Origin of the sequence: Enterococcus sp. AZ126, assembly GCF_051714545.1 — a bacterium.
GTDB lineage: Bacteria > Bacillota > Bacilli > Lactobacillales > Enterococcaceae > Enterococcus_L.
On record NZ_JBIOSB010000001.1, the window covers coordinates 1,787,811 to 1,903,153 of the forward strand.

General features: G+C 37.0%; 114 protein-coding genes, 1 pseudogene and 1 riboswitch (1 of these 116 only partly in view). Of the genes and pseudogenes, 18 read left to right on the forward strand and 97 right to left on the reverse strand.

What is annotated here, in order from left to right; genetic code table 11:
• The 5 genes from IGI43_RS08520 to IGI43_RS08540 all read right to left on the reverse strand — a co-directional run.
• Window positions 1-1,164: the 5' portion of a 6-phospho-beta-glucosidase gene (locus tag IGI43_RS08520; RefSeq protein ID WP_438757388.1), read on the reverse strand. 261 nt of this gene lie to the left of the window's left edge; the window shows 1,164 of its 1,425 coding nt (coding positions 1-1,164); its start codon is at window positions 1,162-1,164; its stop codon lies beyond the left edge, outside the window.
• Complete coding sequence (locus tag IGI43_RS08525) at window positions 1,161-3,041, reverse strand: beta-glucoside-specific PTS transporter subunit IIABC (protein ID WP_438757390.1); 1,881 nt, start codon at window positions 3,039-3,041, stop codon at window positions 1,161-1,163. The genes IGI43_RS08520 and IGI43_RS08525 overlap by 4 nt, the downstream gene beginning before the upstream one ends.
• Before the next feature lie 108 nt (window positions 3,042-3,149).
• A complete protein-coding gene (licT, locus tag IGI43_RS08530; protein WP_438757391.1) occupies window positions 3,150-3,986 on the reverse strand; it encodes a BglG family transcription antiterminator LicT in 837 nt (278 codons plus the stop codon).
• A gap of 186 nt (window positions 3,987-4,172) precedes the next feature.
• Window positions 4,173-4,505: a thioredoxin family protein gene (locus IGI43_RS08535; RefSeq protein ID WP_438757392.1), complete on the reverse strand. Its 333-nt coding sequence runs from the start codon at window positions 4,503-4,505 to the stop codon at window positions 4,173-4,175.
• A gap of 73 nt (window positions 4,506-4,578) precedes the next feature.
• The gene (locus IGI43_RS08540) at window positions 4,579-5,346 is read right to left on the reverse strand and encodes a MerR family transcriptional regulator (protein ID WP_438757393.1); all 768 of its coding nucleotides are present in this window, start codon (window positions 5,344-5,346) and stop codon (window positions 4,579-4,581) included.
• 98 nt (window positions 5,347-5,444) lie between these two features.
• Here IGI43_RS08540 and IGI43_RS08545 point away from each other — a divergent pair, with 98 nt between their 5' ends.
• Together IGI43_RS08545 and IGI43_RS08550 are read left to right on the forward strand one after the other, a co-directional pair.
• Window positions 5,445-7,187, forward strand: a complete 1,743-nt coding sequence (locus IGI43_RS08545; RefSeq protein ID WP_438757394.1) for an ABC transporter ATP-binding protein — start codon at window positions 5,445-5,447, stop codon at window positions 7,185-7,187.
• Complete coding sequence (locus IGI43_RS08550; RefSeq protein WP_438758834.1) at window positions 7,187-8,962, forward strand: ABC transporter ATP-binding protein; 1,776 nt, start codon at window positions 7,187-7,189, stop codon at window positions 8,960-8,962. The genes IGI43_RS08545 and IGI43_RS08550 overlap by 1 nt, the downstream gene beginning before the upstream one ends.
• Before the next feature lie 205 nt (window positions 8,963-9,167).
• On the opposite strand, the gene IGI43_RS08555 is transcribed toward IGI43_RS08550, so the two are convergent.
• A complete protein-coding gene (locus IGI43_RS08555) occupies window positions 9,168-9,398 on the reverse strand; it encodes a hypothetical protein (protein WP_438757395.1) in 231 nt (76 codons plus the stop codon).
• Window positions 9,399-9,581: 183 nt separating this feature from the next.
• Between IGI43_RS08555 and IGI43_RS08560 the strand changes: the two genes are divergently transcribed.
• Both IGI43_RS08560 and IGI43_RS08565 read left to right on the forward strand, forming a co-directional pair.
• The gene (locus tag IGI43_RS08560) at window positions 9,582-12,212 is read left to right on the forward strand and encodes an HAD-IC family P-type ATPase (protein ID WP_438757396.1); all 2,631 of its coding nucleotides are present in this window, start codon (window positions 9,582-9,584) and stop codon (window positions 12,210-12,212) included.
• A gap of 342 nt (window positions 12,213-12,554) precedes the next feature.
• The gene (locus IGI43_RS08565) at window positions 12,555-14,246 is read left to right on the forward strand and encodes an IS1182 family transposase (protein ID WP_438757397.1); all 1,692 of its coding nucleotides are present in this window, start codon (window positions 12,555-12,557) and stop codon (window positions 14,244-14,246) included.
• A gap of 276 nt (window positions 14,247-14,522) precedes the next feature.
• Here IGI43_RS08565 and IGI43_RS08570 read toward each other — a convergent pair whose 3' ends face one another.
• The 3 genes from IGI43_RS08570 to IGI43_RS08580 all read right to left on the reverse strand — a co-directional run bounded on the left by IGI43_RS08570 (window position 14,523) and on the right by IGI43_RS08580 (window position 17,844).
• Window positions 14,523-15,671: a hypothetical protein gene (locus IGI43_RS08570; RefSeq protein ID WP_438757398.1), complete on the reverse strand. Its 1,149-nt coding sequence runs from the start codon at window positions 15,669-15,671 to the stop codon at window positions 14,523-14,525.
• A 328-nt stretch (window positions 15,672-15,999) separates the two neighbouring features.
• On the reverse strand, window positions 16,000-17,235 hold the full coding sequence (locus tag IGI43_RS08575) for an MFS transporter (RefSeq protein ID WP_438757399.1): 1,236 nt from the start codon (window positions 17,233-17,235) through the stop codon (window positions 16,000-16,002).
• 135 nt (window positions 17,236-17,370) lie between these two features.
• A complete protein-coding gene (locus IGI43_RS08580) occupies window positions 17,371-17,844 on the reverse strand; it encodes a MarR family winged helix-turn-helix transcriptional regulator (protein WP_438757400.1) in 474 nt (157 codons plus the stop codon).
• A 212-nt stretch (window positions 17,845-18,056) separates the two neighbouring features.
• Window positions 18,057-18,228: riboswitch (Lysine riboswitch) on the forward strand.
• A 150-nt stretch (window positions 18,229-18,378) separates the two neighbouring features.
• On the opposite strand from IGI43_RS08580, the gene IGI43_RS08585 reads away from it, so the two are divergent.
• Together IGI43_RS08585 and IGI43_RS08590 are read left to right on the forward strand one after the other, a co-directional pair.
• Complete coding sequence (locus IGI43_RS08585; protein WP_438757401.1) at window positions 18,379-19,971, forward strand: ABC transporter permease subunit; 1,593 nt, start codon at window positions 18,379-18,381, stop codon at window positions 19,969-19,971.
• Window positions 19,972-19,980: 9 nt separating this feature from the next.
• The gene (locus IGI43_RS08590; RefSeq protein WP_438757402.1) at window positions 19,981-20,724 is read left to right on the forward strand and encodes an amino acid ABC transporter ATP-binding protein; all 744 of its coding nucleotides are present in this window, start codon (window positions 19,981-19,983) and stop codon (window positions 20,722-20,724) included.
• A gap of 116 nt (window positions 20,725-20,840) precedes the next feature.
• Here IGI43_RS08590 and IGI43_RS08595 read toward each other — a convergent pair whose 3' ends face one another.
• Window positions 20,841-21,407: a TIGR00730 family Rossman fold protein gene (locus tag IGI43_RS08595; RefSeq protein WP_438757403.1), complete on the reverse strand. Its 567-nt coding sequence runs from the start codon at window positions 21,405-21,407 to the stop codon at window positions 20,841-20,843.
• Between the two features lie 32 nt (window positions 21,408-21,439).
• Window positions 21,440-22,078 carry a histidine phosphatase family protein gene (locus tag IGI43_RS08600; protein WP_438757404.1) on the reverse strand — a complete coding sequence of 213 codons (639 nt, stop codon included), beginning with the start codon at window positions 22,076-22,078 and terminating at the stop codon, window positions 21,440-21,442.
• Window positions 22,079-22,357: 279 nt separating this feature from the next.
• Here IGI43_RS08600 and IGI43_RS08605 point away from each other — a divergent pair, with 279 nt between their 5' ends.
• The 3 genes from IGI43_RS08605 to IGI43_RS08615 all read left to right on the forward strand — a co-directional run bounded on the left by IGI43_RS08605 (window position 22,358) and on the right by IGI43_RS08615 (window position 26,129).
• Window positions 22,358-22,855 (forward strand): GNAT family N-acetyltransferase, encoded by a 498-nt coding sequence (locus IGI43_RS08605; protein ID WP_438757405.1) that lies wholly within the window; start codon window positions 22,358-22,360, stop codon window positions 22,853-22,855.
• A gap of 106 nt (window positions 22,856-22,961) precedes the next feature.
• Entirely contained in the window at window positions 22,962-24,314 is a 1,353-nt protein-coding gene (gene brnQ / locus IGI43_RS08610; protein ID WP_438757406.1) for a branched-chain amino acid transport system II carrier protein, read from the forward strand.
• A 306-nt stretch (window positions 24,315-24,620) separates the two neighbouring features.
• Window positions 24,621-26,129 carry a helix-turn-helix domain-containing protein gene (locus IGI43_RS08615; RefSeq protein ID WP_438758835.1) on the forward strand — a complete coding sequence of 503 codons (1,509 nt, stop codon included), beginning with the start codon at window positions 24,621-24,623 and terminating at the stop codon, window positions 26,127-26,129.
• 179 nt (window positions 26,130-26,308) lie between these two features.
• Here IGI43_RS08615 and IGI43_RS08620 read toward each other — a convergent pair whose 3' ends face one another.
• The 16 genes from IGI43_RS08620 to IGI43_RS08695 form a co-directional block, all read right to left on the reverse strand.
• Window positions 26,309-27,523, reverse strand: a complete 1,215-nt coding sequence (locus IGI43_RS08620; protein ID WP_438757407.1) for an ammonium transporter — start codon at window positions 27,521-27,523, stop codon at window positions 26,309-26,311.
• A gap of 83 nt (window positions 27,524-27,606) precedes the next feature.
• Window positions 27,607-28,353, reverse strand: coding sequence for an ABC transporter ATP-binding protein (locus IGI43_RS08625; RefSeq protein WP_438757408.1), 747 nt, complete (start codon window positions 28,351-28,353; stop codon window positions 27,607-27,609).
• On the reverse strand, window positions 28,331-29,161 hold the full coding sequence (locus tag IGI43_RS08630) for an ATP-binding cassette domain-containing protein (RefSeq protein WP_438757409.1): 831 nt from the start codon (window positions 29,159-29,161) through the stop codon (window positions 28,331-28,333). The genes IGI43_RS08625 and IGI43_RS08630 overlap by 23 nt, the downstream gene beginning before the upstream one ends.
• Before the next feature lie 18 nt (window positions 29,162-29,179).
• Window positions 29,180-30,004 (reverse strand): ABC transporter permease, encoded by an 825-nt coding sequence (locus IGI43_RS08635; protein ID WP_438757410.1) that lies wholly within the window; start codon window positions 30,002-30,004, stop codon window positions 29,180-29,182.
• Window positions 30,004-30,942: an ABC transporter permease gene (locus IGI43_RS08640; protein ID WP_438757411.1), complete on the reverse strand. Its 939-nt coding sequence runs from the start codon at window positions 30,940-30,942 to the stop codon at window positions 30,004-30,006. Before IGI43_RS08640 ends, IGI43_RS08635 begins: the two co-directional genes overlap by 1 nt.
• 14 nt (window positions 30,943-30,956) lie before the next feature.
• Window positions 30,957-32,555 carry a nickel ABC transporter substrate-binding protein gene (gene nikA, locus IGI43_RS08645; RefSeq protein ID WP_438757412.1) on the reverse strand — a complete coding sequence of 533 codons (1,599 nt, stop codon included), beginning with the start codon at window positions 32,553-32,555 and terminating at the stop codon, window positions 30,957-30,959.
• A gap of 22 nt (window positions 32,556-32,577) precedes the next feature.
• Window positions 32,578-33,348, reverse strand: a complete 771-nt coding sequence (locus tag IGI43_RS08650; RefSeq protein ID WP_438757413.1) for a class I SAM-dependent methyltransferase — start codon at window positions 33,346-33,348, stop codon at window positions 32,578-32,580.
• 87 nt (window positions 33,349-33,435) lie between these two features.
• Window positions 33,436-34,284: an urease accessory protein UreD gene (locus tag IGI43_RS08655; protein ID WP_438757415.1), complete on the reverse strand. Its 849-nt coding sequence runs from the start codon at window positions 34,282-34,284 to the stop codon at window positions 33,436-33,438.
• Window position 34,285: 1 nt separating this feature from the next.
• A complete protein-coding gene (gene ureG, locus IGI43_RS08660) occupies window positions 34,286-34,897 on the reverse strand; it encodes an urease accessory protein UreG (RefSeq protein ID WP_069645911.1) in 612 nt (203 codons plus the stop codon).
• Between the two features lie 14 nt (window positions 34,898-34,911).
• The gene (locus IGI43_RS08665) at window positions 34,912-35,610 is read right to left on the reverse strand and encodes an urease accessory protein UreF (protein WP_438758836.1); all 699 of its coding nucleotides are present in this window, start codon (window positions 35,608-35,610) and stop codon (window positions 34,912-34,914) included.
• Window positions 35,606-36,061: an urease accessory protein UreE gene (locus tag IGI43_RS08670; protein WP_438757416.1), complete on the reverse strand. Its 456-nt coding sequence runs from the start codon at window positions 36,059-36,061 to the stop codon at window positions 35,606-35,608. Before IGI43_RS08670 ends, IGI43_RS08665 begins: the two co-directional genes overlap by 5 nt.
• Before the next feature lie 147 nt (window positions 36,062-36,208).
• Entirely contained in the window at window positions 36,209-37,930 is a 1,722-nt protein-coding gene (gene ureC / locus IGI43_RS08675) for an urease subunit alpha (RefSeq protein WP_438757417.1), read from the reverse strand.
• A gap of 28 nt (window positions 37,931-37,958) precedes the next feature.
• On the reverse strand, window positions 37,959-38,285 hold the full coding sequence (locus IGI43_RS08680; protein ID WP_438757418.1) for an urease subunit beta: 327 nt from the start codon (window positions 38,283-38,285) through the stop codon (window positions 37,959-37,961).
• Between the two features lie 36 nt (window positions 38,286-38,321).
• On the reverse strand, window positions 38,322-38,624 hold the full coding sequence (locus IGI43_RS08685) for an urease subunit gamma (protein ID WP_438757419.1): 303 nt from the start codon (window positions 38,622-38,624) through the stop codon (window positions 38,322-38,324).
• Window positions 38,625-38,646: 22 nt separating this feature from the next.
• Window positions 38,647-39,165, reverse strand: a complete 519-nt coding sequence (locus IGI43_RS08690) for an AmiS/UreI family transporter (protein ID WP_438757420.1) — start codon at window positions 39,163-39,165, stop codon at window positions 38,647-38,649.
• 580 nt (window positions 39,166-39,745) lie between these two features.
• On the reverse strand, window positions 39,746-40,471 hold the full coding sequence (locus tag IGI43_RS08695) for a GntR family transcriptional regulator (RefSeq protein ID WP_438757421.1): 726 nt from the start codon (window positions 40,469-40,471) through the stop codon (window positions 39,746-39,748).
• 169 nt (window positions 40,472-40,640) lie between these two features.
• Between IGI43_RS08695 and IGI43_RS08700 the strand changes: the two genes are divergently transcribed.
• Window positions 40,641-42,023, forward strand: a complete 1,383-nt coding sequence (locus tag IGI43_RS08700; protein WP_438757422.1) for a glycoside hydrolase family 1 protein — start codon at window positions 40,641-40,643, stop codon at window positions 42,021-42,023.
• 5 nt (window positions 42,024-42,028) lie between these two features.
• The gene (locus tag IGI43_RS08705) at window positions 42,029-43,354 is read left to right on the forward strand and encodes a PTS sugar transporter subunit IIC (RefSeq protein ID WP_438757423.1); all 1,326 of its coding nucleotides are present in this window, start codon (window positions 42,029-42,031) and stop codon (window positions 43,352-43,354) included.
• Window positions 43,355-43,506: 152 nt separating this feature from the next.
• On the opposite strand, the gene truA is transcribed toward IGI43_RS08705, so the two are convergent.
• The 36 genes from truA to IGI43_RS08885 form a co-directional block, all read right to left on the reverse strand.
• Window positions 43,507-44,253 (reverse strand): tRNA pseudouridine(38-40) synthase TruA, encoded by a 747-nt coding sequence (gene truA, locus IGI43_RS08710; protein ID WP_438757424.1) that lies wholly within the window; start codon window positions 44,251-44,253, stop codon window positions 43,507-43,509.
• 19 nt (window positions 44,254-44,272) lie between these two features.
• Complete coding sequence (locus tag IGI43_RS08715; RefSeq protein ID WP_438757425.1) at window positions 44,273-45,070, reverse strand: energy-coupling factor transporter transmembrane component T family protein; 798 nt, start codon at window positions 45,068-45,070, stop codon at window positions 44,273-44,275.
• Entirely contained in the window at window positions 45,067-45,936 is an 870-nt protein-coding gene (locus IGI43_RS08720; RefSeq protein ID WP_438757426.1) for an energy-coupling factor ABC transporter ATP-binding protein, read from the reverse strand. The genes IGI43_RS08715 and IGI43_RS08720 overlap by 4 nt, the downstream gene beginning before the upstream one ends.
• Window positions 45,912-46,751, reverse strand: coding sequence for an energy-coupling factor ABC transporter ATP-binding protein (locus IGI43_RS08725; RefSeq protein ID WP_438757427.1), 840 nt, complete (start codon window positions 46,749-46,751; stop codon window positions 45,912-45,914). The genes IGI43_RS08720 and IGI43_RS08725 overlap by 25 nt, the downstream gene beginning before the upstream one ends.
• Window positions 46,752-46,990: 239 nt before the next feature.
• The gene (locus tag IGI43_RS08730; RefSeq protein WP_438757428.1) at window positions 46,991-48,160 is read right to left on the reverse strand and encodes a M20 family metallopeptidase; all 1,170 of its coding nucleotides are present in this window, start codon (window positions 48,158-48,160) and stop codon (window positions 46,991-46,993) included.
• A gap of 308 nt (window positions 48,161-48,468) precedes the next feature.
• On the reverse strand, window positions 48,469-48,852 hold the full coding sequence (gene rplQ / locus IGI43_RS08735; protein ID WP_069635449.1) for a 50S ribosomal protein L17: 384 nt from the start codon (window positions 48,850-48,852) through the stop codon (window positions 48,469-48,471).
• A gap of 27 nt (window positions 48,853-48,879) precedes the next feature.
• Window positions 48,880-49,818 (reverse strand): DNA-directed RNA polymerase subunit alpha, encoded by a 939-nt coding sequence (locus tag IGI43_RS08740; RefSeq protein ID WP_010761667.1) that lies wholly within the window; start codon window positions 49,816-49,818, stop codon window positions 48,880-48,882.
• An 80-nt stretch (window positions 49,819-49,898) separates the two neighbouring features.
• Entirely contained in the window at window positions 49,899-50,288 is a 390-nt protein-coding gene (rpsK, locus tag IGI43_RS08745; RefSeq protein ID WP_010761668.1) for a 30S ribosomal protein S11, read from the reverse strand.
• Window positions 50,289-50,315: 27 nt separating this feature from the next.
• On the reverse strand, window positions 50,316-50,681 hold the full coding sequence (gene rpsM / locus IGI43_RS08750) for a 30S ribosomal protein S13 (RefSeq protein WP_010766211.1): 366 nt from the start codon (window positions 50,679-50,681) through the stop codon (window positions 50,316-50,318).
• 18 nt (window positions 50,682-50,699) lie between these two features.
• The gene (rpmJ, locus tag IGI43_RS08755) at window positions 50,700-50,816 is read right to left on the reverse strand and encodes a 50S ribosomal protein L36 (RefSeq protein ID WP_002288710.1); all 117 of its coding nucleotides are present in this window, start codon (window positions 50,814-50,816) and stop codon (window positions 50,700-50,702) included.
• A 32-nt stretch (window positions 50,817-50,848) separates the two neighbouring features.
• The gene (gene infA / locus IGI43_RS08760; protein ID WP_002356224.1) at window positions 50,849-51,067 is read right to left on the reverse strand and encodes a translation initiation factor IF-1; all 219 of its coding nucleotides are present in this window, start codon (window positions 51,065-51,067) and stop codon (window positions 50,849-50,851) included.
• Between the two features lie 194 nt (window positions 51,068-51,261).
• Window positions 51,262-51,912 (reverse strand): adenylate kinase, encoded by a 651-nt coding sequence (locus IGI43_RS08765; protein WP_438757429.1) that lies wholly within the window; start codon window positions 51,910-51,912, stop codon window positions 51,262-51,264.
• A gap of 86 nt (window positions 51,913-51,998) precedes the next feature.
• Window positions 51,999-53,297, reverse strand: coding sequence for a preprotein translocase subunit SecY (gene secY / locus IGI43_RS08770; RefSeq protein ID WP_438757430.1), 1,299 nt, complete (start codon window positions 53,295-53,297; stop codon window positions 51,999-52,001).
• Complete coding sequence (rplO, locus tag IGI43_RS08775; RefSeq protein ID WP_206846230.1) at window positions 53,297-53,740, reverse strand: 50S ribosomal protein L15; 444 nt, start codon at window positions 53,738-53,740, stop codon at window positions 53,297-53,299. The genes secY and rplO overlap by 1 nt, the downstream gene beginning before the upstream one ends.
• A gap of 36 nt (window positions 53,741-53,776) precedes the next feature.
• A complete protein-coding gene (gene rpmD / locus IGI43_RS08780; RefSeq protein ID WP_069635453.1) occupies window positions 53,777-53,956 on the reverse strand; it encodes a 50S ribosomal protein L30 in 180 nt (59 codons plus the stop codon).
• A gap of 13 nt (window positions 53,957-53,969) precedes the next feature.
• Window positions 53,970-54,470, reverse strand: a complete 501-nt coding sequence (rpsE, locus tag IGI43_RS08785) for a 30S ribosomal protein S5 (protein WP_010761674.1) — start codon at window positions 54,468-54,470, stop codon at window positions 53,970-53,972.
• Between the two features lie 20 nt (window positions 54,471-54,490).
• Window positions 54,491-54,847: a 50S ribosomal protein L18 gene (gene rplR, locus IGI43_RS08790; RefSeq protein WP_010761675.1), complete on the reverse strand. Its 357-nt coding sequence runs from the start codon at window positions 54,845-54,847 to the stop codon at window positions 54,491-54,493.
• A gap of 96 nt (window positions 54,848-54,943) precedes the next feature.
• On the reverse strand, window positions 54,944-55,480 hold the full coding sequence (gene rplF, locus IGI43_RS08795; protein ID WP_025869795.1) for a 50S ribosomal protein L6: 537 nt from the start codon (window positions 55,478-55,480) through the stop codon (window positions 54,944-54,946).
• A gap of 31 nt (window positions 55,481-55,511) precedes the next feature.
• Entirely contained in the window at window positions 55,512-55,910 is a 399-nt protein-coding gene (gene rpsH / locus IGI43_RS08800; RefSeq protein WP_010761677.1) for a 30S ribosomal protein S8, read from the reverse strand.
• 35 nt (window positions 55,911-55,945) lie between these two features.
• Entirely contained in the window at window positions 55,946-56,131 is a 186-nt protein-coding gene (locus tag IGI43_RS08805; RefSeq protein ID WP_002356214.1) for a type Z 30S ribosomal protein S14, read from the reverse strand.
• An 18-nt stretch (window positions 56,132-56,149) separates the two neighbouring features.
• Complete coding sequence (gene rplE, locus IGI43_RS08810) at window positions 56,150-56,689, reverse strand: 50S ribosomal protein L5 (protein ID WP_071878400.1); 540 nt, start codon at window positions 56,687-56,689, stop codon at window positions 56,150-56,152.
• A 26-nt stretch (window positions 56,690-56,715) separates the two neighbouring features.
• Window positions 56,716-57,024 (reverse strand): 50S ribosomal protein L24, encoded by a 309-nt coding sequence (gene rplX, locus IGI43_RS08815; protein ID WP_010761679.1) that lies wholly within the window; start codon window positions 57,022-57,024, stop codon window positions 56,716-56,718.
• Window positions 57,025-57,058: 34 nt separating this feature from the next.
• A complete protein-coding gene (gene rplN / locus IGI43_RS08820) occupies window positions 57,059-57,427 on the reverse strand; it encodes a 50S ribosomal protein L14 (RefSeq protein WP_010761680.1) in 369 nt (122 codons plus the stop codon).
• 59 nt (window positions 57,428-57,486) lie between these two features.
• Window positions 57,487-57,753 (reverse strand): 30S ribosomal protein S17, encoded by a 267-nt coding sequence (gene rpsQ, locus IGI43_RS08825; RefSeq protein WP_010761681.1) that lies wholly within the window; start codon window positions 57,751-57,753, stop codon window positions 57,487-57,489.
• 23 nt (window positions 57,754-57,776) lie between these two features.
• Window positions 57,777-57,965 (reverse strand): 50S ribosomal protein L29, encoded by a 189-nt coding sequence (gene rpmC, locus IGI43_RS08830; RefSeq protein ID WP_010761682.1) that lies wholly within the window; start codon window positions 57,963-57,965, stop codon window positions 57,777-57,779.
• Window positions 57,955-58,389, reverse strand: a complete 435-nt coding sequence (gene rplP, locus IGI43_RS08835) for a 50S ribosomal protein L16 (protein WP_002356208.1) — start codon at window positions 58,387-58,389, stop codon at window positions 57,955-57,957. Before rplP ends, rpmC begins: the two co-directional genes overlap by 11 nt.
• Before the next feature lie 2 nt (window positions 58,390-58,391).
• Window positions 58,392-59,048, reverse strand: coding sequence for a 30S ribosomal protein S3 (gene rpsC / locus IGI43_RS08840; RefSeq protein ID WP_010761684.1), 657 nt, complete (start codon window positions 59,046-59,048; stop codon window positions 58,392-58,394).
• A gap of 114 nt (window positions 59,049-59,162) precedes the next feature.
• Window positions 59,163-59,510, reverse strand: a complete 348-nt coding sequence (gene rplV / locus IGI43_RS08845) for a 50S ribosomal protein L22 (protein ID WP_010761685.1) — start codon at window positions 59,508-59,510, stop codon at window positions 59,163-59,165.
• 21 nt (window positions 59,511-59,531) lie between these two features.
• Window positions 59,532-59,810: a 30S ribosomal protein S19 gene (gene rpsS, locus IGI43_RS08850; RefSeq protein ID WP_438757431.1), complete on the reverse strand. Its 279-nt coding sequence runs from the start codon at window positions 59,808-59,810 to the stop codon at window positions 59,532-59,534.
• A gap of 42 nt (window positions 59,811-59,852) precedes the next feature.
• Entirely contained in the window at window positions 59,853-60,683 is an 831-nt protein-coding gene (gene rplB, locus IGI43_RS08855) for a 50S ribosomal protein L2 (protein ID WP_438757432.1), read from the reverse strand.
• Window positions 60,684-60,722: 39 nt separating this feature from the next.
• The gene (rplW, locus tag IGI43_RS08860) at window positions 60,723-61,013 is read right to left on the reverse strand and encodes a 50S ribosomal protein L23 (protein ID WP_010761688.1); all 291 of its coding nucleotides are present in this window, start codon (window positions 61,011-61,013) and stop codon (window positions 60,723-60,725) included.
• Entirely contained in the window at window positions 61,013-61,636 is a 624-nt protein-coding gene (gene rplD / locus IGI43_RS08865; protein WP_010761689.1) for a 50S ribosomal protein L4, read from the reverse strand. Before rplD ends, rplW begins: the two co-directional genes overlap by 1 nt.
• A gap of 25 nt (window positions 61,637-61,661) precedes the next feature.
• A complete protein-coding gene (rplC, locus tag IGI43_RS08870) occupies window positions 61,662-62,291 on the reverse strand; it encodes a 50S ribosomal protein L3 (protein WP_438757433.1) in 630 nt (209 codons plus the stop codon).
• Between the two features lie 24 nt (window positions 62,292-62,315).
• Window positions 62,316-62,624, reverse strand: coding sequence for a 30S ribosomal protein S10 (rpsJ, locus tag IGI43_RS08875; RefSeq protein WP_002389727.1), 309 nt, complete (start codon window positions 62,622-62,624; stop codon window positions 62,316-62,318).
• Between the two features lie 500 nt (window positions 62,625-63,124).
• On the reverse strand, window positions 63,125-64,552 hold the full coding sequence (locus IGI43_RS08880; protein WP_438757434.1) for a 6-phospho-beta-glucosidase: 1,428 nt from the start codon (window positions 64,550-64,552) through the stop codon (window positions 63,125-63,127).
• Window positions 64,553-64,582: 30 nt separating this feature from the next.
• Window positions 64,583-66,466 carry a beta-glucoside-specific PTS transporter subunit IIABC gene (locus tag IGI43_RS08885; protein WP_438757435.1) on the reverse strand — a complete coding sequence of 628 codons (1,884 nt, stop codon included), beginning with the start codon at window positions 66,464-66,466 and terminating at the stop codon, window positions 64,583-64,585.
• 188 nt (window positions 66,467-66,654) lie between these two features.
• Between IGI43_RS08885 and IGI43_RS08890 the strand changes: the two genes are divergently transcribed.
• Window positions 66,655-67,350 (forward strand): GntR family transcriptional regulator, encoded by a 696-nt coding sequence (locus IGI43_RS08890; protein ID WP_438757436.1) that lies wholly within the window; start codon window positions 66,655-66,657, stop codon window positions 67,348-67,350.
• 195 nt (window positions 67,351-67,545) lie between these two features.
• On the opposite strand, the gene tuf is transcribed toward IGI43_RS08890, so the two are convergent.
• The 4 genes from tuf to rpsL all read right to left on the reverse strand — a co-directional run bounded on the left by tuf (window position 67,546) and on the right by rpsL (window position 71,987).
• The gene (gene tuf, locus IGI43_RS08895; protein ID WP_438757437.1) at window positions 67,546-68,733 is read right to left on the reverse strand and encodes an elongation factor Tu; all 1,188 of its coding nucleotides are present in this window, start codon (window positions 68,731-68,733) and stop codon (window positions 67,546-67,548) included.
• A 139-nt stretch (window positions 68,734-68,872) separates the two neighbouring features.
• Complete coding sequence (fusA, locus tag IGI43_RS08900; protein WP_438757438.1) at window positions 68,873-70,960, reverse strand: elongation factor G; 2,088 nt, start codon at window positions 70,958-70,960, stop codon at window positions 68,873-68,875.
• An 80-nt stretch (window positions 70,961-71,040) separates the two neighbouring features.
• Complete coding sequence (gene rpsG / locus IGI43_RS08905; RefSeq protein WP_010761695.1) at window positions 71,041-71,511, reverse strand: 30S ribosomal protein S7; 471 nt, start codon at window positions 71,509-71,511, stop codon at window positions 71,041-71,043.
• A 56-nt stretch (window positions 71,512-71,567) separates the two neighbouring features.
• Window positions 71,568-71,987, reverse strand: coding sequence for a 30S ribosomal protein S12 (rpsL, locus tag IGI43_RS08910; protein ID WP_010761696.1), 420 nt, complete (start codon window positions 71,985-71,987; stop codon window positions 71,568-71,570).
• A gap of 353 nt (window positions 71,988-72,340) precedes the next feature.
• Between rpsL and rpiA the strand changes: the two genes are divergently transcribed.
• The 3 genes from rpiA to gpmA all read left to right on the forward strand — a co-directional run bounded on the left by rpiA (window position 72,341) and on the right by gpmA (window position 74,624).
• The gene (rpiA, locus tag IGI43_RS08915; protein WP_438757440.1) at window positions 72,341-73,018 is read left to right on the forward strand and encodes a ribose-5-phosphate isomerase RpiA; all 678 of its coding nucleotides are present in this window, start codon (window positions 72,341-72,343) and stop codon (window positions 73,016-73,018) included.
• A gap of 132 nt (window positions 73,019-73,150) precedes the next feature.
• Complete coding sequence (locus tag IGI43_RS08920; RefSeq protein WP_438757442.1) at window positions 73,151-73,732, forward strand: recombinase family protein; 582 nt, start codon at window positions 73,151-73,153, stop codon at window positions 73,730-73,732.
• Window positions 73,733-73,937: 205 nt separating this feature from the next.
• The gene (gene gpmA / locus IGI43_RS08925) at window positions 73,938-74,624 is read left to right on the forward strand and encodes a 2,3-diphosphoglycerate-dependent phosphoglycerate mutase (RefSeq protein WP_025869861.1); all 687 of its coding nucleotides are present in this window, start codon (window positions 73,938-73,940) and stop codon (window positions 74,622-74,624) included.
• A 510-nt stretch (window positions 74,625-75,134) separates the two neighbouring features.
• Here gpmA and pepG1 read toward each other — a convergent pair.
• The 20 genes and pseudogenes from pepG1 to IGI43_RS09025 form a co-directional block, all read right to left on the reverse strand.
• Window positions 75,135-75,278: a type I toxin-antitoxin system toxin PepG1 gene (gene pepG1, locus IGI43_RS08930; protein ID WP_438757443.1), complete on the reverse strand. Its 144-nt coding sequence runs from the start codon at window positions 75,276-75,278 to the stop codon at window positions 75,135-75,137.
• A gap of 184 nt (window positions 75,279-75,462) precedes the next feature.
• Window positions 75,463-75,633, reverse strand: coding sequence for a hypothetical protein (locus IGI43_RS08935; protein ID WP_438757444.1), 171 nt, complete (start codon window positions 75,631-75,633; stop codon window positions 75,463-75,465).
• Between the two features lie 57 nt (window positions 75,634-75,690).
• On the reverse strand, window positions 75,691-76,212 hold the full coding sequence (locus IGI43_RS08940; protein WP_438757445.1) for a GNAT family N-acetyltransferase: 522 nt from the start codon (window positions 76,210-76,212) through the stop codon (window positions 75,691-75,693).
• Between the two features lie 125 nt (window positions 76,213-76,337).
• The gene (locus tag IGI43_RS08945) at window positions 76,338-76,916 is read right to left on the reverse strand and encodes a histidine phosphatase family protein (protein WP_438757446.1); all 579 of its coding nucleotides are present in this window, start codon (window positions 76,914-76,916) and stop codon (window positions 76,338-76,340) included.
• Between the two features lie 119 nt (window positions 76,917-77,035).
• On the reverse strand, window positions 77,036-77,206 hold the full coding sequence (locus tag IGI43_RS08950; protein ID WP_438757447.1) for a hypothetical protein: 171 nt from the start codon (window positions 77,204-77,206) through the stop codon (window positions 77,036-77,038).
• Window positions 77,207-77,585: 379 nt separating this feature from the next.
• Entirely contained in the window at window positions 77,586-78,149 is a 564-nt protein-coding gene (locus IGI43_RS08955) for a recombinase family protein (protein ID WP_438758837.1), read from the reverse strand.
• 245 nt (window positions 78,150-78,394) lie between these two features.
• Entirely contained in the window at window positions 78,395-79,519 is a 1,125-nt protein-coding gene (locus tag IGI43_RS08960; protein WP_438757448.1) for an internalin N-terminal domain-containing protein, read from the reverse strand.
• Between the two features lie 259 nt (window positions 79,520-79,778).
• A pseudogene (locus tag IGI43_RS08965) lies at window positions 79,779-81,432 on the reverse strand (IS1182 family transposase).
• Between the two features lie 663 nt (window positions 81,433-82,095).
• Window positions 82,096-83,283, reverse strand: a complete 1,188-nt coding sequence (locus IGI43_RS08970; RefSeq protein WP_438757449.1) for an iron-containing alcohol dehydrogenase — start codon at window positions 83,281-83,283, stop codon at window positions 82,096-82,098.
• 147 nt (window positions 83,284-83,430) lie between these two features.
• On the reverse strand, window positions 83,431-84,138 hold the full coding sequence (gene deoD, locus IGI43_RS08975; protein ID WP_438757450.1) for a purine-nucleoside phosphorylase: 708 nt from the start codon (window positions 84,136-84,138) through the stop codon (window positions 83,431-83,433).
• Between the two features lie 26 nt (window positions 84,139-84,164).
• Window positions 84,165-84,983 (reverse strand): purine-nucleoside phosphorylase, encoded by an 819-nt coding sequence (locus IGI43_RS08980; protein ID WP_438757451.1) that lies wholly within the window; start codon window positions 84,981-84,983, stop codon window positions 84,165-84,167.
• A gap of 10 nt (window positions 84,984-84,993) precedes the next feature.
• Complete coding sequence (deoB, locus tag IGI43_RS08985) at window positions 84,994-86,160, reverse strand: phosphopentomutase (RefSeq protein WP_438757452.1); 1,167 nt, start codon at window positions 86,158-86,160, stop codon at window positions 84,994-84,996.
• Between the two features lie 132 nt (window positions 86,161-86,292).
• Window positions 86,293-87,255 (reverse strand): ABC transporter permease, encoded by a 963-nt coding sequence (locus IGI43_RS08990; protein WP_438757453.1) that lies wholly within the window; start codon window positions 87,253-87,255, stop codon window positions 86,293-86,295.
• Window positions 87,255-88,388 carry an ABC transporter permease gene (locus IGI43_RS08995; protein ID WP_438757454.1) on the reverse strand — a complete coding sequence of 378 codons (1,134 nt, stop codon included), beginning with the start codon at window positions 88,386-88,388 and terminating at the stop codon, window positions 87,255-87,257. The genes IGI43_RS08990 and IGI43_RS08995 overlap by 1 nt, the downstream gene beginning before the upstream one ends.
• A complete protein-coding gene (locus IGI43_RS09000; protein WP_438757455.1) occupies window positions 88,381-89,946 on the reverse strand; it encodes an ABC transporter ATP-binding protein in 1,566 nt (521 codons plus the stop codon). The genes IGI43_RS08995 and IGI43_RS09000 overlap by 8 nt, the downstream gene beginning before the upstream one ends.
• A 178-nt stretch (window positions 89,947-90,124) precedes the next feature.
• Window positions 90,125-91,222 (reverse strand): BMP family lipoprotein, encoded by a 1,098-nt coding sequence (locus tag IGI43_RS09005; RefSeq protein ID WP_438757456.1) that lies wholly within the window; start codon window positions 91,220-91,222, stop codon window positions 90,125-90,127.
• A 163-nt stretch (window positions 91,223-91,385) separates the two neighbouring features.
• The gene (locus tag IGI43_RS09010) at window positions 91,386-91,781 is read right to left on the reverse strand and encodes a cytidine deaminase (RefSeq protein ID WP_438757458.1); all 396 of its coding nucleotides are present in this window, start codon (window positions 91,779-91,781) and stop codon (window positions 91,386-91,388) included.
• A 24-nt stretch (window positions 91,782-91,805) separates the two neighbouring features.
• Window positions 91,806-92,468 carry a deoxyribose-phosphate aldolase gene (gene deoC, locus IGI43_RS09015; protein ID WP_438757459.1) on the reverse strand — a complete coding sequence of 221 codons (663 nt, stop codon included), beginning with the start codon at window positions 92,466-92,468 and terminating at the stop codon, window positions 91,806-91,808.
• 17 nt (window positions 92,469-92,485) lie between these two features.
• Entirely contained in the window at window positions 92,486-93,787 is a 1,302-nt protein-coding gene (locus IGI43_RS09020) for a pyrimidine-nucleoside phosphorylase (RefSeq protein WP_438757461.1), read from the reverse strand.
• 122 nt (window positions 93,788-93,909) lie between these two features.
• Complete coding sequence (locus tag IGI43_RS09025) at window positions 93,910-94,938, reverse strand: LacI family DNA-binding transcriptional regulator (RefSeq protein ID WP_438757463.1); 1,029 nt, start codon at window positions 94,936-94,938, stop codon at window positions 93,910-93,912.
• Between the two features lie 232 nt (window positions 94,939-95,170).
• Between IGI43_RS09025 and add the strand changes: the two genes are divergently transcribed.
• Entirely contained in the window at window positions 95,171-96,178 is a 1,008-nt protein-coding gene (gene add, locus IGI43_RS09030; RefSeq protein WP_438757465.1) for an adenosine deaminase, read from the forward strand.
• A 91-nt stretch (window positions 96,179-96,269) separates the two neighbouring features.
• Here add and IGI43_RS09035 read toward each other — a convergent pair whose 3' ends face one another.
• From IGI43_RS09035 to IGI43_RS09050, 4 genes are all read right to left on the reverse strand, one after another.
• Entirely contained in the window at window positions 96,270-99,017 is a 2,748-nt protein-coding gene (locus tag IGI43_RS09035) for an endo-beta-N-acetylglucosaminidase (RefSeq protein WP_438757466.1), read from the reverse strand.
• Window positions 99,018-99,316: 299 nt separating this feature from the next.
• Entirely contained in the window at window positions 99,317-100,231 is a 915-nt protein-coding gene (locus IGI43_RS09040; RefSeq protein WP_438757467.1) for an ROK family protein, read from the reverse strand.
• An 18-nt stretch (window positions 100,232-100,249) separates the two neighbouring features.
• Complete coding sequence (locus IGI43_RS09045; RefSeq protein ID WP_438757468.1) at window positions 100,250-102,940, reverse strand: alpha-mannosidase; 2,691 nt, start codon at window positions 102,938-102,940, stop codon at window positions 100,250-100,252.
• Between the two features lie 25 nt (window positions 102,941-102,965).
• Complete coding sequence (locus IGI43_RS09050) at window positions 102,966-104,255, reverse strand: glycoside hydrolase family 125 protein (RefSeq protein ID WP_438757469.1); 1,290 nt, start codon at window positions 104,253-104,255, stop codon at window positions 102,966-102,968.
• Window positions 104,256-104,416: 161 nt separating this feature from the next.
• Here IGI43_RS09050 and IGI43_RS09055 point away from each other — a divergent pair, with 161 nt between their 5' ends.
• Window positions 104,417-105,451 (forward strand): GntR family transcriptional regulator, encoded by a 1,035-nt coding sequence (locus IGI43_RS09055; protein ID WP_438757470.1) that lies wholly within the window; start codon window positions 104,417-104,419, stop codon window positions 105,449-105,451.
• 3 nt (window positions 105,452-105,454) lie between these two features.
• A complete protein-coding gene (locus tag IGI43_RS09060; protein WP_438757471.1) occupies window positions 105,455-107,596 on the forward strand; it encodes a GH92 family glycosyl hydrolase in 2,142 nt (713 codons plus the stop codon).
• A 137-nt stretch (window positions 107,597-107,733) separates the two neighbouring features.
• Here the strand turns inward: IGI43_RS09060 and IGI43_RS09065 are convergent, their stop codons facing one another.
• The 6 genes from IGI43_RS09065 to IGI43_RS09090 all read right to left on the reverse strand — a co-directional run bounded on the left by IGI43_RS09065 (window position 107,734) and on the right by IGI43_RS09090 (window position 115,287).
• Window positions 107,734-109,227, reverse strand: a complete 1,494-nt coding sequence (locus IGI43_RS09065) for a response regulator transcription factor (protein ID WP_438757472.1) — start codon at window positions 109,225-109,227, stop codon at window positions 107,734-107,736.
• A gap of 90 nt (window positions 109,228-109,317) precedes the next feature.
• Window positions 109,318-111,042, reverse strand: a complete 1,725-nt coding sequence (locus IGI43_RS09070) for a sensor histidine kinase (RefSeq protein ID WP_438757473.1) — start codon at window positions 111,040-111,042, stop codon at window positions 109,318-109,320.
• A complete protein-coding gene (locus IGI43_RS09075) occupies window positions 111,035-111,649 on the reverse strand; it encodes a YesL family protein (protein WP_438757474.1) in 615 nt (204 codons plus the stop codon). Before IGI43_RS09075 ends, IGI43_RS09070 begins: the two co-directional genes overlap by 8 nt.
• Window positions 111,650-111,827: 178 nt before the next feature.
• Window positions 111,828-113,294, reverse strand: coding sequence for an ABC transporter substrate-binding protein (locus IGI43_RS09080; protein ID WP_438757475.1), 1,467 nt, complete (start codon window positions 113,292-113,294; stop codon window positions 111,828-111,830).
• Window positions 113,295-113,403: 109 nt separating this feature from the next.
• Window positions 113,404-114,324, reverse strand: coding sequence for a carbohydrate ABC transporter permease (locus IGI43_RS09085; RefSeq protein WP_438758838.1), 921 nt, complete (start codon window positions 114,322-114,324; stop codon window positions 113,404-113,406).
• 15 nt (window positions 114,325-114,339) lie between these two features.
• Window positions 114,340-115,287 carry an ABC transporter permease gene (locus IGI43_RS09090; protein WP_438757476.1) on the reverse strand — a complete coding sequence of 316 codons (948 nt, stop codon included), beginning with the start codon at window positions 115,285-115,287 and terminating at the stop codon, window positions 114,340-114,342.
• Window positions 115,288-115,343 lie beyond the last annotated feature (56 nt).

Below are 115,343 nucleotides of genomic sequence, written 5' to 3' on the forward strand. Positions count from 1 at the left end.
GTGCACCTTGTCTTCGATTAAAGTATCTGCGTAACCAAAACCATTTTCTACGATAAAGATTGGGCGTTCATAACGATTACTTAAAAGATTAAGATAATGACGTAATCCAGTCGGATCGATCGACCAGCCCCATTCTGTCATACTGACATAAGGATTTTCAACAAGTGAACTATCTCCAAGTAAATCATCTTCCAATCGAACCGCTTCTGGGCGCGTTGAGATCGTATTACTTAAATAGTAGCTGATACCAATATAATCCACGGTTCCAGCTTTTAGTTTCTGTAAATCTTCATCCGTAATATCCAGTTCATAGCCATTTCTTTCCCATTCCTTGATTGCCCAACGTGGATAATTCCCTCTTACTTGGACATCTGTAAAAAATAACTGTTTTTCATCTTCTTGTTGGGCCGCGATAATATCATTTGGATCACTCGTCAGTGGATAATTTGGTGTTGCTGCCAACATACAACCAATTTGGAAATCAGGATTGATTTTCTTTCCTTCAGCAACTGTTATTGCCCCCGCAACAAATTGATAATGGGCTGCTTGATACATCGTCTTTAACTTATCTTCGTCTTCTTGGTAAAGAATGCCTGAGTTGGTAAATGAATAAATTGGATTTTCCAAAATGCGTTGATTATTGATTTCATTAAAGGTCATCCAGTATTTTACTTTGTCTTTATAACGCTCCATCACAATCGTAGCAAATGTAGTGAAAAATTCGATCAGTTTACGACTTCGCCAACCGCCATAGTGTTTGACCAAATGATATGGCATTTCAAAGTGAGATAATGTAATGACAGGTTCGATGCCATGTTTCAATAACTCATCAAATAAATCGTCATAAAACGCTAGTCCAGCTTCATTTGGTTCTTGTTCATCACCGTTTGGAAAAATTCTCGTCCAGGCAATACTTGTTCTTAGGCATTTAAAACCCATTTCAGCGAATAACTGAATATCTTCTTTATAATGTCCATAAAAATCAATGGCTTCATGGTTAGGATAAAATTTTCCTTCTATAATACCATCTGTAATTTCTCTAGCATGATCTTTTGAACCCGCGGTCATGACATCTGCAATACTCACGCCTTTGCCACCTCGATCAAAGCCGCCTTCCACTTGATGAGCAGCTACCGCGCCGCCCCATAAGAAATCGTTTCTCATTTATCTATTTCCTCCTTCTTTGAGCCTACAACAAATAATTGGGTTGCGGGTGTTACTGATTCAGTGGTATTGACAACGTTCATTGTTTCCATACTTTGACTATCTGTTAAAATCACTGGTGATGTCATCGCATAGCCTTCTTGTTCGATTTTTTCGCGATCAAAGACTAATAACGTTTGCCCACGTGTGATCGCATCACCCATTTCAACTTTTGTCTCAAAGTATTTACCATTCAAATTAACCGTATTGATTCCGATATGGATCAATAATTCACTTCCTCCATTTGATTTTAAGCCAATCGCATGTTTTGAGGGGAAAATTGCGACGACGGTTCCATCGAATGGTGCAATCACTTTATTATCAGTCGGGATAATCGCAACCCCTTTTCCTGCAATTTCGCTAGAGAAAACATCGTCCTCTACTTCTTTCAACGGAATCACTGTCCCTTCAAGCGGTGCATAAACCGTTGTTTCAGTCGCTACTTGTTCTTTAACAGGTTCTTCTTGAAAATCATCTTCTCCCTGGTCTGTTTCAGGTAAAAAATCGGTCATTTCATCTTCTTTAACACCGAAGAAATACGTTAATACGGCACCTGTGATCAAAGCGGCACCCACTCCAATAAAATAACCGACTTTTGGTGTATAAACTGGAATAGAGAAAATATTATGGAATACATAAGCATTCATCGTAACACCTGTCACGCCACAAATCGCACCACCAATAGCTCCTGAAATCGCTACGATCGGCAATAACCGTTTGTATCTTAAAATCAATCCATAAACGATTGGCTCTGTTACTCCGGCAAATAAACCAGTCAATGCTAACGGTCCAGCTAAAGCTTTCATTTTAGAATGTTTTTTAGCTTTCAAATAAAAACCGATTGCGATCCCGATTTGAGCAAAAACAGCTGCAACAGCCATCCCTTCAATTGGGTCACCACCCATAACGGTCAAGTTTTCGAGTGTGATTGGTGAAAATCCCCAATGTAAACCAAACATAACCATAAATGGCATTCCGCCACCTAATACGATTCCTGAAAGCAACGCACTTTTACCGATCAACCACATAACACCTTGGGATAACGCATCTCCGATGACTGTTCCAAATGGACCGAAAAGTAAGGCTGTCAACGGAACCATGATCATCAAACTAAACATTGGCACTGCAAATAATTGCAGGTCTCTAAATATAATTTTCCGTAAGATTTTATCCACGAACGAGTAGATGAAGATTGCTACAAAAATCGGGAAAATCGTTGTTGCATAATCGACAACATTTAAATTGATACCTAAAAAATCAAGCTTTTCTTGACCGATCATGCCCGTGAACGACGGTTCCAGTAATGCTGCACCGATCACTCCACCTACATACATGTTACCACCGATTTTTTTGGTCAACGTGATTCCTAGAAAAACAGGTAAGAAGTAAAAAATCGCATTGCTAGCGGCACTCAATACTAGATATGTGGAACTAGTGTCTGCTAATAATTTCATTTCAACTAAAATCGTCAGTACAGCTTTGATCATGCCAGATCCGGCCATTGCTGGAATCAATGGTGAAAAAGCCCCAGAAATCACTTCAAACACATAATTGAAACTTAGTTTTTTTTCAGTCTTTGGTGCATCTTCGTTTAAATCAGCAAGCGATTGAATCGCCGCGTAATAATCGGGTACTTTACTGCCGATCACTACTTGGTATTGCCCACCGCTATTGACCACTGACATTACATACGGTAGTTTTTCTAACGCTTCTTTGTCCGCTTTTTTAGTGTTTTTCAAACTGAATCTTAAACGTGTCGCACAATGAACTAAACTATTGATGTTCGACTTGCCACCGACAAGTTCGATGATTTTTTTACTTTCTTCTTCATAACGCATGATGATAGTTCCTCTCTTTGATTCATTTTTTTATAAAAAAAGTGACCTAAGAAACACTTATAAACTAAGTGTTTTTCTTAGGTCACGCCTGCTCTACCAGTAACGATCCTATTGATTGCTTGATAAGCGATTTAAGTGAAGTGTCAAGTACATCAATTCATCATTTGAAATCGTCCAATCGTATTGTTGTTCCAAAAATGTTTTGATCTTGACTGCACACTGATAATCTTGTTTATAGTTGACAGCGATCAAATTAATCAAAGATGAATCCTCATTCGAGGAAACTTCTTTATCCAACTGTCTTTTGACAAAGTAACGAATATGGGTAATGAAACGAGTAAAATCATAAGACGTTTCATCATATTCTTTCCCATAATGATATTTAATAATATCAATGATGCTTTGAATGATTTTGGTCGTCAGCATCGTTTCGTTCATATTGCTAGTAGAATTATAGGCATTTACAAAATGAAGGGTAATAAAAGCTGCTTCTTGATCTGGAATTTCAATACCTGTTTTCTCTCGCATCATCTGAACGGCTTTTAGTGCAAACGCATATTCTTTCGTATAAATCTGTTTGATATCCCATTCTAATGGCGAGCGCATTTGTAATCCTTCTGCTGCTCGATTCAAGACAAACCCGATATGATCGGACAATGTCAGTAAAATGGCATCATCAATGGACTGTTCTAATTCTGCTTCACCTAATTGAATAATATCACTGGCCAGTTCAATATCTTCAATATCGATTCGAGAAAGCAGATTATCTAAATTACTAACGGAATTGTTACCTTCAAGAACAAATCTTTTTTCAATCAGGACTGCATCGATTGCATCACCTGCACGCTTGTTGAAGCCGACGCCTTTGCCCATAATAATTTCTTCGATGTTGTCATCATTTAAAACCAAAGAAACATTATTATTAAAAACTTTCAGTATTTTCATTGAAATTATCTCCTGTTCTTGACTTAAAAAACGAAAAAAGACCTGACCCTATCAAACATCACCAAAAAAAGTAATGTGTGAGGTCACGCCTGCTTAACCAGTAACGATCCGTTGACCAAAGTATACAACGTCTTATTTTCTTTGTCAATAGTACGCTTACATTTTGATGACAGACGCCCTCACACATTACATTTGGCTTTCTTCAAACTGATAAATCTGCTCGATAACCTCAGCTAATTTTTTTAACTGCACAAATTTTCCTTCTCGAATGTATTCTTTTCCCTCAACGAAAAAAAGCAAAGTAGGCGCTGAAAAAATCAAATATTCAGCAGAAATTTCTTTGACTTTATCTGCTTCAACTTCTCTTAGTTCGATTTTAGGATACCTTTTTAACAGCTCGGTCAATTTCGGTCTAAGCGCATGGCACACCGAACAATTCTCTTGCGATACATATAAGAAAGCAAGATGATTTTTATTGATAAAGGTTACTACGTCTTGAATTGTTTGTAACTTTTCCATTGGTCGATCATCCTTTTTTGATTGGCTACATCATAGCACCTTCTTAAAAAGATTACGATAGTTATGCCCGACTTTACCTCTTGACTTCGATCCATGCTTTATAGTGATCTCTATAAAATCCTTCTTTATCTTCTGCCGTCATGATATAGCGACCGACCATCGTACCTGTTTGATAGCCTTGTTTTTCCAATTTTTCTTTCATTGACCGAAAATTATTTTCTAAAGGATCATCTGACTTGATCGTGAGTAGGAATTGTTTGTATGAATAGCTGATTTGCTCTGACTGTTGCCAAATTGAAGCTTCTTCTACAAATTCTTTTGTGGTAACAGCGAAACCATAGATGATTTCTTTTTCATTTTTAGGATCGATATACACCACTAGACTTGAAGGGTTATCAATGTATGTCTGCAATTCATTGGGATCTTTTAAATCAATTGGGATAATTCGTTCTACATCTAGTGGCTCGTCAATAAATTCTTTTTTCTTTAACTCGATCAAGCTCAATAACTGTCCTTTTCTGTGCTTGATTCCTTGTTGCTTTTTCTCAAGTTCAGCTAATTCTGCAGCAACTCTAGTCTCTGTCTCATCTAATATAGTCCATAATTCCTCTGGTGATTTTCGATAAAGGTTCGTCATTTTATTAATAGGAATGTCCAGCCTGCGATAAAAATCAATATCGCTGATTGTCAAAATATCCTCCATATCAAACATTCGATAGCCGTTTTCTCTATTTCTAGAAGAGGTCAGCAGATTCATATCATCCCAATAACGGATCTTCGATTTTGGTAATTTCATAATTTCAGCTACTTGGCCCACCGTCAATAACTTCTCTTTTTCCATAAAATCACCTCTTAGTTTCATTATAAACAAAAAACATTGACATTCAAGTAACTTGAAGGTGTAGAATTCACTTTGAGTCTTGAAAAGGAGGAATTTATATGAAAATCATTCAGTTTTTCATTAAAAAGAATAGAACACTTATTTTTGCTACCGTTATTTGTTTGTGTTTACAAATTATCGGAACACTTGGTGTACCGTTATTGGTCGCACAGTTGATCGACGTGGGGATTGCGAGCGGCAACGAGCAATCCATCAAAATCATTGGGCTTAAAATGCTCGCAATGGCTTTATTTGGTGCGCTCTCAGCAATTGCTGGAAGTTATCTATCCGCTAAAGTAGCAGCTAAATTTGGTTTTGAAACACGAGCGATGTTTTTCGACAAGCTCCAAACATTTTCTATTAAAGATGCAGATCGTTTTGGAACAGGTTCACTGCTGACACGAATGACGAATGATGTTGATAATATTCAGCAAATGATCGTATTGTTTCTACAACTAATTTTACCAGCTCCGATCATTGCTGTCTTTTCCCTATATATGACATTCACTTACTCGGCGACATTAGCTTTAGTTCCATTAATTGCGATCACAGCTTTTGGATTGATCGTTTATCTCTTAATGAAAAAAGGAACACCACTTTCCTTATTGATCCAACCTAAAATGGACAAGATCATTGTGACCTTACGAGAGTTTTTCACGGGGATCAATATGATTCGAGCGTTTAACAATCAAGAGTATGAAGAAGAACGAACAAATAAAACATTTTCTGATTATGCAAATGGCATGATTCGAGTAAATAGTATTTTTGCTTTCATTACACCTGTCGCCTTTTTGCTGATGGGAATCGTTTTCTCTTCTATTCTATGGTTTGGCGGAAATTTAGTTGCGCTTGGGACTTTGCAAATCGGAACTGTTTCAGCCGTTGTGGAATATTCTTTGCTGACGCTTGCTTACTTGATGATTGCAGCAATGGTTTTAGTTATGTTGCCTAGATCGCTTGCTTCAGTAAAAAGAATCGAAGAAATTTTGAATACACAAGATCAAATTCTTGATACGAAACAACCTGTTTTACTTGAGGAAACTGGACCACATGATGCCTTGATCGATTTAAATCACGTGACATTCAGTTATGATCAAGCAGATGAACCTGTTTTAAAGGATATACATTTCAGTATTCCAAAAGGAAAAACAACCGCGATTGTTGGCGGAACAGGCTCTGGTAAAAGTACCGTGGCTAAATTATTATTACGACTTAGCGATGTATCTGAAGGTGCGATTTTATTCGATGGTGTGGATATTAGAACTGTCACACAAGAAGAATTACGTTCTAAAATCAGTTATGTTCCGCAAAAAGCTTTTCTATTTAGTGGAACCATCAAGAGCAACTTATTGATGGGTTATCCTGAAGCCACAAAAGCAGATATGGATCGAGCAGCTAAAATCTCTCAACTTTCTGCTTATCTCGCTACATTGGAAGACGGGTACGATTCATTCGTAGCACAAGGCGGAACAAACTTCTCTGGGGGACAAAGACAACGTTTGTGTATCGCTCGAGCCTTGATCAAACCGGCAGATATTTATATCTTTGACGATAGCTTTTCAGCGCTTGATTATCAAACAGATGCCGCATTAAGACTCGCTTTAAAAGAAGAAATGGCAGACAAAACTTTGCTGATCGTTGCCCAAAGATTAAGCACGATCCAACAAGCAGATAACATCATTGTCCTAGACGAAGGAAAAATCGTAGGTCAAGGAACCCACCGTCAACTTTTACAACATAACAAAACGTATCAAGAATTTGCCCACTCACAAGGGATCATCACGGAAGGAGCGAAGTCATGATGGAAAAAGTAAACAAACAAACACTAAAACGATTCTTTCAATTGATCCGACCTGAACGTCCGATATTTTTTGGCTTGATTCTATGCAGTTTGATTGGAAATGCCTTAGTCATTGCTATGCCATTTATCATGGGACTCGCCATTGATGATCTGCTGACACTGATCAAAATACACGGCGTCGGTCAGATTACGTTTCCAATGGTCGAAGAGGCTTTATTAGTCCCTGTTTTGATTCTGATCGTATTCTCGATTCTTAGTAGCGTAATGTCTTATATTCAAGAACGTGTCATGGCGTCTTTAAGCGAACGAATCACACTGAGAGTCCGAAAAGAAGTCTCAAAAAAATTCAAATCTTTACCGATGTCGTTTTTTGATCAACATCAAGTTGGGGATATTTTAAGTCGAACAACAACCAGTCTAAATCAATTATCACAAGTTTTTTTGACAGGAATCAATCAATTTTTTACATCGATCTCAACAATTATTTTTGCTGGAATCATGTTATTTTACATCGATGTCAAATTAACCTTAATCGTGGTTTTATTGATTGCTGGAAGCTCATTTTTAACGGGTAAAATTTCGAATAAAAATAAGAAACTCGCCGAAGCAAGTCAGGCAGAACTTGGAATTTTAAATAATAAAACAGAAGAGTTTTTATCTGGTAATTTAGTGACAAAAACATTCAATCAACAAGATCATGCAAAAGACGTTATTTCAGAAACGAATCAAAAGCATTACAATGCCTTTTTAAGTGCTCAATTTATGAATTTTGCGATTTATCCAGCGATCCGTTTGATCAATCAATTGGCGTTTATCGTCAGTGCGATCATTGGCGCATTCCTAGTTTTACAAGGTGGAATCACGATTGGATTGCTTCAGGCTTACCTACAATATATCAATCAAGTTTCTGAACCGATTTCTACAGCTTCTTATGTCATTAACTCGATTCAAGCAGCGCTAGCAGCGGTTGATCGGATCTTTGAGATTTTAGATGCCGAAGATGATGTCCCAGAAAAAGCGGATTTACAAATCATCGATCAACCAACTGGTGCCATTGCGTTTGATAATGTTCAGTTTGGTTATACAGAAGAAAAAATGTTGATGAAACAGGTTGATTTTACGGTGAAACCAAAACAAATGGTGGCAATCGTTGGGCCAACTGGTGCTGGTAAAACGACGTTAGTGAACTTACTGATGCGTTTTTATGAACTAAATGGCGGCCGTATCACCTTTGATGGCGTTGATATTACCGATCTTTCGAGATCTAATTTACGTGCAATGTTTGGAATGGTTTTACAAAATACATGGTTGTTTGAAGGAACGATTGCAGAAAATATTGCGTATGGGCGAATGGATGCGACACGAGAAGAGGTCATCGAAGCTGCTAAAATTGCACAATGCGATCACTTTATTCGGACTTTACCGAATGGTTATGATTCTATTATTTCTAGTGAGAACGGCTCACTGTCACAAGGACAGCAACAACTATTAACAATTGCTCGGATCATTTTAGCGAATCCGCCTGTGGTTATTTTGGATGAAGCAACGTCTAGCGTGGATACTAGAACCGAAGCGCACATCCAAAAAGCGATGGATGAGGTGACGAATAATCGAACAAGTTTTGTGATTGCACACCGTTTGTCTACGATTGAAAATGCTGATTTGATTTTAGTGATGAAAGATGGCGATATTGTGGAAAAAGGCAATCACCAAGAATTATTGGCGAAACCTTCGTTGTATGCATCGTTGTATAATAGTCAATTTCAGCAGACTTAAGAATTAAAAAGCGTGATAAAACTTGCTAAGGTTTTATCATGCTTTTGTTAGTATAAAAAATGATTATCAAGTACTCCTATATTTAATAATCTGCTTTCCGAATCAAAACACAATATTCATTCTTAAAACTAGCTTCGTAGTCTCCTAGAATACGGATGGTTTTTTGTTCTAATTTACTGATTCCACGTTTTCCATGCACTTTACGTTATGATCTCCAATGAATCAGCCAAAATAAAATACCACCAGAAAACCAAACAAATTGATCGACCTCTGTTGGGCAGTGAGTGACTAATTCAGGTAGTCGTATGACAATTTGACCAGTAAATACATAGTCTTCTTTTCTTTTTTCAGATTGTTGTAAAGTGATTCCATATCGTTTGATTCTATTGTTTTTTCCGCCTTTTTTTGAATTAAAAAAAGGCGATATTTTTCTCATCTCTAACTTTCTTATTGTGTTTAAAGGACTTATTCTTAGTGATCTAGCAAGTAACGCTATTATTTGATTCATATATCCAGGTGTAACTATCATATTCAATGCATATTTCGATATTTTTTGTTAAAATTTCAATAAGATACTGATAACTAATAAATATAAACAATATAAAAAGGAGGTTTTTTTATGAAATGGTATGGAATATCTACAGAAGAACTGACAAAAACCTTACAAACAACGTTGCATGGACTTAGCCCAAAAGAAAGACAGAAGCGTCATGCTTCAGAGGGAAGTAATGCGCTCTCGACGGAAGAGAAAGATAGTAATCTCAAAAAATTCTTTAGTCACTTTCATGATTTACTGATCTACGTATTGATTGTTTCAGCGATACTCAAAGGAATCAGCGGAGACTATATTGACATGTCCATCATTTTACTGGTGGTCATCATTAATTCGATTATTGGTTTTGTTCAAGAAGCGAAAGCTTCAAACTCGTTAGATAGTTTAAACTCTATGATGGGCACTGAAGCGATTATTTTAAGTGACAATGTAAAAGAGACTGTCCCAGCTGAAACCTTAGTACCCGGTGATATTGTCTATTTAAATCCGGGTGACATTATTCCGGCTGACCTTAGAGTGATCGAATCGTATAATTTAGTTGTTGAAGAAGCGATTTTGACTGGTGAATCCACACCTGTCGAAAAAACGAGTGCCCCGATCAAAGAAGAAGTCGATCTTGGTGATCGAACAAATATGGTTTACTCTGGTACTTTAGTCAACAGTGGGTCAGGAAAAGGGATCGTTGTCACAATCGGAGATAACACTGAAATCGGAAAAATCAGTCAACATCTTAAAAACGTTGGTGATAATGAAACGCCTTTGATCAAAAAAATGACTCTTTTGAATAAACAAATCTTTTTTATTTTAACAGCTTTAATCGTTTTTCTAGTCGTTTTTAGTTTATTCTTTAGAGATCTATCCGGCCAAGAGCTGCTCTCTTCAATGATTGCTTTAGCCGTTTCTGCGGTCCCAGAAGGTTTACCGGCTGTCCTATCGATTATTCTATCTGTTGGTGTTACACGAATGGCCAAACAAAAAGCAATCATCAAAAAAATGCCTGCCGTTGAAACACTAGGAAGTATGGCTGTAATCTGTTCGGATAAAACAGGTACTTTGACAAAAAATGAAATGGAAGTCGTCGCTGTGATTACTTCTACGGAAAGTATCGATGTGGAAGAAAGTAGTAGTGATGCTGCCTACCTGAACAAAGCAGAAGAGGATTTTTCTTTAAGAAAGATGATTGAATCTGCCTTGTATTGTAATGATACAAAAATTTCCTACAAAAATGGGCAACGTGAAGTAATCGGAAATCCTACTGAGGGCGCTTTGTTAGATTGGGCAAATCATATGGCACTTGTCGAAGATGAGCATGATATCAATAAGATTCCTTTTGACTCTGCTTACAAATATATGGCTACGCTTGTCGAGATTGATGAAAAACGTTTTATCTACTTAAAAGGTGCACCCGATGTATTACTGAAAATGGTTCAGTATCAATTAGATAATTCGGTCAATGTTCCTTTTGATGAAAACTACTGGCTCAATCAAATCAGCATCCACGCCAAACAAGGACAACGGATTTTAGCTACCGCTTTCAAAGAAGTAGCAAATGACAAAGAGACTCTTACGCATAGTGATCTACTAGAAGAAATGACACTCATTGGACTTTTCGGCATCATGGATCCGCCTAAAAAAGAAGCGATTGATGCTGTAAGAATCAGTCGAAAAGCTGGAATTTCTGTAAAAATGATTACTGGTGACCATAAAGATACAGCGATGGCAATTGCTAAAGAAATCGGTATTGAAAACTACGCACAAGCCCTAGTCGGAAAAGATATTGAACAATTGTCTGATGAAGAATTAGCTGACGTGGTTCTAGAAACAGACGTTTATGCACGAACCACACCTGAACATAAGCTACGATTAGTCGAAGCGATTCAAAAAAATGGTTTGATTGTTGGAATGACAGGTGATGGTGTCAATGATGCTCCAGCGTTAAAACAAGCCGATATCGGAATCGCCATGGGAATCAAAGGAACTCAAGTAACAAAAGACGCAGCTGACATGGTTTTAGCCGATGATAATTTTGCAACAATCACTAGTGCGGTCAAAGAAGGTCGCAGAGTGTATGACAATTTAAAGAAAACAATTTATTTTTCATTGCCAACAGCCTTTGCTCAAGGTTTACTGGTTGTCGTATCATTATTGATGGACACACCTTTACCGTTGACTTCTGTTCAAATTCTTTGGTTAAACATGGTAACAACTATTACCTTGTCTTTTGCCTTAGGTTTCGAACCTTTAGAAAAAAATGGCATGACCCGCTCCCCGCGTGATCCGAAAGAAAATATCTTGAGTCGCTATGCTGTCTTCCGTATTTTCTATGTGTCCATCTTGTTAGCTTCACTAGGGTTTTTAATTAACGGTTATTTAGCTAATCAAGGTTCTAGTACAGAGGCAATGCAAACAACACTGATTACTACCCTCGTTTTAGGGCAAGTATTTTACATGATCAATTGTCGCGAGATTCATCGCTTCTCGATCAATAAAAGCATTCTTTCGAATAAAGTGTTGTGGTTGTCATTACTGATTCTATTATTACTACAACTATTGTTGATTTTCACTACACCAATGCATATTGCACTTGGAACGACTGCCATTAGCTGGCCATACATTCGATTAGCGTTATTGTCAGGTATCGCCGTGTTTATTGTTGTAGAAATTGAAAAATTTCTCACACGTCGATTTTTTAATTAAACAGACATTTTAATAAAAACAGGTTGTCTTAATATTATTCGATTAAAATGTACTTGTTGATGTTTGGCAATCCTCTGAATGACTTTTGATACAGAATGATTTATTTTATGAATTTAAAAGAGAGAAAAGCATCACGAATAAAATCGTGGTGCTTTTGTCAGGACGTAAAAGTTCAGTTTCAAGATAGTCGCTCGAATTAGGCTGAGCTTGGGACGTAAGTACTAACGAAAAATCCAGATACCAGTCAAATTGATTGGCATCTGGATTGTTTTTTTGTACAAAAATAAGAACACCTTTGCTAAAATAAAAGTGACTAAACAAATAAGTCAGCGAGGTGTTCTTATGTTTAAAAATTATACCACAAATCAAGTCGTTCTTCCTCTAGATTTTAGTTTTCAGTTAGAAAAAAACGATATTGCGTTTGTCATTGATCAATTAGTTGAAAGTATTCCGGAGGAACGCTTTCTTCCTTTTCATCATCAAATGGGGCCTTCTTCTTATCATCCGAAAATGATGATGAAGATGATTTTATGTGCCTACACACAATCTGTATTTTCTGGTCGCAAGATTGAAGCCTTGACGAAAGACAGTATTCGCATGATGTGGCTTACTCAAAGTTATCAACCTAGTTATCGAACCATCAATCGTTTTCGAGTGAATCCTTTAGTGAATGCACTCCTTCGGGAGTGCTTCGTCCAGTTCCGTAGCCAATTAGTCAAGGAACAATTAATCGATGAAGAAGCCATTTTTATCGATGGTACAAAGATTGAAGCCAACGCCAATAAATACACCTTTGTTTGGAGAAAATCCATTGATAACTTTGATAAAAAGCTTACTGAAAAATCAAATTTTCTCTACGATGAATTGTTAAAGAATCAAATTATTCCTGAAATTGAGCGAGAATCCTCAAAAGAATTATCTGTCACTGAATTAGGTAAGATTGAAGAAAATCTCGCGCATGTTGTCGAAAAGTTTACAGAAAAAATCGAACAAGCAGAGGATGGAATTACGCGCAAATCAATCCGTTCTAAACGAAAAATTCCTAAAAAATTAAGGACACTTTTCAAGGACTTTAAAGAGCGAAAACTCGCTTATCAAAAACATAGACAGATTTTAGGGCAACGAAACAGTTACTCTAGAACTGATCTAGATGCCACTTTTATGCGCATGAAAGACGATCATATGAAAAATGGTCAGTTGAAAGCAGGTTATAATCTTCAAATCGCCACGAACAGTCAGTATATTTTAGGCTATGATCTTTTCTCAAATCCAACAGATACACGAACATTGCGCCCTTTTTTAACCACTTTAAAAGAGCGTTTCTTTGATCTGCCAAACTATATTGTCGCAGATGCCGGCTATGGAGGAGAAGAAAACTATCAAGCGGTTTTAGAGGATCACGAGCGAACACCACTCATCACTTATGCCATGTACCATAAAGAACAGAAGAAAAAGTTTAAACAAAATCCGTTCCTTCCAGCAAACTGGTCGTATCAGGAATTAGATGATACGTTTCTTTGTCCAAACGGACGAAAAATGAATTTTCGAAACTATTCTATTCGTACAGATAAATATGGCTTTAAACGTTATTTAAAACGGTATGAATGTGAAGACTGCTCGAATTGTCCTCTTCGAAGCCAGTGTACAAAAGCGAAGAGTGACAAGAATCGTGAGATTCAAAAGAACATGAATTGGGAATACTTTAAAGCAAGAATTCAACAGCTGCTTTCAGAAGAAGAAACAGGTAAACTCTATCGTCAACGAAAAATTGACGTCGAACCAGCTTTCGGACATTTGAAGGCTTGTTTAGGGTTCACTCGGTTCTCTGTTCGAGGGAAACAACAGGCACACAATGAAATTGGATTCGCGTTAATCGCAGTAAATTTAAGGAAATATAGGCTAAGTAAGCTAGAAAACATGAAGGATTCTCCCAATAATCTAAAAAATAAAAGACTGAAAATCATTTTTTACGATTTTCGGTCTTTTATTTTAAGGTTTTTGGGACTTACGTCCCAAGCTCTTTTGTTCAATTAAGTACCTACCCCAAAAACATTGGTTATGAACTTAAATGAATCAGATTTTAAAGCATTAGCGCTTTTCACTTTATTGATTTTTGGAATAGTTTGGCGTGAGCAATATGAAATGCTTGCTATTGTGCTAATTGGTTTTATACTGATTTTTTGTTATTACTATTGGCTTTATTTGTTAAATTTTAAACGACGGTTTTTGAGAAGGGAGAACAAAATGTTTAATTATTCTTGAATAAACATTCTCCTGAAAAAATAGTTCTTAGGTAGTTTAAATAAATCCTCACCATTCCATATAATCAGAACCAAAACTACCTAGATCATCTGTTGGTTCTTGCAACATCGAGCTACTTAAAAGCTCATCTACTTCAATCATTTGGTGATTTTCCACAAGAAATAATTTTGGGTTACCTGACCCTATATTTATTTCATAATACCCATTCATTAATTTTGAATAATCAAGATTTTTTATGACTTGGTCCCGATAGTTTTCTCTATTTTCTTCTCGTTCATTATACTCACGTTCTTCTACATATGGATATTGTATGGGAACATTTGCGATAATCATGTGGCTGTTCATCAATTGTTTGACGGTCACAGCTGCGTAGCCACCAAAAACAGCTTGTTTTTTGTTTGAAGAATGACGATTTTCTTGTGCCCAGTGCTTGATTTTTTTAGGAGCAAGCTCGTTATTATAGGCTAGATAAGGGGAATCGTAGGCTGTTCGGATCTCATTTTTCTCAAGTGGTGTGTTAAGCCCTATCTCGTTTGTCAAACCACTTTTCACAATGCTTTTTTCAACTTCTTGTGTAAATTCATCCAGAAATGTTTTGGCTTCTTCAGAATGTGCTGGAACTTGAAGAATCGTTTGAATTGAGTTGTCATAAGTTGTAAGACTACTATCTATTAGCGCCCATTTTTCTGTAACACTAGAGCGTTCTAAAACACCTTTAGCGTAGACAGAAATTCCTTCTTGGGTTACTGTATAATTCAGCTGAACATGTGTCGACTCTTTTGAAGAATGATAAGCTTTGATGATTTTTACGTCCCCTTTTGTCCCAACACTATGAAGCTTTTGCTCCACGATTTGTTTGTACTCATCATTTCTATTAGCTTGAGCATAGGTCACAAAGCCTAAGCGTGTACCAACTGTCAATACTACAATCACAATAGGAAATAGTAAGCCAAACATCACAGATTTTTTGTATACTTTTTTGTTTTCATCCTCATGGACTTCTATTGATCGATCCACGACCAACCACCCCGTCACGGCTAAAAGTAACGCCATTAATCCTACACCAATCGTTCCAGGCGCAACTAATGTGACATAGGGAAATAAAGCAGAATAACCCATAGTACTAAATAACAGGATCAATAAAAATAAAGACATGACATAAATACTGATCGTACGCTGAACTTGTTGACTTTTCAACTTAAATTTCCTCAAAAAAAACACGACTACAATAGCATTTATCAAAAACACGGCAATATAGCCTATAAAAACAAATGGTAGTACAACAAATGAATAAATCAATCCATAAGGCTGGTTCGGTGTGTTTCCTGAAAAATCAACTTTTAAGAGTCCATAAATAAATGTTGCTGTAAAAATCAAAGACGGCAATAATACCGCTGTTTTTGTTATCTTTCTAAATTTTATAATACCAATTCCTCCCTACTTTCTTCAAAACTCCTTTTTGGATCGAGCCTAACTCTCTATTAGTTTACCACAAGGAAAAAGTAGGTCTACTCAATAGTTAAATTTATACGGCTGCCTTTTTCTTAACTAAAACAGCTATTGCAGCCATTAGCAGAATTATCCCCATAAAAGCAGGTGCAGCAGCTCCTAGCATTACATAAAGCTGTCCCCCAATTATTGGACCAATGATTCTTGCTAATGACTGAATCGATTGGCTCCCACCTTGAACGCGGCCTTGTTCACTCGAATCAGCAGATTTTGAGACCATTCCATTGAACGCTGGACCAAAGACTGAATCACCAAAACCGAAGATAAACATCCCGACGATGAAAAATGGATAGAAAGAAAAAATTGCAGAGGCACCGATCAACCCATACCCAATAATTTCAGAACTCATTCCTAAAATAACGATCTGTTTATCACTTAGTTTACGTAAAAGCCGTGGCATAATAAATCCTTGAGAAATAATATCCTGAATCCCCATAATTGAAAATACCAGACCGATCAGAGCAGGTTTCCAATTAAATGTATCGATTGTAAATTGAGACAAAATAGCTTGTAATGAACCGTTTGGAATCCAAAGTAAGAAAGCTGAAATAAGCAAACGATTTAAATTCTTCATCGATAATACATTGAATAGTTGGATAAATGGATTTAATCTTGATGGGGTAATTTCTTTTAAACGATTATCCTTATGAAGACTTTCCGGCATAAAAAAGTAGCCATAAACCACATTCAATAACGTGATGATTGCACCAAAATACAACGGCGCAGCATAACCAAATTTTGCTGCTAATCCCCCACCTAATGCAGGCCCCATAACAGAACCGACACCCGTGATCGCACTGACCCAACCAAAGTATTTGGTTCGCTGTTCTTTGGGTGTGATATCGGCAAAATAAGCAAAAATCGTGCTGATACTTCCTCCTGTTATTCCTTCAATGATCCGGCCAGCAAATAACACCCATAAAGAACCGCCGATCCCAAAAACCAAGAATCCGATTGCAGCTCCTAAAAGACTGAATAATAGCAACGGTCGTCGCCCAAATCTATCGCTCAATGCGCCAAGAATTGGAGCTGAAAAGAACATACAAAAGGCATATACTGAAATCAAAAGTGTAACGACAATTGCTTGATTATTTGGATTGATGATATATGGTTGGACTAAAAACGGGATGACAGGAGTTATGATGCTAAACCCTATTCCGATTAGAAATACAGAGATTAGACCAAAGAGTAACGCATGTTTATCTGTGGATGGTCCCGCTGCTATTTTATTTTGTGATTTTATCTTTGACATGAATAGTTCTCCTTAAACTTTTTAGTTTCCTAGGAAACATATCCACTTTACCTTTAATTTGTTTCCATGTCAACAAAAAAAGATGAGACAAAAGTAAAAAGCGCTTTTATCTCATCCTCTTTGAATACTATTATTTTATTCTGACTTGATATTGATTCCTTGTTTCCTCATTTCTTCGTCTAAGTGTTCACTATATTTTCCTATAAAACGAAGCATGTCATCAAATTGTTCTTGTGTAACATCTTCAAAAACCACTTTATCACGTTCTTGAAACTCTTCATGAAGTTTTTCATGAAGATCAAAAACCTGCTGACCTTGCCGTGTAAGCCGAAAATAGATTTCTTTTTTATTTTCAGGTTTTTGATAACGCTCAATCAAGTCTTTTTTTAGAAGCTTTTTCGTTATCTTACTGATAGCACCTCTTGTCATATACAAGGATTCCGCAAGTTGGGTCACATTGGGATCTGTTATTTTGCCAATTGATTCGATACAATGAACTTCGGAAGGTTTATATTCTTTAAGCGCTTGTTCCATTTTTTGTTTATTCAACCAAGATAGCTTATTAAATAACGTTCTGAATTCCATTGTTGTCTGTTCTTTTTTATTCATAGCCTATCTCCCTTTACCATTGAATCATTTATTCTAGTATAATGATTTTTTGTTTCTTTTACAACAATATTCAGTTTTTTTAAAAAAACTCGCCCCTGTTCTCGATCTCACTTAGGGTTAGAAAATGCTTAATCTAACTAAGCCAAATATTGACTTTTTTAGTCAAATAACGTACACTATGAACTTGAATCTGATAATTAAATAGTACCTCAAATCGAGGTAGAGGTTGCGTTTTTTATTAAGCTTATGGAGTGAGAGGACACGTCGAAATAAGTCTAGGAAAAATCGCCGAAATACATAATAGCCTCCCTGTTATGTGTTGGGCCGCAAGTGAAAAACTTGTGGACTGTCTTAGTAGTGATGCTAAGTTGCGCTATGTTTTTGTTGAGAGTACCTGACGATAGTAGGCAACCATGCATATTTGTATGGTTGCTTTTTTGTGCGAAGAAGAGCAATTCAACGCTCTTCTTCAAAGCTCTTTAAACCAAATTATAGTAGCACAAATTCAGTGATTTAAAAGAAAGGAAGAATAATATGAACAAAAAATCATTTTCACTTGGCTTACTGTTTGCAGTTATATTTAGTATTTTCTGCGCTCCATTGTTGAGCCAAGCAGAAGGAACAGGCGCGAATGGTGAATTCCGTGTCGGTATGGAGGCAGGTTATGCCCCATTTAACTGGTCACAAAAAACAGACGCAAATGGCGCTGTACCCATTCAAGGAAATTCTTCCTATGCAGGAGGATACGATGTCCAAATCGCCAAAAAAATTGCGGATGGACTGGATAAAAAACTCGTTATCGTTCAAACAAAATGGGATGGCTTAGCACCTGCTCTACAATCTGGAAAAATCGATGCCATCATTGCTGGTATGAGTCCAACCGCAGAGCGCCGAAAAGAAATTGATTTTACTGACCCTTACTATGAATCACAATTGGTAGTTGTCGTTCAAAAAAATGGACAGTTTGCAGAGGCTAAAAATTTAAAAGATTTATCTGGTGCGAAAATCACAGCACAGTTAAATACGTTCCATTATAGTGTAATCGACCAAATTCCTGGTGTGAATAAACAGCAAGCAATGGATAATTTCTCTGCAATGAGAACGGCCTTAGCATCTGGCATGATCGACGGTTATGTCAGTGAACGTCCTGAAGGTGTAACTGCAACAAGTGTCAACAAAGACTTGGAAATGCTGGAATTTTCTAAGGAAAATGGCTTCCAAACAAATGCTGAAGATGTTCAAATCGCGGTCGGAATGCGAAAAGCTGACCCCGAAATCAGCAAAGTCAATCAGATTTTATCTGGTATTTCTTCAGAAGAGCGAACAAAAATCATGGATCAAGCAGTCAAAGATCAACCAGCTGCTGAAACAAGCGACAATGAAAAATCGGGTCTTTTAAATGATTACAAAACTATTTGGAATCAATACGGCGGGATGTTCATCCGTGGTGCAGGTTTAACTTTATTTATCGCATTGATCGGAACGGTTGTGGGAACAACCTTAGGACTGTTGATTGGTGTTGTCCGTACGATTCCAGAATCTGAAAATAAAGTAACACGCTTCTTCCAAAAATTGGGTAATGGCTTGCTTTCTATTTATATTGAAGTATTCCGTGGTACGCCAATGATGGTACAAGCGATGGTTATCTTCTATGGTTTGGCTTTGGCTTTTGGAATTTCTCTGGATCGGACAGTTGCTGCATTGTTTATTGTTTCAATCAATACAGGGGCTTATATGTCTGAAATCGTTCGTGGCGGAATTTTTGCTGTCGACCAAGGACAATTTGAAGCGGCCCAAGCAATCGGGATGACACATGGTCAAACAATGCGTAAAGTCGTTGTTCCTCAAGTATTACGTAATATTTTACCAGCGACCGGAAATGAATTTGTCATCAATATTAAAGATACTGCTGTATTAAGTGTTATCGGTGTAGCTGATTTATTCTTCCAGGGAAATTCCGCATCTGGCGCGAACTTCCAATTCTTTCAAACATTTACGATCGTTGGAGTCATGTATTTGATCATGACGTATGCGATTACGCGTATTTTACGTGTCGTTGAGAAGAAAATGGACGGTCCTTCTGCTTATGTGAAACTAGAAGAAACAGATAATATAAAAGAAAGCTAAGAGGTGATGATGATGAACCAAATTATTGAAGTCGAACATTTAAGAAAAAGCTTTGGTGAAAATGAAGTGTTAAAAGATATCAACGTGACGGTAAATAAAGGAGAAGTCGTGACGATCATCGGCTCTTCTGGTTCGGGTAAATCGACTCTTTTACGTTGCATCAACTTACTGGAAAAGCCAACTGGCGGTAAAATTATCTATAAAGGTGAGAATGTTTTAGAACGTGGCTATAACTTGCCGAAATATCGAACTAATTTAGGCATGGTCTTCCAATCGTTCAATCTGTTTAATAATATGAATGTTTTAGAAAATTGTACATCTGGACAACTTACTGTTTTAAAACGCGGGAAAGAAGAGGCACGAAAAATTGCTTTAGAAAATCTTGAAAAAGTTGGGATGGAACGTTTCATCGATGCGAAGCCATCGCAACTTTCTGGTGGACAAAAACAACGTGTCGCAATCGCTCGTGCCCTTTCAATGAATCCTGATGTAATGCTTTTTGATGAACCAACCTCGGCACTTGATCCTGAAATGGTCGGTGAGGTATTAAAGACAATGAAAGATTTAGCGAATACAGGACTTACCATGGTCATCGTAACGCATGAAATGGAATTTGCAAAAGAAGTTTCTGACCGTGTAATTTTTATGGATAAAGGTGTGATTGCTGAAGAAGGTACATCTGATGATATCTTTGTTCATCCAAAAGAAGAACGGACGAAAGAATTTTTACACCGTATTTTGTCAAAATCATAAGTAACAGTGACTATGACAGAAGCATATCTCCAGAAGAATTACTTTTGCTTTAACTGTTTATTTGTATTTAGGGTGTGAAACAAAAGTGATTTTGGCTTTTGTCTCACACCCTTTGTTTATTTATATTTTCTAATCGTTGGTGGTGTATACGTATCAATAAATTGTTGAATTTCCTCTAACGAATTCGAAAAGAAAACCTTCTCTCGATCAGTCTGTGTTAAAAATCCATCTGCGACCATTTTATCAAAGAAATCCGCTAATAAATCATAATACCCATCGACATTAAAAAAGATACACGGATTTTGGTGTTCCCCAACTCGCCCCCATGAAACAACTTCTGATATTTCCTCTAGCGTTCCCGGTCCACCAGGTAATGCTAAGTAACAGTCTGCTAAATCGATCATCTTACGTTTGCGTTCATGCATATCCCTTACTTCATGCATCTCAGTGATATGTTGATGTGCTAACTCTCGCTCTAATAAAAACGACGGCATTATACCGATCACTTTTCCGCCCTTTTCAATAACCGTATCAGCCAAAATTCCCATTAAGCCGACATTCCCTCCACCGTAAACAAGGTCATAACCATTTTGACTCATCCATTGGCCTAATTCTTTTGTTTGCTCCTGATAAATCGTCTTGTTTCCTAAACTTGCGCCGCAATAAACTGCCATTTTTTTCATAAAATTCCCACCTACGCTCATTAAATAATTTTTTATGCTTCTTCATTTTTTGTTTGATACGATATATCATTAAACGATTTTATTGTATAGTTTTTTTGCTTGTATTCTTTTTGTAAAATCGTAATACTTGTATTGGCCAGCGGTCCACCTTCACGCCATTTAGCTTTTTCTTTTCCCACTAGTGAATTGATCAGCGTAATTAATAAAACCCCATGTGCTACGATCAATATTTTTCCATCCGGATATTCTTCACTAATCTTTTCTATCGTCTGAGTTGAACGTGCCACTAAAGAATCGATGGTCTCACCGCCAAAAGCTACTGGATCATATAAGTCTGGCCGTTGGCGCAAATGACTCGTTTGCTCATCTGTATGATCGATTTCAGCACCTTCACGTTTGCCAAATTTAATTTCTCTTAAGCTGTCATAGTAGTTAAGCGTTAAACCATCCAAAAAATTATTTTCTTTTAGGATATAATTTGCTGTGTCCATTGCTCTTTTTTGAGTACTAACAAAAGCTGCATCAAATGATAGATCACAAAGATAACGTCCGGCTTGAATCGCTTGTTCGATTCCTATCGGCAACAAGGGTGAATCAATGTCTCCTCCTTGAAATCGTAAACTTAAATTCAACTCAGTTTTACCGTGTCTAACAAAATAAAATGTGGTCATTTTTTTCCATCCCTTCATTTTTTAAGCGTCTTTATACTTGATCATGATACTACAAATAGAGCCTCTTTACTTTAGGAACACTAAAGTATTTTTCATTTTAGTCTTCTCTATGATACCATAACAAAAGAGACTGTCAGGGTTTGTTAGGATACACAATCAATTTTTGTCTGTGTATTTTAATTTAGCAGATCAATGTGGTACTTCTTTTAAGCTATTTTGATCGCTCTTACACACAAACTAAAAAGTTCACTAAATTAGATTTAAGAAAGATGGGATATAATGGAAAAGAAAATCAGGATTCGCTCAATGGAAGAACGTGATCTTCCTGCATTACTTGAGATTGAAAATACGATTTGGACAAATGAAAATTCTCCAGTACTTCATTATTATAAATCTGTTGATGAATATAAAGAGAAAATCGACGGACGAATCATTTTTGTCGCAGTAGAAGGAGATACTGTTCATGGTTTTGTTGATGTTCATCATCCAACGCCTCTGCTCTCTCATAAAAAACAATGGATGTTTGGTATCGGCGTTCATCCGAATAGTCAGTCATTCGGTATTGGGCGGCAATTATTAGATTATTTAAAGGAAGTTGCAGTGACAGAAGGGATTCATAAAATTTCTTTGCGCGTCATGGGGCCAAACACGAAGGCGATTCAGTTTTACCGTAAAAATGGGTTTATTCAAGAAGCGTTATTCAAAGATGAATTTTTTATCAATGGTGCATTTTGTGATGATTATCAATTTGCCTTTTTCACTACTCAATCTCAGTGATTTTTAATGTTTTCAAAAAACCTTCCATTTTTTCTGAAAATTCGCTTGCTGTAGTCTTCTTATTCTGTTATTTTTATTAAGGACAAAATTTAAGGAGTGTTGAAGTGTGACAAAGAAATTATCATGGCGTGATTACCTTTATGTAGGTTCCATGCTGTTTGGTTTATTTTTTGGAGCAGGGAATCTGATTTTTCCTGTTCACATGGGACAAGAGGCTGGAGCTAGTATTTTTCTGGCTAATCTCGGCTTTTTGATTACAGGTATTGGTTTACCCTTTTTAGGTGTGATTGCTATCGGTATTTCCAAAAGTAATGGTGTTTTTGATTTGGCAACTCGTATTAATCGACGTTATGCAGTTTTGTTTACTGTATTGTTATACCTGACGATTGGTCCTTTTTTTGCCTTACCTCGTCTGGCAACAACGTCTTTTGAGATTGGTTTAGCTCCTTTTATCCCAAGTGATCAGTATACCTTGATTTTAGCAATTTTTTCAGCGCTGTTCTTTTTGGTTGCTTGGGCTTTTTCACGTAAACCTACTAAATTATTAGGTTATGTAGGAAAATTTTTAAATCCATTATTTCTATTTTTGTTAGCAATTTTGATTCTACTGGCTTTTCTTACACCACTCGGGTCTATCTCATCTGCCCCAGTGACTGAGACTTATGCAGCCAATCCTTTTTTTAAGGGCTTTACTGAAGGTTACAATACATTAGATGCACTAGCTTCTCTAGCATTTGGGATCATCATTGTTTCGACGATTCGAGGAATGGGTGTAGAAAAACCAAATGATATTGCGAAAGATACCATCAAATCTGGTGCGATCAGTATTATTTTAATGGGTATCATCTATACATTGTTATCTTACATGGGGACAATGAGTTTGGGTAAATTTCCTCTTAGTGAAAATGGTGGAATTGCTTTAGCTCAAATCGCAAACTACTATTTAGGTAATTTAGGTAGTGTTCTACTGGCATTTATTGTTATTTTAGCCTGTTTAAAAACTGCCATTGGGTTAATCACGGCTTGTTCTGAAACATTCAGTGAGCTTTTTCCCAAACGTTCTTATGGTTTTTACATTGCAGCAGCCAGTATTTTACCTTGTCTGTTTGCCAATGTTGGCTTAACGAATATTATTCAATTTTCAATTCCTGTCTTAATGTTTCTCTATCCTTTAGCGATGACCTTGATGATTCTAGTCATCATCAGCCCACTCTTTCATCATCGCAAGGAAGTCTATCAAATGACGACTTATGTGACATTATTTGCAGCCTTACTTGATGCTTTAAACAGCTCACCTGAGTTCATCAAATCAAATGGTCTCGTTACAACTATTTTAAAGGCTGCTGAACATTATTTGCCTTTATTTACGATTGGTATGGGATGGGTCGTCCCTGCAATAATTGGCTTTGTGATTGGTTTGATTTGGACGAAGGTCAAAAAAGAAGCTGTTCCTAGCTAATCGCGATAAGCTCGGACAGATGTGGTTGCTTGTGCTTCTATCATTCATATTTGAGGAGTGAGATAACAGTAGATTTTACTTTTGTCTCACTCCTTTTTTTGTTTTAAATAAGTTCATGATCTTATCTTCAGGATCCTATTTTTTTAATCAAAATAAGAAATAACCTTTACTCTCTCTTATCCTTTGTTCGTTTTTCATCAAAACTACCTTTTTGTTAAATATGCATCACTAACTGTTCACCAACTATCGTCTTAGCTGACAAGTGTCCATAAAGTACAGTAGAATAGGGGCAAGGAAGTGATTAAAATGTTATATGAGGAATTGATGATGGATTCAGGAATGCTTACAAAGTTTAAAGTATTCAAGCGTATTACACAAATCAATCAACCAGATATCTCTATTACCCAGTTATCTGAAGAACTCTTTTTAAATTATCAGCAGACATTTATTATCATAAATGAAATCAATAATGATTTAGTCAAAGTGATTTCTACTCACCCATCAATTTTGCAAAAAGCAGGAAAGATCGACAGTACTAAAATGCTGGTAATGATTGATGAATATCGGTATTATCTACTAAAAAAATCGGTTCCGTTTCAATTTATTCTTTATTTTTTAAATCATGATTCTCCAAGTATAGATGATTTTTGTCAACGTTATTACGTGAGTCGCTCAACAGTTTCCAGAAAGATCCTACCCTTAAAAAAACATGTAAAACAATTTAATTTACGCTTTACATATACTGAAGCAAACTTGTCTGGTGACGAGCGCGCTGTCAGGATCGCGCTTTTTGATATTTTATGGCTAGGAACACGAGGAACCGTTTGGCCTTTTAAAAGCGTTGCCCTTGAAGACGCTGAAAAACTTGTCCATGCATTTTCTGAATATTTCCCATTGTCCAGAACCTATTTGGGTGCCAAAGAGCTGACGTATTTTGCAGCAATCTTTCTTTGCCGTACTCGGAAAAAATTTTTTGTTCTTTATGATGAACGTTATAACTTCTTAATGATGAATAATCCGTACTATGATTTTGAACGACTGAACAAAGAGCTTAGTCCAATTCAAGCATTACCTTCTAAGTATAGTAAAGGAGAAAGTAGCTTCATCTTTTTCTTAGCTCACTATGCACCTTTTTATACTTTGGATGATGATCCTTCATTAATTCAAACGCTCCATGACTTTTCTTCTAGACCGAATCCTGTCTATGAATTAGTCCAAGAATTTTTAGCGTATGCTAAGCTCAATGTCTTTAAAAAAGAACCAGAATTGCTCAATAAACCAAATGTGATTGGAAATTTGCTGAACATTACCTTTGCTTTTTATGTCTTGCGCCAACCTCTTCCAAATCTTCAAAAATTGATAGAATTACCGCGTAAAAGGAAAAAACTAGACGAACTTCTGGAAATAAAAATTCAAGCTTTTTTTGATGAAAAAGCAAAAGAAAAAGAGTATAAATTTATTTATACAATTAAAGCGTCGGTCGTTACAATGTTCAAAGCTGTATTACTTCCTATTTATGATAAACCAAAGCATTCTGAGCATTTAAAAATCGGTATTGCTTTTGAACATAATTTTCTTTTGGTCAGAAGGATCTATCAGTTTTTAAATGATTTAGATTTTGTTGATGTCTCTCATTATCAAGAAGAATTGAATGAACAATATGATTTGGTCGTTAGTTCTTCTTTATTACCTAGAAAAAAATATCCAGAATTACCGCTTTATTTCTGGGATTTGTCTTATAATGAAGAAAATCTAGCTGACCTGTACCGCACAGTCCAGCAGGTTGTTGATAAAAAAAATAGTATCACAGAATAAAGAATCAGCACTGAACTAGTATGAGATACCCTTTATTTCACCCAATATTGTATATTATTCTGATTTTTTTAGTAGGGAGAAATACTTTATAAAAAAGGATTCAGATTGTATAAAAAAAGAGTGAGGCAAAAGTTAAAAATACTTTTGTCTCACTCTCGACTAACTAGATAATATGAAGCTTACTCATCATAAGTAGTCTCATGAAAAAATTCTACGTCCAATCCTTTTTCTTGTTCTTCTTTTGTTGTTTCTATTCTGGTTACTTTTGATGCAGCAATCAAAATAAGTCTGGTCACAATGAATGCATAAGCGGCAACGAAACAGACCCCTAAAATTTGAACAAGTAGTGCCTTTAAGCCCTCGGATGTTACCAATGAAGCGCCGGTTCCAAAAATACCAATCAAAATAGTTCCAGTAAATCCTCCGACACCATGAACACCCCACACATCTAATGCATCATCCCAGCCTTTTTTCTTACGAAAATCAACAGCAAGATTACAAATAATTGCCGCAATAGCACCGATTATTATTGCTTCTGCTGGTGTTACATACCCTGCACAAGGCGTTATCGTTGCTAGACCTGCAACTGATCCTGTCAATATATCAACAAAATCATAATATCCTTTTTTAAATTTAGCAAATAAAATCCATACAGTTAGAGCGGTAGCGAGTGCAACAAACGTCGAAACAAACGCATTTACGGCCTGAATATCTGCACGTAATGCACCACCCGCATTAAAACCAAACCAGCCAAACCATAAAAGTCCTGTTCCGATTGCAGCAACCATCAAATTATTGTGTTGATTTTTTTGTTTTTCCGTTAGTTTTCTTTGTCCTAAGTAAAGAATCGTTGCAAGAGAACCAAATCCAGCTGTCGTATGAATAACTGTCCCCCCAGCAAAATCTTTAAAATTGAAATCACTTAAGAATCCACCACCCCAAACCCAATGGCAGACTGGAAAATAAATCAATAAATTCCAGCCGATCAATAATAAAATATAGCCTTTCAGAGTCAATCGATCAGCAAAAGCCCCTGTCATAAGAGGAACTGTGATCACACAGAACATTAATTGGAAGGCAAAAAACATCAAAAAAGGGATCGTTGCGCCATGTAAAAGATTTGCTAACGTACCTACATTTTTCATAAGAAAAAAATCGGCCGGGTTTCCAATGACGCCATAAACATCTGATCCAAAAGCTAGTCCAAATCCTCCAAAAATCCACATCAACGTTGTTATTCCAACTGAAATAAATGATTGCCCCATAATAACCAAAATATTATTTTTACGTGCCAAGCCTCCATAGAAAAAAGCTAACCCTGGTGTCATTAAACTCACCATTGCCGTACATAAAATCATAAATGCTGTATCACCTGTATTAATTGTATTTGACATATAATTCATTCCTTTCTCTGAGATCATAAAATAGAACAGTACATTTTAATGGATCAATAGCAACGTATTCTATTTATCGAGTATCAAATTTGAGCATCGATCAGCGCTTGAACATAGGATGATTTTGCATGCATCAAGCGACTCGTTTCTATTACTTCTTCTAAACGTCCTTCTTTTAGAAAAATAAGTTTATCACAAAAATAAGTAGCTACTTCTAGATTGTGGGTAACCACTATATAATACAAGTTAAATTCCTTTTTCAAAGTATTTAACAGCTCAAGCAAGCGATCCACATTGAATAAATCCAGCGAACTAAATGCTTCATCAAAAATCAATACCTTTGCGTCTGTCAATATACTTCTCGCAATACAAATGCGTTGAATCTGTCCACCACTTAACTTTCTTGGTTTCTTATCTAACAGCTCTTCTGATAATCCCACCTTATTCAAAATTGTGATCATCTTTTCTTTTGATTCTACTTTTTTGTTTTTTCCGCTCATTGATTCTAACAATGCTTTTTCTACAGTAAATTCAGGGTTGATTGCAGATATGTAATCTTGAAATATCATGCTCACAGGATTCTTTTCTTTGCTTGATCCTTCCAATTTCAACACCACTTTGCCTGAACCTTTATCTGGCTTTTCAATACCCGCTATTAGTTTAGCTAATGTTGTTTTCCCGCTACCACTTTCTCCTAGAATACCAATACTCTCTTCTGAAACACAAAGTGAAAACGGCTTTAGTCCACCGTCCATTTTCTCTTTTGCTCTAAACAACTTCTCCTTATAATACGTCTTTGATAATTGCTCAAGAACTAACCAATTTTCCATCTTTTAATCTCCAAAATGTCGAGCCAATTTTATTTTTTATTCTGCGCATGTTTCCTAGATAGGTTGTTGAGTCAATATCCATCTTATCTACTTTTTCGTGCTCGATTTTTATACCCTCTTGCAAGACAAGCGCCGTATCACACAAATAGTCTACAATCGCAATATCATGTGTTGCCAGAAGTAGAGTCGTCTTACGCTGTTTTTTTAACTGCAAAAAAATATCCAGAACTCTCTTTCGATTGACAGTATCCAGTGCACTCGTTGGCTCATCAGCAACAATGACTTTTGGTTTTAAAACAAGCGCCAAGCCAATAGCACAACGCTGTAGCGTTCCTCCCGATAATTGAAATGGGTATTTTTTTAAAATACTTTCAGGCAAATCCATACTTTCCAATAACTGTTGGATCATACCTGTTCTCTCACTTATTGAAAATTGATTTTCTGCTAATGTTTCTTTAAATTGAACTGCCATTTTTTCAATAGGATCAAATGCTTCTGATGCATTTTGAGGAATGTACGCAAATTCACGACTTAATGCTGCTGAATAATTACTATTGTTTTTTTCCTGAATAACGATTTTTTCCTGAGTATTCGGGAGATAGGTAATGAGTCCCTTTGAATGAAGTGACTTTGGACAAATTCTCAGAATTGTTTTAAGAAGTGTCGTTTTTCCACTTCCACTTGGTGCCAAAATCCCTAAAAACTCATTTCTTTCCACCTGAAAAGTGAGATTGGCAAGCACTGTTTTATTGGTTTTGATTTCATCTACTGTCAAATCATCAATTGCCAAAATTAGTGTATTTTCCATTGCTTTCTCCTTCATTCGTTAGGTATTGGTTTCATTGATCGTTTCTGCAATTGCGTCTCCTATATAATTAAGCATCGCTATCACAATAAATATTGTGACACCCGCAGGAATCATTTGCCAAGGCTCCACTACTGCGATCTCTCTTGATTCATTTAACATTCTGCCCCACTCAGCTGTCGGTGGTTGAATTCCAATGCCTAGAAAAGATAGCGCGCTAATACTCATGATTACCGCACTTATATCTAATGTAGAGTAAACGATGGTTGAACGAATAATTGGTTGAAAAATATGCTCTTTAAATATCCAACTTTTAGACTTTCCAGAACTTATTGAGAAGATAACATAATTTTTTGTTTTATAATTGAGAACTTCCGTCCGGATAATTTTGATGTACCAAGGAAATCTTACAATCGTCAGTGCTAAAATAATCGTCAATAAACTAGGACCTAAGATACCTATAATACATAAAGACATCATTTCATTTGGCAAAGAAAGCATTAAATCGCAAAAACGCATCATTATTGCATCGATCCAGCCACCAAAAATCCCAGAAATCCCCCCAAAAATGAGTCCCATCAAAAGAATTAAGAAAACAATAAAAAATGAGAGTAGTAACGTCACCCTGCCGCCATACAATATCCTCGAAAAGATATCCCGACCTAACAGATCTGTTCCAAAAAAATGCTCACTGCTTGGATGTGCCAATTTATTCATAATATCTTGTTTATTTGGATCATATGGCGACAATAAATCAGCAAATATAATTCCTAAAATTAAAAGACTCAAAAAAATAACAGACGCAAGCACTATTTTATCCTGAACTATTTTTTTCATTGCATCCATTATCTCCCTCGCTCTCTTAGTCTTGGATCAATCCATTTGATTAGGGAATCGATCAACAAGCTACTACTAATAAAGAACAACGACATGATTACAATATATGCTTGTAAAACAGGTAAATCACGATTTCTGATTGCAGTAATACAGAGAAGCCCCATCCCAGGCCAAGCAAAAACACTTTCTACAATTACACTACCAGCGATAAGTTTTGGGATACTTACTCCAATTGAAACAACAGATGAACGTAAAGAATTTTTCAATAAATGTTTCGTGATTGTTTTTTTTGAAAATCCTCTTGTAAAATAATAGTCAACATAGGGCAATTGTTTATTCTGCAATAAATCATTACGAATCAGGCGTATATACGAGCTAGAATATGCCAAAGAAAGGGTCAATGCTGGTAAAAAAACTGACAATAGACCTACAGCTCCGCCTGTTGGAAACCAATTTAACTTTACAGAGAAGAAAAAAATCATTAACAACCCTAACCAAAATGAAGGGATCGCATTTAGGATGAACGTAATCATCCTTAAGGTTTTTTCAGTCCAATGATTTTGATAGTTAGCAGCTAAGACGCCTAATACCAAACACGTTATAAAAACGATGACTAATGTCACGATGGTCAAAAATAATGTATAGGGCATAGCCTCACGGATCATGCTATCAATATTTTTGCCAGTGGCATAGCTTTTACCCAAATCCCCTTTTAATGCATGTTGCACCCATTCAACGTATCTTACAAAAAAGGGCTGATCTAATCCCAATTCTGAACGCATCTGACTTACGTTTTGCTCAGTTGGTGTGATTGCTTTTACACGCAGTGCTACTTCTGCTGGGTCATTGGATAGGTAAGTCAATAGAAAAAAAGGAATAAATGTTACTAAAAATAGAAGAAGAAGAATTTTCCCACAATTTTTAATAATAGCTTTGATCATTGCCATCCAACTTTCCATCCTTATTCAAAGAACATTTTTTCAAAAGGTATCTCATACTGTGAATCATTAAATTCGATATTCTTGAGGTTTGATGTGCCAATTGCTTTTGTTTTTGAATAAGAAATAGGAATATATACGCATTGATCATTGATATATGTCAATATTTCAATGTAATCCGTTTGTCTTTGTTTTTCATCCGGTTCAATCATCACTTGTGTAATTTTTTCATCTAGCCATTCTTTTTTATCCAAACCCAATTGTGCCTGATAATCTCCATGTGCCGGTATTCGCCAAGAAGAAAGATACGATTGCGGATCATATGGGGTTCCCCACGAAAGTGAATATTGTAAATCGAAATCTCCATCTTTTTGACGATCAAGAAAATTCTGCTTTTCCTCAGAAATGATTGCTAGGTCGATTCCCACTTCTTTAAGATCAGCTTGAACTGACTGGGCAATCGTTCCTTCTTGTGCATTTTGCGCATTGTAGGAAAACGTTAGTGCCAACGGTTTACCATTCTTCATGCGAATTCCATTTTTTCCTACTTTCCATCCGGCTTCATCTAGCAACTGTTTCGCTTTTTCTAAATTATGATCATAGTTCGCTAACTCAATATCACAATAAGGAGCCGTTTTCGGTAATAACGTATCCGCTTTGTCTTCTGAATTATTTAATATGCCCGCAATGATATTCTCTTTATTGACTGCGTAAGTAATCGCTTCTCTTACATTTAAGTCGCTCAAGTTTTCTCTTTTACTATTTAATAGTATTGCACGGGAAGCTACAGGTTGACTCGATAGTGCTACAAAGGAATCTTTATCTGTTTTCATTGAATTATAGGCATCCATATTTAACTGATCGCCGTCTGAACCATAAATAAGATCAATTTCTCCATTTTTTAGAGCAAGTAATAACGCTTGTGAATCTGGAATTACTTTCCAATTCACTTCTGAATTTTTTGGTTTTTCACCCCAATAGTCTTTGTTCATTACAAATTGTGCGTACTGATTGTCCTTGTGTTTCTCAAGTATATAAGGCCCTGTCCCCGCATAATTTGATACACCATTTTTAGAGTCTCCCTCAATAAAACTTTTAGGTGAGATAAAGCGAAAGGGTCTAGTCAAACCCAGCTCGATTAACGTTGGATAGTAAGGATGGTTTAATGTTAATTTGAATGTCTCATCATCAATTACTTGTGTTGATTCGATTTCATTGACCATATCTAGCCAAGCATGACGTTCTTTATTTGCTAAAATCGCGTCAAAATTTTTCTTCACAGCGTCAGCATTAAATGCAGATCCATCTGTAAATTTCACATTATTCTGTAAATGAAAAACATATTCTTTTCCATCTTCAGAAATAGTCCAACTTTTTGCCAACGCAGGTTTGACTTTCCCATCTTCGTTTTTTGTCAATCCTTCAAAAACCATATTTTGTGCAGCCATTTCCCCGTCATATAAATGTGGATTAATATCTCGTACATCTTTCGTACTTCCATAATTTATTTGATTAGAAGATTGACTGTCTTTTTTTGATGAATTACAACCTGCTAGAATTATTAACAGTATAAAGAAAGTAAAAACAAAGAGTAAACCCCTTTTTTTATCCTTTAACAACAACTCATTTCATCTCCTTTATTCTTTATTTCACTGCTTGTATCAGGAATATAGGTGAAAATGAAAAATTAATTTTTTGAATATCACTTAGCAATTGATCATTCATATTCTCATGAACTGTAATCGATTGAAAACCGCATGCTTTCAATACCTTCTTATCCCATATAGGACGAGTAATTTTTGATAACGGCATTTCTTTGGCTAAGTCTTCCATCCAATCAATATCTGTATCTACATAATAATCTTTGATGGCCATTTCTTGTGTTAATTCTCTATTTTTTTCATATTTCTCCCGAAGTGTTTCATCATAAAGATATTTATACCAATTTGAATCAAAATTCAGCAAAATACCTCCTGGTTTCAATACTCGATACCATTCCTTATAAGCTTCTTTTGGTTCTTCTAGGTTCCATGTGACATTTCTTGTGACAATTGCATCGAAATACGCTGTATCAAATGTCAAATTATGGGCATCCATTAATTTCCATTCAATCTTTTCAGCAAGATCACTCGCATTTAACTTTGCTTGGATCAGCATTTCTTCTGTCATATCGATTGAGGTCACTTCAAACCCTTTTTCAGCAAGTAGTATAGACAAGAAACCTGGTCCCGTACCGATATCAAGAATCTTTTTTACAGGTTGCTCATTTTCGTTAAATGCATTAACGATCACATTTTGCCATAACGATTTTTGTTCACCTAATAATTCTTCATGATGCTGTTGTCCATAAGTTTTAGATCTCTCTGACCAATAATCAATAATTTCATTTTTAAATGTCTTCTTAGCCATCTCCATACTCATTTCCCCTTTTTACTATATAATAGAAAAAACATATTTACATTTTCTATTAAAGATTCAATAAAAAAACATCTATCTCATCCATTAACTCTGAATATAGTTGTCATTTTTACTGAGAATCAATTCAGGATAATTAAGTTGTTCTATTCGAAAATGATTTAATGCTTGCATAAGGATATATCGATTTTCTTCTCCACTTTTGCCCAATGCTCGAAGCACAAAACCAGGTTTTTCTAAACTTGAAATGCCAAATTTGACGGTCGTTTCGATCATATTTAATTTTTCTCTGATTGTTTCAATAACCTCTTTTGTGCATTGAGGACTGATAATGATTAGCGTATTGTAATTCAAATTTTCTTCAAAATAACCCAGTGCAGACATCTCATTTTTCGACGGTTCCGAAATTAAATGATCGTTATAAATTAATTCCTTATCCATAAATATCGTCGTTTTCATCTGTAGTTCCGTATACTGAAAAGGTTGCTCATCAGCAGACCATCCCGCTGTTACTCCATCCATCAAAATTAAATTAGCATTGGCTTTCATGTGAATGATCGTTTCTTGTTTATAGATTGAATTTTTATAGGGGATCACTTCATCTGTTAAGTACTCAAATGTACTATTTTCCTCTAATACAAGTTGTGTTTTTTGTGTTGTTTGTATGTTGTTATCACATTTATATACATACGTTGGTGCCTGAGTCGTTATAATAGCATGTGCTTCTTTAGCTACATTAACATCAAGTTCATACTTTTCGCCTTCAATAAACCCTCCGCCAGTACTAATGAAAAAGTAGTACGGCGTCACTTCAGCTGCCAAAGGAATATTCGATGATACACGAGAATTACCTTCATGATAAATTCTGGAAGCAATTGTTCGGCCGTTACGGTTGGTAAATGCCATTTCGATAAGTCCGTCTGTATCTTGTCTCATATTATAAGCCTTCTAGTAAAACATTTTTGCGGATCCACTCATTCACAGCTGCTACCCCTTCTTGATCCTTTAAGTTAGTAAATAAAAAGGTATTATCATCTCTGAAAACTTCTGTGTCTTTTTTCATAACCTCTAAGTCAGCACCGACATAAGGGGCTAAATCAATTTTGTTTATAATAAATAAATCACTCTTGATCATCCCTTGACCAGCTTTTCTAGGAATTTTTTCTCCTTGTGCCACGTCAATAATATAAATAGATGAATCTACTAATTCTGGACTGAATGTTGCAGCTAAATTGTCGCCACCACTTTCCAAAAAAATAACATCCAAATCTTCAAATCGTTCTTCTAATTGTTCAATTGCAGCAAAATTCATTGATGCATCTTCACGGATTGCCGTATGCGGACAACCGCCTGTTTCTACACCGATAATTCGATCTTCGCTTAGAACAGAGTTATCACACAAAAATTTCGCATCTTCTTTTGTATAGATATCATTTGTGATTACAGCAACATTCAAATCCTCATTCATTTGTCTCACTAAGCGTTCAATAAGTAGCGTTTTTCCTGATCCAACAGGTCCACCGACACCAATTATTACTGTTTTTTTCATCTGTTATTTCCTCCCTATGACATAAAAAGTCTAAAAATCTGTGTCTCATGATTGATTTGTGATAATTCGATTCCAGGAACATTGGCACCTAGATATGAAGCGTCTAATTGCTTAATTTCTGTTAAAATCCCTTCTAACAAGGGGATTGTTCTTTGTAAGATTAATTGCCCGCTTTTTTGTCCCAGTGGTACGGCTCTTACAGCGTTTTGAATCATTGTAGAGTTTATACTATAGCCATAAAGTAACGTTGCTTCCTCTACTTCCAGTCCTTTATCATGTGCAAAAATAGCAAATACAATTGCTGGATTTCCATAAACAATCGTTTGTTTGATTCGTTGCTTATACTCTTCCAGTAATGGAATATCATGTAATGTTTGAACGAGATCGATCATTTGCTTTGCAATCATTTTCGTCCCGTTTCTTGTTTCAGCGGCTTGCGAAGAACATGTGATGAGTTGATCGTATTCCCAAATTTTTTCTATTTCTTCTTCTTCCAAAGCGTTGAAGCAAAGTTTTATAAGTAATCCTTCACCATATTTAAATTGTGTTTTTAAATAGGTGTCCAACCAAATTTCAAAATCATCTGCATTTACTATCTTATCTGTTCTCAAATAATTTTCCATGCCAAAAGAGTGGTTGAACGTCCCTATAGGAAAAGTAGAATCACAGACTTGCACAACATCTAAGAAGTTTCCAAACCCTTTTGCATTAATGCTCATGTGACAAGTCCACATGTTTCAAGGCTTTTCTTAACTTGATTTTTTTTACCTCGTACCGCACATTCTTTTTAATCAAGAGATCGATTACCGTTGGATCGACTTCCAAAACAATTTTTCCATCTTCTACAACGACAGGTTTATGTGTATTTCCAAGTAAATGAGCAATTTCACCCATTTCATCCATCGTTGATGGCTTAATGATGATCATTTCTTCAGAACGTACTGCAATCACTAAAACATTGTGGTCATCGATAAAGAAGACTGATCCATTACGCAACGGTTCACTTTCACTCGTTAATCGAATACCATAATCATTGCTATGATCTGTGGTTACTCTTAAAATTCTCTTATTTAAATCATCACTGTTTAACATAACTGTTTCAACATGATATTTAGTGATATCGTCGATTTCATCAATGTTTGAATCAATAGTTGTCAAAATCATATTCTTCCTCCTGTAATAACATATTGATAATTTAATAGAACAAAAGTGGCAATAGCTTTCTTAAAATTTCTTCTAAATGCATATACACAACATTTCTTTTAAAAGAATTTTTGATAGCTTGCCACTTTTGTCCCAATATTTTTCTGTTTAGAATAAGTAATATCTTTGGCTTAGAGCCACAGTATCAACGGGATCACAAGTAATCAATTCATCATCTATTTTCACATCGAAAGTATGAGGATCAACCGTAATTGTTTTTGGACTAAAACTATTTAATTTCATATCACGTTTGGTCAAGTTTCTTGTATTATGAACTGGTAAAACAACTTTTTCTAATCCAATATTTTCCTTGATTCCATGATCAAATGCGAACTGCGAAACGAATGTGATATTTGTCGCATTCACTGCTTTACCGTATGCGCCAAAAAGATCTCTCATTAAGCGAGGTTGTGGTGTAGGCAGACTTGAACTCGCATCTCCCATAACACCGTAACTGATCATGCCCATTTTTAATACCATTTTTGGTTTTGCACCAAACTTCGCAGGTTCCCAAATCACTAAATCAGCATATTTGCCTACTTCGACAGAACCGATATAATCGGATACACCGTTTGTGATGGCTGGATTTATTGTGTATTTAGCAATATAGCGTTTGATACGATTATTATCGTTAAATTCACTATCTCCCTCTAATGAGCCACGTTGTTTTTTCATTTTATCCGCTAATTGCCAACAACGCATTGCAACTTCACCAACACGTCCCATAGCCATCGCATCAGATGTCATAATACTTAGCGCGCCCATGTCGTGTAAAACATCTTCTGCAGCAATCGTTTGTTTCCGCACGCGAGACTCTGCAAATGAGACATCTTCTGGTAGTTTAGGATCTAAATTATGACAAACCATAACCATATCAAATAATTCACTAATTTCATTGACCGTATAGGGATTTGTCGGATTTGTTGATGAAGGTAAAACATTATCATGTCCTGCTACCACCATAATATCTGGCGCATGTCCGCCACCAGCACCTTCAGTATGGAAGGTATGCACTGTTCGCCCTTGAAATGCATCCAATGTATTTTGAACGAATCCACCTTCATTCAATGAATCCGTATGAACCGCAAATTGAACATCATATTTATCAGCTGCTTTAAGTGAGTTATCGATACCTGCACTCGTTGCGCCCCAATCTTCATGGGTTTTTATCGCCATTGCACCAGCTTCAATTTGTTCAGCAATAGTCTCTGGCACAGCTCCTGCACCTTTTGCCATCACGCCCATATTGATCGGCAAGCTTTCAGCCGATTGAAGCATTCGTTCAATATGCCATTTTCCTGGTGAAGTAGTAGCTGAATTGGTTCCATCAGCTGGCCCTGTTCCGCCGCCAAATAATGTTGTGATCCCATTATCAAGTCCTGCTTGTGCTAATCCTGGTGAAATAAAATGCACATGAATATCCAATCCACCTGCTGTAACGATCAGACCCTCAGCAGAAATTGCTTCTGTACTAGCACCCACAACAAAGTCAATGTCATCCATATTATCTGGATTTCCACCCTTACCAATTGCGATGATCTTGCCGTCACGAATCCCTATATCTGCTTTGATAATTCCAGTATAATCAACGATTGTCGCATTTGTTATGATTGTATCTGCAACTAATGGATTTGCTGCACGGGTTTCTGTAGCGCTTTGTCCCATGCCATCTCTCAGCACTTTTCCTCCACCAAACTTACTTTCTTGTCCATGAACAGTATAATCTTTTTCAATTGCCGCAAATAAATCAGTATCCCCTAATCGAACACTATCACCGACTATCGGGCCAAACATTTGCGAATATTTACTTCTATCCATTTTAAAGCTCATATTTTTCCCTCTTTTCTCTTACTTTTACTTATTTTACCCGATCATCATCCAAATAGCCGTCCACTTTATCATTGAATCCAAAAATACGGCGTTTGCCACCTACATCGATTAGATTTACTTTTCGTGTTTCACCCGGCTCAAAACGAATCGCTGTTCCTGCTGGAATATCCAAACGTTTTCCTCTTGCCTTTTCACGGTCAAATTTCAAGCCCTCTTCATTTGCTTCGTAAAAATGAAAGTGTGAGCCGACCTGAACAGCACGATCGCCAACATTTTTCACTTCTAAGGTGATTGCATCGTATCCCTCATTACAAACTACTGGCTCTTTTGCTAATTTATATTCTCCTGGAATCATATCTTTTCCTCCTTCATCAAATAACTAACTGTACGTTTATTGGATTGGATCATGAATCGTCACTAACTTCGTTCCATCTGGAAAGGTCGCTTCTACTTGGATCATCGGAATCATTTCAGAAATACCTTCCATAACATCATCTTTTGTTAAAAGATTTCTTCCCTCATTCATTAATTCTGAGACTGTTTTTCCCTCACGTGCTCCCTCTAAAACTAAATCGGTAATTAGTGCCACACTTTCAGGATGGTTTAATTTAATTTTTTTGTCTTTTCTTCTTTGGGCAATCATTGCCGCTAAACTGATCATCATTTTTTCTTGTTCTCTTGTTGTCAACTGCATATTAAGTGCTCCCCTCTTATTTTTATTTAGGCCATAAATCAAGCAGCATCAGGAATCCTGGAATCCAAGCTGTAACAATTCCTTCACCGACTAATAGATAACCTACAAATTTCCCTAAATTTTTCCCCAGTGTATTTTCAAGAAATCCTGTAAACCATAGAATTCCCCAGAGAAACCAAATTATTCCATATAATGCATTGCCACCATATCCATAAAAACATAATATTCCTGCTGGAATAGCGTTAATGGCAACAAACAAACTGAACCAACCATAGAGTTTCTGGTCCAAATCAAACATAGCGTTGATTGCTGTATAAAGATAAGTGAACGCAAATAATAACCCCGTCGCACTCGCATAGAACCAAGACGAATCTTTACTAGCAACTATTCCATAGGATAGTGCCACCAAATTTAAAATTAAACTTAATCCGCCTGTAAATAGATTCATGACCACGATGGATTTATCTTTGGTTCCTTGAAGCCGATATAGCCCATTACTCATCAACACCATTCCTACATACAATAAAATAACTCCAAGCATTGCCATCCTCCTGTCTTACTATATATATTTTTTTATCTAACTCGCTTATAAAGAGTGTACCCAAAAATACTTGATCAACATTATTTAAAGGGTTTTTGATTTATATTAAAAAAACAGTCTAAAACCTAATTCCATCCTAGAAACAGCTAATTATGAGTTAAAAATAACTAAAATCTAAAATATTAACCTTACACAAAAATAGGATAAATCTTTTATTTATATGTTTATTTCATTTTGTCAACAAAAAGCCTTTATATAACATGTATTCTACTCTTAAATATCCTCATTTACAAACAATATCATTCTTTCATTCTTTTTTCATAAATTTTGTTATAAAAAAAGGACTAAAACACAGATTTTTGTCCCTGTATCTCAGTTCTATTTAGTAAAATTTATTTATTTAATATTCTTTATCCATATTTCACTTCAACTATAGACAATTCTTAGGTATGAGCGACTAACTATTTGAGATCAACTCTCTTTATTACCTAGAAAAAATAGTTAGAACTATCGCGTTACTTCTGAGATTTGTTCTATGATGAAGAAAAGCTAGCTAGTTCATTAAATTACATTCTAACTTTTATCCTCGTTTTGCATTTAAATTCACGACAACGATATCACCTTTATCGTATCTGTGGCGTGTTTGCGAATATTCAAACGGAACACCTGAATCTAAAAATACGACTTGATCAACTTCCAAGATCGGGTCAATTTCTTCACATTCCAAATATTTTTTATCATTTTCATTTGGTCGATCTGCATGAATTCTACGATTAGCAACCCCAATGCCCAAACCCAATACGTCTTCAATATGACTATATATCGAGTGATACAATACTTTTTCTGTGATACCTGTGATAACTTCAATTGGCATGATCGTATACTCCAATAACAAAGGTTCTCCTTTAAAATAACGTAGACGAATAATATCATAAACTGGTTTTGAGGGATCAATCATTAGTTTTTCGCATTCTATTTCATTAGGAAAACGAATTGAAAAGGAAATAATTTTACTCGTTATTTTTCCTTTTGAACCTAAATGTTTAGTCACACCATTGTAGATATCCGCTTTACTATCAAGTTCTGACAATGTACGGGCATTTTTCCTCACGAATGTTCCGGAACCGCGACGACTATATACTAAGCCTTCGATTCTCAAAATCTCCAATGCTTTTTGTATCGTCATTCGACTTGTTTTATATTCTTTGGCCAACACTACTTGCTCTGGCATTGATTTTTCGCTGTTATAAAAACCACTAATGATTTTTGCACGAATATCATCTGCAACTTCTTTGTATCTTGACATGACAAATCCTCACATTCATTTTTCTTTCATTTATTATAAAACGGATCATATGCATTATCAACTCCTTTAAATGTTGTTCATTTTAAAATTAATGACTTTACATTTAAATTTTTATGCTGTAAACTCTGTTTGTAAACGTTTACTATAAAATCAAAATAGGAGAATCATTATGAAACCTACTAAGAATTTTTTTTGGGGAAACTCTGTTTCAAGTATGCAAACGGAAGGAGGATGGAATGAAGGCGGAAAAAGCTTATCCGTTTATGATATCCGTGAAGCATCTGAATTTGCCAGTGACTGGCATTATGCCAACGATAACTTCCACCATTTTGATGAAGACTTAGATTACATCAAAGATTTAGGCATGAATATGTATCGTTTTCAGATTTCATGGAGCCGTGTGGTCAAAGATGGTGATGGTGCGTTCAACGAAGAAGGCATTGCTTATTATGAACGTTTAATCGATGGCTTATTGGCTCGTGGTATTGAACCTATGATTTGTTTGTATCATTTTGATATGCCCTTACATCTAGCAGAAAAATACAATGGCTTAATGAGTAAAGAGGTATTGCATGCTTTTGTTCGTTATGGAAAAGAAATGATCGACCGCTTTGCCAACAAAGTTAAGTATTGGATCGTCTTTAATGAACAAAATTTGTACCATGTTTCAGAAGCATTCAAAATTAGCGGTTACGTAAAAGGAGAACGAACGATTGATGATCTTTATAAAATTCTACACAACGTAATGACCGCGCATGCTCGAATTGCTAATTACATTCATGAAACAACGGATGCTAAAATTGGCGGCATGCTAGCTTACTCCGAAGTCTATCCTGCTACAAGCAATCCAAAAGATATTTTAGCTGCTAGAAAATGGGATGAATTTGTCAATTACACGTTGCTTGATGCCTATACTAAAGGTGTATATTCTCATGAAATGATGACCTTTGTAAAAAATAATCAAGTCGATATGGGGATTCTGCCTGGTGAGTTAGAAGATATTGGAAAGCAAAAAAATGATTTTTTAAGTTTCAGTTATTATGCATCAACGACTCTTAATGGGGATAAAATTCCAATTGGAACCCCTCCAAACTTTTTCCTTGATTATGCTAAAGAAGATAATCCTAACATCAGTACCACCGAATGGAATTGGCAGATCGATCCACTTGGCTTTAGAGATGTTTTAAATAAAATGTACCAACGCTATCGTTTACCTGTCTTTCCTATCGAAAATGGGATCGGGGTTCAAGAAGAATGGGATGGCATAAATCCAATCCAAGACGATTACCGAATCGACTATCATCATGACCACTTAAAAGCAATGTATGATGCTATGATTATTGATGGCGTAGACGTTATTGGTTATCTTGGCTGGGGCTTGATCGATATCTTAAGTTCTCAAGGGGATATGCGCAAGCGATACGGACTCGTCTATGTCAATCGGACAAACCATGATTTACTAGATATGAAACGTGTACCTAAAAAAAGTTACGATTGGTTTAAACAAGTGATAGCTACTAATGGGGAGATCATTTACAGTAAAGGGGAGTAGTCGTTATGGACAGAAACAAAAGAAGTTTTTTAGATAAATTCACAGAAGTCTCTATCAAAATTGGAAATCAAGTGCATCTTCGTTCTTTGCGAGATGCCTTTACCACCATTATGCCGATGTTTATCTTAGCTGGTTTAGCAGTTTTAGTAAATAATGTTTTGTTTCCTTTTGCTTTTAAAGACGATACTTTATCTAAGTTACAAACTTTTGGAAATGTGATCACTAATGGCACATTAAATATTGCTGGATTATTGATTGCACCAATGATTGCCTATTATCTCGCAAAAAATAAAAACTTTAATAACCCAATTTCTGCCACTGCTGTCGCTACATCTACCTTAGTTATCATGATGGCGATGACTTACACTGTAACCCCGATTGGTTCAGAAACAGCTGTCACTATTGACGGAATTCTAACTTATGGTAATTTAGGCACACAAGGAATGTTTTCTGGAATTATTATCGGTTTGCTTGCAACTGAGTTATACATGAGAATCTCTTCTATCAAAAAATTACAGATCAATTTAGGTGATCAAGTACCACCAGCTGTTGGTCGTAGTTTCAGTTCATTGCTTCCCTCACTTATCACACTCAGTTTGTTCGCTGTCATTTCAACGATTTTAATTGTTCTTTTTGATACTGACCTTATTACATTGATCTCAACTTTAATTCAAGAACCTCTAAGAAAAGTCAACACGTCACTTTTAGGATTTTTACTGATTTACACTACAGGCAATTTCTTATTTACCTTAGGAATTCATCAAACAGTCATCAATGGTTCGTTACTTGATCCACTTTTATTAGTCAATATGAATGAAAATATGGCGGCTATCAACGAAGGAAAAGAAGCTCCTCATATTATCAATAGTTCGTTTATTACCGTTTATAGTCAAATGGGCGGAACAGGTGGTACTATGGCGTTGATCCTTGCAGTCATTTTATTTGTTAAATATAAACCCTACAAGGATGTGGTTAGCTTATCTGTTGCACCAAGTATTTTTGAAATAAATGAACCAATTATTTTTGGTTTACCCATTGTCTTTAATATTCCAATGATGATTCCTTTTATTTTTAGTCCAGTAATCGGTGCTTTAATTGGGTATTTTGCTACGGCAATTGGCTTTGTTAAACCACTCTCTGTATTAGTCCCTTGGACAACACCACCGATTATTAGCGGTTTTCTTGCTAGTTCTGGTGATTGGAAAGTCGCGTTTTTACAAATAATCATTCTGATAGTAACCCTATTTTTCTATCTTCCATTCTTGAAAATTTCCGAACGAGTGTCCAGAGCGCAAGCGGCACAATTACTTGCAGAAAACGACAATCAATAATTTTTCACTCTGACTCATAATTAGCAAATACGGCCGAGATAAAAGCATTTAGCTCCGAAAATAAGAAGGAGCTGCTTTTTTCTCGCCATTTAGTCAGATTTAGAGCGTGAAACAAAACTGATCTTTCGTTTTGCCCCACGCTCTTTTTTCTATTATTCATATTTCACTTCGACCAAATACAATCCTTCTGGATGAGCGGTCGGACCTGCTAAATTACGATCTTTCGCTTTGATAATTTCGGGAATCAGCGTTTCATCCATTCGTCCATTTCCCATTTTGAGCAAAGTTCCTACTAAAATTCGAATCATCTTGTACAAAAAACCATCTCCACGAAAGGTAAAAATCAATTCATCTTGCTCTTCATTCACTACAAGACTTGCTTCATGAATTGTTCGAACCTTATCCTCGATCTCAGTTCCAGAAGCACAAAACGACGTAAAATCATGTGTTCCAACTAGGTCCGTTAATGCGTTCTGAATTTTTTCCGTATCTACTTCATAAGGAAAATAACTAGCATAAAAACGTTTAAAGGGACTTCTTGGTTTCCCGATATCTACTCGAAATTGATAGGTCTTTTCAACCACATGATAACGAGCATGAAAATCATCTGAAACGATTTCCACCTTTTTTACAGCAATATCTTCAGGTGTTTGAGTATCTAATGCATAACGCATTTTCTCAAGTTCTCTCTCCTGTGGGTAGTCAAAATGAATAACCTGTCCTTTTGCATGAACACCCGCATCCGTCCGACCTGAACCAAAAATCGTGATTGTTTTACCATTATTCATTTTTTTCAGTGTTTTTTCAACTTCTTCTTGTACCGTTCGTCCATTTGGCTGAGCTTGAAATCCATTGAAATTCGTTCCATCATACGTAATTATTGCTTTATAGCGTGGCATTTCTTTTCCACCTTTACTTCTAACTTCTTATAAAAATCAACACGACTGTTAATACGGCAAATGCAAGCATCACGACCGTATCTTTCATATGCCAATGAAGAATTCGATATTTTGTTCGTCCGTCGCCACCTTGGTAACCACGAGCTTCCATCGCAATTGCTAAATCTTCTGCTCGATTAAAACTACTAACAAACAACGGAATCAACAGTGGGACTACAGCTTTCATTTTCTGAATCAAGTTCCCTTCACCAAAATCTACCCCACGAGCACGTTGAGCATTCATGATTTTTTCCGTTTCATCCATCAATGTTGGGACAAAACGCAAAGCGATCGATAACATTAATGAAACTTCGTGGACAGGGAAACGAACAACTTTTAGTGGACGTAACAGATATTCGATCGCATCTGATAGATCGAGCGGCGGTGTTGTCAACGTCAATAGTGTGGACATGAAAATAATCAACACAAAACGACAAAAAATAAACAAACCATTGATGACCCCAAACTCAGTGATCGTAAAAATTCCCCAACTAAAGTAAACTTCTCCACCTTGAGTAAATAACATCTGTAAAGCAACTGTGAATAAAATCAGCCAAATCAGCGGCCTGATCCCACGAATAAAGAAACGAATATTTACTTTAGAGAGAAAAATAGCAAATAATGTAAAAATAGCTAACACGCCATATGTTTGCCAATTATTCGCTAAAAAGATAATCCCGATAAAATAAAAACTCGCAATTAACTTCGCTCTTGGGTCCATTGTATGAATAAATGAATCTCCTGGAATATAACGTCCAAAAATCAATTTGTTCATCACAGGTCCTCACCTGCCTTTTTTAAGCCTTTTAATAGGTCATCTGCTAACCTATCTGCCGTTAATGGTAATTCTTCAAAGGAAATCCCTTTAGCCATCAGCTTCTCGGCAAACATCGCCGCGGTTGGAACGCCTAATTGTTTTTCTTTCAACCAATCAATATCTTGAAATACATCTTGCGGTGTTCCAGATTTTACGATTTTACCTTTTTCTAGTACAAGTACATGATCAGCATAATTAGCCACATCATCCATTAAGTGTGTGACTAAAACGATCGTCATCCCACGCTCTTCGTGCAGACGTTGAAACATCTCCATCATTTCTTTGCGTCCTTGTGGATCAAGTCCTGCTGTAGGTTCATCCAAAACCAATACTTCCGGTTCCATAGCCAAAACACCAGCAATCGCTACACGACGCATTTGTCCACCAGATAATTCAAAAGGAGAACGTTCTAAATAACTAGCCTCTAATCCAACTAAACCAAGCATTTCAGCAGCTAATCTATCTGCTTCTTCTCCTGCTATACCAAAATTCTTTGGACCAAATGCAATATCTTTTGCTACTGTTTCCTCAAATAATTGAGCTTCAGGAAATTGAAATACAATACCGACTTTTTTACGGATCGGCTTTAAATTTTTATTGTTGGTTTCAGGAACGATTTTTCGCTCCCCGATCGTTACAGTTCCTTTTGTTGGTTTTACTAACGCATTCAAGTGCTGCAACAACGTGGACTTGCCACTACCAGTATGCCCTACAATCGCTGTATAAGAACCATCTTCTATCGTCAAATTTAAATCAAATAATGCCCGTTGTTCAAATGGTGTATTGGGTTGGTACGTAAAATCTACTTGTTCAAAACGGATGTCCATAACCAATCCACCATCCTTTCTTCAGTCAAATATTCATCTGGCACATCAATGCCACGTTCTTTTAAAGCAATTTTTAGCTTTTCAGGAAAAGGTAAATCTAAGCCCATCTGGATTAATTCAGTCCCCGCTGAGAATATTTTCTCTGGTGTCCCTTCACTAACCAGTTCCCCTTGTTTCATTACTAAGATTCGATTTGCATTCGCCGCTTCATCAATATCATGAGTAATTGAAATAACTGTCAAGTTACTTTCTTCTTTGATTTTTTTGATTGTTGTAATGACCTCTTCCCGTCCTTCAGGATCAAGCATACTCGTAGCTTCATCTAAAATAATAATATCTGGACGTAAAGCGACCACTCCTGCAATCGCTACCCTTTGTTTTTGTCCACCAGACAAACGAGCTGGTTCACGTGTAGCAAACGGACTCATTCGGACTTTCTCTAATGCGTCTTTGACTCTCATAAGCATTTCATCTCGTGGAATCCCTTGGTTCTCTAAGCCAAATGCGACATCATCTTCTACGGTTGAGCCAACAAACTGATTATCAGGATTTTGAAAAACCATTCCGACCATCTTACGAATATCCCAAACATTAGTTTCATTTAGTTCTTTTCCACCTACCGAAATACTACCTGATGCTGGTAGCAACAAGCCGTTGATCGTTTTAGCCAGCGTTGATTTCCCTGACCCATTATGTCCAATAATCGCAATCCACTCACCTTGTTCGATGGAAAAAGATACATCTTTCAAAGCGGGAGAAGCATCTTCTGGTTGATAGTTAAAGTTGATATTTTTTAATTCAATTATCGGTTGCATCGCGTACTCCCTCAATTATTTAGTCTTCCTAACACTAACAAAAAATCAGTGTTTTTTCAATCATCTATTCTTATCTTTGCACTATTCTCTATTATAACAAAATAAGTTCATTTATGTGTATTCTCATCTGTCAAGACAGAAACTTTTTTTATAATCCAATAAATTATTTAGAATAGTAAAAAAACGAAAGGAAACCAAATAAGTTTTCTTTCATTTTTTTACTATCTCTGTGGCACTTATTATTTATTTAAATAGTCAAAAGCATACTGAGCATATAGCTCTGCACCGATTTCCATTGCATCCTCATCTACATTGAAACGGCCATGATGATGGGCCCACTGTGTATCTTTTTTTGGATTTCCACAGCCGACCAAAGCAAAGCAACCAGATGTGTTCTCTGTAAAGTAACTGAAGTCTTCTCCTCCAGTTGTTGGCGGTTCTTGGATCAACGCTGATTCACCAAAATTTTCTTTGATGATCGACTGCGCAAATAAAGCATCTTCTTCATCATTGATCACAGGTATTGTCCCATAATTATAATCAAGCACCGCAGTACCGCCATACATTGTAGCTGTTTGCTCCGCATAACGTTTTAATGCCTTTTCTACACGATTACGCGTCTCAATACTAAAACAACGTACAGTCCCTTCTAAACGAGCATTTTCAGCAATCACATTGAAACGTGTCCCGACATCCATTTTACCTACTGTCACTACAACTGGATCTAACGGATTGGTTTCTCTAGAAACGACTGACTGTACATTCATAACAAATGAAGAAGCGATCACTGCTGCATCTATACAAGCATCTGGCATTGCACCATGTCCACCTCGTCCTTTAAACTCAATCGAAAAAATATCTGCTGAAGCAAATGATGAGCCTACAACACAAGATGCTGTCCCAGAAAGCATCTGTGACCAAATATGAATTCCGAAAACATCATCTACCCCTTCTACCGCTCCTTGTGCAACCATTGCTTTGGCCCCCTGAGCATTTTCTTCAGATGGTTGAAAAATAAAACGAACGGTTCCTTTGATCTCTGCTTGAACTTCTTTTAACGCTTTGGCAGCAGTCAATAGCATAGCTGTGTGAGCATCATGACCGCATGCGTGCATTTTACCTTCTTCTAATGATTTGTAAGAGATGCTGTCATTCAGTTCTTGAACAGGTAAAGCATCCATATCTGCACGTAAAGCAACAGTCTTTCCCTTCATAGCCCCAGTAAGTTCTGCAATGATTCCTGTAGGTTCAGTCTTACGATAAGGAATACCGATTTTATCTAACGCTTCAGCAATTTTTTCCGTTGTTCTGAATTCTTCAAATTGTAATTCCGGATGTTGATGCAGATCTCTCCTAAAATCGATCATTTCTTCTTTATACTTTTGAACTAATGCTTTTAATTTGATCATTTTATTCCCTCATTTCTATAAAGTTAATAATACATCATGCAACATCTTCAATATTCAAAATAGTCATTAGCAATATCTGAATATTCTGATTAATGAAAGCATACTAAAAAGCACTCTCAGATGCAATAACCTATCAAAACAAAAAAGCCCTAAGAAAAATTCTTAGGACAAAAAAATACACCTTATTATATGATGAGTGCTTCCCTACCAAACAAGTTCGGTAGGGAAAGCGTTGAGCTAGACTAGGAGTCGCCTCCAACATCATAACACTCTAAAAGAATCATCTATAAAGTGACGGTATAGTTTGATTATTTAACAAATTCGATAATGACCATTGGTGCTGCATCTCCGCGTCTTGGTTCTGTCTTCAAGATACGAGTGTAACCACCTTGGCGTTCAGCATAACGAGGTGCAAGATCATTGAATAACTTTTGTAAAGCTGATTCAACAACGATTGCTTCGTTTTCTTCACGTACACTAGCGACTTCATTACGTACAAAAGTAGCTGCTTGACGACGTGCATGAAGATCTCCACGTTTGCCTAAAGTAATCATTTTTTCTGTTGTAGAACGAACTTCTTTCGCACGAGCTTCAGTCGTAACGATACGTTCATTGATAATTAAATCAGTAGTTAAATCACGCAACATTGCCTTACGTTGGCTTGATGTGCGTCCTAATTTACGATAACCCACGTTGGTTTTCCTCCTTCGTAAAAAGTATTAATCGTCTTTACGTAAGCCTAAACCTAAATCATGTAGTTTTAGTTTAACCTCTTCAAGAGATTTACGACCTAAATTACGTACTTTGATCATTTCTGGTTCAGATTTATTTGTAAGTTCTTGTACAGTGTTAATACCTGCACGTTTTAAACAATTGTATGAACGAACAGACAAGTCTAGTTCTTCGATGGTCATTTCTAGCATTTTTTCTTTTTGTGTTTCTTCTTTTTCAACCATGATTTCAGCGTTTTTCGCTTCATCAGTAAGATTAACAAAGATGTCTAAATGCTCCGTCATAATCTTAGCAGCTAAGCTAAGGGCTTCTTGAGGAATGATTGAACCATCAGTCCATATTTCCATTGTTAATTTGTCGAAGTCATCACGACGACCAACACGAGTGTTTTCTACTTGGTAGTTCACACGGCGAACTGGTGTATAGATGGAATCAACAGGGAGAACACCAATTGGCATATCTTCCTTTTTGTTCTCGTCTGCTTGAACATAGCCACGACCAGGTTTCACTGTTAAGCGAGCATGGAAAGTAGCTCCTTCAGAGACACTACAGATAATTAAATCTTTATTCAAGATCTCAACATCGCTGTCAACGATAATATCGCCAGCAGTTACTGTAGCAGGTCCTGTAATATCGATCTCAAGGGTTTTTTCTTCTTCTGCATAAAGCTTTAATGCTAACCCTTTGATATTCAAGATAATTTGAGTTACGTCTTCTCTTACACCTTTAATGGTAGAGAATTCATGCAACACACCATCGATTTGAATATTGGTAATAGCGGCTCCTGGTAAAGAAGATAATAAAATACGACGTAGAGAATTGCCTAAAGTAGTCCCGTAACCTCTTTCCAGTGGTTCAACGACGAACTTGCCATAATCTCTATTCTCATCAATTTTTTCGATTCTTGGTTTTTCAAATTCAATCATTCTTATCTATACCCCTTTCAAAACGAAAAGTGTCTTGTTCAATGACGTTCTTAATTCAAACTCAGAATGAGTGGCACTCATTAAACACGACGGCGTTTTGGAGGGCGGCATCCATTATGAGGAACTGGAGTCACGTCACGAATTGCAGTCACTTCTAAACCTGTTGCTTGCAATGAACGAATCGCTGCTTCACGTCCAGAACCTGGTCCTTTAACTGTTACATCAACAGTTTTAAGTCCGTGTTCTTGTGCTGCTTTAGTTGCAGCTTCTGCGGCCATTTGAGCTGCAAACGGTGTTGATTTTTTGCTTCCTTTAAAACCTAATGATCCTGCTGATGACCATGCTAATGCATTACCATGACTGTCAGTGATCATTACAATTGTATTATTGAATGTAGAATGGATATGTGCAATCCCAGTTTCTATATTCTTTTTCACACGGCGTTTACGACTAACTTTCTTTGCTGCCATGAAGATCTAACCTCCTTCACTTAGGAATTATTTTTTCTTGCCTGCTACAGTACGAGCTGGGCCTTTACGAGTACGTGCATTGTTTTTCGTGTTTTGTCCACGAGTTGGTAATCCACGACGGTGACGGATTCCACGGTATGAACCGATTTCCATCAAACGTTTGATGTTCAGGTTGACTTCACGACGAAGATCACCTTCAATTTTTAACTTATCAATTTCCGCACGGATAGCATCTGTTTGTTCGTTTGTTAAATCGCGAACACGAATATCTTCAGATACACCAACGTTTGCTAAAACTTTTTTAGCGGTAGTATTACCAATACCAAAAATATAAGTAAGAGAAATTACTACACGTTTATCACGAGGGATGTCTACTCCTGCAATACGAGCCATTCTACGTTACACCTCCTATTATCCTTGACGTTGTTTATGTTTTGGATTTGCTGGGCAAATGACCATAACACGTCCTTTACGGCGAATTACTTTACAATGTTCACACATTGGTTTTACTGATGGTCTTACTTTCATGATAATACCTCCTTGAATTTTACGGAGTACAATTATTTAAAGCGATAAGTGATTCGACCACGAGTTAAATCATATGGAGATAACTCTACAGTTACTTTATCTCCAGGTAAAATTCGAATATAGTGCATACGGATTTTACCGGAAACAGTAGCAAGAACTTGGTGTCCATTTTCTAGTTCAACTTTAAACATTGCATTCGGCAAAGTTTCGACGACTGTACCTTCGACTTCAATCATATCTTCTTTAGCCACGCACAGTACCTCCTTGTACTTGTTTCGCATTTTCACACGATAAAATGGCGGAAACTTCAGCCCCCACCTAGAATTTTCAATTAAGCTTCTACAAAAAGGTAGAAGTCGGACTGATATATTCTATCATAAACTATTCGATTTGGCAAGAGAATCTGAATCAAACACAAATGGTAAGTATGCAGCAAATCAGATAACTATTTTTTTTCAATGATTTCTTTCACTTCAGAAAAAACAGTATCGATCTCGCGATTCCCATCTATTGTATGCAATACATTTTTAGCCTTGTAAAAGTCTAAAATCGGCGCACTGCTTTTGATGTTGACTGACAGACGGTTTTTGACCGTTTCAGGCTTATCATCTTCTCTTTGATAAAATTCATGTCCGCCGCAACGATCACATGTTCCTTCTACAGTAGGAGGATTGAAGATTTTATGATAAGTTGCTCCGCACGTTCGGCAGATAAACCGACCAGCTAAGCGTTCAACCAAAATATCTTCTTCGACATGGATGTCGATGACAGCATCAATTTTTTTATTTAATTCTTTTAACATTTTATCTAATGCTTCTGCTTGATCCAAAGTACGTGGAAAACCATCTAATAAAAAACCTTTATCAGTATCAGATTCTGCCAAACGTTCTTTGACAATTCCATTCGTTACATCGTCTGGAACCAAAGCACCTTTATCGATATAAGATTTCGCTTCTAAGCCAAGAGCAGTTTCGTTTTTCATCGCAGCACGGAACATATCTCCTGTAGAAATATGCGGAATACCATAAGTATCCACGATCTGTTCTGCTTGAGTCCCTTTGCCTGCCCCAGGCAATCCCATTAAAATGAGGTTCATTTCATTTCCTCCTAATTTTAAAGGCTGGCTTTTGAAGCTAGCCCAATGAGAGAATGGTGCTGAGGATGATCCTCAACACACTATTCTTACTTATTGATAAAGCCAACATATTGACGTTTCAACATTAAACCTTCTAATTGTTTCGCTGTTTCTAAAGCAACACCTATCACAATCAGTAAGCTCGTTCCTCCAAGGCCGATAGACTGCGGTAATTTCCAGATCATTTGTGCAATGATCGGAAGTAACGCAACTAAACCTAGGAATATCGAACCGACAACACTTAGTCTCAATAACATTCCAGAAATATATTCTTCTGTCCCTTTACCTGGTCGTACGCTTGGAATATAACTTCCTTGTTTTTGTAAGTTTTCCGCTAATTTCTCAGGGTTTACTTGAACAAATGCATAGAAGAATGTGAAAGCGACGATCAGTACAGTATAAATAATCGCACCTGGAACGGTATTGTAACTAAAAATTTGTGTCATTATATCATACCAACCTTCGCCAGAATAACTCTTAGAGAAGGCTTGTAAAACAGCATTCGGCGTCGCAATCAACGAACTAGCGAAGATAACTGGGATAACCCCTGCAGCATTTACTTTTAATGGTAAATAACTGCTAGTTGGCGCACCTGAAACACGTTTAGTATATTGGATTGGAATTTTACGTTCTGCTTGCTGGAAAAATGTTACTATTGTAACAATAACTAAAATCGCAATGATTAAAATTGCAATAAAAATAGCAGACTGCCAAATTCTAGAAGGCTCAATATTGATAAAGTAATCGTCAATGATTTCTTTGATCCCTTCTGGTACACGAGAAATAATCCCGGCGAAGATAATCATTGAAACACCATTACCGATCCCTTTTTCAGTAATTTGTTCTCCTAACCATGTTACAAACATTGTTCCACCCGTTAAAATAACAGAAATCATCACATATGTGTTGACGTTAGGATTTTCTACAATCCCAACTGAACTTAATTGTTGAAATCCAGCAGTTATCCCAATAGATTGGGCAATACCTAAAACGATCGTTAGATATCTTGTTGCTTGATTCAATTTCTTACGTCCAACTTCACCTTGCTTCGACCATTCTACGAATTTTGGTACAATATCCATTTGTAATAATTGGATGATGATCGATGCTGTAATATAAGGCGAAACCCCCATAGAGAAGATAGAGAAGTTTTGCATCGCACTACCGCTGACCATATTCAACATGTTTAAAAATGGTAAATTGCTTAAGTCTTGCAAACCTTTTGCATTCACGCCAGGTACAGTTATATGTGCACCTAAACGAAATACAAAAAGAATGAATACAGTAAACAAAATTTTTGATCTAATGTCTTTGACTTTAAAAGCATCTTTTAATAGTTTAAACATTAGATCACCTCGATTGATCCACCAGCTGCAACAATTGCTTCTTCTGCTGCTTTAGAGAATTTAGCTGCTTTCACAGTTAATTTTTTAGTTGTTAATTCACCATTGGCAAGAACTTTGATTCCAGCTTTTTCGTTTTTCACGATTCCAGCTTCGATCAAGCCTGCAGGTGTTACTTCAGTTCCATCTTCGAAACGATTTAAGACATCTAAGTTGATGACTGCATAATCTTTACGGTTGATATTCGTGAAGCCGCGTTTTGGTAAACGACGGAATAATGGAGTTTGACCCCCTTCAAATCCTAGTCTTACACCACCGCCTGAACGAGCTTTTTGCCCTTTTTGTCCACGGCCGGATGTTTTACCATTACCAGATGAAGTACCACGTCCAACACGGTTACGTACTTGGCGTGAACCTTCAGCAGGTTTCAATTCATGAAGTTTCATTGGTTTGGCACCTCCTTAACAATGTACTATTGTAAATTAAACTTCTTCAACGTCCACTAAATGTGACACAGTGTTGATCATACCTTTGATTGCTTCGTTAGCAGGTTTGACAACAGAGCTGTTTACTTTTCCTAAACCTAATGCTTTTACTGTATCTTTTTGGTTTTGAGGACGTCCGATAACGCTGCGTTTTAATGTAACTTTTAATTCAGCCATTCTTTTGTCCTCCTTATCCTAAGATTTCTTCTACAGATTTACCGCGAAGTGCTGCCACTTCTTCGGCACGTTTTAATTGTTTTAACCCTTCAACTGTTGCGCGAACAACGTTGATTGGTGTGTTTGAACCTAATGATTTTGATGTAATATCTGCTACACCAGCTAATTCTAATACGGCACGAACTGGTCCACCAGCGGCTACCCCAGAACCTTCTACTGCAGGTTTCATAAGGATACGGCCACCACCGAATACCCCGATCACTTCGTGAGGGATACTAGAACCAACCATAGGCACTTCAACTAAGTTTTTCTTCGCGTCTTCGATTGCTTTACGGATTGCTTCTGGCACTTCTTGTGCTTTACCAGTCCCAAAGCCAACGTGACCGTTTTTATCTCCCACAACAACTAGTGCTGCAAAACGTAGACGACGTCCACCTTTAACAACTTTAGTTACACGGTTGATAGAAACCACGCGGTCTTCTAATTCCAAGTGTTTTGGATCAATATAAACCATGAATGGTGTTCCTCCTTCTCCTAAAATTCTAGTCCATTTTCACGCGCTGCTTCAGCTAAAGCTTGCACGCGGCCATGGTAAAGGTATCCACCACGGTCAAAGACTACTACTTTAACGCCTTTTTCAGCGGCACGTTCAGCGATTAATTTACCAACAGCTGCGGCTGTTTCTGTTTTGTTTCCACCTGAAATTTCTTTATCTAAGGCAGAGGCACTTGCTAGCGTTACACCCGCTACGTCATCAATGATTTGCGCGTAGATGTTTTTGTTAGAACGGAATACGTTCAAGCGTGGGCACTCAGCAGTACCAGAGATTTTGTTACGTACACGGCGATGTCTCTTTTGGCGTGTTTTGTTTTTATCTGGTTTTGTAATCACAATTGTCACCTCTTTGTATTTGCTAGCTATTAAGCTGCGATAAACAACGGATCGTTATTTTTCAATCTGAGTTGAAAAATAACTCTCAAGCTGCTATTATTTACCAGTTTTACCTTCTTTACGACGTACGAATTCGCCAACATAACGGATTCCTTTGCCTTTATAAGGTTCTGGAGGACGAGTACCACGAATATTTGCTGCTAATTCACCAACGTGTTCTTTGTTAGCGCCTTTTACAACGACTTGTGTATTCGAAGGTACTTCTACAGTTACACCAGCTGGTGGTGTGATTTCTACTGGATGAGAATAACCAACGTTAAGAACTAATGTAGTCCCTTGCATTTGAGCACGGTACCCAACCCCGATAAGTTCAAGACCTTTTTCAAAGCCTGTACTTACACCAACAACCATGTTGTTGAAGTTCGCACGAGTTGTTCCGTGAATTGTTTTCATGTCTTTGCTATCATTTGGACGAGTGAATGTTACTTCATTTCCTTCGATATTCATTGTGATATCAGCAGAAAATTCACGCGTTAATTCACCTTTAGGTCCTTTTACAGTAATGTTGTTTCCTTCTTGTTTGACTTCGACGCCAGCAGGAAGTACAACGATTTTATTACCAATACGGCTCACTTAGAGACACCTCCTTGTGTGTTTTTTTAAATTACCATACGTAGGCGATTACTTCGCCGCCGATGTTTTTAGCTCTTGCTTCTTTATCAGTTACAACACCTTCAGAAGTAGAGATAATCGCGATTCCTAGACCATTCAATACTTTAGGTACTTCGTCAGATTTGACATAAGCACGTAAGCCTGGTTTAGAGATACGTTTTAAGTTTGTGATAACACGTTCTTCGTTTTTACCGTATTTAAGGAAAACACGAATCACGCCTTGTTTGTCATCTTCGATATATTCTACATCGCGTACGAAACCTTCACGTTTAAGGATTTCTGCGATATCACGTTTGATTTTTGACGCAGGCACTTCTAAGCTTTCATGTTTAACCATGTTTGCATTACGAATGCGCGTTAGAAAATCTGCAATTGGATCTGTCATGACCATTGAACTATTTACCTCCTTTATGCGAGTTTACTTGTTTACCAGCTAGCTTTCTTCACGCCGGGAATTTGACCTTTATAGGCAAGTTCGCGGAAGCAAATACGGCAAAGATGAAATTTACGATAAACTGAATGTGGACGTCCGCAACGTTCACAACGAGTATACGCTTGTGTTGAATGTTTTGCAGGGCGTTTATTTTTAGCAATCATTGATTTTTTAGCCACGTAGTTCGCCTCCTTTTATTATTTTTGGAATGGCATACCTAATTGTGCCAACAATTCACGAGATTCTTCATCTGTGTTTGCAGTCGTTACAATAACGATGTCCATACCGCGTACTTTATCTACTAAATCATAATCAACTTCTGGGAAGATTAATTGTTCTTTAACACCTAAAGTATAGTTACCACGTCCGTCAAAAGCTTTTTTGCTTACTCCGTGGAAGTCACGTACACGAGGTAGAGAAACAGATACTAATTTATCTAAAAATTCGTACATTCTTTCTCCGCGTAAAGTAACTTTCGCACCGATTGGCATTCCTTCACGTAAACGGAATCCAGCGATTGATTTCTTAGCTTTAGTGATCAATGGTTTTTGACCTGTGATCAAAGCTAGTTCTTCAACTGCTTTATCTAAGTTTTTCGCGTTTGAAACAGCGTCACCCACACCCATGTTAATAACGATTTTATCAACTTTTGGTGTTTGCATAACTGAACTATAATTAAATTTTTCCACTAATGATGGAGTAATTTCTTTAATATATTTTTCTTTCAGGCGGTTCATTTAGTAAGCCCCTCCTTCCTTTTAATCTATTTATCTAAGACTTCACCGGTTTTTTTAGAAACACGGACTTTTTTACCATCGACTTCTTTGTAACCTACACGACCAGCTACACCTGTTCCATCAATCACCATTACATTAGAAACATGAATCGGCGCTTCGACTTCTAGGATTCCGCCTTGCGGCGCTGCTTGATTTGGTTTTTGGTGTTTTTTCATGATGTTAACACCTTCAACGATGACTTTGTCTTTTTTAGGAAACGCTGCTAATACAACGCCTTCTTTATTTTTGTCTTTACCAGTGATAATTTTCACTTTATCGCCTTTTTTAACAAACATTACTGTTTCGCACCTCCTTTGATACGTGTCCTGATTATAATACTTCTGGTGCTAGAGAAACGATCTTCATGAAGTTGTTTTCACGTAATTCACGTGCAACAGGACCGAAGATACGAGTTCCACGCGGGCTCTTATCATCACGAATGATTACAGCAGCATTTTCATCAAATTTAATGTATGAACCGTCTGTACGACGAGCTCCTGATTTAGTACGAACGATAACGGCTTTTACGACTTCACCTTTTTTGACAACCCCACCTGGCGTTGCATGTTTAACCGTAGCAACAATCACGTCACCAATATTAGCAGTTTTACGTCCAGAACCACCTAGTACTTTAATCGTTAAGATTTCACGAGCACCTGAGTTATCTGCGACTTTTAATCGGCTTTCTTGTTGGATCACGATGTGTATCCCCCTTTCAGATTTTATGTTTCAATCTATATAGGAAAATCTCGTTTTTATTAGATAATAACTGCTTCTTCGACTACCTCTAGTAAACGGAAACGTTTTGTAGCTGATAATGGACGAGTTTCCATGATTCTTACGATGTCTCCAACTTTTGCAGTGTTGTTTTCATCATGAGCTTTGTATTTCTTAGAATATTTCATACGTTTACCATAAATAGGATGGTTTTTCTTTGTTTCTACAACAACTGTGATAGTTTTATCCATCTTGTCTGAAACAACACGACCTTGGTAAACTTTGCGTTGATTTCTTTCTTCAGTCATACGCGTTTGGCCTCCTTCCACTATTAGTTAGCTTGTTCACGCAATACTGTTTTGATGCGTGCAATCGATTGACGTACTTCTTGAATACGTGCAGTGTTTTCTAATTGACCTGTTGCTAGTTGGAATCTAAGATTAAATAATTCTTCTTTGAATTGCTTTTCTTTTTCAAGCATTTCGGCAGTGGTTAATTCTCTGATTTCTTTAACCTTCATTCGATTCACCACCCATTTCCTCACGTTTTACAATTTTGGTTTTCACCGGTAATTTGTGGGATGCAAGGCGAAGTGCTTCACGAGCTACTTCTTCAGGTACTCCTGCGATTTCAAACATGATTTTACCACGTTTAACTGGTGATACCCAGCCTTCAGGTGCCCCTTTACCTTTACCCATACGAACACCGATGGCTTTACTTGTATATGATTTGTGAGGGAAAATTTTAATCCATACTTTCCCGCCACGTTTCATATAACGAGTCATAGCAATACGGGCAGCTTCGATTTGGCGGTTAGTAATCCAGTGAGATTCAGTTGCTTGTAAACCCCATTCACCAAATGCTACTTCTTTTCCGCCTTTGGCTTCACCACGCATTTTACCTCTAAATTCACGACGGTGCTTTACACGTTTAGGTACTAACATGATTATTTCCCTCCTTTCTCAGCGTTTTTTTTCGTTGGAAGAATTTCTCCACGGTAAATCCACACTTTAACTCCTAATTTTCCGTAAGTTGTGTCTGCTTCTTCCCATGCGTAATCAATATCAGCACGCAATGTGTGAAGTGGAACTGTACCTTCAGAGTAACCTTCTGAACGAGCGATATCCGCCCCGTTTAAACGACCTGATACTTGTGTTTTGATTCCTTTAGCGCCTGAACGCATAGTGCGTTGGATCGCTTGTTTTTGAGCACGACGGAAAGCAACACGATTTTCTAATTGACGTGCAATTCCTTCGCCTACTAATTTTGCATCTAAATCTGGTTTTTTGATTTCAATGATGTTGATATGAACTCTTTTACCAGTTAATGAATTTAATGATTTTCTTAGGTTTTCGACTTCAGATCCGCCTTTACCGATAACCATACCTGGTTTAGCTGTGTGGATTGAAATATTCACACGATTTGCAGCGCGCTCGATCTCAATTGTAGACACAGCGGCATCAGCAAGTTTTGTCGCGATAAATTTACGGATTCTTAAATCTTCGTGTAAGAACTCAGCATACTCTTTTTCAGCATACCATTTTGCATCCCAGTCGCGGATGATGCCTACACGCATTCCTATTGGATGTACTTTTTGACCCACTGATTGTCCCTCCTCTTAATCTTTTAAGATTCGGCAGCCACTATTTCAAAATGCTAAAGCATTAAGAAAAATGGACCTCCTCTTATTAAGTGACGTCTGTTTTAAATAAACAGATTATTTTTCTGATACGACTACTGTAAGATGACTTGTACGTTTGTTGATTGGTGATGCTGAACCTTTTGCACGAGGACGGAAGCGTTTCATTGTTGGTCCTTCGTTGACAAATGCTTCAGATACTACTAAGTTTTCAACGTCTAAGTCAAAGTTATTTTCTGCGTTAGCAACTGCTGACATTAAAACTTTTTCAATGATTCCAGCAGATTTGTTAGGCATGAATTTCAAGATAGAAATTGCATCCGCAACGCTTTTACCTCTGATAAGATCGATTACTAAACGGGCTTTACGAGGTGAAGTGCGAACTGTTTTTGCAGTTGCCTTAGCTGATGTAATTTGTTCTGACATTTGCATTTCCTCCCCTCAAAATTAACGTCTAGTTTTCTTATCGTCGGCTCCGTGGCCACGATAAGTTCTAGTTGGTGCAAATTCACCTAATTTATGACCTACCATATCTTCTTGGATGTATACAGGAACGTGTTTACGTCCATCATATACAGCAATTGTAAACCCAACAAATTGTGGGAAAATTGTAGAACGGCGAGACCAAGTTCTAATTACTTTTTTCTTTTCAGCACCTTCTTGAGCTTCTACTTTTTTCATTAGATGCTCATCGACGAAAGGTCCTTTTTTCAAACTACGACCCATGGTGAACCTCCTCTCAAAATGTACGACACATGGTCAAAAAAATTATTTAGTACGACGACGAACGATAAGTTTGTCTGATTTAGCTTTTTTATTACGAGTTTTCAAGCCGATAGCCGGTTGGCCCCAAGGTGATACTGGCGCTTTACGTCCAATCGGTTGTTTACCTTCACCACCACCGTGTGGGTGATCGTTCGGGTTCATTACACTACCACGTACAGTTGGGCGTTTACGCATCCAACGAGAGCGGCCTGCTTTACCAATGTTGATTAATTCGTGTTGTTCATTACCAACAGCACCGACAGTTGCACGGCAAGTTGCTAAGATCATACGAACTTCACCAGAGTTCAAACGGATTAATACGTATTTGCCTTCTTTACCAAGTACTTGAGCACTTGTTCCAGCAGAACGGATTAATTGACCGCCTTTACCAGGTTTCATTTCAATGTTGTGGACAACAGTACCTACTGGAATATTTTCCAATGGCAATGCATTCCCAATTTTAATATCTGATTCAGTACCGGAAACAAGGCGCATGCCTACTTCCAATCCTTTTGGTGCTAAAATGTATGCTTTAACTCCATCTTCGTAATGTACTAACGCGATGTTAGCAGAACGATTTGGATCATACTCGATAGTTTTGACAACCGCTACAACGTTATCTTTATTACGTTTGAAGTCGATCATACGGTATTGGCGTTTGTGACCGCCACCTTGATGACGAACAGTAATACGACCATTGTTGTTACGACCGGCATGGTTTTTTAATGGCGCCAACAACGTTTTTTCCGGTGTTGATGTCGTGATTTCAGCGAAATCAGATGCTGTCATATTACGACGGCCATTTGTGGTAGGTTTGTACTTTTTAATCGCCACGTCTTTTTCCCTCCCATTTAATAGTTAAACATGGTCTGCTTATTCAGCAGCATCGAAAATTTGAATTTCTTTTGAATCGTCAGTTAATGTCACAACAGCTTTGCGACGTTTTTTTGTGTAACCAGCATGTTTGCCCATACGTTTAAATTTAGGGCGCACGTTAATGATGTTTACGTTTTTAACTTTAACATCAAATGCTGCTACAACAGCTTGTTTTACTAAAGTTTTATTGGCGCGAGTGTCCACTTCGAAAGTGTATTTCTTTTCGTCCATAGCAAGCATGGATTTTTCAGTGATCACTGGGCGTTTGATTACGTCTAGTAAGTTCATTATGCAAGCACCTCCTCAATTTGAGTAAGAGCAGTTTGTGTTGCCAATACTTTAGTATTAGAAACGATATCTAAAACACTTACGTTATCAGAAGTTACTACAGAAACGTTTGGTAGATTACGTGCAGACAATGCTGCAAAATCATTTCCTGTTTCTAAAACAACTAATACTTTCGCATCAATAGATAAGTTTGTAAGAACTTGTTTAAATTCTTTTGTTTTTGGTGCATCAAAGCCTAACGCTTCAACAGCAACCAAGTTGTTTTCAGCAACTTTATCTGACAATACAGATTTCATTGCTAAACGACGAACTTTTTTAGGAAGTTTGTAGCTGTAAGAACGTGGTGTTGGTCCGAAGACTACGCCACCTCCACGCCATTGTGGTGAACGAATTGAACCTTGACGAGCACGACCAGTTCCTTTTTGACGCCATGGTTTACGGCCACCGCCACGAACTTCTCCGCGATGTTTTACTGAGTGTGTACCTTGTCTTAATGAAGCACGTTGCATGATGATTGCATCGTAGACAACTGTTTCATTTGGTTCGATTCCGAAAATCTCTTCGTTTAAAGTGATTTCACCATTTTGAGTTCCATCTTGTTTAAATAATGCTACATTCGGCATTCCTTAGTTCCTCCTTTCCCTACGCTTATTTAGCTTTCACAGCTGATTTGATTGTGATTAATGATTTTTTCGCTCCAGGAATGTTCCCTTTGATCATGATTACATTTCTTTCAGCGTCCACTTTAACAATTTCAAGATTTTGAATTGTTACGCGGTTACCACCCATACGGCCGGCAAGTTTTTTATTTTTAAATACACGGTTTGGCGCTACTGGACCCATTGACCCAGGACGACGGTGGTAACGAGATCCGTGACTCATTGGTCCGCGGCTTTGTCCGTGACGTTTGATAACGCCTTGGAATCCTTTACCTTTCGAAGTTCCTGTAACATCAATAATGTCTCCTGCTTGGAAAACATCTACCTTAATTTCTGTACCTACTTCATATTCTCCCAGCTCAACATTTTTGAATTCCTTAATGAAGCGCTTAGGAGCCGTGTTTGCTTTTGCAACATGACCTTTCGCAGGTTTGTTCGCTAATACTTCACGTTTGTCTTGGTAACCGATTTGGATAGCTTCGTATCCATCAGTCGCAACAGTTTTTACTTGTAAAACTACGTTTGGCGTAGCTTCAACTACTGTTACTGGAATTAATTCACCAGACTCAGTAAAGATTTGTGTCATTCCCACTTTTTTCCCTAAGATTCCTTTGGTCATGAGTACACCTCCATTGTCTTGATTTTATAGTTTGATCTCAATATTCACACCAGATGGTAAGTCAAGCTTCATTAAAGCATCAACTGTTTTTGGTGTTGGGTTCACAATGTCGATTAGACGTTTGTGCGTACGCATTTCGAATTGTTCGCGTGAATCTTTGTATTTATGAGTCGCACGAATAACTGTGTAAAGCGAGCGTTCTGTTGGTAATGGAATTGGTCCTGACACGTCAGCTCCAGTTCTTTTTGCTGTTTCCACAATTTTATCCGCTGATTGATCTAAAATACGGTGTTCATACGCTTTTAAACGGATACGAATTTTTTGTTTTGCCATCTTGTTCCCTCCTTCGCCTATTTTGAAAGTAGACATAGCTCCACGAAAATTTTTCCGTCACACTCGTTCGTGGCAAAGCGCCCGGGCGTGTCGCAACCTCTCGTTTCCTAGCCGGTAGATCAAAAGCTTGATTTACCAATGCTTTTACACTTCTGTAAATAGCACCTTTGTAATTATATTACAGAAACATAGTAATAGCAAGGTTTTTTTCGTAAGAATCACATTTTTTTTAATTGCCTTTCTTAAAAAGATATTTTAAAGGCTACACTTTTTTTCCTACCTCCTCAATCATTCGACGTTCAAAAATAATTTTCTACTATTTTTACATTAAACACTTTTATATCTTAATTAGTGAATAGAACTCCTTTTAAAACTGCCTAGGTATACTTTTTATCGTCACTCAAAAAAACACCCCGACTCTCTTTGATACTATGTCATCAAAACCTAGTACAAAAGAAAATTCAAGGTGTCTCTCTCATATAATAATAGATTAAAACTGTCTATTTTAATCCATTATTTTCAATAACTTGGCGATACCAAGCAAAAGAATCTTTTTTATAGCGCTGCATTGTACCATTTCCTGCATTATCACGATCTACATAAATCATTCCATAGCGCTTTTTCATTTCGCCAGTTGTAAATGAAACTAAATCAATAATTCCCCAAGGCGTATAACCTAAAAGTTCTACACCATCATAATCAACTGCTTTTTCTAACGCTTCAATATGTTTGCTTAAATACTCAATTCTAGTTTCGTCATGAACTTTCCCATTTTCCAACTCGTCAATAGCGCCAAATCCATTTTCTACGATAAACAGAGGTACTTGATAACGATCATATAAACGGTTCAATGTAACGCGTAGTCCTTCCGGATCAATCGCCCAGCCCCAATCAGTTGATTGGATATGCGGGTTATCAACACCATTAGCCAGGCCACCGTTAACGATGTTATTGTCGATATCATTTTTAGCGTCCGCTTTTACTACTGTCGACATATAGTAGCTAAATCCAACATAATCGACTGTTCCAGCTTTCAAAACGGCTAAATCTTCTAAACGTATGTCTATATTATACCCTTCTCGTTCGAACTCTTTTAATGCGTAGTTTGGATATTTCCCGCGAACATGTACATCAGCAAAGAAAAACCTTTGACGATTCGCTTCTTCAGCTGCCATAATATCGGCTGGATCACATGAATAAGGATAGATAGGCACGTGAGAAACCATACAGCCAATTTGAAACGCTGGATTAATTTCTTTCCCGATCATCACAGCTTTAGCACTGGCAACCAGTTCGTTGTGAGCGACTTGATACATCACTTCTTTAGCATTTTCGCCTTCTTCAACCAAAACACCTGAATTCGTCCATAAGAAAATTGGATTATTAACATCCATTTGATTATTGATTTCGTTAAAAGTCATCCAGTATTTCACTTTGTCTCGGTACCGTTCAAACACTACTTTGGCAAACTTAGCAAAAAAATCAATCACTTGACGATTGCGAAAACCACCGTATTCACGCGCTAAATGTAAAGGCATTTCAAAATGGGATAGTGTGATGACTGGCTCAATACCATTTTTCAACAATTCATCAAAAACATCATCATAAAATTCCAATCCCTCTTCATTCGGTTCAGCTTCATCACCTTTAGGGAAAATTCGCGTCCACGCAATCGAGGTGCGTAAGCACTTCAAACCCATTTCTGCAAATAACGTAATATCTTTCTTATATTCATGATAAAAATCAATTGCAACTTGATTTGGATAAAATTTATCCGCTTCAATTGTTGCCGTAATCTCCCTTGCAACACCATGTTCTCCTGCAGTCATTACATCAATTACGCTTGGGCCTTTACCACCAGCATTCCAACCACCTTCAAATTGATGGGCAGCTAAAGCTCCACCCCATAAAAAATCTTTTTGTACCATTTTCTTATTCCTCCAATCGTTTAAGTCTGTTTAGTTAAAGTTTAAAATTATATCGTTTCGTTCTACATGTGTCTTTTCTGTGATTAACATGTCTTTCAATTCATTACTATTCGGTACTACAACAATCGTTGTCGCTACATATCCTGCAGCTTGAATTTTTTCACTGTCAAAGCTTAACAACGGCTCTCCGGCTTGAACTTCTTGATCCTGTTTCACAAAATAGTGAAAGCCTTCACCATGCATATTCACTGTATCCAACCCAACATGAATCAATAATTCTACTCCGTCCTTAGATGTTAAGCCCACAGCATGTTTTGAATCAAAAACAGCGCTAACCGTTCCCGAAAATGGTGCATAAACGTTATTATCGCTTGGTTCAATGGCAACTCCATTGCCCATAACACCGCTAGCAAACACTTCATCTTGCACTTGACTCAACGGTACAATGTCCCCTGCTAATGGTGCTAAAATAGGATTTTTTGGTCCATCTACTGTCATCAGAGGTTCTCCAGTCGCTAGTTCTTGGGTCAACTCTTGATCATCTGCTCTTGTTTCACCAGTACCAAAAAACTGAGCTAGGACAACTGGTCCTACTAATGCAATCAATGAACCCACTACAATCCCGATAAACGAACTTGGATTATCCTTACTAATCGCATTAACGGTTGTTAAGACACCCGGTAACCCTGCATAAGCATAGTAGTACGGGTTAAAGAAACTAGCTACAATGGCTCCGATACCACCAGAAATACAACCATAAATAAACGGTTTTTTCAAACGTAAAGTGACACCGTAAATAGCTGGCTCAGTAATGCCAAAAATCCCAGTAATGAAAGCTGATAAAGAAACACCTTTCATTTCTTTATTACGTGTTTTTAAGAAAACAGCTAAAGCAGCTCCGACTTGCGCAATCACAGCAATCGTTTGAAATGCTTGGAAAGAGTCACGACCATATAAATCAAAGTTAGCTAAAACCATCGGCGTAACACCCCAATGAACTCCAAAAATCACAATGACTTGCCAGATACTCCCAATAATTCCAGCTGCTAAAAACGGCACATTTTCCGCTAAGAAGTTATAGCCATTCGCAATCGCTGTTGCCGCACCTGATGATATCGGTCCGATGATCAAAATAGTTAAAGGCACCATAATGACTAGACAGATCAACGGTACAAACAACGAGCGAACAACACTTGGAATTCTTTTTTCAATAAAATGCTCCAAATAAGATAAGAGCCAGACCAAAATTAGTGGTGGTAACACTGAAGACGTATAAACTGTTTCAGATAAAGGAATGTTAAAAAAAGTAATTGCTTGACCTGAAGCAATCGTACCTGCCATCTCAGCCCAAGTCGGCGAAACTAATGCGGCACAACAGGCAATGGCTATATACATATTTGACTTAAAATGGCGAGAAGCTGTCACTGCAATAAAAATAGGTAAAAAGGTAAATGGAGCCCAAGAGATAAAACTAAATACTTGATACGTACCTGTTTCTGCAAACATTGGAAAGGCCAAATTCACTAAAATCAAAATACCTTGTAAAATTCCTGCTGCCGCTAAAACATAAATGAACGGGGCAAAAACTGCTGACATTGTCGCAACAAGACGATTTAAAATGGAGCCTTTCGGCGCATCATCACTTGATAGGTTTTCCATCTCACCTAGCTTAATAAACGCATCGTAAACTTCTCCAACATGAGTACCGATTACAATTTGCATTTGACCACCAGACTCAACCGCAGTAATTACACCTGTTAATTGAGATAATTGCTCTTTCATCTCAGGTGTACTCGCTTTCAATACAAGTCGAAGACGTGTAGCACAACGAGTAACATTCACAACATTATCCGCTTTTACGATAGTCAAAATATCACTTGCTAATTTTGAATAATCCCTGATTTTTCCGCTCAATATAAAAACTCCCTTTTTATATATTATACATTTACATTTTTTATTGTATGGGTATAATATAATTGTAACCGAACAATTTGTCAATACATTTTTTATTTACAAATATTCTTTTACTGATACACTTAACTAGAAAAGCTTTTAAAATTGACTGATTTATTGAAATTAGAAAATTTTGATTGGAGGAACTTATGCTGAAATATCAAGAAGTCGCACAACAAATTGAAATTAAAATCCAAACTGAAAATCTTCCTCAAGGGACAAAATTACCCAGTGTCAGTGAATTAATCACTGAATATCAGGTTAGCAAAAATACGATTTTACAAACATTAAGAGTGTTAGAATCACGTAGCGTCATTTATCAAGTTCAAGGTAGCGGTATTTTCGTGCGCCGAAGAAAGCGCAAAGGCTATATCACTTTGTTAGAAAATCAAGGATTTTCAGGAGATTTGACCTATTTTGATGTGGTCTCAAAAGTAATTAACGTGACAATTGTCAAAGCAACGGAAGAGGTGGCAAATAATTTGCATTGCGCGCTTGATGACGATGTGTATCTAGTAAAGCGCGTTCAATCGATTCGTGGGCAAATATTGTGTGTAGAAGAATCTTATTACAAAATGAGTATCGTCACTTTTTTGAATGAATCGATTGCAGAGGGCTCGATATTCCACTATTTAGAAAAAGGTTTAAATATTCATATAGGCTTTTCTGATAAATATTTAAGTGTGCATAAAACAAAGGGGGAAATTTCCCAGTATTTAGAACTACCAGAAGATTCCCCCATGCTATTAGTCGAAGAAATATATTATACAAATACTGGCGATCCGTTTGATTTCGCCAAAAATTACTATCATTATGAACATTCTCAATTCTTCGTACAAGGATAAGTGAACAGAATATCTCTCAAGATTTTACGAATCATTCCACAGTAAGATCCTAATCCAAAAAATGTAAAAAACTCTTAAATCCTCCTAACATTTAAAACAGCAAAAAAGTCGAAGGGAAATCCCTTCGACTTACGTCCGAGTACGCCGATGTTTTACGTCGGTTTTATTGCTTTATATTAAATCGTTAAATTTAAATTATTTAGTGATTTCAGAAACAACGCCTGAACCAACAGTACGTCCGCCTTCACGAATAGAGAAACGAGTTCCGTCTTCGATAGCGATTGGGTGGATTAATTCAACGTCCATTGCAACGTTATCACCAGGCATTACCATTTCAGTACCTTCTGGTAATTCAACTACACCAGTTACGTCAGTTGTACGGAAGTAGAACTGAGGACGGTAGTTAGTGAAGAATGGAGTGTGACGTCCGCCTTCTTCTTTTGATAAAACATAAACTTCAGCTTTAAATTTTGTGTGTGGAGTGATTGAAGCAGGTTTTGCCAATACTTGTCCACGTTCGATATCTTCACGGGCTACACCACGTAATAAAGCACCGATGTTATCGCCAGCTTCAGCGTAGTCTAACAATTTACGGAACATTTCAACACCAGTAACTGTTGTTTTAGCAGTATCTTCTTTAATACCAACGATTTCGATTTCGTCACCAACGCGAACTTCTCCACGTTCAACACGGCCTGTAGCAACAGTACCACGTCCAGTGATTGAGAATACGTCTTCGACTGGCATCATGAATGGTTTGTCAGTATCACGAGTTGGAGTTGGGATATACTCATCAACTGCAGTCATTAATTCCATGATTTTTTCTTCATATGAAGAGTCGCCTTCTAGAGCTTTCAAAGCAGAACCAGCGATAACAGGAGTGTCGTCACCTGGGAAATCGTATTCTGATAATAGATCACGAACTTCCATTTCTACTAATTCTAATAATTCTTCGTCATCTACCATATCCATTTTGTTTAAGAAAACAACGATGTATGGTACACCAACGTTACGTGATAACAAGATGTGTTCACGAGTTTGAGGCATAGGACCATCAGCAGCTGATACTACTAAGATAGCTCCATCCATTTGTGCAGCACCAGTGATCATGTTTTTAACGTAATCCGCGTGTCCTGGGCAATCCACGTGGGCATAGTGACGAACATCAGTTTCATATTCGATGTGAGAAGTGTTGATTGTGATACCACGTTCTTTTTCTTCTGGAGCGTTATCGATATCAGCGTATGATGCAGCATCTCCGCCACCGTGTTTAGCTAACACAGTTGCAATTGCAGCAGTTAATGTAGTTTTACCATGGTCAACGTGTCCAATAGTACCAATGTTTACATGGGGTTTAGAACGGTCAAATTTTTCTTTAGCCATTTTAAATGTTCCTCCTAAAATATATGAATTTTATTTTATTTGATAGATAGTTTACTACTACCTGATCATCTTTAATTAGTTTAACCGAAATCGTTAGAAAATCCTAGTCATAAATAAGTAAAGACCTATTTCTTAACTATTATGCGTTGTTTCCGCCATTTTTCTTGATGATTTCTTCTTGTACAGATTTTGGTACGTCTTCATAGTGGTCAAAGACCATCATAAATGTACCGCGACCTTGTGTTGCTGAACGTAACGTTGTAGCATAACCGAACATTTCAGCTAGAGGTATCATCGCATTAACGATTTGTGAGTTACCGTGTGCTTCCATACCTTCAACACGTCCACGACGACTTGTAACGTGTCCCATGATATCACCTAAGTAATCTTCTGGTACAGTAATCGTTACTTTCATCATCGGTTCTAAGATAACTGGATTAGCTTTCTTAGAAGCCGCACGTAGTGCCATAGAAGCAGCTACACGGAAGGCTGTTTCATTTGAATCGACATCATGGTATGAACCATCGTAAAGTTTTGCTTTGATATCAACTAATGGATATCCAGCAAGAACACCGTTGTTCATAGATTCTGCCAAGCCTTTTTCGACTGCAGGGATGTATTCACGAGGAACCACACCACCAACGATGGCATTTTCAAATTCAAATCCTTTACCCTCTTCGTTTGGCGTAAATTCAACCCAGACATGTCCGTATTGACCTTTACCACCAGACTGACGTACAAACTTACCTTCTGCCTGAGTTAAAGGCGCACGGAAAGTTTCACGGTATGATACTTGTGGCGCACCAACGTTAGCTTCAACCTTGAACTCACGTCTCATACGGTCTACTAATACGTCTAAGTGCAATTCGCCCATACCAGAGATAACTGTTTCACCAGTTTCAACGTTTGTTTCAACGCGGAATGATGGATCTTCTTCTGCAAGTTTTTGCAAAGCGATCCCCATTTTATCTTGGTCGGCTTTTGATTTAGGTTCAACAGCTACTTGGATAACCGGTTCTGGGAACTCGATTGATTCAAGAATAACTGGCGCATCCATCGCACATAAAGTATCACCAGTTGTTGTATCTTTCAATCCAACAGCGGCAGCGATATCGCCTGAAAAGACTTTATCAATTTCTTTACGTGTGTTCGCATGCATTTGTAAAATACGACCGATACGTTCTTTTTTGTCTTTAGAAGCGTTCAATACATATGAACCACTTTCAAGGACACCAGAATAAACACGGAAGAATGTTAGACGACCTACGAATGGGTCAGTCATAACTTTAAAAGCTAATGAAGCAAAAGGTGCTTCGTCATCTGCAGGACGAGTAGTTTCTTCGTCTGTTTTAACGTCGATCCCTTTGATTGCTTCGATATCAAGTGGTGATGGTAAGTAATCAAGTACTGCATCAAGCATTATTTGAACACCTTTATTTTTAAAGGCAGACCCACACATTACTGGGAAGAATTCAACGTTGATCGTTGCTTGGCGGATACCCGCTTTTAATTCTTCAATAGTAATTTCTTCACCGTCAAGATATTTCATCATTAGGTCTTCATCAGTTTCAGCAACAGCTTCAACTAATTTTTCACGCCATTCAATTGCTTGTTCCATATATTCTTCTGGAATTTCAGTTTCTTGAATGTCTGTACCTAAGTCATTTGTATAGATTTCAGCTTTCATCGTAATTAAATCGATGATCCCTGTAAAGTTATCTTCTGAACCAATTGGCAATTGGATTGGATGAGCATTTGCCTGTAAACGATCATGTAATGAGTTTACAGAGTATAAGAAATCCGCACCGATTTTATCCATTTTATTACAGAAAACAATACGTGGAACTTTATAATCAGTTGCTTGACGCCAAACTGTTTCAGTCTGAGGTTCTACACCTGATTGTGAGTCAAGAACGGTTACAGCACCATCCAATACACGTAGCGAACGTTGAACTTCAATTGTGAAATCCACGTGTCCTGGTGTATCGATGATATTTACACGGTACCCTTTCCACTCTGCAGTTGTTGCAGCAGATGTGATAGTAATACCACGTTCTTGTTCTTGTTCCATCCAGTCCATTTGTGATGCACCTTCGTGCGTTTCACCAATTTTGTGGATTTTACCAGTATAGTATAAAATACGCTCTGTTGTTGTTGTTTTACCTGCATCAACGTGCGCCATAATACCGATATTACGAGTGTTTTCTAACGAAAATTCTCTTGGCATTCTAGGTTTCTCCTCTCTTTATTTAAATCGATTGTAAAGTGACTGTCTGCAGTAAAGTTAATTTACATACAAAGAGGATCTTACCAACGATAGTGTGCAAACGCACGGTTAGCGTCCGCCATTTTGTGTGTGTCTTCACGTTTTTTAACAGAAGCACCAGTGTTATTGGCAGCATCCATGATTTCTTTCGCTAGACGTTGTTCCATTGTATGTTCACCGCGTAGGCGAGCATAATTAACAACCCAACGTAACCCTAAAGTTGTACGACGTTCTGGACGAACTTCAACTGGTACTTGATAGTTAGAACCCCCAACACGGCGAGCTTTTACTTCTAGTACAGGCATAACGTTTTTCATTGCTTGCTCGAAAACTTCCAATGGATCATTACCTGTAGATTCTTTGATGATATCAAATGAATTATAGATGATATTAGCAGCAATCCCGCGTTTCCCATCAACCATTACACGGTTGATCAAGCGAGTTACTAATTTTGAGTTATAAATTGGATCTGGTAAAACATCGCGTTTTGTAACAGGACCTTTACGTGGCATCCGTAACTCCTCCTTCCGAAAATTCTTTATTATATAAGACCTTAGTGATTGTCAAATTATTTAGCAGCTTTAGGCATTTTAGTACCATATTTAGAGCGGCTTTGTTTACGATCTGTAACACCGGCTGTATCAAGCGCACCACGTACGATATGATAACGTACCCCTGGTAAATCTTTTACACGTCCACCGCGTAATAGTACCACGCTATGTTCTTGTAAGTTGTGACCGATCCCTGGGATATAAGCTGTTACTTCGATTAGGTTAGACAAACGAACACGGGCATATTTACGTAAAGCCGAGTTAGGTTTTTTAGGTGTCATTGTTCCCACACGAGTACAAACCCCACGCTTTTGTGGTGAGTTTACGTTCGTTTGAGATTTCTTAAAACTATTATATCCTTTGTTCAACGCTGGTGAATTAGATTTCTCCACCTTTGATTTACGAGGTTTACGTACTAATTGATTAATTGTAGGCATTCCTTGTTTCCTCCTTCCTCATTTCGCATCTAGTTCCACACATCCAGGTGGTTCTTTTTTAGCGATAAAAAATAATGCAATCTCTGCACTCATTATCAAATATGCTTCGATAGACAGTCAGCACGTCTCCAACGAGAGACCTGTAGATAAAGCACCTTTGCTAGGATAGCATGATAATACGGGTATGTCAACAACTTGCAAGCTTTTTTCTAGTAAAAAGTAATTTTTTTTGCATTTTTCTTTTTGTTACACTTTATTATAGTAGAAAAACAGCTATTTCCTATATCCTTCTATCTTTTTTTTTCGTTTAAAGGTACAATATCTTTGATTATTTGAAAGGGGTAAAAAAACGAATGAATCTTAAACAGATGGCCGGAATCGAAGCTGCAAAATATGTAAAAGATGGTATGATCGTAGGGCTTGGTACAGGATCTACTGCAAAATTTATGGTGGATGAAATTGGACGACGTGTGAAAGAAGAAGGATTATCTATCGTTGGTGTAACAACCTCAAAAGAAACTGAGCGACAAGCACTTGCGTTAGGGATCCCATTAAAAAGCATCGACGAAGTTTCACACGTCGATTTAACGATTGATGGTGCCGATGAAATCAGCGAAGATTTTCAAGGGATCAAAGGTGGCGGTGCTGCTTTATTATTTGAAAAAATCGTCGCAACGTATTCAAAAAAATGTATTTGGATCGTTGATGAATCTAAGTTGGTTAAAAAACTTGGTAAATTTCCCTTACCTGTGGAAGTTATTCCTTATGGCAGTCAGCAACTCGTTCGTTTGTTTGAAGAAAAAGACTATGCGCCTGTTTTACGTACAACTTCTACTGGAGAGATTTTAGTGACTGATGGCGGTCATTACATCATTGATCTTCATTTAGAAGAAATAACGGACCCGATCGCTTTAGGGGCCTACTTAGATCAATTAGTCGGTGTCGTTGAACATGGATTATTCCTCACTATCGTTTCAACGGTTATCGTCGGTGGAGAAACGGGACCTAAAACCATTCATGTTCCGAAATAACCTATCATTGGAAATAGATTTGAAAAAAAAGAATAACATTAAAAAAAGATAACAAATTACCTATCATTTTGTTCGTTTGTATGCTACATTTTTAGTATCCTATTTTAATTTTTTTACTAGAAAGGACGAACAATGAAAACAATTGGTTATGCACGCACAACTATTACTGACAACGATTTAGATGCTCAAATCAAAATCTTATCTGATTTTGGTTGCGACAAAGTTTATCAAGAATCATTTGACGTCACAACTGACAAACACATCATCTCTGAACTTGAGATCGTCTTAAACAGTTTAGAAGCAGGTGACACTTTGGTCATTTGCCGCTTAAACCGCCTAGGTCGTTCCACACGTCAACTAACGGAGTTGACACAAAAGTTCAAAGAGGTAGGGATTCATTTAGTCAGTTTATATGAAGAGATCGATACTCGACATCCAATGGGCGAAATTTATTTCAAGTTAATGAACGGACTCGCAACGATGGAGTGCGACCTTATTAAAGAACGCACCTTGGTTGGTCTGAACAATGCCCGAAAAAAAGGTAAAATAGGTGGTCGCCCAAAAATAGACAAACGAACAGTCATAAAAATCCGACACTTATACCATGAACAGAAAGAAACAATCCAGTTTATTTCTTCAAAATGCAATGTTTCTGTCGGCACTTGTTATAAATATATCAATTTACCTGAAGCGGATGTTGCTAATTTTTCTTAAAAGTAATGTCATTATACTTAAATATTTTTTACAAGAATACGGCATTTTAACTTCCCTCTTCTCATTTGTTTTGGTTTACTTAACTCAAATTAGCTGTTGTTGCCAGTTCTTTTTACTAATTTACAATGGAAATCTATTTTAAAACGGTGTACAATAGAACAGGAAATGAAAGTTTCAGAAACTACAACTCAAAGGAGAGCTATACATGCCAAAATTAGTATTTTCTCGTCATGGACTTAGTGAATGGAATGCATTGAATCAATTTACCGGTTGGGCTGACGTAGATTTAGCACCACAAGGTGTTGAAGAAGCGATTGAAGGCGGCCGCAAAATCAAAGAAGCTGGAATTGAATTTGATGTAGCGTATACTTCTGTATTAACTCGCGCCATCAAAACATGTAACTTACTTTTAGAAAACTCAGATCAACTATGGGTTCCGCAAATCAAATCTTGGCGCTTAAACGAACGTCATTATGGTAAATTACAAGGTTTAAACAAAAAAGAAACTGCTGAAAAATACGGAGATGACCAAGTACACATTTGGCGTCGTTCTTACGATACTTTACCTCCATTGATGGAAGCAACTGATGAAGGTTCTGCAGCAAATGATCGTCGTTATGCAATGTTAGATCAACGCGATATCCCAGGCGGAGAAAACTTAAAAGTTACTCTAGAACGTGCATTGCCATTTTGGCAAGACGAAATCGCACCTGCATTGCTAGACAACAAGACAGTCTTAGTAGCCGCTCACGGTAACTCTTTACGTGCGTTAGCTAAACATATCGAAGGTATTTCAGATGAAGATATCATGGATCTTGAAATTCCAACAGGTCAACCACTTGTTTATGAATTGAACGATGACCTGACTGTAGCTAAAAAATACTACTTATAAAAATAAGTAGAATCATTTACTTACTCTTCATGTTTAACTTGAAGAAAAAATTTTAAAAAACGATCGACCTATAAGCAATCTCCTCTCAAATATGATAGGAATCTGCTTATAAGTCGATTGTTTTTTATTCTATTCAACTTGGGGTTTACGTATCAGTCATACGAAATTTTACGGTATAGAATAAAAACCGAACGTTTCAAATGTTCCTAGTTACTTTTGACATATATCAAAAATAGATTTTGGCACACGAATATATACCAGTAATGACCATATCAAAAAGTATCCTTTTTAGGAATTAGTTAATACCTAACTTTTTCTGTTTTTTCAACTTCATCCGCTATTGAGGATTTTTCTAATACTTCTATATACCGTTCGATATATAATTGTGGTATAATACATATGAAAAAAGAGATATGCGCTAACATACCTCTCTTTTGCAGAACCAGACGGTAGCTCAAATTTAATTAATCATTTGAAATGATCGCTTAACTGGCTAAAGTTAATGAGCGGTCATTTCTTTTTGTCGTTTTTAAGCATATCTACAATCAATTTAATCAAAGCAATGGTAAACCTACCAAAACTTAGAATCAATTGAATTGTTTCTAATGCTGACAAAAGGCTTCTCCTTTCATTAGATTCAGTACATACAATCATATGCACCACCTCCCAAAGAGCGCCACCGTCATAACTTTTCTACATTGATTAGTATATCATACTTAGGTTTATTTCTTTCACTTTTCTTAGTACCTTTTTAGTAAAAATCGGCACTTTCTATTCATCCTCTTTAGGAAACTTATATCTTTTGAGCTGATTCATTTCAATTCTCAAAGTCATTCTACTAATCCTTTTCCGAATCTTTTTTTCTTGATTTTCTCTTACTATCAAAAGTTCCTACAACTCCTATTGTTAATCCTATTGCAATTCCTAAAGTGAAATTATTGAAAATAATACCAAAAGCTACACCTATACAAATACCTATTGATATAGAATCATTATTCTCTTTATTCATTTTTCCTCCTATCGATCCTTTTTGGAAATAAATACTTAATTTTCTTAAAATAGTTTCTTATTCAAATGCTCTAGAATATCTTATAGTTCCATTTATATTATTTAATGAATTACTTCGCAGTGGCTTAATCATAAACACTTCATCTAGAACATCAAATGGTGGTTTAATATTATACTTACTGGCAGGAATATAACCAAACCTAGTATAATAACTAGGGTGCCCTAAAATACTGATAAATTTATAGTTCAATTTTTCTGCTCTATTCTCTAACTCTTGTAATATCTTCTTCCCAACACCCTTACCTTGATAATCTGTTGCAACTCCCAAAGGGGCTAAAACTAATCCCTTAAATTTTTGATTATCATTTACAATGTTTACTTCGCTTAGTAATCCATGACCAATTATTTTTTCATTCTCAGTAGCAATAATTTCTAATTCATCGTTATAACAATCGCTAACTCGAATTTTATCAACTAATTCTGCTTCATGCCCATAACCATTTTCTGTATTTGTAAATGATTCTTTTATAAGTTCTGATATTTCTTTGTAATCCTTACTCGTAACTTTTCTAATCTTCATGACTGTAGCTCTCCTTTTATCTTTTTTCAGTGCTTATTGATTCACTTTTTTCTGTTCATATATGTTTTTCCGATTTTGGATCTAATCTAATGTATTCAGCTATCGATCCTTTTTGGGATCTCCCACTAATCTTGGCTAATTGATTCCTTAAATTTGAATTTGCCCTCTGAATACTCAAACTTTAAAATACAACAGTTAGTAAATTTAATTGTTTTAATTTGCTCTTGAGATAACCATTTCTGAATAAATCGATACATAGAGCCTCCATGACTAACACATAGAATATTATGATGATATTCCTTTTCCATAACCTCAACAAGAGTAGCATTCATTCTATTTTGTACTTCTTCACTTGATTCTCCACCGTAATCTACAAAAAAGTCCCCATATGAGGTCTCGCCTGCTTTTATTTTTGGATTTAATTCTTCACTTTCACTCTCAAATAAACCGAAGTTCCATTCTTTGACTCCTTTTAATCGCATAACGCTTTTGTAGTCACATACTATTTCTGCAGTATCAACGGCTCTTTCCTGTGTTGACGAATACACATGATCAAAAATTATATCATGATCTAAAAAGTAATCTCTAACAAGTTGAGCTTGATTTATTCCTTGCTCGGTTAAAGGTGAATCACATGCTCCTTGAATTTTGCCTCGTAAATTAAATAGTGTTTGTCCATGTCTCATTAAATATAGTGTTTTCATACTCCTTACACCTATCCTTCATTTTAAGTTTGCATTTTTTAGTTCTATTACTAATCCTTTTTGGATCTCATGCATGCAGCTATCGATTATTTTTGACAGTAGCATTTCAATTGATAGATTTAGTGTCCATTCTCATCCCAATCTGAGAATGAATCAAAGTTATGATCAGGATCAACTGCATCCCAACCAGCTTGTCCTAAATTATCCGCACAACTTGAGCAATAGTAACCATTGAATCCCTCATTATCAGAATTTAGTTCATCTTCTTGGATTTCACGTTCACACTCCAAACAATAGTATACTTTCTTATTTTTTCCTTTTTCTTGAAAAACATATTTAAAGCACTCCTTCATTTATTTTCTTTAAAAATTCTATCCTTTTTAAAATTGACAACGCGGCATCATTCATTTAACATTAAAATAAAGATAAATCTTTGCTCTACCTAAAACGAGCGTTTTCGATAATTTGCATAATTAATGATTCAATGAATATGAAATACTGGTATTACTGGAAGTTGTCCTAGTTTTGGGTTAGCTTTTTTATTTTGCCAAAAACGTCCGTTTTAGGTAATCACTAGATTACTTGTTCAAGATAATCCCTCAGTTTAAAAGTTGAAATGATCTTAGAATCACTCTACGCTTAACGTAGATTTACGGTATATAGATTTAGTTATAAGTTTTGGTATTTTCTTCGTCTTTTTTCTCTGTAAAGAGACGCTTCACTTACTCCAGTTTTACGTGAGACATTTTTCGTGGTATCTTTCTTCAGCAATTCCATTGCTAGATCCAATTGATCCTTGCTGAATTTTTTTGGCCGTCCTTCTCGAAAATCAGGATTTAATTTAGCAATCGCCTTACCTTCTTGTGTACGTTCTACAATCATATCTCGTTCAAATTCTGCAAATGCCGAAAAAATTGTAAATGTCAGTCTTCCAGTTGGTGTGTTCTCGATTATACCCATATTCAAAATGTGCACTTTGATTCCTCTTTTAAAAAGATTTTGAACAGTTTCCAATCCCTGAACAGTTGATCGAGCAAAACGATCTAATTTTGTGACAACTAACGTATCACCTTCAGATAATTCTTTAAGCAGCATTTGAAATTCTTTTCGATTGATTTTTGTTCCTGTGAATTTTTCAGTGTAGATTTTTTCGCAACCAGCTTTTTTTAAAGCAGCAATTTGAGATTCTAAATCTTGACCCCAAGTACTCACTCTTGCATAACCAAAAATCACAGTTTTTTGCCCCATTTCTTACCTTATTTATGATAGTAAGATATGACAGTCTTACAAGCCTTATTTTACCACACCGCACAAACACTATCAATACTTTTTAAGTTTTGATAGTGTTTATCTTTTATAAAAAAGTGTGAGCTATTGGTTAAAAATAATTTCTACGAGTTAACTTAATACGTATTTTACAAAAAATAGCTCTCAAAGGTTGTTGCTTTCACTTGCAACCTTTGAGAGCACTTTACTATTTACTTGACTATAATTTGGACAATTTGTTCTACTTCATTACCATCTGAGTCAGTAACAGAATAAACAACTTTATATTTTCCTTTTTTTGTAACTACATTACTATCATTTCTAGGAACAGCATCTTCTTTTATCGTAACATTACCCGATAAATCCTCATCCTCTGCATCCCATGCATCCGCATAAATTAACGGATCAAAGGGTCTTCCAACTAATGCTTTTAGAGTGTCACCCATCAAAAACACAGGTTGCCATTTTAAAGGCAAGGTATATTCAACACTAGGCTTTATATAATTTGTGTAATCAGGAGTTGCTACTGATTCGACATTTAGAACCAAACTTTCAGTTCCATAATCAATATCTTCTGCATTCCATGTGACACTATTATCTAAATCTGTTACACCATTTTCACTTACTTTTGTTATTGCCATTTTATTTACTTTATCCATAAAATCTGTACTTGTATTTTCTATTACTAATGGATCTTTCCCAACTGTAACTGCCGGACGCTCAATCGTTTGTTTCTGATATTCTATATCACGCCATATAGCATTTTTATGAGGCATTTTTGTCAGTTTATTGAAATCATCTAAATGATTTCCAGGTAACTTCAACGAGCCCATTTTCGGTGATGAATCAAATTTAGCCAAAGCGTCAAACGCGGAATTATTTAGATTTAAATTATGCATATACAATATCCATAAGTTAGGTAACTTTGTATCTATTAAAGGTGAAATATCGGTAATATTATGATTATTATAAAATTGTAGATTGTTCAATTTATGATTTTCCCAACCTCTGAAAGGCTCTAAACTTTCTACCTCATTGTCATAAAAGTGAAATGCTTGATTATTATGCATATACTTGATTCCTTCAATACTCTTTACATGAGAACCGCCTATATTAATATAGGTTATACTATCTAACTCGGTTTGCGTAACAAGGTCTGTCGGTTGTTTTTTTAATTGTTTTGCAATATAGTCTGCGAAGTTTGGATCAGGAAAAACTTGGTTTATTGGTGTTGGACAATTCAAATTTTCAAATGCTTCAACAGATTCACTAAACCCAACTAATAAAAAAACTGAAAACAAGACACTTATGAAACTAGCAAATACTTTTTTCTTCATTTTTATCCACTCCTTTTACTAAATTATTTTACATAATTAATATATCACATAAAAATTAAATTATCAATCTAAAGAAAAATAAACAAGAACTTAAAGAAAATCATACCATACATTTTTTTTCATTACTTGTAGTGCTATTAATCATCAAAAATAATATTCTCCTAAAACGAATGTTTTTGGTATAGGCATATTTAAGAAAATCTTACTCAACGTGCTTGTGTCGTATTCATATAATTCATCTGTTTTATCTGAATTATTTTTATTTACCATGAGCTTGGGACGTAAATCCCAAGAACCTTAAAATTGAATACCAAAAATCGTAAAAAAAGATTTTCAGTCTTCTATTTTTTAGATTATTGGGAGAATTCTTCTTATTTTCTAGCTTACTTAGCCTATATTTCCTTAAATTTACTGCCATTAAAGCGAATTCAATTTCATTGTGTGTCTGCTATTTCCCTCGAACAGAGAAACGAGTGAACCCTAAACAAGCCTTCAGATGTCCGAAAGCTGGTTCGACGTCAATTTTTCGTTGGCGATAGAGTTTACCTGTTTTTTCTGAAAGTAGCTGTTGAATCGTTGCTTTAAAGTATTCCCAGTTCATGTTCTTTTGAATCTCACGATTCTTGTCACTCTTCGCTTTTGTACATTGAGTTCGAAGAGGACAATTCGAGCAGTCTTCACATTCATACCGTTTTAAATACCGTTTAAAGCCATACTTATCTGTACGAATAGAATCATTTCGAAAATTCATTTTCCGTCCGTTTGGACAAAGAAACGTGTCCTCTACTTCTTGGTACGGCCAGTTTGCTGGAAGGGACGGATTTTGTTTAAACTTTTTCTTCTGTTCTTTATGGTACATGGCATAAGTGATGAGTGGTGTTCGCTCGTGATCCTCTAAAACCGCTTGATAGTTTTCTTCTCCTCCATAGCCGGCATCTGCGACAATATAGTTTGGCAGATCAAAGAAACACTCTTTTAAAGTGGTTAAAAAAGGGCGCAATGTTCGTGTATCTGTTGGATTTGAGAAAAGATCATAGCCTAAAATATACTGACTGTTCGTGGCGATTTGAAGATTATAACCTGCTTTCAACTGCCCATTTTTCATGTGATCGTCTTTCATGCGCATAAAAGTGGCATCTAGGTCCGTTCTAGAGTAACTGTTTCGTCGCCCTAAAATCTGTCTATGTTTTTGATAAGCGAGTTTTCGCTCTTTAAAGTCCTTGAAAAGTGTCATTTAATTATTAGGAACTTTTCGTTTAGAACGGATTGATTTGCGAGTAATTCCCTCCTCTGCTTGTTCGATTTTTTCTGTAAACTTTTCGACAACATGCGAGAGATTTTCTTCAATCTTGCCTAATTCAGTAACAGATAGTTCTTTTGCGGACTCTCGCTCAATTTCAGGAATAATTTGATTTTTCAATGAGCTTTTTATCAAAGTTATCAATCGATTTTCTCCAAACTAAGGTGTATTTATTGACGTTGGCTTCAATCTTTGTACCATCGATAAAAATTGCTTCTTCATCGATTAATTGTTCCTTGACTAATTGGCTACGGAACTGGACGAAGCACTCCCGAAGGAGTGTGTTCACTAAGGGATTCACACGGAAACGATTGATTGTTCGATAGCTAGGTTGATAGCTTTGAGTGAGCCACATCATGCGAATACTGTCTTTCGTCAACGCTTCAATCTTGCGACCAGAAAATACAGATTGTGTATAGGCACACAAAATCATCTTCATCATCATTTTGGGATGATAAGAAGAAGGACCCATCTGATGGTGAAAAGGAAGAAAACGTGCCTCGGGAATACTTTCCACTAATTGATCAATAACAAATGCGATATCATTTTTTTCTAACTGAAAACTAAAATCTAGAGGAAGAATGACTTGATTTGTGGTATAATTTTTAAACATAAGAACACCTCGCTTGTTTATTTGTGTAGTTACTTTTATTCTAGCAAAGGTGTTCTTATTTTTATAGAAAAAAATAATCCAGATGCCAATCAAGTTGATTGGTATCTGGATTTTTCGTTAGGACTTATGTCCCAAACTCATTTTTTATCTTAAACAACTCTGTAGCAATTGTTCAAATCTGGCCAGTTCCTTATACCCTATTAAACTTTTCAGGCTTTGGGGTTCACGTATCAGTGGACCGAGATTTTACGGTATAAAGTCGAATGTTTTAGCTCTTCTCTATAATAATGTCTATTTTTCTAAATTGAGTCTGTCAAAAGGTATACTTTTTGATATGGTCATTACTGGTATATATTCGTGTGCCAAAATCTATTTTTGATATATGTCAAAAGTAACTAGGAACATTTGAATCGTTCGGTTTTTATTCTACACGGTAAAATTTCGGTTCATTGTTCCAAAAGAAAGTCTCTTTAAAATGAGTGAATTCTCATAATTAATTTTAGAAACGTTGATTTAACAGGATTTTCAAAAAAATGTAAGAAATTATACCATAAAATTTCGTATGACTGATGCGTAAACCCCAACTTATATATTATAAATTAAAAAATCGACTCTGCTTTCTATTTCTGTCTCCACACTAACAATTAAAGATTATAATTTTGCTTATACAAAGGTTGATTCAGTCAAACAGTCACGATAAATTGCTTCAACATCTGATTCAGCTAGCGGAACAAATGCATCCGTCTTGATCGTACTATGCGCTACAGCCTGTTTGGCCATCTCTTCAAACTTCTCTTCGTCGATTCCGACAGACGGTAATGTCATTGGGATATCGCATGATACAAAGAAATCATACGTCGCTTGAATTCCTTTTTTTGCTGCAAGCATTGGATCTTCTTCAACGATTCCCCACACGTTATGAGCAAACTGAGCAAATTTAGTCACCGTTTGTTCAGAAAGTACATAATTCATCCAACGTGGGGTTAAAATCGCTAGACCGATCCCATGGGTAATATCATAGAATGCACTTAGTTCATGTTCCATCGCATGACAGGACCAAACGCCGTGCTTGCCATTTCTCGTCAATCCATTCAATGCCAAGCTGCTTGACCACATCAAGTTAGCACGGGCATCGTAATCATCTGGCGTATTCAGCGCAATCGGACAATTTTTAATAACCGCACGCATCAATCCCTCTGAAACAAAATCTTGTACATCTGTTCCTTTTGTTACGTTAAAGTAACTTTCAAACAAATGACTTAATATATCGGCTGAACCTGCTGCAGTTTGGTAAGCCGGTACAGTAAATGTCAATGTTGGATCTAAAAACGACACTTTTGGCATCATTGAAGAACCACCAACACCTAATTTTTGGTTTGTCGCTAGATTTGTGATCACTGCTCCAGCATTCATCTCACTGCCGGTTGCTGCTAATGTCAAGATCGTAACAATTGGTAAAGCTTCACCTTGAAACCCTTTGCGTCCTGCGATAACGTCCCACGGATCTCCTTGACTATAAAAACCAGCTGCTACTACTTTGGCACAATCAATCGTTGAGCCGCCACCTACAGCTAAGATTACATTCACTTCATTTTCACGGCATAATGCTACACCACGACGAACTGTTTCAATACGAGGATTTGGTTCTACACCATTTAATTCCACTACTTTATTTTGGTTTTTCTCAAGTAGGCTGATTACTTGATCATACAATCCATTTTTCTTGATACTGCCGCCGTATACTAATAGTACATTTTTACCGTACGTATTTAGAACATCTGTCAGCTCTGTTTTTAAACGGTCATTCCCAAAACGAATATCTGTTGGTACATAAAATCTAAAATTATCCAATTTTTCTTCCTCCATTCAACTTACGTTTCATACTCTATGATAGAGCAATCCCTCTGAAACTTCTATTGCTTTGCTCGCCAACTACTGCACATCATCTGCTTTGCAATAAAGGAGATCGAAAGGTTCCCCTCTCAATCTCCTTTACTCTTAACTATTGATTGCTGTTTCCAACCCCACTTCGATCATATCATTAAATGTTGTTTGACGCTCTTCAGCAGTTGTTTCTTCACCAGTTACTAGACTGTCACTAACCGTCATGATCGCCAAAGCTTGGACATCAAATTTTGCTGCTAAATAATAAAGTGCTGCAGCTTCCATTTCGATTGCTAAGACACCTAATTTACCTAAATCAAAAACGCCGTCCATACTATCTTTATAAAATACATCATCAGACAAGACATTACCCACGTGAGTCACAAAGCCTTTTTCTTTTGCAGTTGTGTATGATTTCAATAGTAAATCAAAATCAGCAATTTGAGGGAAATCATATTTAGGGAAATCATTACGGATCATTGATGACGGTGTTGCTGCTGCTTGTGCAATCACTAAATCTCTCACATGAACTTTTTCAGAGATTGATCCACACGTACCAACACGAATCAATTTTTTCACATCGTATGAATTGATCAATTCATGTGCATAAATAGTCGCAGAAGGCATCCCCATTCCCGTTCCTTGAACGGAAACGCGTTCACCTTTATACGTACCCGTATAACCTAACATTCCTCTTACTTGGTTGTAGCATACTGGATTTTCTAAAAATGTCTCGGCAATATATTTTGCACGTAACGGATCTCCTGGTAATAAAATTTTATCTGCTATTTCGCCTTGTTTTGCTTCGATATGAACGCTCATCTTTTTTCTCCTTTATAATGAAACTTTTATAGTTCAGCTAACGTTGCTTTGATTAGTTCTTTAAATTGAGATTTAACTCGCTCTGTTGTTTCTACAACTTCTGCGTGATTCAAGCTACTTTGCATACCAGCGGCTAAGTTTGTGATACATGAAATACCTAAGACTTTCAAGCCACTATGTGCTGCAACGATGACTTCTGATACAGTTGACATTCCAACTGCATCGGCCCCCATCACACGAGACATCCGAATTTCAGCAGGTGTTTCATATGTTGGACCGGAATAGCCCATATAAACACCTTCTTGTAAAGCTACATTTTGTTCGTTTGCTACTTTTTTCGCTACTTCAAAATAGGCTGGCGTATACGCATGACTCATATCTGGGAAACGTGGTCCCATCGCTTCATCATTTTCCCCAATCAATGGATTATCTCCAGTAAAGTTGATATGATCTGTGATCAACATCAAATTACCTGGTGTGAAGTTTTCGTTTACACCGCCCGCAGCATTTGTTACGACAATCGAATGAGCCCCCATTGCAGCCATCACACGAACTGGATACGTCACTTTTTGCATTGAATGGCCTTCATAATAATGGAAACGGCCTTGCATCGCTAATACTTTTTTCCCAGAAAGTGTACCATAAACTAACTTACCTGCATGTCCAACAACCGTTGAAACCGCAAAATGAGGAACTTCTGAAAAAGGAATCGCAATGGCATCTTCTACTTCATCCGCCAGCTCACCTAAACCAGAACCTAAAATCAAACCAAAATCAACTTCGCCAACGCCTTTTTCTTTTAAAAACGCTGTTGTCTCTTTTAACATTTCACCTAATTTTGTCATCATTTCTCTCCTATACCAGTTTATTTAAAAAGCTTTCGCCATTTTCTGTTTTTGGAACAGCAAAGTTTTCAGCAATGGTCGCTGAAATATCTGCATAATGTCCTTGCGGCAAGCTCCCTTGCCCTGTCATTTTTTTACTGTAAACCAATAATGGAACGTATTCTCTCGTATGATCAGTTCCAGGGAAGGTTGGATCATTTCCGTGGTCAGCTGTGATTAGTAGTAAATCGTCCTCTTTCATTGCATCGATAATTTCTGGAAGTCTTAAATCAAAGGCTTCGATCGCATGAGCATAACCAACCACATCGCGACGGTGACCGTATAGTGCGTCAAAATCAACTAAGTTAGTGAAACTTAATCCTTCAAAATCACGTTTCATCACTTTAAGCAGTTGGTCTACACCATCCATATTACTTTTCGTCCGCACAGAATCTGTTATGCCTTGCCCATTGAAAATATCATTGATTTTCCCAACAGCGATAACGTCTTTGCCGTTATCTTTCAATGAATCAAGAACAGTCTGACCAAACGGATCTAGTGCATAATCATGGCGATTACTTGTTCTCGTAAAGTTACCTGGTTCACCAACATACGGACGAGCAATAATACGACCGATCATATAAGGTTCATCTTTCGTGATATCACGAACGTACTGACAAATACGGTATAATTCTTCTAAAGGAATGACCTCTTCGTGCGCTGCAATCTGCAAGACTGGATCAGCGGATGTATACACGATTAAATCGCCTGTTTCCATTTGGTGTTTTCCATAATCGTCGATAACTGCTGTACCGCTATATGGTTTGTTACAAACAATTTTTCGTCCTGAAAATTCTTCGATTTGCGCTAGTAGTTCTTCTGGAAATCCATCAGGAAATACTCGGAAAGGTTTTTGAATATTCAAGCCCATGATTTCCCAATGACCAGTCATTGTATCTTTCCCCACAGAAATCTCTTCTAATTTTGTTGCGTAGCCTTTGTGATCTGCTACAGCTTCTACATTATGAAGGGGGGCGATCGTTCCTAGCCCAAGATTCTCTAAATTAGGGATAGTCAATCCAGCTTCTTTGGCAATATGCCCTAAAGTATCACTGCCTACATCGCCAAATTTTTCAGCATCTGGTGCTTCCCCGATTCCGACTGAATCCATCACAACTAAATGTACACGTTTAAACATAACCATCCTTCTTTCTTTGATTCTGTTTTTAAAAGCTTTACACGTTTATTCTGTAGAAACAAATTAATAATTATTTATAAAAAGGGCATGACTTCAGAATTCGTCCCATAGCCCCGCCCTTTTATACTACTATTATTTAGATTTGATATAATTTTTCCCAATTGCTTTTGGTCCAGAAGCTTTTCCTAAGAAAACAACTAAAACGATAATGGTCAAAACATAGGGTGCTGCTTGTAAGTAAACAGCTGGTATTGATGAAATCACCGGTAAATTTGATCCGGCAATACTGATATTTTGTGCAAAACCGAAGAACAATGCTGCACCCATTGCACCTAGCGGATTCCATTTACCGAAAATCATCGCCGCCATTGAAATAAATCCTTGTCCGGCAATCGTTGTCACCGCAAAACGTCCAGCAATCGTTTGAGCAAAGACCGCTCCTCCGATACCACCTAAAAATCCTGAGATCAAAACACCTGCATAACGCATTAGATAAACATTGATTCCAAGTGTATCTGCTGCCTGCGGATTTTCACCTACAGAGCGAAGGCGTAAACCAAAACGAGTCTTGAACAATACAAACCAAGAAAGAATCGCCACCAATATTGCCACAAACGCTGGCAATGTTGTTTGTTTGAAGAATAAGTCTCCTATTATGGGGATATCTTTCAAGATAGGAAATGAATAGTAACCAAACGATTCTTTGATTGTATCTGTTTGACCTTTTCCATAAATCACTTTGATCAAGAAAATCCCCAAAGCTGGTGCCATTAAATTGACTACCGTTCCGCTGATGATGTGATCTGCTCTTAAATTGATCGTTGCAACAGCATGGAGCAGTGAAAATAACATCCCAACTACGCCACCGACCAAACAAGCAAGCCAAGGCGTTGCTGCACCAAATGTATCAGCGAAGGTCAAGTTAAATACAACCGAACTGAAGGCACCCATCACCATGATTCCTTCTAGTCCTACATTTACAATACCACTCCGTTCAGAAAATGTCCCACCCAAAGCCGTGAAAACTAAAGGAGTAGAATAAACCAAAGTTTGTGTAATAATCGGCGCCAATACAGCGATTAATGCAATATCCATTAGATTTTTCCTCCTTCTTGACTAGTTGGATCTGTTTTTCCATCTAATTCTTCAACAATTGCGACTTCTTTTTTATTCCCTGAAGCTTTTGCTAACAAGAAGCGAATAAGGTAACTGATGGCAACGAAGAAAATGATCGAAGCAATCACGACATCCACTAATTCGATTGGAACACCGGCACGAAGCGGCATTCCTTGTCCACCAAGTTTCAATACACTAAAGAGAAGCGCTGATAATAATATTCCCACCGAACTGCCTGCTCCCAGTAAAGAAATAGCCATTCCGTCAAACCCAATACTCAAGGAAGAACCTTGAACAAAGAAGTTCCCAAATGTTCCAAGACCAAGAACGACACCACCGAGACCAGCTAATGTTCCAGAGATAACCATCGACATCACGATTGTTCGTCTGCTGCTCATTCCAGCGTATTCTGATGCGAATGGGTTCAAACCAACAGAGCGAATCTCATACCCCAAGGTCGTTTTCTTCATAAGGAACCAAATCAAAACTAAGAAAATAAGTGCCATGAAAATACCAATATTCAAACGCGAACCGCTGCTCAACTCTTTCAAGAAGCCTGTACGTAAACTTGCATTTTCCCCAATTACTTTTGTAACACCTTTATTTGTCATCAACTCTTTAGCCATCACATTATTGACAATGTGCGTACTCGTATAGAGAAAAACATAATTCAGCATAATCGTAACGATGACTTCACTTGTGCCAAAGAATGCGCGTAAAAATCCGGGAATCGCAGCCGCCATGGCTCCTGCTAGCGCACCAGCAAGAACTGTTAAAGGTAAAACGACCATGCGAGGTGCATCAGGCATTGAGAGTGCTACCCAAATACTTGTAATCCAGCCACACAATGCTTGACCTGACAGCCCGATATTAAAGAATCCAGCTGAATTTGCTACCGCAAACCCTAGCGCTGTAAAAATCAAAGGTCCGGCCGTTACAAAAATTTCACCAATACTTTTGGGGCTTTGAAAAGCAGTCATCAGCATCGCTTGATACCCAGCAACTGGGTTCTGACCTGAAATCAACATAATAATTGCACCAAGAATAAAGCCCATCAATACGGATAAAATCGGAACTAAAATATTCCGTAATTTTTCTGATCGATTATTCAACTGCCTCACCTGCCTTTTGACTTAATTCGGCTCTTGCTTCTTCTAAAGAATAACCAGCCATTAGTAATCCTAGTTCATTTTCAGTCGTTTCTTTTGGATCTACGATTCCGACGATTTTTCCAGAATGGATCACTGCAATGCGATCAGAAACATTTAAAATTTCATCTAATTCAAAACTAACTACCAATACCGCCTTATCCTTATCTCGTTGTTCGATCAAACGTTTGTGGATATATTCAATAGCACCAACATCTAACCCGCGTGTTGGTTGAGATACTATCAACAAATCAGGATCACGATCGATTTCTCTAGCGATAATGGCTTTTTGTTGATTCCCTCCTGATAATGCTTTGGCAGGAACCAATTCATTTACTGTTCGTACATCGTATTCTTCTATTAATTTTCGTGCGTATGAATTAATTTGGTTGTAATTCAAGACACCGCTTTTACTTAAAGGCTTCTTGTAGTAGGTTTGTAGTGCAATATTTTCAGCTAAGGTCATATCCAGAATAAGTCCATATTTATGACGGTCTTCAGGTACGTGACCCACACCTGCTTCTGTGATCTTACGAGGTTTTTTATTCGTAATTGTTTCTCCTCTAAGTTCGACTGAACCACTTTCTGCCTTACGTAATCCAGTTAGTGCTTGGATCAATTCTGTTTGACCATTGCCGTCAATTCCTGCAATCCCAACTACTTCACCTGCTCGTACATCTAAACTAAGACTTTTAACAGCTTCCAACCCACGACTTTCTTTTACAACTAAATCTTTGATTGAAAGAACAACTTCTTTAGGATCAGCTGCTTTCTTTTCTGTTTTAAACGATACAGAACGACCAACCATCATATCAGCTAATTGTTGTGAAGAAACATCTTTGACATTTACTGTATCAATACTTTGACCACGGCGAATAACCGTGCAGCGGTCAGCTACTTTTTTGATTTCATCTAATTTATGCGTAATCAAAATGATCGATTTACCTTCTTGAACAAGTCCACGCATGATTTCCATCAATTCATCAATCTCTTGAGGTGTCAAAACAGCTGTAGGCTCATCAAAAATCAAGACATCGGCTCCACGATATAACGTTTTCAAGATTTCTACTCGTTGCTGTGCTCCAACAGATATGTCTCGAATATACGCACTTGGAACGACCGATAACCCGTATTGTTCAGAAACTCTTTTGATTTCTGCTGTTGCTTTTTTACGATCCAATATACCCGCATTTGTCGGTTCACTACCTAGAATGATGTTTTCAGTTACAGTAAATGCATCGACTAGCATAAAATGCTGATGGACCATTCCAATTCCTAAACGATTTGCTGCAGTGGGGCCATTGATCGATACTTTGGAGCCATTCATAAATATTTCACCTGATGTTGGTTCTAACAAACCAGATAGAATATTCATTAAAGTAGATTTTCCAGCGCCGTTTTCACCTAGCAAAGCATGAATTTCTCCTGGTCGAACAGTTAAGTTGATATTATCATTAGCCTTAAATGTCCCAAACTCCTTCGTGATATTGCGCATTTCAATTACATAGTTTTCCTGAGCCACATTCTTCACTTCCTAACAATTTAATCATTTACATCATCTATTAATACGATACTTCTAAAAAATAAAGTAGCTTTTAGGCACTTAAAGAAAGAAAATGAATGATTGGATGATTCTTTTTCCTTCTTTAAAGGCATAATAAAGTCTTAGCGCTGCTGGTCGCAGCGCTAAGCTAAAATTTTTACTCTTTTACATCTTTTGGTACTTCTGGAACTTTGATATCTCCTGCGATGATTTTTTCTTTTGCTGTATCAACAGCTATTTGTGCTTCGTCTGACAAGTAACCTTTTGTCAAATCAACACCACCATCTTTCAAACCATAAACTAAATGTTCACCGCCAGGGAATTTATCTTCTAAAGCACGGTTTGAGATATCTTGCACTGCAGCACCTACACCTTTAAGTGTTGATGTTAATGTAAAGTTCTCTTCTTTACCGTCTTTTGTTTTGTACGCGCCCTCTTTATCTTGATCGCTATCTACACCGATAACCCAAACTTTATCTTTTGAACCTGTTTCATTTAAATCTTTTGCTTCTTGGAAAACTCCTTGACCTGTACCACCTGCAGCGTGATAGATAATATCAGCGCCTTTTTGGTACATTGATGCTGCTAGTGCTTTTCCTTTGGCAGGATCACCAAATGAAGCAGCATATTCAACTTCAACTTTTATGTCTTTTTTCAATTCTTTTGCTGTATCAATCACACCTTGATGGAAACCAGCTTCAAAACGGTCGATAACCGCGCCTTCTTCACCACCAATAAATCCTACAGTGTCTGTTTTTGTTGTATATGCTGCCGCTACACCAGCTAAGTATGCAGCTTCTTGATCTTTAAATGTTGCAGATACAACATTGTCTTTGCCTTCAATAACGCTATCAATGATACCAAATTGTGTATCTGGATTTGCATCCGCTGCTGTACTGATAGAATCAGATAGCAGGTAGCCAATACCGAAAACTGTTTTAAATCCATTAGAAACTGCTGTATCAATATTTGTTACATATTCCGAAGCATCGTTTGATTGAATATAATCAAATCCATCCGCTCCTTTTTTCAAATCGTGTTCTTTCCCCCAAGCTTGTAAACCTTCCCAAGCTGATTGGTTGAATGAGCGGTCATCTACCCCGCCGATATCAGTAACGATAACAACGCTATGATCCGCGTCTCCACCTGCTGATTTTCCATCTGTTGAATCTTTTTTACTCCCGCCACATGCCGCTAACGCAAGTGTTAATGCCAATGCAGTCAAGCCAAAACCAAATAATTTTGCTTTTTTCATCTCTGTAAAGCCCCCTATAATAGTTTTATATTTTCAACAGCCGGAAGACTGAATGAAACAAGATAATAATAGTAAAAAAGGTTTCTCGTGCAACGAGTACTCGCAAGAGCAATCCACATCAATTCAACATTTCGTTGAAAGGTTTAGTTCAAGTAACTAGATCTTACAAATCTTTTTCCGTAAAAGCATATGGTAAAAGCTCGCCGACTGTCGTCTCTTTGATCACACCATGCTCGCCAACCAAGGTAACTGTCATTTCAGGCGCACAAAATTCAGCCATCACTTGTCTGCATGCACCACACGGAGATATTGGCTCTGGTGTATTTCCTGCAATCACTAAATGCTGAAAAGCACGTTCACCTTCTGAAACAGCTTTAAAAATCGCTGTTCGTTCAGCACAATTTGTCAATCCGTATGAAGCATTTTCGATATTGACTCCTTGAAACGTTTTTCCTTCTTTGGTCACGAGACATGCCCCAACAGGAAAGTGAGAATAAGGTACATACGCTTTTGATAATGCATTATCTGCGATAGCTAACCATTCTTGTTTTGCTGTCATTTGTCTGCCACTTTCTTCTTTAGATTAATAACCTGTCCCTGTAGTACCTTCTATAATTGCAACACCGGCACTTGTTCCGATCCGTGTAGCGCCAGCTTCAATCATGGCTTTTGCTTCAGCTTCGTTATGAATACCGCCTGAAGCTTTTACACCCATGCTTGGGCCAACTGTTTCACGCATCAATTTAACGTCTGCGATCGTTGCGCCACCTGTTGAAAAACCAGTTGACGTTTTAACAAAATCTGCCCCTGCTTCTTTAGCAAGTTCACAAACTTTTATCTTTTCTTCATCTGTAAGTAGAGCGGTCTCGATGATCACTTTAACTAAAGCTTTACCTTTGGCCGCATCAACCACTGCTTGGATATCTTTTTGGACTTTTTTGTATTGCTTAGATTTCAGCGCACCAACATTAATGACCATATCGACTTCTGTTGCACCATTATTGATTGCATCTGTCGCTTCATAAGCTTTTACCTCAGACGTATTGGCACCTAAAGGAAAACCAATTACCGTACAAACATCAACAGATGTATCTGCTAAATGTTCTTTTGCTAAAGCAACCCAACATGGATTGATACAAACTGAGAAGAATTTATATTTTTTTGCTTCTTCAATAATTCGTAAAACATCTTCTTCTTTTGCGTCTGCTTTTAAAATAGTGTGGTCAATCATTTGATTTAATTCCATTATTTTTTGCACATCCTTTATGCTGTTATTATATCATGAATCAGCTCAGGTTCAGTTCCAAAACTGCCGATTTCGATATTTTTATATAAAAGTTCTTTGACGTCTTCAATCGAATCTGAATTTGAATAAATTGTTAGTAACGATTCGCCTACCTTCACTGGCATACCAACTTTTTTATGCAACTTGATTCCGACTGCGTGATCGATCGAATCTTCTTTTGTAGCTCGTCCTGCACCTAACAACATCGCTGCGATACCAATTTCATTTGCTACAATTTTTTGAACAACTCCTGATGTTTGTGCTGGCAATTTGATTTGATGTTTTGCTGTTAGTATTCGTTCAGGGTGATCAATGATACTATCATCTCCGCCTTGATTGCGGATCATTTCTCGGAATTTAGCTAATGCTTTACCTGATTCTAAGGCCTCTTTTAACATCGCTCTAGCTTCCTCTAATGTGTCAGCTTTTTTGGCTAAAACAACCATTTGGCTACCTAGTATATAGCACATTTCCATTAAATCTTCTGGTCCTTTACCTTGAAGTGTTTCGATTGCTTCGACAACTTCTAGGCTATTTCCTATCGCTTCACCTAGCGGCTGGGACATATCTGAAATCACCGCCATCGTCTGACGATTTGCTAAGCGACCGATTCGAACCATTGTTTCAGCTAAACGACGAGCTTCATCAATATTCTTCATAAAGGCACCTTCGCCCGTTGTAACATCCAACACGATTGCATCAGCACCGGACGCTATTTTTTTACTCATGATAGAACTTGCAATCAACGGAATCGAATTCACTGTTGCAGTAACATCACGCAGTGCATATAATTTTTTATCCGCTGGGGCTAAATCACCGGATTGACCAACGACCGCTACATGACTTTCATTCACCAATCGAATAAATTCTTCATCTGGTATTTCTACATGAAATCCTGGTATTGCTTCTAATTTATCAATCGTACCACCTGTGTATCCAAGCCCTCTGCCAGACATCTTTGCAACACTTGCGCCAACACTTGCAACGAGGGGGGCTAAAATCAAGGTCGTTGTATCACCAACACCTCCAGTAGAATGTTTGTCTACTTTGATTCCTTGAATCGATGAAAGATCGATCATCTCACCAGAATTGGCCATAGCCAATGTCAGCGTCGTAATTTCTTCATCGGTCATATCTTTGTAAAAAACAGTCATCAAAAATGCACTCATCTGATAATCTGGAATATCTCCTTTAGTATAACCAGAAACAATGAATTGAATTTCTTCATCTGTTAAGACTTGCCCGTCACGTTTTTTCTCGATTAAATCTACCATTCTCATGCTTTTTTCCTCCGAATCAATCCCCAAGGATGTATTATACACTAAAATCATTCAGGTTAAAACTTTTTAGTAAAACAGTTTACTAACGCTTTCATATTTTGAAAACGCTTATAAAACGAACATTAAATCAAATCTAGCTGATTGTCAATCGATTTAGTGCTATTTCTTAAAATAAATGTTGTATCAAAAATTTTATTTGGAATTTTTTTCTCTGGATCATTGATTGCTTCCACTAAAAATTGCGCTGCATAAAATCCAATATCAAAACTAGGTTGATAAACTGTCGTCAAACCTGGTACCAAATACTCCGAAATTTCCAAGCCGTCAAATCCGATAACAGAAATATCATCTGGAATTTTTTTACCAGACTCTTCAATTGCCTGATAAGCCCCCATTGCCATTTCATCGTTCCCACAAAAGATGGCTGTAATGGAAGGATTTTTTAACACCTTTTTAGCAGCTGTGTAGCCACCGCCTAAATTTAAGTCCCCGCTGCTCATATAATTTTCTCTTACCGGGATCCCGTTATCTTTTAATGCATGCTGATAAGCGGTCACCCTTTCGGTCAGTTGATAATAACCCTCATTTTCTTTCAACATTGCGATGTGTCTATGCCCTTGTTCGATCAATGCATTCACCGCTTGATACGCACCCTCATATTCTTTCACAATCAAGCGACCACTTTCTCTAGGATTAATACCACGATCCACAAGAATCACAGGAACTTTTCCTTTGTTTTTATTTCGTAAAATATGGTTGGCGGGTAAAATATTGGGTGTTGCAAAAATGATCCCGTCAACTGAGCGATGAACAAGTTCTGTAACGTACTGCGTTGCTTTGTCTTCGTCATGCTTGGAATTACAGAGTAAGATCATATAACCCAACGAATTCAAATAGGTTTCCACACCTTCGATTACTTTCGCAAAGAAAAAGTCAGTGACATCAGGTACAACCATGCCTATTGTTTTCGAATGCCTCGTAATGATATTTGATGCAAAATAATCTGGCTTGTAATCATGTTCTTCTACAACAGTTAATACTTTGTTTCTCGTTTTTTCACTGAATCGACTGCCTTTGTCATTAATAATTTGTGATACGGTCGTCACCGATACACCCGCCATATCCGCAATTTCTTTAATGGTCAATTTCATACTTCATTCTCCCTTTGCTAACGTAGCCTATCCTACTTGTCAGCGTTTCCAAATTGCTTATCGAACGATTATAGTTTAACAGAATTTTATAAAATAAAATAGCATAGCAAAAAATACTCTCACTCCTACAGCTCTTTTTATTTTATTGACAGCTTGCACTCAGCATGTTAAAGTCTTCAAAATACTTATCGCACAAGAACCATTATTAAACAAGAAAAGAGAGGCTGATAGTGTGAAGCGTGAGCATGTCAAAAAATTACCGAAAATAGAGCTACATTGCCACTTGGACGGTTCTATCCGACCAGAGACATTACGGAAAATTGCAGAGCCACAAGGTATTGTTCTACCTGCAGATGACGTGCAATTAAAAAATCTGCTCGTTGCACCTATTGACTGCCAAAATTTGAATCAATACTTAGAACGTTTTGATCTAGTTTTGTCCTGTTTACAAACTGAAACTGCCTTAAAAGCCGCTGCATTTGATATTATTAGTCAAGCAGCTGAAGAAAATATCCGCTATATCGAAGTCCGCTTCGCTCCCTCTCTTCACACCCAAAAAGGACTTTCTTTACCTAAAATCGTAACCGCTGTTTTAGCAGGTCTTACATGTGGTCAAGAAAAATTCGGCGTAAAAAGCAATGCACTCTTATGTGGTATGCGTCATGAAGAAATCTCAGATATTGAAAAAATCGTTCATTTAGCTAAAGAGTTCCAAACCGCGGGCATTGTTGGATTCGATTTAGCAGGAAATGAACTTGATTTTCCTCCTTACACATTTGAAGAAACTCTTGGACTAGTCAACCAACTGAATATGCCATTGACCCTTCATGCAGGTGAGTGCGGTTGTGGAAAAAATGTTGCCGATGCGATTCATTTAGGTGCCAAACGCATCGGACACGGTATTGCAGTAAAGGACACACCTGAATATTTTTCCTTATTAAAAGATAACAATATTTTGATTGAAATGTGTCCAACAAGTAATTTCCAAACAAAAACCGTTACTAAATTAGCAGATTATCCTTTTAAAACCTTTCTTGATGCTGGCATCAAGGTTTGTATCAACACAGACAATCGTACCGTATCTAATACAAGTTTAACTGATGAATATATGAAACTTTATGAATGGTACGGTATCACTTATGCTGATATGGAGCAATTCAATCATAATGCAGTAAATGGGGCGTTTATCTCGGAGAAAGAGAAACAACTTCTTCATGAGTATTTAACGACTAATTATTAGTTTCTAAACCTCAACACACTTTCCAATACAAAAAGGCAGAACGAATTTCTAACGATCCGCTCTGTCTTTTTTGTTTAGCTCAACGCCTTATTTATGGGTTGATAATTCCCGTTTGATTGACGCCAATAATCTGCCAATCGTAAATTCTAGCTGTTTTTCCATTTTGTTCTGCTTTTTCCAGAGAAAGTTTGACATATCTTGCTTCAACCAAACTAATCGCATCTTTACTACTATCTGCTGTATTCCCTCGATGCTGAACAACGTCTGTCCAATTATTTCCATCAAGGCTTACAGAAATATCGTAGTCTCTAGTATTCCAATCTGAACTTTCTCCTCCAGCACCGGCATTAAAAAGCTCAAAACCAGAAATTGTTTTTACCGCTCCAAGATCCGCAATCATCCAAGGCCTGTCGCTACTATTATCACACCATTTCGTATTTAAATTCCCATCCAAAGCAAAACGGTAACTTTCACGATCATTTGTATAGCCAGAACCTTGTGTTGCAGTCGTTTCTGGCAAAATAGAAAGGTTTTCTATTTTAATTCCGGCATTTTGATCATAAACATGGAGATAGTTTTCTTTGACGCTCTCTGTTTCACCTGAAGCATTTGTCGCAGTTGCTTTCACTGTATATACACCTGGTTTATCAAAAAACAAGGTTATCTCTTTACCTTCTGAGACTTGTGGTATCGCTCCCAAGACTTCCCAACTGACTGTATTTGTAGATTTCGAAACATCGGCGGACAATGTAATCTTTTCACCTACTGAAATCAATGTTTTGCTCGCATTGATTGTTATTTCTGGCTTTTTCAATGCTTCAAACGTATAAACTGCCTCAGCCCCTCTTTGTTCTTCCAAACCATAATCATCAACTGGAAATATTTGATAGTTCGCTGTATTTCCGATCCGTTTTTGATTCAATAATGTATAAGAAGTATTTGACGTTTCACCTTCAAATTGCAGCTGACCATCGACTTTTCGATATATACGGTATAAAGCAGCATCTTCTCCTGTTACATCCCAACTCATCCGAATACTTTCAGTCAGATCATCCACAATTGTTTTTCCAGCAAACGTAAGGTTCGTGATTCCACTGTCAGGCTTCGTTTCTTCTTTGCCCATAAGTAATCGGCCTAAATAAATCGAAGTAAATTTTGTCTGAGTATTCTTCACATTTAATCCAATCGCTGTAATCGTTTGATCCTGTGCTGATTTTAGTGAATACGTCGTTTGGACCCAGCCGTTTTCTAACGGCTGTTGCGTTCCGTTTATGATCAAAGGTTTGTCGTTTCCTTCTATCTCTAAAACTAAGGATGTTTCGTCTGCACCTTTCGTCACACTAGTCGCTACTTCTGAAGCATCCGCTTGGATCTTGGAAGCATATAGTTTGATAAAGGTTTGCTGCCCCGCTGTCATAGGACCGGATAATTGGATTGAAGAACCACCATTAAAAGCGTCTTTATAACTAATTGAAGCTTCTAACTGGTTACCCGTCTCATTGTCAATGACCCAGCGATACGTTGGCATAACATCTTGAACACTTCGATTGTTAAAAGTTCCCTCTTTGACTTTTGTCCCATTTTTGTAAAAAGCATCGCCATTTCCTACGTTGAAATTTGTTAAAAACGGTAAACTTGTGACGGGCGTTTTTTCTACATAGTAGCGCGATACTCCTTGCCATTGATTATTCGGACTTTGCACCGCACGAGGATCTCCTTGAGGATTTATCCAAAGTAGTTTTTCATTTTCCCAATAACGGTCAATATCGTATTTCCCACCATCTCGCAACGTCCAATCAGGACAATAAAGACCTAGAGAAATAAGTGGCTGACCATTTTCTCCTAAAATACTACTTGGTTTGCGACTACTATTTATTCCATTGGCCTGCACATCGATTCCAGCAAAAAGATCGTATGGATCACGTTTTAATTGAATTGCTTTTTCTCTAGATGATTTGAGTTCTTGCCACCTAAAATCGATAAACATCTTGTCAGAGACACGTTTCCCTTCATTTTGGAAATAGTCTTGATTCTTGCTATTCAATGCTCCTTGCCAATTTACAGAACCATTCGCCACCATGGAATCATACCAAATGATTTGCTGATTTTGCGGTTTATGAGTCTGTAAGTAGCTTAGAAGTTCTTTCATATTACTTGCAGTTTGTGCATCAACATTTGTTTCTTGATTAATGAACCAGCCATCAAACCCGTATGTTGTAGACATCTCAAGTAACTTATCCGCCATTGGAAAATTCCCCTGCTGATCTTTTTGCACAAATTGTTCTACCCATTCTCGTTTGCCACCGTATGCTTCTGGCGGAAAAAATACTGTTCCAACCACTGGGACACCATTTCTATGTGCCGAATCAGTCACATCTCCGCTCGGAGGAACAATAATCCCTTCACCAGAAGAACCTGCCCATGCAACTAATGTATCGATATATTGCCAATTGGTAAAATTGTAAATAGCTTTATCTGTTCCTCCTTGTGACGGTGTGCCTTTTGTATGCTGGTTTACGATTGCGATTGATAAAACCTTTGCATCGATACTTTGATTTGGGTTCATTTTTTCTCCATGCACTCGTTTAACTAAAGGAACTTTCGAAACATTGAACGGTGCATCAGGGTCAGATTCGAAGCGCCAATTGACTAACGTTTCAGGAAATAGGGCCGTAGACTCTGGTACATTATCAAATATTGGAATGGCCTTATCATTACCCCGCCTTGTTTCAGATGGCTCTGCATAAGCATTTGGCATAAACGTCAGATTTGCTCCTATCGAAAGAGCAAGCATAGCAGTTGAACAATAAAATACACTTTTCCACATTTTTCTTTTCAATGAATGAACCTCCTTTAATCATTTTGCTTAAATTCCAGCATATTCATTCTTATGTAAAATGTTAGCGTTTTCTTTATTCCTTATAAATAAAGAAACTATAGCATTTATATCAAAAAGTATAGGTCTTATGCATAATTTAATAAAAAATACGAAAGGCCAGGACATAACTCTACGAGTAATATCCTTGCCTTAAGAAAACCGAATAAATAGTGGGAGCAGAAGAACGCCCTTTTATTTCTCGAAGTTAAACGCTTCTGCCCCAACCTATCTATACCTATATACACAATGAGAAACAAACCTTAATTTTTAAAGTTAGATACTTCGGCTCCAACCTCATTGGTTTGTTTCATTCTATTTTTTTGCTCTTTCGCTAATAATAAACAGCCCATCGTTCCGCTATTATCCCCTAAATCACAACCAACGATATATTCCTCTAACCTAGGCAGAGTGCTATAATCGCCTAATTGTTCTTTTAATGATTCGCGAACTTTCGCAAGAAGATGCGTTTGCTTCATCACACCGCCACCTAAAATAATTTTCTCTGGCGAAAGTGTTAAACTGTAATTCATCAAGGCCTGCGCTATATAAAAAGCTTCGATCGTCCAAACTTCGTGATCTGGCTCTAATTGTTGCCCCTTCATTCCAGTTCTTTTTTCTAGAGCAGGTCCAGCAGCCAACCCTTCTAAACAGTTATCATGATAAGGACAAGAACTTTCTATCCTATCATTCGGATAGCGTTGAACTGAAATATGTCCCATTTCTGGATGGCTAAAGCCATGCAAAACATGACCATTCACAACAGCTCCACCACCAATGCCTGTCCCTACAGTCAAATAAATACAGTTTTGAGTTTCTTTTCCCGCGCCTAAATGCATCTCACCATAAGCTGCCGCATTTACGTCCGTCGTCCAAGCTATCGGGATATCGTAACGCTCTTTTAATGCACCTAAAAAATCCACATTTCTCCAGCCTACTTTAGGTGTAGATGTAACGTGACCATACGTACTCGATTTCTGATTGATATCGATTGGTCCAAAAGAACCTACCCCAAGAGATTTTAATTTGTACCCATCAAAAAAATCAAAAACTTGATCTAATGTTGCTTCTGGAAATTGTGTAGGCAAGCTAACTCGTTCAACGATATTCAGTGCTTCATCCGCTACGGCACAAACAAATTTTGTGCCGCCAGCTTCGATTGATCCATAATACTCCATCAAAATCAACGCTCCTTTTTATCGATCAAACCCAATTGTACGAATTTCATAGGCATTCAGTGTTTGCACTACTTTTCCAGATTGTCTTTCTTCTAGTAAATTCAATAAATAGGGCTCTTCACTATTATTTTTGCTTACCTCCAGGTTACATTGATCTTTGCTCATATTAAATCCTCTGACAACAAGTGTGTGATCATCTTCACTGTTTTTCACTGCGGTCACAGCAAAAGTATCCCCTTCAACCGTTAAATAAGTATCTTTCATCTTTAATTGCCCGCCATGCCTTGATGTTTGTCTCACGCTAAAAGGAATTTGGGCAGCATATGCTCGTCGATAAGTCGCGTAGCGAGCTGCTGCTTCTCCATGAAAATCAACACCATAATAAAAAGTATGTTGACCTAAACATTGTGCCTCTGGTGTTGGGAAGTAACCCCAGTCTCCCATTTCTCCAACAGCTCTTAAAAGCGTTAAAGCGATTGTATTATTTTCAGGTAAAATTTCGTATTCATTTAAACCAAAATTTGAAACGGTCATTCCTGATTTTTCATCATGAATATTGACAAATGCATGCTGATGTTGTGGATTGGTCGGATTTTCCCAACTTTTACTGACTTGATTAGGTCTTGTCACTACTTCATAAATACTATCCGCTTCGTGTGTATCTGTTTTAATTCCTGTTGGAAATAACATTCGTAGGCGATGATCTTTCATTTGATTATCGAACGTCGTTTCAAATCCTAAACGTGCAGAGTCTTTTTCCATTGTTAATAGTGTTTCGATTGTCAGTTCTTTCATTTTTGATGAGCGACCTGATACTCGATAACGGAAATCAACTACAGCTTTTTGTTCTTGTTCCAATAAATCTTCTGCTGCTTCTGGTATCAGAATGCGTTGAATGATTCTGATTTGTGCCACAAATGATTCATTTTTAACAATAGAAATTTCTGCTGGGAGATCACTAGACATCATCGGCTTCGCACCTTCTGGTTGTTTAAAAATGTACTCGTTTCCGATGTCACCTGTATCTTCGATCGTCAATAACTTGTTATATTCTCTATCTGAAGATTTATCTAGTACGTTTATAGTGCCGTCTTCATTGATCGTGACAATCAAACAGTTGTTTTCCAATACATATTTTTCTGTATCTTTAATCATTGAAGCGGATTCTTTTATTTGCGTTTTTGCCTCTTGTAATGCAAAAGTCTCCCATGAAAAAGCGGGTATATTATTTATTGCCATCTCGACTTCAACATATTTAGCCATGTACGGTATTCTAAAACGATCCTTTGGTAAATCATAGCCAAAACTAACTTCAGGTTTTGAAATCATAGCTGGTATTATCTGCCCATCAGAGCCAACCACTTCAAATATCGGCGTATCACTTTCAGCAAGCTCCCTGAACAATTCATGTGGAATCCCATTTTTAAATGGTTTTCTCGCAATTTCTACTTTTATTTTTACAATTTCTGATTTTTCATAGCCAGATGTGTTAAATACCACGAATGGATAACTATTTTTTGAACATTTTTCTGTATTGACAGCCTCAGTCAAATGCATCAGTGCTTCTTCAGCTAAAAACTTTCCAACTTCATTTGCTTTTTCAAACCGCGGAATCATTTCACGATGCACTTCATCCACAGAACACCCACAAATACTATCATGAGGATGATTTTGCAATAGCATTTTCCAAGCATAATCTAGCTGATCATGAGGATACGCTTTCGTTAGATCATACGCCATTGCAGCAAGTGGTTCTGTCACATTTTCTAATTGTCGTTCTACTTTCGTGTTCCATTGTTTTAAATAAACTCTTGCTGAAGCTGTATTGGCTAGAGTATACCATCCATCCGTCTCTTGACTTGTCAATTCACCATGAACTGTTCCAACTTTTTCTGGTAAATCTTGTCCCATCTGAGTCAAGTATTCATCAAAATTCGAGTGAATGAATTCATAGTCTGGAAACAGTTCATTCGCCAAAGCGATTGCTTTTGTAATATCTTTTTGGACTGGTTGATGATCTACACCATTCATCATCAATAAATGATCGGTAGAAGCAAATTTTTCAACTTCTACTAACTTCTGCGTCCAAAATTGTAAAGCTGCTTCTTTTTCTGCTGGGATCTCATTGCCATTACTGTACCAATTCGCAAATAGCAAACCTAAAACTGTACTTCCATCTGGTCCTTCCCACCACATTTCTGAATATTGGGATGTATAATTTTCGTCATCTAATACTTCATTATTGAAGCCAACTGGTTTTACCCCTCTACCAAAAGCTGCTGCCTCTAAACCTGCTTGCTTCATCATTTGCGGTGTTTGGCCCATATTACCAAAGGTGTCAGGGAAATAACCTAACTTGACCGCAGGCCCCCACTTTTCGCTTTCTTTTTTTCCAATCAGCATGTTTCTGACATTCGATTCTGAACTAATTAAAAAGTCATCTTGTAAAATGTAAAATGGACCAATTCGAAGTTTTCCATCCGTGATAGCTTTTTGAAGCGCAGCTTTCTGCTCTGGCCTAACTTGTACATAATCATCTAAAATAATTGTTTGACCATCTAAGTGAAAACTATCAAAGTCTGGGTCATGTTCTGCAAGATCCAACACATCATCCATCAACTCGACTAAACGCATATGGTGCTGTTCATACGGCATGTACCACTCACGATCCCAGTGAGAATGTGAAATGATATAAACTTTTTTTTTCATGATTTTCTGCTCCATTTCCTTATTTTCATCGCGCAACTCGAATGTCAAAGTAATCCATCACTAACTCACAAAACATCATATTTGCCCATGAGAACCATTCACGTGTATAGTTTGCAGGATTATCTACATCGAATCCTTCGTGCATTAAATGAGTACCACCATCATTTGCAACTAAAGAATTCAAAATTCTTTCTTTTTCTGTCTTGTCTTTCGTCGTCATCCCTTCCATTGCAAGGGCAATCGGCCAAATATAATTTTCTGGAGTATGAGAACTGCCAATTCCTTTCGCACATTTACCCTCGTAAAAATAAGGATTCTCTTTACTTAAAACCGTCTTGCGCGTTGTTTGATACATCGAATCGTCGATTGTTGTATACCCTAAATAAGGGGCTGAAAGTAAGTTAGGAATATTACTATCATCCATAATGCTGGCGTGCCCTAATCCATCTACCTCGTATGCGTACAGTGTTTCTCCACTTTGATTATCCGTTTTTCCGTATTTTTGAATTCCAGCATCGATTTCTTTTCTTAGAGAAGCAGCCTGTTTTACCACTTCTGAATCTGCGAATACTTCCGTAAAGATTTCTTCAATATAGCCTAAAATAACCACTGCAAACATATTTGATGGGACTAAATAACCGTAACGGCACGCATCGTCGCTCGGACGAAAACCTGACCAAGTCATTCCTGTTTTGCTAACTTCAGTTCCTCGTCCCTTATTTGGCAGTGTGTCTTCCACCCGTGTTGTGTCTCGTTCAAATGTATAAGGCGAATTTTGATGTTCCTGCTCTGTTTTAAATACCGTCAGAATCTTTTTCACACCTTCAACAAAGTTTTCGTCAAATTGCTTCGTGCACCCAGTATTTTTAAATAATAAATAGGCTAATTGAACGGGATAGCATAATGAATCAATTTCATACTTTCTCTCCCAAATCCACGGATCCATCGCTGTATGATCTGTTTGATGCCCCGCACTATTTGGTGTTTCATTGAATGCATTAGCATAAGGATCGATCGTGATATAGAAAAATTGTCGTTGAACCAAGCCACAGATCATATCTCTAAGCTCTTTGTCTTCTTTTGCGATCACTAAGTATGGGCGAACTTGGGCAGTCGAATCTCTCAACCACATCGCTGGAATATCACCTGTTAATAAAAATGTCGTACCATCTGTTTGTTTTTCTACAGTTGTAGTTAATGTGTTAGCAAAAGCCGCATTAAAATTTTCAGCCCATCCAGCATGTTCATCTCCACAGAGTTGTGTAATTTTATCCATAAAATCTTGCACTGAGTTTGGTATTTCTTTATAAGTCATCATTACCTCCAAAATAGTTGATATATCATTTCACAACGAAATTATATGCTAATGAAAGCGTTTTGTCTACTGTTTTATCAAACATTTTTGAATTGAACTCTTTTTCTTTCTATGTTACACTCTTCTTAATGATATATCATTTCACATTTAGGAGAATAACTATGTCTAAACCTTTATATAAAAAAATCACAGATGATTTGTTACATGCTATCAAAACTGGACAATTGCAAGAAAATGCACAGCTTCCCACAGAAAAGGAACTATCTCAAACCTATAATGTCAGCCGTATCACGTCTAAACGGGCATTGACAGAGCTTGAAAATCAAGGATTGATTTATCGTATTCAAGGAAAAGGAAGTTATGTGCAAAAGCGCAAAGTAAAGAAGAGACACGTTTCGCGCATCTTATTTTTAATTCCATTTGTCAACGATCTTTCTCTTGGCAATTTCAACGAAGGACTGGCACCAATAACAAGCAAACATCATTACGAAGTGATTATGTCATCTGCTGAATTTTTGATCAATAAACAAGCTGCTGATATCATCGAAGACTTTGATGGTATGATTTATTACGCACATAATACTGAAGACTTTTTAGATACTTTATTTGAGCTATCGATCCAGCAATTTCCAGTCATCATCTTAGATAAAAAAATACACGATCTACCTTATCCCACTGTCCAATCAGATAACTTTTCAGGTGGTGCAATGGCTACAACTTATTTGGCTGATTTAGGTCATAAGCGAATTGCTTATATTTTTGGAGAACCGACTTTACCTCAATCTGTCAGACAGCGTTATTTAGGCTATATTCACGCAACAAAAGAGCAACACTTATCTTTCCATACGGCTTTAACAGATAAAAAAGCTTTTTTAGATGATGCGATCATTGATTATCTGCAGGACAATGAAATCACTGGAGTTGTCTGCGAAAATGATTTAGTCGCAATTGCTCTAATAAATCAAGCCAAACGTTCTGATTTGGATATACCAAATCAATTGTCCGTTATCGGCTTTGATAACATTCAAGCTGCTTCACTGATTGATCCGTCACTAACAACGATTGCTCAAGATTTCAAAGGGATGGGCAATCTTGCAGGTACAATGTTGATTGAATGGATCGAAAACAAAGTGATACCAACAGATCAGCAAGTTCCAATAAAACAAATTATTCGAAACTCAACAAAGGAGAATTGATAGATGAACTCAACATTGATCGACACAAGACACGGTACCGATAATCAACATTCTTTTTCAAATGGTAATTGCTTACCTTATACCGGTGTACCTTTTGGCATGAATTACTTTGCACCTCAGACCAACGGAGACAACGGAAGTTGGTGGTTCAATCCTCGTGATCGAGTGTTTCAGGGTTTCCGTTTGACCCATCAGCCTAGTCCTTGGATGGGAGATTTCAGTTATTTAGTGATGTTGCCTTATAACGGGACGCTAAAAGAATCAACCGTATTCCATGCTCAGTCTTCTTACCGACCAAATGAGAGCGTTTTTAATCCTAGTTATTTAGAAATCACTGCACAACGGTATCAATTGACTACTCGCCTAATTCCTAGTATGTATGGTGGAGTTTTAACCACGAATTACTCACAAGCAGATGCTGGATTGTTACTGTCATTACCGGGAAAATACCAACTTACTATCGAAGACGCTCATACGATTTCCGGCTCTATAATAAACTACGCAGGTTGTGAAGATAATCATTTTTCTTTTTATTTTACAATGCATTTTCAACAGCCGTTGATTTTTGAAACACCTGTTGAAAAAGAAGGAGAAAATGATTGCATTACTTTTTCATTCGGGAATATAGAAGAACAAGTTGTTCAGTTTGGCACTTCTTTCATTAGTTTGGAACAGGCTAAATTAAATCTATCTCGTGACTCTCACTGGCAACCTAAGGATTATCTCGCAGATGCAGAAAAACAATGGGCCCACTATCTAGATAAAATCGATATTCAAGATAAAAACCAGCAACGCCGTTCAACCTTTTATCATAATCTGTATCGCGCATTTTTATTCCCGCAAACATTCTACGAAAAAGATTCTAATGAAAAAATTATTCATTATGATACTTTAGCAAAAGAAATAAAACCAGGATTTTTATATACCAATAACGGTTTTTGGGATACGTATAAAACGGTCTATCCTTTATACTCATTGATCGCTCAGGATAAATATGCAGAGATGCTGGAAGGTTTTTTGAATAGTTATCGGGAGAGCGGTTATTTGCCTAAATGGCTTTCGCCAGACGAACGGGGCTTGATGCCTGGAACGTTGATCGACGCTGTAATTGCTGATGCTGCAGTTAAAAAAATCCGCCCAGATTTGATGCCTGAATTTTTAGATGCCATGATCAAAGGCGCAACCATTCAAAGTGAAAATCCTAATTACGGTCGACAAGGAACAAAAGATTATCTGACATATGGTTATGTCCCAGCCAGTTATCATGAGTCAGTGAACCATACCTTGGATTATTGTTATAGTGACTTTTGTATTAGCCAAGTCGCTAAAACCTTGAATGAACAAGCTGCAGCTAAACACTATGAAAAACAAGCAAAGAATTATTTAACCATTTTCGACCCTAACACAGGATTCATGCGCGCAAAACAAGCGGATGGTACGTTCAAAGAACCCTTTAACAGCCATCAATGGGGCGGCGACTATGCGGAAGGAAGTGCATGGCAAAGTAGCTTTGCAGTTTACCATGATTTTAAAGGATTGATTGAAGCCTTCGGCGGGCATGCAAAATTTCAAGAGAAATTAATTGATTTGTGCAATCAGGCACCTTCTTATAATGTTGCTGGATATGGGTTTGAAATTCATGAAATGAGCGAAATGGCTGCGATAGAATTTGGACAACTGGCGATTTCAAATCAGCCAAGCTTCCACTTTCCGTATCTATTTAACTATCTTGGAAAACCAGAATTTGCTCAACCATTACTAAAACAATTGATGATTCAAGAGTTCGATGATAGCCCGACTGGTTTCCCTGGTGATGAGGATAATGGCAGCATGGCTAGTTGGTATATTTTTAGTTCGTTGGGATTTTATCCCGTTTGTCCAGGTTCAGGTGAATATGTGATTGGTATGCCTTTATTTGATAAAGCTGTTATCCATCTATCTAGTGGTGAAACCTTGACGATTTCTGCCAGCCCAAACCAAGAGCAGCAACAATTTGTAGATCATATTCGTTATAACGGTTCTTATCATGAAGAATTATTTTTTGACCATGAAACGTTGATGAAAGGCGGCGCAGTCGATTTTACTTTAGGTATTGTGCCTAGACCGAAAAATTATGGAAAAGGGCAACTTCCATTTAGTATTTAACAATAACTATGATGAATTAGTCATACAAAAAGAAATCACAAAAATTTTTATATTGTGATTTCTTTTTGTATATTCTTATTTACTTCCTCTACAATTGCTCATTTCAACTTTTTTAGATGACTATAGCTTCATCGTACCTATTCTTCAACTGAATCATATTGATGTTTATATTTTTCTCGAAATTCTTTTGGTGTTAAATCGTTCATTTTTTTAAAAATTTGTGAAAAGTAAGTGCTATTGTTAAAGCCAATTTTGTCAGCAATTTCATTAACATTATCATCAGAATACAACAATAGATTTTGTGCTTTTTTCATACGATACTGGTTCAAGTATTGAGAAAAGCTTTTCTTTGTTTCTTTCTTAAAAAGCTGACCTAAATACATCACATTAAGGTGCAGTGATTGCGCCACACATTTTAATGTGAGTTCACTCGTGTATTCAGAGCGAATTTTATCGATAACATTTTGGACATTTTCTGAATAATCGTAGGTCATTTTTTCCCGAGTAATTTGTCTGACTGTTGTCGATAGAATTTCATGTAGCTTATCTACGTTCGACGAATGATTGATATCATCTAAGACTTGCTGATATTCCTCTTCATCTAAATGATTGAACCGGCGATAAATATCCATAAACAGCATAAAAGTGATATGACGAACATCTTCTGGACGTGCACCGATTTTTTGTGTTTTAGAAAAAATTTCAGCAATCGTTTTTTCAATTGTGGGAAAATCCCCCACCATCAATGTCTTGTTAAAATTGATAATATCCGCTGACAGATCGAAATCATCTGAAAAGACGGAGTATAAGACATTACTGCCACTTGCTTCATAAAACTTATAACGCTGTAATGTTTGGTTCGCTTTTTCGTAACTATCTGGAACATCTTCCCAATCGTTCACAGTCTCACCAACACTTATCAGCCAACTATCATCTTCGTCGCCTTGTAAAGGATTAGCCGTCAAAAGCTGATTTAATTGATATTTACCACCTTTAAAAATATGTACCAACAGACTTTTATCCCCTAGATTTCGAGAAAAAAACAACGATTGCTGTTGTTCTTCCAGCCAATTGATGACTTTGACTTTTTTCTCTCGGGTTACTTCGATTAACAGGACGGTCCAATCCGATTTTTCAGTTGTGTTGACTACTTGATCTAGCTCTTCGTAGCTATCCTTATCAATCTCACCGTTGACCCACTGTGACAATAGAACTTCACTATATAAGTCATTTCTCGTTTCCTGTTGATTGCGATTATCCAAGCGTTTTTTTGCCTTTTTGACACTTTTTAGAAGCTCTAATTTATCTACAGGTTTCATCAGATAATTGATTGCTCCTAACTGCAGACCTCCTTTTAGGAAATCAAATTTCTGATAACCAGAAAGAATCATAAATTCAAATTGACGTGCCTCTTTTTGAGCAGCTTCAATAAATTCTAGTCCGGTCATTTCTGGCATAGTGATATCTGTAATCACCAGATCAATCGCCTCGGTCTCCATTATCATCAATGCTTCTTTTGCATTTTGCGCTGTACCTTTAATCGTGAATCCTTCCGCTTCCCAAGAAATAATTTTTTTTAAACCATTCACGATCATATATTCATCATCCACTAATAAAACGTTATACTTCATTTTATCGCTCCTTGCTCCCATGACTACTCATCACAGTTGATTGTATAATACAAAGGCTATTTTAGACGTTTGTATCGATTCATTTTAATTTTAAGAACTAGGGTCATTAAAAGAAAGCTCAAGCGCAATGCCTTTTGTTTCATTGGGGTTAATGGTCATCAAAAAGGATACACCAAAGTAAGCACGTAGTCGTTCATTCACATTTTGTAGCCCAATCGAATCATGTAACTCGATTTGTTGGCTCCAAAGTTTTGCTTGGATTAATGTTAATTTTTGTAAAGATATACCTTTACCATTATCACGTATCAAAATTTGCACTTGTCCATCTACTAAGTGGGCTTTTACACTAATCGCATTGTCATTTCTAGAAAAATCGATACCATGAACAAAATAATTTTCAATCAATGGCTGAATGGAAAATTTAGGCAAAATCAGTTTCTTCAACGCTTCATCGATCTCAAAGTGATAAGCGATTCGATCTGGATACCTCATTTGATACAAATACACATATTTTTCACAAAAACTCAGCTCTTTTTCTAACGTCGTTGTTTTAGCCTGATCCGTATTGTTTCGTAAAAGAGTTGAGAACGCATACACCACATCAGCTAATTCTTCACTTCCTTCGCTTAAAGCATACATACGAATATACTCTAATGTGTTATACAAAAAATGTGGGCTGATTTGAGACTGGAGTGCTCTCATATGAGCATCTTGCTGTTTGATTTCTAGTTTATAAATATCTGCAATATACTGTTCAATATTGTCTAACATCGTATTGATGCCTTTTGAGAGTTCTTTTAATTCAAATTGCGTTTCCTGATCATCGATCCTCGTATTCAACTCTCCTTTAGAAACGAGAGCCATTGAATCCATAATAATATCCACTTGCTGAGAATATTTGGTAAATGTTCGATACAATAAATACAAAAGTAGTAAAATCAAAACAAAACCGCCCAGCATTAAAATCCGCAAATCAAAAAAGACATGGGTCAGAATCTTCTCTTTAGAAACGGTTACTAAAATATCAAATCCAGTCGTTGTTTGCAAATGTTCTACTATATTTTTTTCTGACAATTTTTGGATCGGTAACAGTGAAGTTTCGTTCATTTTTTGCTGAATTAACGTTTGATCTGCTGTGTCTTTTTCCTCTATATAAGTCAGCAGTTGGTAACCTGTACTTGAAAATACATACGCAGATAATCCTTCAAATGTCGTTAAATGAGTCAGACTGTCTACGATATCCTTTTGAGAAAACTCAACATAGAAACTCCCTAGTACTTCTAAGGTCACTGGATTAGTAATCGGATACGCTAAATAAAACTTATTATCTAAACGAGGCGTGCCACTAATTTTTTTACCGTTCTTATCTTTCGCTGTAGAAAGATAATAGTCATCGTAATTGTTCAATACCATGATGATCGATTCAACATTATCATACATTGTATAAAAATTTTTCACTTGGCTGGGTAAAAATAGATAATTCCCCGTTTCCAATTGTTGATCGTAAGAATAATTCAAATAATCTGAAATTGAAGTATCCATATAATGATTCAAATTATTGATCTTCTCTTGGTTTTCTGTCAAACCATTCAACATTGTTTTTCCCTGTAAATTCTTATCATTGATTGATCGACTGATCATATCAACAGCTTCTTGGGCTGTGATCTTCCCTCTTCCCATCGATTGCCAATAGGTGTTCAGCCCAATACTGATCATACCGATCAAAATCAAAGAAACCAGAATCAACGCATAGTTTTTCAACAATCGGTTCAGCAACGTTTTTTCATTAATGGAAGAAGGTCTCTTTTTACGCATGAAGTTCCAATCTTTGATCGATTGTTTGGCGCCATGACTTAGTTGCCATAAAACTCCAAATTTGAATCATAGAAAACGTACCGAATAAAATCAACCCTTTGAATTTCCATGTGATAAATAAAATCAGACTTATGCCAATCGCAATCTTCAATAAATTTGTAAAATTAGATAACGTAGAAATAAAAGCTAATTTCAATAAGTTCTTTAAGCCAATATCATAATAGCTATCTAATAATAACGAATATTGAAATGTGACCGTAGCATAAATCATGGCAAAAACTAAAAGAAAATCAATCATCAAAAAGGACAATCCTTGAATTTGAACAGATAAAAACAAATTATATACGAGCAATGCCAAAAATAAGATCAGCGTATAAAACAGAATATTTCCTCTGACAAAATTCTGTTTAAAACTGCTCCACCCTTCCTTCAACGTGATTTCTTTATAGTTAAACTCATGACTGACAAACAATTCATTCACCGTTTTAAGCGCGGGTCCAACACCTGCTACAATCAAACCACAACAGCTAAATAGCCAAAAGAATAAATTCAACTTCACGATGACCCAAATCTTAATGAATAACGTTTCTAACGCTTTTCCAACCATCTACCTCTTCCTTTCTGCTTCTCTCTTAGTATAATAAATAACTATTACGAATATTCCAAATAAAAAACTACACTACATAATATACTACGCCATTTAAATGAGCTATTATTTTTTTATAAAAGAACCAAGTAAAAACGATGAATCATCGAATCACTTGGCTCCCGTTGGTATATCTGTTCTATTTTTTCAAAAAGTCATCGTATTGTTTTTGCATTTCAGTCAGAACTTTTTCATAACCAGCATTATCAAGTGCTTCCTTCATTTTAGGAACAGTCTCTTCTGGATCAACAGTTCCTGTATTTAAACCATCCAAATATTGGCTCATAACGTTCGCTATGTTACTCATTTCCGTTTTTACATTTGAGGTTACAAAATTAAATCCTAATATCGGAGACGCTTCTGCTTTGGCAATTGATTCATCCCGTTCTTTGATCATTTCATCAGTAATGGTATCTTGTGTGTATAAAATCTTGTTATTACCAGTATTCCAAGCAGGTAAATGCGTTTTAGGTTTATATCCTTCTAGTATCTTGATCTTATCTTCTTTATCAGGTACTTTTTCCCAAGCTTCACCTTCGATTCCCCAAACTAATCCGTTGAGCAATTCCGGGTCACTATTGAGTTGCCCTAAAACTTCTACCGCTTTTTCCTTGTTTTTTGAAGTATTTGAGACAACAAAATTGGCCATTTGTGCTTGAGCTGTTGATTTTAATGGCTTTGTGAATGCTTTCGATACTAATTCTTGTCCAGCAGCATTACTTAAAATCGTATCGCCATAATCGTATGGACCTTGTGTTTCTTGACGGATGAACCATGTATTTCCTTCTAAAGGATACTCTGTATTACTTGTTGCAGCATCAGAAGGAATGTAACCTGCTTGATACCACTTATGCATCGTTTTCAAGGATTCCATAAAGTCTTTACTTTCATACTGATTAATAATTTTATCAGTATCACCATTTAGATCAACTGCAAACGGATACTCTATACCAATTGGAAAATCATAATCCCCTTGCACTTTAAACCCTTGACCAATTGCAAATGCTGCAATATTTGGTTCTTTTTTATGGAATGTTTTTAAAATGCTCTCTATATCTTCATACGAATCCACATCATCGATCGATAGATCATATTTGTCTAGATATTGCTTATTGAATGTCAGCACTTGCTGAGAATACACATTAGCATTAACTGGAAATGCATACAATTTCCCATCGACTAGATTCCCTTTGATATAGGCTTCATCCAATTGATCATACGCATCTTTAGCAAGCTTTGGCGCTAATTCAGTCAAATCAGCAAAAGCACCTTTTTGCGCATTCGGTACATAATTATCGGCAAAGGCAATATCATAATTTTCACCTGAAGAGACAATAACACTCATCTTTTTTTGATAATCGCCCCATCCGATATACTGAATATTTAATTTGGCGCCCGTTTTTTCTTCGATTTGCTTATTGGCTATTTCCATCAATTCATCATAATTATCAGGTTTATCCCCGATTTGATACATTAATAACGTATTTTCATCCGAACTTTTACTACTTCCAGCCGTCTTATCCTTACTTCCTCCGCCACATGCTGTTAAAACACCTAATAGAACAACTGCTGTACTCAAACCGACTATTTTTTTCCAAGTCTTCATTGTAAGTTCCTCCTATTTTTAAAAGCTAAACAGATTGCGTCGTTCATAAGAAAATTAGACGACCTATCCAATTAATTACCTATGAAACGATACTGTAAAGCTAGATATTCTATTCCTTAACTCCGCCAATCGTCAATCCTTTAACAAAATACTTTTGGAAAAATGGATAACTAATTGCAATTGGTAATGTTGAAATAACTACTATTGCCATACGAGCAGATTCTCCTGGTATCGCTGCCATTCCACCAGATAATTGATTACTTGCTCCAGCATTTTGAGTTAGATATTGAATATTATTTTGAATCTTCATCAACAAATACTGCAGTGGAACTAAACTATCTTTTTGAATATATAAGAGTGCATTAAACCAATCATTCCAATAACCCAAAGCCGCAAACAGACTAATTGTTGCAATACCTGGAACTGCCAAAGGCAACACGATTTGGATAAAAATCCGTATCTCAGAAGCACCATCGATTCGAGCAGACTCAATGATCGAATCTGAAACTGACCGTTTGAAAAAAGTTCGCATCACAATAATATTAAACGGACTGACTGCCATTGGCAAAATCAATGCCCAAATTGTATCTTTTAACTGGAGCAAATTCGTCATCACGATGTAATTGGCTACCATCCCTGGAGAAAATAACATCGTAATCAAACAAAAAACAGTGAAAAAACGACGAAACGGAAAATTAGATCTTGAAATCACATAAGCATAAAGCGACGTCGCAGTACTATTGATTAAGGTTCCGACCACTGTCACTATTACTGTCACAAACAACGCTTGAAAGATTTTATCTTGCATCTGACCAAACAAATAGGTATACCCGAAGAAACTAAATTCCGTAGGCCAAAAGCTATATCCATTAGTGGCTAGTGCTGTTTCATTAGTCAGCGAGATCGCCACAACGAATAAGAACGGCAAAATACAGGATAATGCGAAAACAGCGATTAATACATTAAAAAATAAATTGACAGGTTTATTAAACGAACGAATTGCTACTTTTGAAACTGGCTTTTTCTTCAATGTTTTCATCCCTCCTTAGAATAATGCCGAATCATTGTCAAAGCGACGAACGATCCCGTTTGTAACCATCAATAACACAAACCCGACTGTTGACTGATACAAACCAGCCGCAGCTGTCATCCCGATATCTCCTGTAGCCGTCAGCCCATTAAAAATATAGGTATCCAAAACAGATGTGACCTGATACAATGATCCAGAATTTCTCGGAACATTATAGAACAACCCAAAATCCGCTCTAAAAATATTCCCCACAGCTAAAATCGTCAAAATCGTCATAAGCGGTAATAACTGAGGAATCGTTACATTCTTGATTTGTTGCCATTTGCTGGCACCATCCACCATCGCCGCCTCATAATAAGTAGGATCGATCCCCATAACAGAGGCAAAATAAATGATACTATTGTATCCGATCCCTTTCCACGTACCAATAAAGACTAAGATAAATGGCCAAAATTTTGGTTCACTATACCAATTGATTGGCGTTCCTCCTCGACCTACGATCCACTGATTGAACATCCCTTTGTCCGGACTTAAAAAGGCATAAACAAAATAGCCAATAATAACCCAAGATAAAAAATACGGCAAAAGAGACATTGTTTGATAGATCTTCACCAAACGCTTATTGCGCAATTCACTCATCACGATTGCAAAAAATACAGAAATGACAAGGTTTAAGACAATAAATGTCACGTTGTACAACACTGTATTTTTAGTAATCAAAAACGCATCATTAGAAGAAAATAAAAACTTAAAATTATCTAACCCCACCCAAGGACTCGTTTTTAAACTGGCAATAAATCCATCTGGTGAAATATGAAAGTCCTTAAAAGCTACTACGTTGGTCAAAACTGGAATATAAAAGAAAAAAATCATCCAAACCATTGCCGGAATCGCCATTATAATCAATGCTTTGTACCGCCAAACATTTGTAAAGAAAAGTTCGCTCTTCGACTTTTTCTTCATTTACCCAACTCCTTTCATCAAATTGTCTACAACAGAATTGTAGCGCTTTCACCAAA

Coding starts and splice junctions, on each gene's coding strand:
- rpmJ (WP_002288710.1), bottom strand. CDS start 50,816: ATGAAAGTAAGACCATCAGTAAAACCAATGTGTGAACATTGTAAAGTA.
- IGI43_RS08640 (WP_438757411.1), bottom strand. CDS start 30,942: ATGGCAATGATCAAAGCTATTATTAAAAATTGTGGGAAAATTCTTCTT.
- IGI43_RS08635 (WP_438757410.1), bottom strand. CDS start 30,004: ATGGATGCAATGAAAAAAATAGTTCAGGATAAAATAGTGCTTGCGTCT.
- IGI43_RS08920 (WP_438757442.1), top strand. CDS start 73,151: ATGAAAACAATTGGTTATGCACGCACAACTATTACTGACAACGATTTA.
- rplX (WP_010761679.1), bottom strand. CDS start 57,024: ATGTTTGTTAAAAAAGGCGATAAAGTGAAAATTATCACTGGTAAAGAC.
- rpsH (WP_010761677.1), bottom strand. CDS start 55,910: ATGGTCATGACAGATCCAATTGCAGATTTTCTAACGCGCATTCGTAAT.
- pepG1 (WP_438757443.1), bottom strand. CDS start 75,278: ATGATTGTATGTACTGAATCTAATGAAAGGAGAAGCCTTTTGTCAGCA.
- rplD (WP_010761689.1), bottom strand. CDS start 61,636: ATGCCGAATGTAGCATTATTTAAACAAGATGGAACTCAAAATGGTGAA.
- rpsE (WP_010761674.1), bottom strand. CDS start 54,470: ATGGTTTATATTGATCCAAAACACTTGGAATTAGAAGACCGCGTGGTT.
- IGI43_RS09075 (WP_438757474.1), bottom strand. CDS start 111,649: ATGGTTGGAAAAGCGTTAGAAACGTTATTCATTAAGATTTGGGTCATC.
- rpsS (WP_438757431.1), bottom strand. CDS start 59,810: ATGGGTCGTAGTTTGAAAAAAGGACCTTTCGTCGATGAGCATCTAATG.
- rpmC (WP_010761682.1), bottom strand. CDS start 57,965: ATGAAGGTTAAAGAAATCAGAGAATTAACCACTGCCGAAATGCTTGAA.
- IGI43_RS08940 (WP_438757445.1), bottom strand. CDS start 76,212: ATGAAGATTAGAAAAGTTACGAGTAAGGATTACAAAGAAATATCAGAA.
- IGI43_RS08680 (WP_438757418.1), bottom strand. CDS start 38,285: ATGATTCCAGGAGAATATAAATTAGCAAAAGAGCCAGTAGTTTGTAAT.
- rpsK (WP_010761668.1), bottom strand. CDS start 50,288: ATGGCAGCAAAGAAAGTTAGTCGTAAACGCCGTGTGAAAAAGAATATA.
- IGI43_RS08565 (WP_438757397.1), top strand. CDS start 12,555: ATGTTTAAAAATTATACCACAAATCAAGTCGTTCTTCCTCTAGATTTT.
- IGI43_RS08585 (WP_438757401.1), top strand. CDS start 18,379: ATGAACAAAAAATCATTTTCACTTGGCTTACTGTTTGCAGTTATATTT.
- secY (WP_438757430.1), bottom strand. CDS start 53,297: ATGTTTAAACTATTAAAAGATGCTTTTAAAGTCAAAGACATTAGATCA.
- IGI43_RS08690 (WP_438757420.1), bottom strand. CDS start 39,165: ATGCTTGGAGTTATTTTATTGTATGTAGGAATGGTGTTGATGAGTAAT.
- rplC (WP_438757433.1), bottom strand. CDS start 62,291: ATGACCAAAGGAATCTTAGGGAAAAAAGTGGGAATGACACAAATCTTT.
- IGI43_RS09040 (WP_438757467.1), bottom strand. CDS start 100,231: ATGGAGTATTATGGATCAATCGAAGCTGGCGGCACAAAATTTGTTTGT.
- IGI43_RS08945 (WP_438757446.1), bottom strand. CDS start 76,916: ATGAAAACACTATATTTAATGAGACATGGACAAACACTATTTAATTTA.
- rpiA (WP_438757440.1), top strand. CDS start 72,341: ATGAATCTTAAACAGATGGCCGGAATCGAAGCTGCAAAATATGTAAAA.
- rpsL (WP_010761696.1), bottom strand. CDS start 71,987: ATGCCTACAATTAATCAATTAGTACGTAAACCTCGTAAATCAAAGGTG.
- IGI43_RS08890 (WP_438757436.1), top strand. CDS start 66,655: ATGCTGAAATATCAAGAAGTCGCACAACAAATTGAAATTAAAATCCAA.
- deoC (WP_438757459.1), bottom strand. CDS start 92,468: ATGGAATTAAATCAAATGATTGACCACACTATTTTAAAAGCAGACGCA.
- IGI43_RS08980 (WP_438757451.1), bottom strand. CDS start 84,983: ATGACAAAATTAGGTGAAATGTTAAAAGAGACAACAGCGTTTTTAAAA.
- IGI43_RS08580 (WP_438757400.1), bottom strand. CDS start 17,844: ATGAATAAAAAAGAACAGACAACAATGGAATTCAGAACGTTATTTAAT.
- IGI43_RS08620 (WP_438757407.1), bottom strand. CDS start 27,523: ATGTCAAATACAATTAATACAGGTGATACAGCATTTATGATTTTATGT.
- IGI43_RS08655 (WP_438757415.1), bottom strand. CDS start 34,284: ATGAGACAAGATACAGACGGACTTATCGAAATGGCATTTACCAACCGT.
- IGI43_RS08880 (WP_438757434.1), bottom strand. CDS start 64,552: ATGGTACAAAAAGATTTTTTATGGGGTGGAGCTTTAGCTGCCCATCAA.
- IGI43_RS09010 (WP_438757458.1), bottom strand. CDS start 91,781: ATGACAGCAAAACAAGAATGGTTAGCTATCGCAGATAATGCATTATCA.
- IGI43_RS09020 (WP_438757461.1), bottom strand. CDS start 93,787: ATGAGAATGGTAGATTTAATCGAGAAAAAACGTGACGGGCAAGTCTTA.
- IGI43_RS08575 (WP_438757399.1), bottom strand. CDS start 17,235: ATGTCAAAGATAAAATCACAAAATAAAATAGCAGCGGGACCATCCACA.
- IGI43_RS09065 (WP_438757472.1), bottom strand. CDS start 109,227: ATGAAGTATAACGTTTTATTAGTGGATGATGAATATATGATCGTGAAT.
- IGI43_RS09055 (WP_438757470.1), top strand. CDS start 104,417: ATGTCTAAACCTTTATATAAAAAAATCACAGATGATTTGTTACATGCT.
- IGI43_RS09090 (WP_438757476.1), bottom strand. CDS start 115,287: ATGAAGAAAAAGTCGAAGAGCGAACTTTTCTTTACAAATGTTTGGCGG.
- IGI43_RS08590 (WP_438757402.1), top strand. CDS start 19,981: ATGATGAACCAAATTATTGAAGTCGAACATTTAAGAAAAAGCTTTGGT.
- rpmD (WP_069635453.1), bottom strand. CDS start 53,956: ATGGCTGAATTAAAAGTTACATTAAAACGCAGCGTTATCGGACGTCCT.
- IGI43_RS08740 (WP_010761667.1), bottom strand. CDS start 49,818: ATGATTGAATTTGAAAAACCAAGAATCGAAAAAATTGATGAGAATAGA.
- rplO (WP_206846230.1), bottom strand. CDS start 53,740: ATGAAACTTCATGAATTGAAACCTGCTGAAGGTTCACGCCAAGTACGT.
- rplE (WP_071878400.1), bottom strand. CDS start 56,689: ATGAACCGCCTGAAAGAAAAATATATTAAAGAAATTACTCCATCATTA.
- IGI43_RS08685 (WP_438757419.1), bottom strand. CDS start 38,624: ATGCAGTTGACAACAAGAGAACAAGAAAAAATGATGATCAGTTTAGCG.
- rpsM (WP_010766211.1), bottom strand. CDS start 50,681: ATGGCTCGTATTGCAGGAGTAGACATCCCTCGTGATAAACGTGTAGTA.
- tuf (WP_438757437.1), bottom strand. CDS start 68,733: ATGGCTAAAGAAAAATTTGACCGTTCTAAACCCCATGTAAACATTGGT.
- IGI43_RS08700 (WP_438757422.1), top strand. CDS start 40,641: ATGAAACCTACTAAGAATTTTTTTTGGGGAAACTCTGTTTCAAGTATG.
- IGI43_RS08545 (WP_438757394.1), top strand. CDS start 5,445: ATGAAAATCATTCAGTTTTTCATTAAAAAGAATAGAACACTTATTTTT.
- IGI43_RS08535 (WP_438757392.1), bottom strand. CDS start 4,505: ATGGAAAAGTTACAAACAATTCAAGACGTAGTAACCTTTATCAATAAA.
- truA (WP_438757424.1), bottom strand. CDS start 44,253: ATGCCACGCTATAAAGCAATAATTACGTATGATGGAACGAATTTCAAT.
- IGI43_RS09025 (WP_438757463.1), bottom strand. CDS start 94,938: ATGAAATTGACCATTAAAGAAATTGCGGATATGGCGGGTGTATCGGTG.
- IGI43_RS08550 (WP_438758834.1), top strand. CDS start 7,187: ATGGAAAAAGTAAACAAACAAACACTAAAACGATTCTTTCAATTGATC.
- IGI43_RS08615 (WP_438758835.1), top strand. CDS start 24,621: ATGTTATATGAGGAATTGATGATGGATTCAGGAATGCTTACAAAGTTT.
- IGI43_RS08600 (WP_438757404.1), bottom strand. CDS start 22,078: ATGACCACATTTTATTTTGTTAGACACGGTAAAACTGAGTTGAATTTA.
- IGI43_RS08525 (WP_438757390.1), bottom strand. CDS start 3,041: ATGCGTTATGAAGAAGAAAGTAAAAAAATCATCGAACTTGTCGGTGGC.
- IGI43_RS09005 (WP_438757456.1), bottom strand. CDS start 91,222: ATGAAAAAAGCAAAATTATTTGGTTTTGGCTTGACTGCATTGGCATTA.
- gpmA (WP_025869861.1), top strand. CDS start 73,938: ATGCCAAAATTAGTATTTTCTCGTCATGGACTTAGTGAATGGAATGCA.
- rplW (WP_010761688.1), bottom strand. CDS start 61,013: ATGAACTTACTAGACGTAATCAAACGCCCAGTGATCACTGAAAAATCC.
- IGI43_RS08555 (WP_438757395.1), bottom strand. CDS start 9,398: ATGAGAAAAATATCGCCTTTTTTTAATTCAAAAAAAGGCGGAAAAAAC.
- IGI43_RS08725 (WP_438757427.1), bottom strand. CDS start 46,751: ATGCAACCGATAATTGAATTAAAAAATATCAACTTTAACTATCAACCA.
- IGI43_RS08935 (WP_438757444.1), bottom strand. CDS start 75,633: ATGAATAAAGAGAATAATGATTCTATATCAATAGGTATTTGTATAGGT.
- IGI43_RS08630 (WP_438757409.1), bottom strand. CDS start 29,161: ATGGAAAATACACTAATTTTGGCAATTGATGATTTGACAGTAGATGAA.
- IGI43_RS08695 (WP_438757421.1), bottom strand. CDS start 40,471: ATGTCAAGATACAAAGAAGTTGCAGATGATATTCGTGCAAAAATCATT.
- IGI43_RS09050 (WP_438757469.1), bottom strand. CDS start 104,255: ATGACTTATAAAGAAATACCAAACTCAGTGCAAGATTTTATGGATAAA.
- IGI43_RS08625 (WP_438757408.1), bottom strand. CDS start 28,353: ATGGAAAATTGGTTAGTTCTTGAGCAATTATCAAAGACGTATTATAAG.
- IGI43_RS08605 (WP_438757405.1), top strand. CDS start 22,358: ATGGAAAAGAAAATCAGGATTCGCTCAATGGAAGAACGTGATCTTCCT.
- IGI43_RS08960 (WP_438757448.1), bottom strand. CDS start 79,519: ATGAAGAAAAAAGTATTTGCTAGTTTCATAAGTGTCTTGTTTTCAGTT.
- ureG (WP_069645911.1), bottom strand. CDS start 34,897: ATGAAAAAAACAGTAATAATTGGTGTCGGTGGACCTGTTGGATCAGGA.
- IGI43_RS09080 (WP_438757475.1), bottom strand. CDS start 113,294: ATGAAGACTTGGAAAAAAATAGTCGGTTTGAGTACAGCAGTTGTTCTA.
- deoB (WP_438757452.1), bottom strand. CDS start 86,160: ATGTTTAAACGTGTACATTTAGTTGTGATGGATTCAGTCGGAATCGGG.
- IGI43_RS08560 (WP_438757396.1), top strand. CDS start 9,582: ATGAAATGGTATGGAATATCTACAGAAGAACTGACAAAAACCTTACAA.
- IGI43_RS09060 (WP_438757471.1), top strand. CDS start 105,455: ATGAACTCAACATTGATCGACACAAGACACGGTACCGATAATCAACAT.
- rplV (WP_010761685.1), bottom strand. CDS start 59,510: ATGTCAGAACAAATTACATCAGCTAAGGCAACTGCAAAAACAGTTCGC.
- rpsQ (WP_010761681.1), bottom strand. CDS start 57,753: ATGACTGAAGAAAGAAATCAACGCAAAGTTTACCAAGGTCGTGTTGTT.
- rpsJ (WP_002389727.1), bottom strand. CDS start 62,624: ATGGCAAAACAAAAAATTCGTATCCGTTTAAAAGCGTATGAACACCGT.
- rplP (WP_002356208.1), bottom strand. CDS start 58,389: ATGTTAGTACCTAAACGTGTAAAGCACCGTCGTGAATTTAGAGGTAAA.
- IGI43_RS08990 (WP_438757453.1), bottom strand. CDS start 87,255: ATGGATATTGCATTAATCGCTGTATTGGCGCCGATTATTACACAAACT.
- IGI43_RS08670 (WP_438757416.1), bottom strand. CDS start 36,061: ATGATTTTGACAACTATTGATTCAAACATTGATGAAATCGACGATATC.
- rpsG (WP_010761695.1), bottom strand. CDS start 71,511: ATGCCACGTAAAGGTCCTGTTACAAAACGCGATGTTTTACCAGATCCA.
- IGI43_RS08650 (WP_438757413.1), bottom strand. CDS start 33,348: ATGGAGATGGCTAAGAAGACATTTAAAAATGAAATTATTGATTATTGG.
- ureC (WP_438757417.1), bottom strand. CDS start 37,930: ATGAGCTTTAAAATGGATAGAAGTAAATATTCGCAAATGTTTGGCCCG.
- licT (WP_438757391.1), bottom strand. CDS start 3,986: ATGAAAATACTGAAAGTTTTTAATAATAATGTTTCTTTGGTTTTAAAT.
- IGI43_RS08765 (WP_438757429.1), bottom strand. CDS start 51,912: ATGAACCTCATTTTAATGGGATTGCCTGGGGCAGGCAAAGGGACTCAA.
- IGI43_RS08730 (WP_438757428.1), bottom strand. CDS start 48,160: ATGATCAAATTAAAAGCATTAGTTCAAAAGTATAAAGAAGAAATGATC.
- IGI43_RS09045 (WP_438757468.1), bottom strand. CDS start 102,940: ATGAAAAAAAAAGTTTATATCATTTCACATTCTCACTGGGATCGTGAG.
- IGI43_RS08705 (WP_438757423.1), top strand. CDS start 42,029: ATGGACAGAAACAAAAGAAGTTTTTTAGATAAATTCACAGAAGTCTCT.
- IGI43_RS08540 (WP_438757393.1), bottom strand. CDS start 5,346: ATGGAAAAAGAGAAGTTATTGACGGTGGGCCAAGTAGCTGAAATTATG.
- IGI43_RS08720 (WP_438757426.1), bottom strand. CDS start 45,936: ATGGACATCCGTTTTGAACAAGTAGATTTTACGTACCAACCCAATACA.
- IGI43_RS08595 (WP_438757403.1), bottom strand. CDS start 21,407: ATGAAAAAAATGGCAGTTTATTGCGGCGCAAGTTTAGGAAACAAGACG.
- deoD (WP_438757450.1), bottom strand. CDS start 84,138: ATGAGCGTTCATATCGAAGCAAAACAAGGCGAAATAGCAGATAAAATT.
- fusA (WP_438757438.1), bottom strand. CDS start 70,960: ATGCCAAGAGAATTTTCGTTAGAAAACACTCGTAATATCGGTATTATG.
- IGI43_RS09070 (WP_438757473.1), bottom strand. CDS start 111,042: ATGCGTAAAAAGAGACCTTCTTCCATTAATGAAAAAACGTTGCTGAAC.